123 protein-coding genes, 1 tRNA gene and 1 other annotated feature (2 of these 125 cut by a window edge) are annotated in these 115,343 nt (G+C 44.7%); of the genes, 113 read left to right on the forward strand and 11 right to left on the reverse strand.

Translation table 11 applies throughout. The features are described from left to right. From ACQCN2_RS03810 to ACQCN2_RS03820, 3 genes are all read left to right on the forward strand, one after another. Positions 1-886 carry the 3' portion of an acyl-CoA carboxylase subunit beta gene (locus ACQCN2_RS03810; RefSeq protein WP_426927573.1) on the forward strand. The gene continues 671 nt to the left of window position 1, outside the view, so 886 of the gene's 1,557 nt are visible here — the last part of the coding sequence; its start codon lies off the left edge, out of view; its stop codon occupies positions 884-886. 88 nt (positions 887-974) lie between these two features. Further along, positions 975-2,096, forward strand: a complete 1,122-nt coding sequence (locus ACQCN2_RS03815; RefSeq protein ID WP_426927574.1) for a M20/M25/M40 family metallo-hydrolase — start codon at positions 975-977, stop codon at positions 2,094-2,096. A 97-nt stretch (positions 2,097-2,193) separates the two neighbouring features. Further along, complete coding sequence (locus tag ACQCN2_RS03820) at positions 2,194-3,372, forward strand: DUF3866 family protein (RefSeq protein WP_426927575.1); 1,179 nt, start codon at positions 2,194-2,196, stop codon at positions 3,370-3,372. Here the strand turns inward: ACQCN2_RS03820 and mciZ are convergent. Further along, positions 3,308-3,457 (reverse strand): Z-ring formation inhibitor MciZ, encoded by a 150-nt coding sequence (gene mciZ, locus ACQCN2_RS03825; RefSeq protein WP_426927576.1) that lies wholly within the window; start codon positions 3,455-3,457, stop codon positions 3,308-3,310. The genes ACQCN2_RS03820 and mciZ overlap by 65 nt on opposite strands. A 100-nt stretch (positions 3,458-3,557) precedes the next feature. On the opposite strand from mciZ, the gene ACQCN2_RS03830 reads away from it, so the two are divergent. From ACQCN2_RS03830 to ACQCN2_RS04035, 42 genes are all read left to right on the forward strand, one after another. Next, entirely contained in the window at positions 3,558-4,115 is a 558-nt protein-coding gene (locus ACQCN2_RS03830; protein ID WP_426927577.1) for an NUDIX hydrolase, read from the forward strand. Continuing rightward, positions 4,112-5,293 carry an endonuclease Q family protein gene (locus ACQCN2_RS03835; protein WP_426927578.1) on the forward strand — a complete coding sequence of 394 codons (1,182 nt, stop codon included), beginning with the start codon at positions 4,112-4,114 and terminating at the stop codon, positions 5,291-5,293. Before ACQCN2_RS03830 ends, ACQCN2_RS03835 begins: the two co-directional genes overlap by 4 nt. A 60-nt stretch (positions 5,294-5,353) precedes the next feature. After that, positions 5,354-5,980 carry a stage II sporulation protein M gene (spoIIM, locus tag ACQCN2_RS03840; protein WP_426927579.1) on the forward strand — a complete coding sequence of 209 codons (627 nt, stop codon included), beginning with the start codon at positions 5,354-5,356 and terminating at the stop codon, positions 5,978-5,980. A 105-nt stretch (positions 5,981-6,085) separates the two neighbouring features. Continuing rightward, positions 6,086-6,547 carry a ferric iron uptake transcriptional regulator gene (fur, locus tag ACQCN2_RS03845; protein ID WP_426927580.1) on the forward strand — a complete coding sequence of 154 codons (462 nt, stop codon included), beginning with the start codon at positions 6,086-6,088 and terminating at the stop codon, positions 6,545-6,547. A gap of 158 nt (positions 6,548-6,705) precedes the next feature. Further along, complete coding sequence (locus ACQCN2_RS03850) at positions 6,706-6,945, forward strand: DUF4227 family protein (RefSeq protein WP_426927581.1); 240 nt, start codon at positions 6,706-6,708, stop codon at positions 6,943-6,945. Positions 6,946-7,016: 71 nt separating this feature from the next. Next, on the forward strand, positions 7,017-7,904 hold the full coding sequence (gene xerD / locus ACQCN2_RS03855) for a site-specific tyrosine recombinase XerD (RefSeq protein ID WP_426928160.1): 888 nt from the start codon (positions 7,017-7,019) through the stop codon (positions 7,902-7,904). 58 nt (positions 7,905-7,962) lie between these two features. Next, positions 7,963-9,141, forward strand: coding sequence for a phosphopentomutase (deoB, locus tag ACQCN2_RS03860; RefSeq protein ID WP_426927582.1), 1,179 nt, complete (start codon positions 7,963-7,965; stop codon positions 9,139-9,141). An 82-nt stretch (positions 9,142-9,223) separates the two neighbouring features. Continuing rightward, the gene (locus ACQCN2_RS03865) at positions 9,224-10,033 is read left to right on the forward strand and encodes a purine-nucleoside phosphorylase (RefSeq protein WP_426927583.1); all 810 of its coding nucleotides are present in this window, start codon (positions 9,224-9,226) and stop codon (positions 10,031-10,033) included. 519 nt (positions 10,034-10,552) lie between these two features. Continuing rightward, complete coding sequence (locus ACQCN2_RS03870; RefSeq protein ID WP_426927584.1) at positions 10,553-11,020, forward strand: Lrp/AsnC family transcriptional regulator; 468 nt, start codon at positions 10,553-10,555, stop codon at positions 11,018-11,020. 121 nt (positions 11,021-11,141) lie between these two features. Next, the gene (locus ACQCN2_RS03875; protein WP_426927585.1) at positions 11,142-12,785 is read left to right on the forward strand and encodes a peptide ABC transporter substrate-binding protein; all 1,644 of its coding nucleotides are present in this window, start codon (positions 11,142-11,144) and stop codon (positions 12,783-12,785) included. 263 nt (positions 12,786-13,048) lie between these two features. Continuing rightward, positions 13,049-13,978 (forward strand): ABC transporter permease, encoded by a 930-nt coding sequence (locus ACQCN2_RS03880; protein ID WP_426927586.1) that lies wholly within the window; start codon positions 13,049-13,051, stop codon positions 13,976-13,978. Between the two features lie 3 nt (positions 13,979-13,981). Beyond that, positions 13,982-14,899, forward strand: a complete 918-nt coding sequence (locus tag ACQCN2_RS03885) for an ABC transporter permease (protein ID WP_426927587.1) — start codon at positions 13,982-13,984, stop codon at positions 14,897-14,899. A gap of 11 nt (positions 14,900-14,910) precedes the next feature. Then, positions 14,911-15,903, forward strand: a complete 993-nt coding sequence (locus tag ACQCN2_RS03890) for an ABC transporter ATP-binding protein (protein ID WP_426927588.1) — start codon at positions 14,911-14,913, stop codon at positions 15,901-15,903. A 21-nt stretch (positions 15,904-15,924) separates the two neighbouring features. Beyond that, complete coding sequence (locus tag ACQCN2_RS03895; protein ID WP_426927589.1) at positions 15,925-16,887, forward strand: ABC transporter ATP-binding protein; 963 nt, start codon at positions 15,925-15,927, stop codon at positions 16,885-16,887. A gap of 207 nt (positions 16,888-17,094) precedes the next feature. Continuing rightward, the gene (locus ACQCN2_RS03900) at positions 17,095-19,176 is read left to right on the forward strand and encodes a methyl-accepting chemotaxis protein (protein WP_426927590.1); all 2,082 of its coding nucleotides are present in this window, start codon (positions 17,095-17,097) and stop codon (positions 19,174-19,176) included. Positions 19,177-19,298: 122 nt separating this feature from the next. Continuing rightward, positions 19,299-20,474, forward strand: a complete 1,176-nt coding sequence (locus ACQCN2_RS03905) for a D-alanyl-D-alanine carboxypeptidase family protein (RefSeq protein WP_426927591.1) — start codon at positions 19,299-19,301, stop codon at positions 20,472-20,474. 152 nt (positions 20,475-20,626) lie between these two features. Beyond that, a complete protein-coding gene (gene spoIIAA, locus ACQCN2_RS03910) occupies positions 20,627-20,977 on the forward strand; it encodes an anti-sigma F factor antagonist (RefSeq protein ID WP_426927592.1) in 351 nt (116 codons plus the stop codon). 1 nt (position 20,978) lies between these two features. Beyond that, positions 20,979-21,428, forward strand: a complete 450-nt coding sequence (gene spoIIAB / locus ACQCN2_RS03915) for an anti-sigma F factor (protein WP_426927593.1) — start codon at positions 20,979-20,981, stop codon at positions 21,426-21,428. Between the two features lie 10 nt (positions 21,429-21,438). After that, positions 21,439-22,194: an RNA polymerase sporulation sigma factor SigF gene (sigF, locus tag ACQCN2_RS03920; protein WP_426927594.1), complete on the forward strand. Its 756-nt coding sequence runs from the start codon at positions 21,439-21,441 to the stop codon at positions 22,192-22,194. 121 nt (positions 22,195-22,315) lie between these two features. Continuing rightward, a complete protein-coding gene (locus ACQCN2_RS03925; protein ID WP_426928161.1) occupies positions 22,316-22,930 on the forward strand; it encodes a stage V sporulation protein AA in 615 nt (204 codons plus the stop codon). After that, positions 22,927-23,346: a stage V sporulation protein AB gene (locus ACQCN2_RS03930; protein ID WP_426927595.1), complete on the forward strand. Its 420-nt coding sequence runs from the start codon at positions 22,927-22,929 to the stop codon at positions 23,344-23,346. Before ACQCN2_RS03925 ends, ACQCN2_RS03930 begins: the two co-directional genes overlap by 4 nt. An 85-nt stretch (positions 23,347-23,431) precedes the next feature. Beyond that, the gene (spoVAC, locus tag ACQCN2_RS03935) at positions 23,432-23,905 is read left to right on the forward strand and encodes a stage V sporulation protein AC (RefSeq protein ID WP_426927596.1); all 474 of its coding nucleotides are present in this window, start codon (positions 23,432-23,434) and stop codon (positions 23,903-23,905) included. 26 nt (positions 23,906-23,931) lie between these two features. Continuing rightward, complete coding sequence (spoVAD, locus tag ACQCN2_RS03940) at positions 23,932-24,960, forward strand: stage V sporulation protein AD (protein WP_426927597.1); 1,029 nt, start codon at positions 23,932-23,934, stop codon at positions 24,958-24,960. A gap of 17 nt (positions 24,961-24,977) precedes the next feature. After that, positions 24,978-25,328 carry a stage V sporulation protein AE gene (gene spoVAE / locus ACQCN2_RS03945; RefSeq protein WP_426927598.1) on the forward strand — a complete coding sequence of 117 codons (351 nt, stop codon included), beginning with the start codon at positions 24,978-24,980 and terminating at the stop codon, positions 25,326-25,328. Between the two features lie 23 nt (positions 25,329-25,351). Continuing rightward, positions 25,352-25,966, forward strand: a complete 615-nt coding sequence (gene spoVAEA, locus ACQCN2_RS03950; protein WP_426927599.1) for a stage V sporulation protein SpoVABEA — start codon at positions 25,352-25,354, stop codon at positions 25,964-25,966. Then, entirely contained in the window at positions 25,920-27,389 is a 1,470-nt protein-coding gene (locus ACQCN2_RS03955; RefSeq protein ID WP_426927600.1) for a spore germination protein, read from the forward strand. The genes spoVAEA and ACQCN2_RS03955 overlap by 47 nt, the downstream gene beginning before the upstream one ends. Before the next feature lie 157 nt (positions 27,390-27,546). Continuing rightward, entirely contained in the window at positions 27,547-28,872 is a 1,326-nt protein-coding gene (lysA, locus tag ACQCN2_RS03960; protein WP_426927601.1) for a diaminopimelate decarboxylase, read from the forward strand. Positions 28,873-29,248: 376 nt separating this feature from the next. Next, positions 29,249-31,537, forward strand: a complete 2,289-nt coding sequence (locus ACQCN2_RS03965) for a GGDEF domain-containing protein (protein WP_426927602.1) — start codon at positions 29,249-29,251, stop codon at positions 31,535-31,537. A 57-nt stretch (positions 31,538-31,594) separates the two neighbouring features. Next, entirely contained in the window at positions 31,595-32,023 is a 429-nt protein-coding gene (locus ACQCN2_RS03970; RefSeq protein WP_426927603.1) for a peptidylprolyl isomerase, read from the forward strand. A 208-nt stretch (positions 32,024-32,231) separates the two neighbouring features. After that, positions 32,232-32,891 carry a site-2 protease family protein gene (locus tag ACQCN2_RS03975; protein ID WP_426927604.1) on the forward strand — a complete coding sequence of 220 codons (660 nt, stop codon included), beginning with the start codon at positions 32,232-32,234 and terminating at the stop codon, positions 32,889-32,891. A 52-nt stretch (positions 32,892-32,943) separates the two neighbouring features. Then, positions 32,944-33,735 (forward strand): segregation/condensation protein A, encoded by a 792-nt coding sequence (locus tag ACQCN2_RS03980; protein ID WP_426928162.1) that lies wholly within the window; start codon positions 32,944-32,946, stop codon positions 33,733-33,735. Next, positions 33,725-34,327, forward strand: coding sequence for an SMC-Scp complex subunit ScpB (scpB, locus tag ACQCN2_RS03985; RefSeq protein WP_426927605.1), 603 nt, complete (start codon positions 33,725-33,727; stop codon positions 34,325-34,327). Before ACQCN2_RS03980 ends, scpB begins: the two co-directional genes overlap by 11 nt. A gap of 76 nt (positions 34,328-34,403) precedes the next feature. Further along, positions 34,404-35,597, forward strand: coding sequence for a D-alanyl-D-alanine carboxypeptidase family protein (locus ACQCN2_RS03990; protein ID WP_426927606.1), 1,194 nt, complete (start codon positions 34,404-34,406; stop codon positions 35,595-35,597). Further along, on the forward strand, positions 35,590-36,180 hold the full coding sequence (locus tag ACQCN2_RS03995) for a nucleoside recognition domain-containing protein (RefSeq protein ID WP_426927607.1): 591 nt from the start codon (positions 35,590-35,592) through the stop codon (positions 36,178-36,180). Before ACQCN2_RS03990 ends, ACQCN2_RS03995 begins: the two co-directional genes overlap by 8 nt. Before the next feature lie 11 nt (positions 36,181-36,191). Next, entirely contained in the window at positions 36,192-36,725 is a 534-nt protein-coding gene (locus ACQCN2_RS04000) for a spore maturation protein (protein ID WP_426927608.1), read from the forward strand. A 98-nt stretch (positions 36,726-36,823) separates the two neighbouring features. Beyond that, positions 36,824-37,576, forward strand: a complete 753-nt coding sequence (locus ACQCN2_RS04005) for a pseudouridine synthase (protein WP_426927609.1) — start codon at positions 36,824-36,826, stop codon at positions 37,574-37,576. 93 nt (positions 37,577-37,669) lie between these two features. Further along, positions 37,670-38,194 carry a thiol-disulfide oxidoreductase ResA gene (gene resA, locus ACQCN2_RS04010; protein ID WP_426927610.1) on the forward strand — a complete coding sequence of 175 codons (525 nt, stop codon included), beginning with the start codon at positions 37,670-37,672 and terminating at the stop codon, positions 38,192-38,194. A 13-nt stretch (positions 38,195-38,207) separates the two neighbouring features. After that, positions 38,208-39,866, forward strand: coding sequence for a cytochrome c biogenesis protein ResB (gene resB, locus ACQCN2_RS04015; RefSeq protein WP_426927611.1), 1,659 nt, complete (start codon positions 38,208-38,210; stop codon positions 39,864-39,866). A gap of 45 nt (positions 39,867-39,911) precedes the next feature. Next, positions 39,912-41,135 carry a c-type cytochrome biogenesis protein CcsB gene (gene ccsB, locus ACQCN2_RS04020; protein WP_426927612.1) on the forward strand — a complete coding sequence of 408 codons (1,224 nt, stop codon included), beginning with the start codon at positions 39,912-39,914 and terminating at the stop codon, positions 41,133-41,135. A 50-nt stretch (positions 41,136-41,185) separates the two neighbouring features. Further along, the gene (locus ACQCN2_RS04025) at positions 41,186-41,902 is read left to right on the forward strand and encodes a response regulator transcription factor (protein WP_426927613.1); all 717 of its coding nucleotides are present in this window, start codon (positions 41,186-41,188) and stop codon (positions 41,900-41,902) included. Between the two features lies 1 nt (position 41,903). Beyond that, positions 41,904-43,673, forward strand: a complete 1,770-nt coding sequence (locus tag ACQCN2_RS04030; protein WP_426927614.1) for an ATP-binding protein — start codon at positions 41,904-41,906, stop codon at positions 43,671-43,673. Positions 43,674-43,698: 25 nt separating this feature from the next. Next, a complete protein-coding gene (locus ACQCN2_RS04035) occupies positions 43,699-44,832 on the forward strand; it encodes an HAD family hydrolase (protein ID WP_426927615.1) in 1,134 nt (377 codons plus the stop codon). 78 nt (positions 44,833-44,910) lie between these two features. On the opposite strand, the gene ACQCN2_RS04040 is transcribed toward ACQCN2_RS04035, so the two are convergent. The 4 genes from ACQCN2_RS04040 to ACQCN2_RS04055 form a co-directional block, all read right to left on the reverse strand. After that, positions 44,911-45,186: a hypothetical protein gene (locus ACQCN2_RS04040; protein ID WP_426927616.1), complete on the reverse strand. Its 276-nt coding sequence runs from the start codon at positions 45,184-45,186 to the stop codon at positions 44,911-44,913. 15 nt (positions 45,187-45,201) lie between these two features. Then, positions 45,202-46,485: an ArsB/NhaD family transporter gene (locus ACQCN2_RS04045; protein ID WP_426927617.1), complete on the reverse strand. Its 1,284-nt coding sequence runs from the start codon at positions 46,483-46,485 to the stop codon at positions 45,202-45,204. A 133-nt stretch (positions 46,486-46,618) separates the two neighbouring features. Beyond that, the gene (gene serA, locus ACQCN2_RS04050) at positions 46,619-48,202 is read right to left on the reverse strand and encodes a phosphoglycerate dehydrogenase (protein ID WP_426927618.1); all 1,584 of its coding nucleotides are present in this window, start codon (positions 48,200-48,202) and stop codon (positions 46,619-46,621) included. Next, a complete protein-coding gene (locus tag ACQCN2_RS04055; protein WP_426927619.1) occupies positions 48,195-49,349 on the reverse strand; it encodes a pyridoxal-phosphate-dependent aminotransferase family protein in 1,155 nt (384 codons plus the stop codon). Before ACQCN2_RS04055 ends, serA begins: the two co-directional genes overlap by 8 nt. A gap of 67 nt (positions 49,350-49,416) precedes the next feature. Further along, positions 49,417-49,653, reverse strand: a binding site (T-box leader). A gap of 314 nt (positions 49,654-49,967) precedes the next feature. Here ACQCN2_RS04055 and ACQCN2_RS04060 point away from each other — a divergent pair. Continuing rightward, on the forward strand, positions 49,968-52,439 hold the full coding sequence (locus tag ACQCN2_RS04060) for a putative bifunctional diguanylate cyclase/phosphodiesterase (RefSeq protein ID WP_426927620.1): 2,472 nt from the start codon (positions 49,968-49,970) through the stop codon (positions 52,437-52,439). Between the two features lie 96 nt (positions 52,440-52,535). Here ACQCN2_RS04060 and ACQCN2_RS04065 read toward each other — a convergent pair whose 3' ends face one another. Next, positions 52,536-52,745 (reverse strand): ferredoxin, encoded by a 210-nt coding sequence (locus ACQCN2_RS04065; RefSeq protein WP_426927621.1) that lies wholly within the window; start codon positions 52,743-52,745, stop codon positions 52,536-52,538. 101 nt (positions 52,746-52,846) lie between these two features. Further along, positions 52,847-53,767, reverse strand: a complete 921-nt coding sequence (locus ACQCN2_RS04070) for a hypothetical protein (RefSeq protein WP_426927622.1) — start codon at positions 53,765-53,767, stop codon at positions 52,847-52,849. A 119-nt stretch (positions 53,768-53,886) separates the two neighbouring features. Between ACQCN2_RS04070 and ACQCN2_RS04075 the strand changes: the two genes are divergently transcribed. The 5 genes from ACQCN2_RS04075 to ACQCN2_RS04095 all read left to right on the forward strand — a co-directional run bounded on the left by ACQCN2_RS04075 (position 53,887) and on the right by ACQCN2_RS04095 (position 58,349). After that, complete coding sequence (locus tag ACQCN2_RS04075) at positions 53,887-54,993, forward strand: YpbB family protein (protein ID WP_426927623.1); 1,107 nt, start codon at positions 53,887-53,889, stop codon at positions 54,991-54,993. After that, positions 54,990-56,594, forward strand: a complete 1,605-nt coding sequence (locus ACQCN2_RS04080; RefSeq protein ID WP_426927624.1) for a RecQ family ATP-dependent DNA helicase — start codon at positions 54,990-54,992, stop codon at positions 56,592-56,594. The genes ACQCN2_RS04075 and ACQCN2_RS04080 overlap by 4 nt, the downstream gene beginning before the upstream one ends. Continuing rightward, positions 56,587-57,144, forward strand: coding sequence for a CPBP family intramembrane glutamic endopeptidase (locus ACQCN2_RS04085; RefSeq protein WP_426927625.1), 558 nt, complete (start codon positions 56,587-56,589; stop codon positions 57,142-57,144). The genes ACQCN2_RS04080 and ACQCN2_RS04085 overlap by 8 nt, the downstream gene beginning before the upstream one ends. 2 nt (positions 57,145-57,146) lie before the next feature. Continuing rightward, on the forward strand, positions 57,147-57,794 hold the full coding sequence (locus ACQCN2_RS04090; protein WP_426927626.1) for a LysM peptidoglycan-binding domain-containing protein: 648 nt from the start codon (positions 57,147-57,149) through the stop codon (positions 57,792-57,794). 147 nt (positions 57,795-57,941) lie between these two features. After that, positions 57,942-58,349 (forward strand): hypothetical protein, encoded by a 408-nt coding sequence (locus tag ACQCN2_RS04095; protein ID WP_426927627.1) that lies wholly within the window; start codon positions 57,942-57,944, stop codon positions 58,347-58,349. Between the two features lie 15 nt (positions 58,350-58,364). On the opposite strand, the gene ACQCN2_RS04100 is transcribed toward ACQCN2_RS04095, so the two are convergent. Then, positions 58,365-59,165: a polysaccharide deacetylase family protein gene (locus ACQCN2_RS04100; protein WP_426927628.1), complete on the reverse strand. Its 801-nt coding sequence runs from the start codon at positions 59,163-59,165 to the stop codon at positions 58,365-58,367. Positions 59,166-59,521: 356 nt separating this feature from the next. On the opposite strand from ACQCN2_RS04100, the gene ACQCN2_RS04105 reads away from it, so the two are divergent. Continuing rightward, complete coding sequence (locus ACQCN2_RS04105; protein WP_426927629.1) at positions 59,522-60,118, forward strand: genetic competence negative regulator; 597 nt, start codon at positions 59,522-59,524, stop codon at positions 60,116-60,118. A gap of 103 nt (positions 60,119-60,221) precedes the next feature. Here the strand turns inward: ACQCN2_RS04105 and ACQCN2_RS04110 are convergent, their stop codons facing one another. After that, the gene (locus tag ACQCN2_RS04110) at positions 60,222-60,962 is read right to left on the reverse strand and encodes a PIG-L deacetylase family protein (protein ID WP_426927630.1); all 741 of its coding nucleotides are present in this window, start codon (positions 60,960-60,962) and stop codon (positions 60,222-60,224) included. Positions 60,963-61,086: 124 nt separating this feature from the next. On the opposite strand from ACQCN2_RS04110, the gene ACQCN2_RS04115 reads away from it, so the two are divergent. Further along, positions 61,087-62,616, forward strand: a complete 1,530-nt coding sequence (locus ACQCN2_RS04115; protein ID WP_426927631.1) for a DnaB-like helicase C-terminal domain-containing protein — start codon at positions 61,087-61,089, stop codon at positions 62,614-62,616. Positions 62,617-62,674: 58 nt separating this feature from the next. Continuing rightward, complete coding sequence (locus ACQCN2_RS04120) at positions 62,675-63,967, forward strand: Glu/Leu/Phe/Val family dehydrogenase (protein ID WP_426927632.1); 1,293 nt, start codon at positions 62,675-62,677, stop codon at positions 63,965-63,967. A 302-nt stretch (positions 63,968-64,269) separates the two neighbouring features. On the opposite strand, the gene ACQCN2_RS04125 is transcribed toward ACQCN2_RS04120, so the two are convergent. Beyond that, entirely contained in the window at positions 64,270-65,241 is a 972-nt protein-coding gene (locus ACQCN2_RS04125) for an asparaginase (RefSeq protein WP_426927633.1), read from the reverse strand. 86 nt (positions 65,242-65,327) lie between these two features. Between ACQCN2_RS04125 and prsW the strand changes: the two genes are divergently transcribed. From prsW to ACQCN2_RS04200, 15 genes are all read left to right on the forward strand, one after another. Next, complete coding sequence (gene prsW, locus ACQCN2_RS04130; protein ID WP_426927634.1) at positions 65,328-65,987, forward strand: glutamic-type intramembrane protease PrsW; 660 nt, start codon at positions 65,328-65,330, stop codon at positions 65,985-65,987. Between the two features lie 309 nt (positions 65,988-66,296). Beyond that, positions 66,297-66,842, forward strand: a complete 546-nt coding sequence (locus ACQCN2_RS04135; protein ID WP_426927635.1) for a cell wall hydrolase — start codon at positions 66,297-66,299, stop codon at positions 66,840-66,842. Between the two features lie 23 nt (positions 66,843-66,865). Further along, entirely contained in the window at positions 66,866-68,230 is a 1,365-nt protein-coding gene (gene ypeB / locus ACQCN2_RS04140; RefSeq protein WP_426927636.1) for a germination protein YpeB, read from the forward strand. Positions 68,231-68,391: 161 nt separating this feature from the next. Then, positions 68,392-69,075: a flagellar brake protein gene (locus tag ACQCN2_RS04145; protein ID WP_426928163.1), complete on the forward strand. Its 684-nt coding sequence runs from the start codon at positions 68,392-68,394 to the stop codon at positions 69,073-69,075. A 323-nt stretch (positions 69,076-69,398) separates the two neighbouring features. Next, on the forward strand, positions 69,399-70,061 hold the full coding sequence (gene cmk, locus ACQCN2_RS04150) for a (d)CMP kinase (RefSeq protein ID WP_426927637.1): 663 nt from the start codon (positions 69,399-69,401) through the stop codon (positions 70,059-70,061). A gap of 6 nt (positions 70,062-70,067) precedes the next feature. Further along, positions 70,068-70,664: a lysophospholipid acyltransferase family protein gene (locus tag ACQCN2_RS04155; RefSeq protein ID WP_426927638.1), complete on the forward strand. Its 597-nt coding sequence runs from the start codon at positions 70,068-70,070 to the stop codon at positions 70,662-70,664. Between the two features lie 148 nt (positions 70,665-70,812). After that, positions 70,813-71,985, forward strand: coding sequence for a 30S ribosomal protein S1 (rpsA, locus tag ACQCN2_RS04160; protein WP_426927639.1), 1,173 nt, complete (start codon positions 70,813-70,815; stop codon positions 71,983-71,985). Positions 71,986-72,050: 65 nt separating this feature from the next. Then, positions 72,051-73,076, forward strand: coding sequence for a type 2 isopentenyl-diphosphate Delta-isomerase (gene fni / locus ACQCN2_RS04165; protein WP_426927640.1), 1,026 nt, complete (start codon positions 72,051-72,053; stop codon positions 73,074-73,076). Between the two features lie 97 nt (positions 73,077-73,173). After that, entirely contained in the window at positions 73,174-73,839 is a 666-nt protein-coding gene (locus ACQCN2_RS04170) for a YphA family membrane protein (RefSeq protein WP_426927641.1), read from the forward strand. 10 nt (positions 73,840-73,849) lie between these two features. Continuing rightward, entirely contained in the window at positions 73,850-74,764 is a 915-nt protein-coding gene (locus ACQCN2_RS04175) for a YIEGIA family protein (protein ID WP_426928164.1), read from the forward strand. Beyond that, entirely contained in the window at positions 74,764-74,949 is a 186-nt protein-coding gene (locus tag ACQCN2_RS04180) for a capping complex subunit for YIEGIA (RefSeq protein ID WP_426927642.1), read from the forward strand. Before ACQCN2_RS04175 ends, ACQCN2_RS04180 begins: the two co-directional genes overlap by 1 nt. Before the next feature lie 53 nt (positions 74,950-75,002). Then, entirely contained in the window at positions 75,003-76,316 is a 1,314-nt protein-coding gene (der, locus tag ACQCN2_RS04185) for a ribosome biogenesis GTPase Der (protein ID WP_426927643.1), read from the forward strand. A gap of 15 nt (positions 76,317-76,331) precedes the next feature. Beyond that, positions 76,332-76,940: a glycerol-3-phosphate 1-O-acyltransferase PlsY gene (gene plsY / locus ACQCN2_RS04190; RefSeq protein WP_426927644.1), complete on the forward strand. Its 609-nt coding sequence runs from the start codon at positions 76,332-76,334 to the stop codon at positions 76,938-76,940. A 16-nt stretch (positions 76,941-76,956) separates the two neighbouring features. Then, the gene (locus ACQCN2_RS04195; protein WP_426927645.1) at positions 76,957-77,985 is read left to right on the forward strand and encodes an NAD(P)H-dependent glycerol-3-phosphate dehydrogenase; all 1,029 of its coding nucleotides are present in this window, start codon (positions 76,957-76,959) and stop codon (positions 77,983-77,985) included. Positions 77,986-78,065: 80 nt separating this feature from the next. Then, positions 78,066-78,335, forward strand: coding sequence for a stage VI sporulation protein F (locus ACQCN2_RS04200; protein ID WP_426927646.1), 270 nt, complete (start codon positions 78,066-78,068; stop codon positions 78,333-78,335). A gap of 181 nt (positions 78,336-78,516) precedes the next feature. On the opposite strand, the gene ACQCN2_RS04205 is transcribed toward ACQCN2_RS04200, so the two are convergent. Continuing rightward, the gene (locus ACQCN2_RS04205; protein ID WP_426927647.1) at positions 78,517-79,047 is read right to left on the reverse strand and encodes a hypothetical protein; all 531 of its coding nucleotides are present in this window, start codon (positions 79,045-79,047) and stop codon (positions 78,517-78,519) included. A gap of 156 nt (positions 79,048-79,203) precedes the next feature. Here ACQCN2_RS04205 and ACQCN2_RS04210 point away from each other — a divergent pair, with 156 nt between their 5' ends. From ACQCN2_RS04210 to ACQCN2_RS04425, 44 genes are all read left to right on the forward strand, one after another. Next, positions 79,204-79,365: a DUF2768 family protein gene (locus ACQCN2_RS04210; protein WP_426928165.1), complete on the forward strand. Its 162-nt coding sequence runs from the start codon at positions 79,204-79,206 to the stop codon at positions 79,363-79,365. Positions 79,366-79,376: 11 nt separating this feature from the next. Further along, positions 79,377-79,673 carry a 2Fe-2S iron-sulfur cluster-binding protein gene (locus ACQCN2_RS04215; protein WP_426927648.1) on the forward strand — a complete coding sequence of 99 codons (297 nt, stop codon included), beginning with the start codon at positions 79,377-79,379 and terminating at the stop codon, positions 79,671-79,673. A 27-nt stretch (positions 79,674-79,700) separates the two neighbouring features. Next, on the forward strand, positions 79,701-80,045 hold the full coding sequence (locus ACQCN2_RS04220; RefSeq protein WP_426927649.1) for a 2Fe-2S iron-sulfur cluster-binding protein: 345 nt from the start codon (positions 79,701-79,703) through the stop codon (positions 80,043-80,045). A gap of 4 nt (positions 80,046-80,049) precedes the next feature. After that, positions 80,050-80,769, forward strand: a complete 720-nt coding sequence (locus ACQCN2_RS04225) for a hypothetical protein (RefSeq protein ID WP_426927650.1) — start codon at positions 80,050-80,052, stop codon at positions 80,767-80,769. Between the two features lie 339 nt (positions 80,770-81,108). Beyond that, entirely contained in the window at positions 81,109-82,587 is a 1,479-nt protein-coding gene (gene spoIVA / locus ACQCN2_RS04230) for a stage IV sporulation protein A (RefSeq protein ID WP_426927651.1), read from the forward strand. Positions 82,588-82,834: 247 nt separating this feature from the next. Beyond that, entirely contained in the window at positions 82,835-83,107 is a 273-nt protein-coding gene (locus tag ACQCN2_RS04235) for an HU family DNA-binding protein (RefSeq protein WP_425649652.1), read from the forward strand. A 153-nt stretch (positions 83,108-83,260) separates the two neighbouring features. Further along, positions 83,261-83,824 carry a GTP cyclohydrolase I FolE gene (gene folE, locus ACQCN2_RS04240; protein ID WP_426927652.1) on the forward strand — a complete coding sequence of 188 codons (564 nt, stop codon included), beginning with the start codon at positions 83,261-83,263 and terminating at the stop codon, positions 83,822-83,824. Between the two features lie 112 nt (positions 83,825-83,936). After that, positions 83,937-84,590: a CBS domain-containing protein gene (locus tag ACQCN2_RS04245; RefSeq protein WP_426927653.1), complete on the forward strand. Its 654-nt coding sequence runs from the start codon at positions 83,937-83,939 to the stop codon at positions 84,588-84,590. Between the two features lie 559 nt (positions 84,591-85,149). Continuing rightward, complete coding sequence (locus tag ACQCN2_RS04250; protein WP_426927654.1) at positions 85,150-85,608, forward strand: DUF3237 domain-containing protein; 459 nt, start codon at positions 85,150-85,152, stop codon at positions 85,606-85,608. 275 nt (positions 85,609-85,883) lie between these two features. Beyond that, positions 85,884-85,960, forward strand: a tRNA-Pro gene (locus ACQCN2_RS04255). Positions 85,961-86,128: 168 nt separating this feature from the next. Beyond that, entirely contained in the window at positions 86,129-86,803 is a 675-nt protein-coding gene (locus tag ACQCN2_RS04260; RefSeq protein ID WP_426927655.1) for a lytic transglycosylase domain-containing protein, read from the forward strand. A gap of 263 nt (positions 86,804-87,066) precedes the next feature. Beyond that, positions 87,067-87,312 (forward strand): trp RNA-binding attenuation protein MtrB, encoded by a 246-nt coding sequence (gene mtrB, locus ACQCN2_RS04265; protein ID WP_426927656.1) that lies wholly within the window; start codon positions 87,067-87,069, stop codon positions 87,310-87,312. A gap of 66 nt (positions 87,313-87,378) precedes the next feature. After that, a complete protein-coding gene (locus ACQCN2_RS04270; RefSeq protein WP_426927657.1) occupies positions 87,379-87,897 on the forward strand; it encodes a hypothetical protein in 519 nt (172 codons plus the stop codon). A gap of 90 nt (positions 87,898-87,987) precedes the next feature. After that, complete coding sequence (locus ACQCN2_RS04275) at positions 87,988-88,821, forward strand: heptaprenyl diphosphate synthase component 1 (protein WP_426927658.1); 834 nt, start codon at positions 87,988-87,990, stop codon at positions 88,819-88,821. Between the two features lie 6 nt (positions 88,822-88,827). Beyond that, positions 88,828-89,547, forward strand: coding sequence for a demethylmenaquinone methyltransferase (locus tag ACQCN2_RS04280; protein WP_426927659.1), 720 nt, complete (start codon positions 88,828-88,830; stop codon positions 89,545-89,547). 41 nt (positions 89,548-89,588) lie between these two features. Then, positions 89,589-90,458, forward strand: a complete 870-nt coding sequence (locus ACQCN2_RS04285; RefSeq protein WP_426927660.1) for a UbiA-like polyprenyltransferase — start codon at positions 89,589-89,591, stop codon at positions 90,456-90,458. Next, complete coding sequence (locus ACQCN2_RS04290) at positions 90,455-91,051, forward strand: UbiX family flavin prenyltransferase (RefSeq protein WP_426927661.1); 597 nt, start codon at positions 90,455-90,457, stop codon at positions 91,049-91,051. The genes ACQCN2_RS04285 and ACQCN2_RS04290 overlap by 4 nt, the downstream gene beginning before the upstream one ends. A 6-nt stretch (positions 91,052-91,057) precedes the next feature. Then, positions 91,058-91,909 (forward strand): menaquinone biosynthetic enzyme MqnA/MqnD family protein, encoded by an 852-nt coding sequence (locus tag ACQCN2_RS04295; protein WP_426927662.1) that lies wholly within the window; start codon positions 91,058-91,060, stop codon positions 91,907-91,909. Between the two features lie 18 nt (positions 91,910-91,927). After that, entirely contained in the window at positions 91,928-92,893 is a 966-nt protein-coding gene (hepT, locus tag ACQCN2_RS04300; RefSeq protein WP_426927663.1) for a heptaprenyl diphosphate synthase component II, read from the forward strand. Positions 92,894-92,989: 96 nt separating this feature from the next. Then, entirely contained in the window at positions 92,990-93,433 is a 444-nt protein-coding gene (gene ndk / locus ACQCN2_RS04305; RefSeq protein WP_426927664.1) for a nucleoside-diphosphate kinase, read from the forward strand. 126 nt (positions 93,434-93,559) lie between these two features. Further along, positions 93,560-94,339, forward strand: coding sequence for a CheR family methyltransferase (locus ACQCN2_RS04310; protein ID WP_426927665.1), 780 nt, complete (start codon positions 93,560-93,562; stop codon positions 94,337-94,339). A 74-nt stretch (positions 94,340-94,413) separates the two neighbouring features. Beyond that, positions 94,414-94,581 (forward strand): hypothetical protein, encoded by a 168-nt coding sequence (locus ACQCN2_RS04315; RefSeq protein ID WP_426927666.1) that lies wholly within the window; start codon positions 94,414-94,416, stop codon positions 94,579-94,581. A gap of 123 nt (positions 94,582-94,704) precedes the next feature. Further along, positions 94,705-95,865: a chorismate synthase gene (gene aroC / locus ACQCN2_RS04320; RefSeq protein ID WP_426927667.1), complete on the forward strand. Its 1,161-nt coding sequence runs from the start codon at positions 94,705-94,707 to the stop codon at positions 95,863-95,865. Then, positions 95,865-96,971 carry a 3-dehydroquinate synthase gene (gene aroB / locus ACQCN2_RS04325; protein WP_426927668.1) on the forward strand — a complete coding sequence of 369 codons (1,107 nt, stop codon included), beginning with the start codon at positions 95,865-95,867 and terminating at the stop codon, positions 96,969-96,971. Before aroC ends, aroB begins: the two co-directional genes overlap by 1 nt. Then, entirely contained in the window at positions 96,971-97,339 is a 369-nt protein-coding gene (gene aroH, locus ACQCN2_RS04330) for a chorismate mutase (RefSeq protein WP_426927669.1), read from the forward strand. The genes aroB and aroH overlap by 1 nt, the downstream gene beginning before the upstream one ends. A gap of 296 nt (positions 97,340-97,635) precedes the next feature. Beyond that, positions 97,636-99,165 carry an anthranilate synthase component I gene (gene trpE / locus ACQCN2_RS04335; protein WP_426927670.1) on the forward strand — a complete coding sequence of 510 codons (1,530 nt, stop codon included), beginning with the start codon at positions 97,636-97,638 and terminating at the stop codon, positions 99,163-99,165. Beyond that, positions 99,153-100,178: an anthranilate phosphoribosyltransferase gene (trpD, locus tag ACQCN2_RS04340; RefSeq protein ID WP_426927671.1), complete on the forward strand. Its 1,026-nt coding sequence runs from the start codon at positions 99,153-99,155 to the stop codon at positions 100,176-100,178. Before trpE ends, trpD begins: the two co-directional genes overlap by 13 nt. Next, on the forward strand, positions 100,168-100,962 hold the full coding sequence (gene trpC / locus ACQCN2_RS04345; RefSeq protein WP_426927672.1) for an indole-3-glycerol phosphate synthase TrpC: 795 nt from the start codon (positions 100,168-100,170) through the stop codon (positions 100,960-100,962). Before trpD ends, trpC begins: the two co-directional genes overlap by 11 nt. Next, the gene (locus ACQCN2_RS04350; protein WP_426927673.1) at positions 100,959-101,609 is read left to right on the forward strand and encodes a phosphoribosylanthranilate isomerase; all 651 of its coding nucleotides are present in this window, start codon (positions 100,959-100,961) and stop codon (positions 101,607-101,609) included. The genes trpC and ACQCN2_RS04350 overlap by 4 nt, the downstream gene beginning before the upstream one ends. After that, positions 101,590-102,816: a tryptophan synthase subunit beta gene (gene trpB, locus ACQCN2_RS04355; RefSeq protein WP_426928166.1), complete on the forward strand. Its 1,227-nt coding sequence runs from the start codon at positions 101,590-101,592 to the stop codon at positions 102,814-102,816. The genes ACQCN2_RS04350 and trpB overlap by 20 nt, the downstream gene beginning before the upstream one ends. After that, positions 102,813-103,631: a tryptophan synthase subunit alpha gene (gene trpA / locus ACQCN2_RS04360; protein WP_426927674.1), complete on the forward strand. Its 819-nt coding sequence runs from the start codon at positions 102,813-102,815 to the stop codon at positions 103,629-103,631. Before trpB ends, trpA begins: the two co-directional genes overlap by 4 nt. A 31-nt stretch (positions 103,632-103,662) precedes the next feature. Next, positions 103,663-104,760, forward strand: a complete 1,098-nt coding sequence (gene hisC / locus ACQCN2_RS04365) for a histidinol-phosphate transaminase (RefSeq protein WP_426927675.1) — start codon at positions 103,663-103,665, stop codon at positions 104,758-104,760. 162 nt (positions 104,761-104,922) lie between these two features. After that, positions 104,923-106,023, forward strand: coding sequence for a prephenate dehydrogenase (locus tag ACQCN2_RS04370; RefSeq protein ID WP_426927676.1), 1,101 nt, complete (start codon positions 104,923-104,925; stop codon positions 106,021-106,023). Between the two features lie 23 nt (positions 106,024-106,046). After that, positions 106,047-107,339 (forward strand): 3-phosphoshikimate 1-carboxyvinyltransferase, encoded by a 1,293-nt coding sequence (gene aroA, locus ACQCN2_RS04375; protein WP_426927677.1) that lies wholly within the window; start codon positions 106,047-106,049, stop codon positions 107,337-107,339. A gap of 344 nt (positions 107,340-107,683) precedes the next feature. Next, positions 107,684-108,808 (forward strand): amidohydrolase family protein, encoded by a 1,125-nt coding sequence (locus tag ACQCN2_RS04380; protein ID WP_426927678.1) that lies wholly within the window; start codon positions 107,684-107,686, stop codon positions 108,806-108,808. Positions 108,809-108,961: 153 nt separating this feature from the next. Further along, a complete protein-coding gene (locus tag ACQCN2_RS04385; protein WP_426927679.1) occupies positions 108,962-109,555 on the forward strand; it encodes an RNA polymerase sigma factor in 594 nt (197 codons plus the stop codon). Beyond that, positions 109,552-110,178: an anti-sigma factor family protein gene (locus ACQCN2_RS04390; protein WP_426927680.1), complete on the forward strand. Its 627-nt coding sequence runs from the start codon at positions 109,552-109,554 to the stop codon at positions 110,176-110,178. The genes ACQCN2_RS04385 and ACQCN2_RS04390 overlap by 4 nt, the downstream gene beginning before the upstream one ends. Positions 110,179-110,346: 168 nt before the next feature. Next, positions 110,347-111,303: a tetratricopeptide repeat protein gene (locus ACQCN2_RS04395; protein ID WP_426927681.1), complete on the forward strand. Its 957-nt coding sequence runs from the start codon at positions 110,347-110,349 to the stop codon at positions 111,301-111,303. Positions 111,304-111,619: 316 nt separating this feature from the next. Beyond that, positions 111,620-112,747: a hypothetical protein gene (locus ACQCN2_RS04400; protein ID WP_426927682.1), complete on the forward strand. Its 1,128-nt coding sequence runs from the start codon at positions 111,620-111,622 to the stop codon at positions 112,745-112,747. 9 nt (positions 112,748-112,756) lie between these two features. Next, entirely contained in the window at positions 112,757-112,954 is a 198-nt protein-coding gene (locus tag ACQCN2_RS04405) for an IDEAL domain-containing protein (protein WP_426927683.1), read from the forward strand. Positions 112,955-113,052: 98 nt separating this feature from the next. Next, entirely contained in the window at positions 113,053-113,487 is a 435-nt protein-coding gene (locus ACQCN2_RS04410; RefSeq protein WP_426928167.1) for a DUF2487 family protein, read from the forward strand. A 227-nt stretch (positions 113,488-113,714) separates the two neighbouring features. After that, positions 113,715-114,233: a QcrA and Rieske domain-containing protein gene (locus ACQCN2_RS04415; protein ID WP_426927684.1), complete on the forward strand. Its 519-nt coding sequence runs from the start codon at positions 113,715-113,717 to the stop codon at positions 114,231-114,233. Beyond that, the gene (gene qcrB / locus ACQCN2_RS04420) at positions 114,234-114,905 is read left to right on the forward strand and encodes a menaquinol-cytochrome c reductase cytochrome b subunit (RefSeq protein ID WP_426927685.1); all 672 of its coding nucleotides are present in this window, start codon (positions 114,234-114,236) and stop codon (positions 114,903-114,905) included. A 29-nt stretch (positions 114,906-114,934) separates the two neighbouring features. Next, positions 114,935-115,343 carry the 5' portion of a c-type cytochrome gene (locus ACQCN2_RS04425; protein WP_426927686.1) on the forward strand. It continues 383 nt past the right edge of the window, so 409 of the gene's 792 nt are visible here — the first part of the coding sequence; the start codon lies at positions 114,935-114,937; the stop codon falls past the right edge of the window.

A 115,343-nucleotide genomic window follows, 5' to 3' on the forward strand; every position in this document is an offset into this window, starting at 1 on the left:
TAGCGGGAACGCGCATTTTACCGCACCCACTGAAGAAGAAATATTGGAACAAGTACGTCATCTTCTAAGCTTCCTGCCACAGAATTATAAAGAAGAAGCACCTCGCATAGAATATACGGGACCGGCTGGTGATTGGCTGGAGGAGATTATCGATCTGGTTCCGGTAGCGGGCACAAAAGTTTACGATGTCAAAAAGGTATTGGAACTCATCGTCGATAACGGAGATTTCATGGAGGTTCAGCCTGACTTTGCGCGAAACATTGTCGTCGGGTATGGAAGAATTGACGGACAGAGTGTAGGCTTGATCGCCAATCAACCAAAAGTAATGGCTGGTGGACTCGATATTGATTCTTCGGACAAGCTGGCGCGTTTTATCCGCACTTGTGATTCCTTCAACATTCCATTGATTACGTTTGTTGACGTAACGGGCTTCTTCCCGGGAATTAATCAGGAGCATGGCGGGATCATCCGTCACGGTGCCAAAATCCTCTATGCCTATTCGGAAGCGACTGTGCCCAAAATCTCTGTGATCACCCGCAAAGCGTACGGTGGCGCATACGTTGCCCTGAACTCCAAGGCAATTGGAGCGGATGTTGTCTATGCGTGGCCCAATGCCGAAATTGCCGTGATGGGTCCAGAGGGTGCGGCCAATATCATCTTTGCCAAAGAAATCGAGCAAAGTGATAATCCACAGGCAACCAGACAGGCAAAGATTAGCGAATATCGAGAAATGTTCGCAAACCCATACGTGGCGGCCGAGCACGGAATGGTGGATGATGTCATCGATCCACGGGAGACACGCAAGCATTTGAAGATGTCTCTTGAAATGTTGCGGAATAAGGAAGAAACACGTCCGAAGAAGAAACATGGAAACATCCCGTTATAAAAAAAGTTTGATTGTCGTGGTGGGCATCTATTCTTTTTTGCGGTATACTGGGATTCATTGATACATATGAGTTCCAGTCGAGGAGGGTATGACGATGATTAATCAAGAACGCTTACTGAATGAGTTCCTTGAACTTGTCCAAATTGATAGTGAAACGAAGCACGAGCAACAAATTAACAAAGTATTGAAGGAAAGACTAATCTCGCTTGGGTTCACAGTAGAGGAAGACGACGCAGCGCAAAAAACAGGTTTTGGTGGAAACAATCTGGTCGGAACCTTGCAAGGAACGGCTCCAGGTCCAGTCATCCTGTTCAGCTGCCATATGGATACCGTTGTACCTGGAAAAGGCATTAAACCATCTGTTCGTGATGGGTATGTACACTCAGATGGCACAACGATTCTTGGCGCGGATGATAAAGCCGGGATTTCTGCTATTTTCGAAGGGATCCGTACGATTAAAGAGCAAAACCTTCCGCATCCTACCATTCAGGTTGCCTTTACAATCGGGGAAGAATCTGGTTTAGTTGGCTCTCGCGCGATGGATAGCAGCCTCCTGAAAGCGGATATGGGCTTCATTCTTGATTCTACCGGTAAAGTTGGTGAGATCATCACAGCAGGTGCTGGTCAATACCGCATCGTTACCAAAATTCACGGTAAAGCGGCGCATGCCGGCGTAAATCCAGAGGCTGGAGTGAGCGCCATTACTGTTGCTAGCAAGGCTATTTCACGTATGCCACTGGGTCGCATTGACGCTGATACAACAGCGAATATCGGTCGCTTCGAAGGTGGCAAAGCGTACAACATCGTAGCGGATTACGTAGAAGTTTGGTCTGAAGCGCGCAGTCTTGTAATGGATAAATTGGAAGAGCAAGTGAAAAAAATGACGGCCGCTTTTGAATCCGCGGCTTCCGAACTTGGCGCGCGTTGTGAGAATGAAGTGATTTTCATGTACCACGGCTTCAAGTTTGGCGAATCAGAGCCCGTTGTTAAAAAGGCGATGGCAGCTATTCGTCGTGTAGACCGTGAACCGGTATTGGAGAAGAGCGGTGGCGGAAGCGACGGTAACGTGTTTAACGGTTTCGGGATTCCAACCGTGAACTTCGGAATTGGATACGAAGAAATTCATACAACAAACGAACGCATGCCGATTGAAGAGTTGAACAAAGCGGCTGAATTAGTGGTTGCGATTGTATCCGAGTGCTTGGAATAATCACATGAGAAAAGCAAAAGCCCAGGGATTCCCTGGGCTTTTCTTGCATTCATTTGCATAGGATGAATTGAATCTTGGCTGTAGAAGGAGTGGTGAAATGCTGCAGCTGGCTAACGCTGAAGTAGTTGAGATCTTGGACACACAACCACAAATTCAATTCCTTCGAATCAGAATGCAAGAGACAGGGCGAGTCGAACAAGCCTTTTATTTGACGGGGCGTGAACTGCGTTGTCAATTAGGAGATCGGGTGTTGGTGAATACCACAGCGGTTGCCCTTGACCTGGGAACGGGGGGGTACCATATTGTTGTTAGTAAATGCAACCAGGCTTTCGCTATTGACTATTTTCCAAGTCAATGGGGACATATTATGAAGCAAAGATACTCTCCTATGCAAATGGCGGTAGACGCCGTTGAAGAGGAAAATAGCCCGTATCATTCCTATTTTGTCGGTGAGAGCGCGAATCTTAACCATACGCCAGTCATCATAGGGGAGCTTCATAGTATGCTGCCGATGGTGGCGCTTAGTCTTTACCAAAGAGATTCTGGCTGCAAGCTCGTGTATGTGATGCCAGATGGCGCTTCCCTGCCAATTGCGATAAGCCGGCACGTTCATTATCTGAAACAAAAGGGAATACTATCCTCCACGGTTACTGTTGGGCACGCGTGGGGAGGAGACCTCGAAGCTGTAAATATCTATACGGGTTTACTCGCCGCAAAGGAAATCGCACAAGCCGATATTATTCTCTGCATGCTTGGCCCTGGTGTTGTGGGAACCAGCACACCTTATGGGTTCAGCGGAGTTCAATTGGCGGATATCATTCATGCGGTCACCATTTTGCAAGGAATACCAATCTGCGTTCCTCGTATTCAATTTGCTGATTCACGCCCCGCTCATGTTGGACTGAGTCATCATACACATACGGTATTATTCAAATTGGCGTTATGTTCTGTTTTAGTTCCACTCCCTATTTTTGGCGATTTCCGAGATGATATTCTTCTTGCTCAATTGAATCAGCCTTCACCAAGAAGTAAGCATCACATGATTTCTTTACCCGCTCCATCGGTGGAGGAACTTGAACGGATTCAACAAAAATATCCCGAACCCATTCGGACGATGGGGCGGGATTTATACCAGGACGCTTCCTTATTTCAAACAAGCTATGTTGTTGCGCATGTGGCTAATCGCATCTGGAGCACTTTACAACAACGTACTAGCGCTTACTTCCTCGATCAAGACGTACTAGAAACTCTTGCAAAGTTATGGGATGCTGAGTAAGGGTTCGAAGAGCTGCACGAATTTCCCAAGCCTTGCCAACAAGGCGCAAATGTTGAGGACTCGTATACGTTTTCATAAGTTCCATAACCTCCCGTATAGTAGCTTGGACAAGTTGTTGCTTTCTGAAACAACATATGGGAGGTTACATTGATTTAGAACCGAGTTGGAAAAAGGAGATGACACGCATGAGTGAGCAAGTAAACGATCGATTATACGAAAAAACAATCTCGAGCACACCCATTTATGAAGGAAAAGTCATCAAGGTTAAAGTGGATGAAGTGCTTCTGCCAAATGGAAATACATCCAAGCGGGAAATCGTTGAGCATCAGGGAGCGGTTGCGGTTATCCCGTTGACGTTAGATGGCAAATTGGTGGCAGTCCGCCAGTTTCGTAAACCTTTGGAGCTCTCCATTGTGGAGATTCCGGCGGGTAAACTGGAAAAAGGCGAAAAGCCCCTCGATTGCGCAATACGTGAATTAGAAGAAGAAACAGGTTATAAAGCAGGCAAATTTGAACATATTAGCTCATTTTATACCTCTCCGGGGTTTGCCAATGAACTGTTGCACCTGTATTTGGCGACAGACTTGACTGTAGGAGAATTTCATCCGGATGAGGATGAATTCGTCGAGCTGATGCATTTGACGTTGGATGAAGCCAAACAACTCCATGCAGAAGGCCAAATCTGCGATGCCAAGACAGTAATGGCGCTGTTCGCATGGGAGAACCGGGTGCTGCGAGGATGACCGAATCTCTTGCTAGCTATTTTGCGGATCTTCACATCCATATTGGCGCGACACAATCAGGTAAACCAGTCAAAATCACAGCGTCGAGAAATATGACACTCACCCGTATTCTGGAGGAAGCCTCAGAACGCAAAGGAATTGAGATCATCGGGATCATTGATTCTCATGTTCCTGAAGTGCAAAGAGAACTCGAAGATTTGCTGGAAACAGGACAAGCAACACAGCTTTCTCAAGGCGGGATTCGATATAAGAACACGACGCTTATTCTGGGAAGCGAAGTAGAGGTGAAGGAAGCGAATCGCGGTGAGGCCCATTTTCTCTGCTACCTGCCGGATCTAGCCCATATGAAGGAGTTCACCGCATGGCTTGAGAAAAGATGCACAAACATCACCGTAAGCTCACAACGAATCCAAACCAATTTGCGTGAGCTTCAACAGGTCGTGAGGGAATGGGGAGGCACCATTATACCTGCCCATGTGTTTACCCCGCATAAAGGAATGTACGGGAACTGTACTGATCATATGGGCGAAATTATGGATCCGACACTGGTTTTGGCTGTTGAATTGGGACTAAGTGCCAATACGAATATGGCGGACAGGCTACAAGAGCTGCATGACAAGACGTTCTTAACCAATTCAGATGCTCACTCACTGCCCAAAATCGGACGAGAGTATCAGAAATTGACCTTGTTAGAGCCCAGTTTTCATGAGTGGATGAAAGCGCTTCGCCGTGAGGATGGACGAGGTGTTCTTGTTAATTATGGATTACTTCCGCAACTCGGGAAATACCATCAGACGACCTGTCAATCTTGTAAGCAACCCTTGCCGCAAACTCTCGATGGCAGGTGTCCGCATTGCGGGTATAAGTCCGTAATCCGCGGGGTGGATGAACGAATTATAGAGCTCGCTGAGTTGCCTTTGGGACAGCACCCGTCTCATCGGCCCCCTTACATTGAACAGATTCCACTGGAGTTCATTCCAGGATTGGGAGCAAAGTCCCGCGAAAAACTCTACCTTGCCTTTGGAACCGAAATGAACATCCTGCATCGCGTGGAATATGAAGAATTAGCGCAGGTTGTAGGGGAGAAACTGGCTATAAGCATACAGCGAGCTCGAACAGGAAATTTGTCCGTTACAGCAGGCGGAGCAGGCACTTATGGACGTGTTTTCTCGGGTTAGGAATACTTGTACCACTCCTCACATACAGTTAATTAACTAGTTTGTGGGGAGGCGGCTTAAGTGCGTAAACGCATGGGACAAACTATCCAGAGCTCATTGAAAGAAAATCAGTCACTATATGTGTTTACCATTGTCTTGTTTGCGATGGGGGTTATTTTTGGAGCCATCATCGTTAATTCCTTGACACTCTCCCAGAAGCAGGATTTATTTGGTTTTCTCCAATACTTTTTTAAGAACATGAGTCAGAACGGTATTCCTGATCCCAATGAACATTTTGGTCAAGCGATGGGATATTATCTCAAGACCGTAGGAATTATGTGGTTATTTGGCTTATCGATAATCGGTGTCCCCATTATCTTGCTCATGCTTTTTTTGAAAGGGATTGTAATCGGCTTTACGGTAGGATTTTTGGTGAATCAATTTCAGTGGCAGGGAATGACCTTCTCGCTCGCTGGAGTTCTCCCGCAAAATATGTTGATTGTACCTGCGTTCATCCTTATTGGTGTGGCGGGAATCTCCTTCTCGTTGCGTTTAATCAGGACGCGGCTGCTTTCCCACAGAGATGAGATTTGGCCGCATTTTATCAGATACAGCTTATTGATTGTCAGTATGGTGGCCGTTCTTACGGTTGCGGCGCTGTTCGAAAGCTATGTTTCTCCGACGATCATGAAGTATGTTATTCATTAAGCATTAATTAAGAATAATTCTCATATAATAACGGATGTATTTGACTTAACTGATTCCCCTCTACTATAATAGGAACAGGTTTCATGCGAGCGGGGAGGGGCAGTAATGGAAGAAAAAATAGAAAAAATCAAGCAGCAGTTACATTCCCATAACTACAAATTGACGCCACAGCGAGAAGCCACAGTTCGTGTCCTTCTGGAAAACGAACAGGATCACTTGAGTGCAGAAGACGTGTATCTCTTAGTGAAAGAGAAAGCCCCAGAGATCGGACTCGCCACGGTATATCGGACATTGGAATTATTAAGTGAACTTAAACTGATACACAAAATGAATTTTGGCGATGGAGTTGCACGGTACGATCTTCGTGATGACAATTCCGAATATCATCACCATCATTTGATCTGTTTGCAATGTGGAACTGTCGATGAGATATTCGAGGACCTTCTGACTAGCGCGGAGGAACGCGTGAGAACTGCTTATAACTTTACGATATTGGATCATCGCTTAACGTTTTATGGTGTTTGTAACCGATGCATCGACCATGTAAATATTGAAGACTTCAAGTAATCAGAACTTCTCTCGTTAAGAGAGGAGTTTTTTGTTTGAGATCAACTTATCTGTGGCATGATAATGGAGGATGATTCCTAGCTTTTATGAGCGTTTAAGCATGTACTTTATTGCTTGTGAATAAGCTATAGGAAAAAGTTTGTGAGGATGACACTTGTATGGGCCTATACATACGCCGTATGATGGAATTGATTCGGTTTTTCTTGCTTTTTGTCACCTGTGCATTGCTTAGTTATGGAGTGATTACGTTTTTATCTGATCACTTCTTGCCAGCAAATCCGTACCGGGAACCAGTTGGGAATGCGGTAAAAGTGGTGAAGCTTCTTCATGAGAATAAATCAGAAGATGAAGTTTTTGATTTTGAACGGCTGCAATTATTTTACCTTGAAGGCGAGTAAGGAAAGAGGATTTTCCTTTGCAGATGTGGAATTCATTACGTGATGAATCCACGTTGAAAGGGATACAACTTATGGATATGCTCATTGATCATTTTACCCACTTTCTCGCCGTCGAAAAAGGATTGTCCGCCAATACACTTGAATCGTACCAACGAGATCTGGTGATGTTTACGGCATATTTGCAAGAAGTTGGCGTCAAAGACATTCAGGATTCTTCACGGACGCATATTATCGGGTATCTCTTGCAATTGCAGGAGAAAGGTCGGGCAACTGCCACGATCTCACGCAATATGGCATCAATCCGCGCCTTTTATCAGTTTCTGATCAAGGACAAATGGATTCAAAACGATCCTTCGATTCATTTGGAGACACCGAAGATTGAGAAGCGATTACCCAAAGTTCTCTCTGTACAAGACGTGGAGTTGCTGTTAGAAGGACCCGATATGTCTTCCCCAGCAGGATTGCGTGATAAAGCCATGCTGGAAATGCTCTATGCGACTGGAATTCGTGTATCCGAACTGGTCAACCTGGAGATCAGCGACGTTAATCTGGAAATGGGTTTCCTCAAGTGTATGGGGAAGGGTTCTAAGGAACGAATCATTCCACTTGGTCGAATTGCGATTGATGTGGTTGAACAATACATACAAGCAGGCCGACCTAGGTTACTGAAAGCAAAAACAGAATCGGCTCTTTTCCTGAATCATTTAGGAAAGAAGATTACCCGACAAGGGTTTTGGAAACTGATCAAGAAATATGCGATGAAGGCCGGGATTACAGTGGAGATTACGCCCCATACATTAAGGCATTCCTTCGCCACGCATCTCTTGGAGAATGGAGCGGATTTACGATCCGTTCAAGAAATGTTGGGACATGCTGATATATCCACAACCCAAATCTACACGCATATTACTCGGTCAAGAATTAAAGATGTCTATGCCAAAACTCACCCGAGAGCATAGGCTCTCTTTTTTCAAACTAGTCGTCAGACGTCTAACGACATTATAGGAGGTTCTACTTATGAGTAAACAGTTTAATCGAGTCTTTCTTATTGTCATGGATAGTGTAGGGATTGGTGAATTGCCGGATGCGGCTCGATTTAATGATGTAGGGTCGCATACACTCGGACATATAGCTGAAACCGTAAAAGGCTTTGCTCTTCCTAACCTTCAGAAGTTTGGATTAGGCAATATCGCTCCATTAAAGAATGTAGAAGCGGTTGCGCATCCAACTGCCCACTATGGCAAAATGAATGAAATCTCAGTAGGAAAAGATACGTCAACTGGTCATTGGGAAATCATGGGCCTTCATGTGTCTACACCTTTTAATACATTTCCAAATGGCTTCCCGCAAGAATTAATCCAGGAGTTTGAGAAACGAATCGGTCGGAAGGTAATTGGCAACAAAGTAGCTTCCGGGACCGAGATTCTGGACGAATTAGGCGCACAACATATGGAAACAGGAGACGTAATTGTGTATACGTCCGCAGATAGCGTGTTCCAGGTGGCTGCCCATGAAGAGATTGTTCCGCTTCAAGAACTGTATCGAATCTGCGAGGTTGCGCGCGAACTTACGTTGAAAGATGAGTATTCCGTCACCCGCGTAATCGCCCGTCCGTTCATTGGGAAACCTGGTGCCTTTACACGTACCCCTAATCGTCATGACTACTCTGTTAAGCCTTTTGGTCCGACTGTAATGAACCGTCTGGTAGACGGTGGGTATGACTCCATTGCGATCGGTAAAATCTCGGATATCTACGCGGATGAAGGAATCAGCAAGTCTATTCGGACGAAAGACAATATGGATGGCGTAGATCAACTCTTAGCTACGATGAAGCAGGACTTTACTGGCTTAAGCTTTGTGAATTTGGTGGATTTTGACGCCAAGTACGGTCATCGCCGTGATCCTGAAGGATATGGTCAAGCGCTAATGGATTTTGACGCGCGTATTCCTGAGCTTCTTTCTGCGTTGCAAGAGAAGGATCTCCTCATTATTACCGCTGACCATGGAAATGATCCTACCTATCCTGGAACCGATCACACTCGTGAATATGTTCCATTGATTGTATTCCATAAAGGAATCTCTGAAGGCGTCAATTTGGGAATCCGTGAAACATTCGCCGATTTAGGGGCGACCATCGCCGATATTTTTGAGGTGAAGCTGCCTGAAGTGGGCTCCAGCTTCCTTGATCGCTTATAATTAGAAAACCGTGAAATTCAAATTCAGGGTACCAATCAACTGCTTGGTTGGTACCTGTTATCTATAAAAGGGAGTGTTTTTGATGAACGTCATTCAAGAAGCCAAGTCCGTTATTGAGTCCAAAATTACAAGTAAGCCTCAAATCGGTTTGATTCTCGGTTCAGGATTAGGAATTCTTGCCGATCAAATTGAGAATCCTGTAACAATTCCGTATTCAGACATTCCGCATTTTACCAAATCCACTGTGGTTGGTCACAAGGGACAGTTAGTCATCGGTACCTTGGAAGGCAAACAAGTAGTTGCCATGCAAGGAAGATTCCATTACTACGAAGGACATGGACTTGACGCGGTTGTGTTTCCTGTTCGTGTCATGAAAGCGCTTGGTGTAGAAACTATATTGGTAACCAATGCGGCTGGTGGCGTAAATACCGAATATCAGCCAGGAGATCTGATGCTCATTTCGGATCATATTAACTTTACATTCCGCAACCCACTGATCGGGCCAAACGACGAGACCCAGGGTGTCCGTTTCCCGGATATGTCTGAAGCGTATTCAAAGCGTCTGCGTCAATTGGCCAAAGAAGTAGCCAGTGCACAAGGTATTAACATTCGAGAAGGGGTATACTGCGGTTTTACAGGCCCATCCTATGAGACGCCAGCCGAAATCCGTATGCTGCGAATTCTCGGAGGAGACGCTGTAGGGATGTCTACAGTTCCAGAAGTAATCGCAGCTCGACATATCGGTCTGGAGGTGCTCGGGATCTCTTGCATCAGTAACATGGCGGCGGGAATTCTTGAACAGCCATTGAACCATGAAGAGGTTATCGAGACGACAGAAAGAGTGAAAGCTCAATTCTTACAACTCGTACATGGCATTATTGCTAAGATGTAAAATCAGGGCGGAGTAGGGATAAGACCACATGATTGGTCTTTCCCTTGACTCCCGCGATTTATGCAAGATGTATGTTCATTCAACAAAAAAAGACGAAAACCCCAACTCTTAGTTTATAAATGTTTATAATTTTCTTGTTCAAATGAAAGGAATGCTAGAAAAAACGGTAGAATGAAATAGTTTCTTTTAAAGCGCTTTCATCGGATTCTAGTTATTTCAACAATCGGAAAAACGTGATTTGACGCACTTTTCTATTTATACCAATACATACCTAAACTTAATTATTTTTTATTTAAGTATTTAAAATTTTATTTATTGAACGGAATCTATTTATAATTTTTTATTTTTCTACTTGTCAAAATTCGTTGACACAAGTGTGTTTTCAGTTTATTTTTAAATTAACAGGCAGATTGTTAAGATTTTTTGCGATTTTCGTAAAAAAAAGAGTTGGTTCCTTGCATAAACGGAAAGTTGGTTGTCCATCTACCTGTAGATGAAGCTAGTATAGGAGTGGTAGGTGTGAAGAAAATTGACCAAATTGATAAACAGATTTTACAGATTCTTCAGTTAGACGGTCGAACTCCTTACACCGAGATTGCCAATCTGCTGGGTGTGAGCGAGGGGACCATTCGAGCAAGGATCGCCAAGCTGTTGCAAGATGAAGTATTCGAATTTGTGATACAGGTGAATCCGGAGAAACTCGGTTTGCAGGTACAGGCAATAATAAGTTTGACGACAAAGCTTGGCATGCAAAAGAGTGTTGCCGAAGAACTGAACAATTTTTGTGAAGTCCGATTCGTCGGTGCGTACAGTGGAAAACACGACTTAATGATTCGAGCCTGCTTTCACGACAATGATGAGTTAATCCACTTCGTCAATGAACGTCTCTCACAAATTGAAGGAATAGTTGCTGCTGATGTTTCACTGGAACTGAAGCAATACAAAGACTCCTTCAGTTACGTTCTCGATGACGAAGTTGCTATATAGAGAAAGGAGTTGGTATATTTAAAAAAGTCAGAAAACAAACGCAAAATAGAGTAAACAAATTGTTTTGCTTATTGTTCTCTTTTTCTGAAAAAACAAAAAAGAAATAATGGGGGTATTTACGTTGAAGAAAAGCGTATTCGCATTAGTTAGTTCCGTTTTGGTTCTTGGTACTGCATTAGCAGGTTGCGGTGGAACAGACAAAGCTCAGCCTACTCAAGGCAACACTCAAACTCCAGCTGCTGCACCATCTAACTCTGGTGAAGCAAAAGTTTTGAAAATGAACTTGCACTCTGAGCCGCCAACAGCTGACCCAGGATTGGCTGAAGACTCTACCTCTCACGCTGTAGTAACAGCTTTATTCGACGGATTAACTCGTACGGATGCTGATGGAAAAGCACAACCTTCTGCAGCAGAGAAAATCGATGTTTCTCCAGACTTGCTCACTTACACATTCCACCTTCGCGATGCGAAATGGAGCAATGGTGATCCTGTAACTGCGAAAGACTTCGAATTTGCTTGGAAGCGTGCTCTCGATCCAAAAACTGCATCCAACTACGCTTACCAATTGTATTACATCAAAAATGGTGAAAAAGCGAACAAAGGCCAAGCAAAGCTTGATGATGTTGGCGTCAAAGCACTTGACGACAAAACATTGGAAGTTAAACTCGAAAACCCAACTCCTTTCTTCTTGGAGTTAACAGCATTCCCTACTTACTATCCAGTGGATAAAGCAGTAGTTGAGAAAGATCCTAAGTGGGCTGCCGAAGCGAAAACAATCGTTGGAAACGGTCCTTTCAAAATGGATGATTGGCAACATAAGAGCAAATTGGTTATTTCCAAAAACGACAACTACTGGGATAAAGATACTGTAAAACTTGATAAGATCGAATTCTCTATGGTTGAGGATGAAAATACAGAACTCTCCATGTTCGATAACGGTGAACTTGATTGGGCTGGTGCACCACTTAGCTCTTTGCCAACTGATGCAATCCCTGCATTGAAACAATCTGGCAAAATGACTACTCAGCCAATCGCAGGTACTTATTGGTATAAATTTAATACAGAAAAACCACCGTTCAACAACGTGAAAGTTCGTAAAGCATTCGCTTACGCAATCAATCGTCAAGCAGTAATCGACAATATCTTACAAGCTGGACAACTTCCTGCAATGGGCGCTGTTCCACTCTCCATGGGTATGCCGAACAAAGATGGCTACTTCAAAGATAACGATACAGCTACTGCGAAACAACTTCTGGATGAAGGTCTGAAAGAACTTGGAATGACCAAATTGCCTCCAATCACTCTTTCCTTCAACACTTCCGAAGGACATAAGAAAATTGCTGAAGCAATCCAAGACCAATGGAAGAAAGCTCTTGGAGTAGATGTTAAACTTGAAAACAAAGAGTGGAAAGTTTACATCGAAGACTTGCATCAAGGTAACTTCCAAATCGGTCGTATGGGTTGGTTGGGAGACTTCAACGATCCAATCAACTTCTTGGAGCTCTTCAAGGATAAGAAAGGTGGAAACAACGATACTCGTTGGGAAAATCCACAATTCAAAGATCTCTTGAATAAATCTGCTCTTGAGAAGGATCCAGCAAAACGTAAAGACATCTTGGCTCAAGCTGAGAAAATCTTTATGGATGAAATGCCAGTTGCCCCAATCTACTTCTACACCAACTCTTGGGTGAAGAACGATAAGGTTAAAGGCGTGGTTGTCGACGGACTTGGACACGTAGACTTCAAATGGGCTACGAAAGAATAATCAGAAGTTTGAACTGATAGGATTGTTGCGGGGCTGAGGTATATGGTCTTCCATATACCTCAGCTTATGCACCAACACATGGCTTGTCCCAATGGGATGCCTGCCATAAGGCTTTATATAGATAAATAGAGAAAGCTCATCGCAAGAGATAAAAAATAGGGCATGTTACACAATCGATTTTTGCACTGTTTTAAACAAAAGAGAAATCTACAGTGTAAAGATGGGAAGTGAAAGCACTCATAATCTTATAAGGAGGTAAGTAGATGATTCGTTACATTGGCAAGCGTCTTGTTTTCATGGTCATCACTCTATTCTTGATCGTCACTGCTACTTTTTTCCTAATGCAAGCAGTGCCTGGTGGTCCTTTTACTGCTGAGAAGAATGTTCCACCTGAAATTTTGCAAGCTCTTAAGCAACATTACGGTATTGATAAACCGGTTAGCGAACAATACGTTGAGTACTTGGGAAGGGTAGTTACTTGGGATTTAGGTCCTTCATTTTCTGAAAAGTCTTCCAACGTGAATGATATTATTAATCGCGGCTTCCCTGTTTCCTTACACTTAGGTTTACAAGCACTTGCTATCGCAGTATTTGGGGGGATTGCCCTCGGAGTAATTGCAGCTCTTCGCCATAACAAATGGCAAGACTACACCGCAATGATTATTGCCGTACTGGGATTATCAGTACCAAGCTTTATCCTTGCAGCGCTTTATCAGTATTTCTTTGCAATTGAATTGCATTGGTTCCCGATTGCGAAGTGGGAGTCTTTTAAACACACAGTGTTGCCTTCTTTTGCATTAGCAGCATTGCCGTTGGCGTTCATCGCCCGTTTAACTCGTTCCAACATGATTGAAGTACTTGGACAAGATTACATTAAAACAGCTAAAGCGAAAGGCTTAAGTGTTTTTGTTACAACAGTAAAACATGCGATCCGTAATGCTTTACTTCCAGTAATCACATTCCTCGGTCCATTGACTGCTGGTATCTTGACTGGTTCATTCGTTATCGAACGTATCTTTGGGATTCCAGGTTTAGGACGTGAATTCGTACTTTCAATTAGTAACCGTGACTATACCGTTATCATGGGTACAACTGTCTTCTATGCTATATTGCTCGTTGTTCTAGTGCTCGTGGTCGATATCCTTTATACATTGATTGACCCACGTATCAAACTTACTGGCGGAAAGGAGTAATCAATGATGCAATTAACAAAAGAACATTTCCAACCGATTTCGATGGACCTCCGCCAGGCGGAAGAAATCAAGCGTCCAAGTCTTTCTTTCTGGGCAGATGCTTGGCGCCGTCTTAGAATGAATAAAGTAGCGATGGCTTCGCTTATTTTCTTAATCATCTTGATTCTCTGCGCAACTTTTGTTCCGATCTTTTCACACAACAACTATTTTTCTAATGACTTGGTCGGCAAGAATAAGGCTCCTTCAGCTGAACATTGGTTCGGCACTGACGATCTGGGCCGTGATGTTTTTGTTCGTGTCTGGTACGGTGCTCGTATTTCTCTTGAAGTTGGTTTCGCCGCTGCTCTATCAGACTTGCTTTTAGGTGTTCTGTGGGGTGGTATCGCAGGCTTCTTCGGTGGTAAAGTCGATGAAATCATGATGCGTATTGCCGATATCTTATTTGCGATTCCATACTTGCTTGTTGTTATTTTGTTGATGGTTGTAATGGATCCAGGGGTACTGACAATCATCATTGCGATGTCGATAACAGGCTGGATAGGGATGGCCCGGATAGTCCGTGGTCAGATGATGCAACTGAAAGCGCAAGAGTTCGTGCTAGCTGCTCGTTCCTTAGGTGCTGATAGTAAACGTATCATCTTCAAACACTTGATTCCTAACGCACTTGGTCCAATCATTGTTACACTTTCCTTAACTGTTCCGTCCGCTATCTTTACAGAGTCATTCCTCTCTTTCCTTGGATTAGGGGTTGCGGCTCCGATCGCATCTTGGGGTACAATGGCATCAGAAGGCTTGCCTGCGATGAAATACTATCCATGGCGCCTGATGTTCCCAGCGGTATTTATCAGTATTACAATGCTAGCCTTTAACTTGTTTGGTGATGGTATACGCGACGCAGTAGACCCACGCCTGCGTAAATAGGAGGAACAGACATGGATGATAAAATCTTAGAAGTAAAAGATCTGCACGTATCCTTCCATACCTATGCCGGCGAAGTAAAAGCAGTTCGAGGCGTAAACTTCCATGTAAATCGTGGCGAAGCCGTTGCGATTGTAGGGGAGTCCGGTTGTGGTAAATCCGTTACGGCACAATCTTTGATGAAACTAATTCCGATGCCTCCGGGCGATATTAAAAAGGGTCAGATTATTTTCAATGGTCAAGACCTTGTAAAGAAAAGCAATAAAGAGATGGAGTCCATTCGCGGTAAAGATATCGGGATGATTTTCCAAGATCCAATGACATCTCTTAACCCAACCATGACAATTGGTAATCAGATCATGGAAGGTTTGATTAAGCACCAAAAAATGTCCAAATCCGCAGCTCGTCAGCGCTCGATTGAATTGTTGGAAATCGTAGGGATTCCTCAACCAGAAAAACGCATCACTCAATATCCACATGAGTTTTCTGGTGGTATGAGACAACGCGCCATGATCGCGATTTCTCTCGCATGTTCTCCGAAGTTGTTGATTGCCGATGAACCAACAACCGCACTTGACGTAACGATTCAAGCGCAAATTCTTGAATTGATGAAAGACCTGCAAAAGAAAATGGGTACTTCCATCATCATGATCACCCACGATTTGGGCGTTGTTGCCGAAATGTGTGAGCGCGTAATTGTTATGTATGCAGGAAAAGTAATCGAAACAGGTACAGTAGATGAGGTATTCTATAATCCTCAACATCCGTATACCAAAGGTTTGCTCCGTTCAGTGCCTCGTCTTGACTTGAACAAAGATGAGCCATTAACACCGATTTTTGGTACGCCTCCTGATTTGCTGCGTCCGCCAGTAGGTTGTGGCTTCACAGCTCGTTGTGAGTCCGCAATGCGTATTTGCCAAGAAGCTGATCCGGAATTAAATGAAATCAGCAAGACACAACATTGCGCGTGCTGGTTACAACATCCTCTAGCGCAAGGTCGCGTTTGATCATAGAAAGGAGGGGCAGTCTTGGATAATAAAGATTACCTACTTGAAGTCAAAAACCTGAAAAAATACTTCAAAATCGGCGATAAAGAACTAAAAGCTGTTAACGATATTTCATTTGGAATTAAGCGTGGGGAAACCCTTGGTATTGTAGGGGAGTCTGGTTGTGGTAAATCTACCGCGGGCCGCACGATCCTTCGCTTATATGAGCCAACCGAGGGTCAAGTTCTCTTTGAAGGTAAAGACGTAACCAAGTTGAACCAACATGAGATGAAAGAAATGCGTCGTAGCATGCAGATGATTTTCCAAGATCCGTATGCATCACTTAACCCTCGTATGACGGTTGGGGACATCATCGGGGAAGCCTTGGATATCCATGGTTTGGCAACAGGTCAAAAGCGCAAAGAGCGTATTCAGGAATTACTCTCTTTGGTTAGTTTGAACCCAGAGCATATTAACCGCTTCCCGCATGAGTTCTCTGGTGGACAACGTCAGCGGATCGGGATTGCTCGAGCCCTTGCTGTTGAACCAAAATTCATTGTGTGTGACGAGCCGATTTCCGCATTGGACGTATCCGTTCAAGCGCAAGTTGTAAACCTTCTTGAACAACTGCAAGAAAAAATGGGCTTGACTTACATGTTCATCGCGCATGACCTGTCCATGGTGAAATATATTTCTGACCGTGTAGGGGTTATGTACTTGGGCAAAATGGTCGAACTTGCTGATGCGGATAAACTGTACGAAAAACCGTTGCATCCATACACCCAAGCATTGTTATCAGCGATTCCAATTCCAGATCCGGAAATTGAGCGCAAAAGAGAACGCATCGTGTTAGAAGGGGATGTACCTAGTCCGATGAATCCTCCGAGTGGTTGCCATTTCCGTACACGTTGTCCAAAAGCAATGCCGGAATGTGCGGCTGCTGAACCGGTTTGGCGTGAGATTGAGCCTGGTCATTTCACAGCTTGCCATTTGTATAACAACTAGAAATGTGAAAAGGATACCTCGTTCTGAGGTATCCTTTTAAAACTTTCTTAATTTTTTTCATATCATAAGTAGGAATTTGTGGAAAAATAGAGAATGTACATATAAATTTAAATTTACAGACCTTTTTTTAATTTAATTGAAGAAAAATTCTGAGTTACAGTCGTTAGTATCAATTGTTTTCAATCAACTAAGGGGGGGGCGAGCAGCTTGGGGAAGATCGTGAACTCTTTTAAAAGTATGAAACAACGATCACAGCGAGCCATCGGAAAAAGTAATGGAAAGTTGAAGCTTCCTTTTACTTTAACCAATTTAGTTAGTAATTCGATTGCCAAAAAAATGATTGTGTTTGGGGTTCTGCTAGTTTTAGTCATCATCGTTTCTTTGCAAGTGATTGCATTGTCTTATTCCAAAGGGACCCTAATCGACATTACATCCAAACAAGCCAAGATGTTGGCTGAACAACACAGTTCCACTATTGATTCCTGGTTGGAAGGAATTTCAGAAAGCACAAAATCAGCCGCTTCCAAAAGGGTAATGACTACGGACTTGGATCAGTTGATAAAAGAACAGTTCCATCTGTTAACTCAATCCCATCGAGAAATTACGAGAGTGTACTTAGTAGATGGAAATACTGGGAAAGCGCTCTATTCCTTAACCGGTAAATCGGATATCGACTTTACAACCAAGGGTTATTTCAAACAAGCCCATGATAACAAAACCACTGTGTTTTCTGACGAAGAGATCGTTCGAAACGCTGAAAAAAGTTTCATTTACATCGCTTCTCCAATAGGAGATAACAACGACAATAACGCTCGTATTCTCATTGTTGGCTTCAACCTGAATAGCCTTCTAAAAGATGTTAAAGAAATGCCGTTCATGCAAGATGGATATGCGTTTATCGTAAATAAATCGGGTCTTGTCGTTGCTCACCGAAATCAAGACAATAACAATCAACTTGAACTATCCAAGGATGATCATTACAAAGAAATGCTTCAATTCATGCAAAAGGAACAAAGCAACAGCGTGATCTACAATGACAACGGGGTGTCATCCTTTGCGGCTTTTGCTCCAATTAAGTCGCTCCACTGGAATATTGTGTTAACCACTCCAGTGTCCGAAGTATACGGAGAAGTAAACGCGATGGGTGGGGTATTCTGGATCTTCAGTATTCCTGTAATTCTAATCGCTTCCTTCTTAATTTGGTGGTTTGCCAAACGAATTCGTACGCAATTATTCGGAATTTCGCAGGACATGCAACGAATTGGGCGAGGTGACCTTGGCGTCCAGGTACAAGTAAAAGGAAGCGATGAATTTGCCCAGTTGGGTACCTCGATGAACGAGATGGTAACAGAGTTGCGGCAAATCATTTCGTTAGTACAAGGACAAGCTAGTCAGCTCAATACCGCAGCCGATGACCTGAATGTATTTGCCCAAGGAAATAAGCAGGCGATTGACATCATCTCCACGAATATTTCCTCCATCTCTGAACGGGTACAGGTCCAAACCACAGAGGTACAGGGAGCCGCATCAACGGTCAGCGAAATTTCACAGGGTGTTGAACAGGTGGCAGTAGCAGCCGAACAAACCTCACTTGCCACATCGCGTACATATGAACGTGCTCAGGGAGGTCAAGCGTTGGTTGATCAGGTTATTACCAATGTACGTTCGGCGAGCAATGAAGTAGAAGTGACAGCTGAACGCATGCACAATATGCGGGATCGTGCCAAAGAAATTACCAGTATTGTTGAAATGATACGTTCCATCGCTTCGCAAACCAATTTGCTTGCACTGAATGCAGCCATCGAAGCAGCCAGAGCTGGTGAAGCTGGCAAAGGCTTCTCCGTCGTAGCAACAGAAGTTCGCAAATTGGCGGAAGAGAGCAGTACATTCTCAGAGAAGATTGCTGAAATCGCTCGCTCTATCAATGATGAATCGATGGAGATGAGCAGTAATATGGATCATATCGTAACGATGGTTACACAAGGGCTTCATTCCGTTGAATCTGTGGGACAATCCTTCCAAGCTATTCTTGCCGATATTCAAGCAGCAGCTGAGCAGGGAGAATCTATGACGGCTACCGCGGAAGAGATGGCTGCCGGCAATCAGATTGTCACAAGCTCCATGGTTCGATTGGCATCGATGTCAGACGATATCAATGAATCGATATCCGGGGTTGTAGAGACGGTGGATGATCAGTTTAATTCGATTGCGCGAATCAATGAGAGTGTGGAAGACTTGAAAAACCTGGCAGATGATTTGACAGAGAGTGTAAGAAGATTTCAGGTTTAATTGATGGGAGAAGACCCTTTCGTGGGAATACGAAGGGGTCTTCTTCTCTTTCTTCTTTTATGTGAATATTTTCCTTTTGAATCGGAGAGAATAGGATCATGAAATGGAGGGAAGAGAGCGTTATGAAGAGATTGTTGCGTCTTTTGATTACTTGTATTACGTGTTTCGTCTTCTTTTCCTCGTCAGCCTACGCTGCACAAGAACAAGAGCAAACGCTCAAACTTTCACCTAGTGCCAAATCAGCAGTGCTTCTGGAGATGGATTCGGGAACGGTGTTATACGATAAGAATTCCAATGAAAAACTTCCGCCAGCCAGCATCACCAAGGTGATGACGCTTCTGTTAATCATGGAGGCGATTGAACGCAGTGAATTAAAAATGACGGATAAGGTTCGGACGAGTGAGCGCGCCGCTTCGATGGGTGGTTCTCAGATCTTCCTTCAGCCGGGTGAAGAAATGACGGTTGAAGATATGATTAAGGGAATATCCATAGCTTCAGGTAACGATGCGTCAGTTGCTATGGCAGAACATATTGGCGGTACTGAAGAAGCGTTTGTCGCCAAGATGAATGAGCGGGCGAAACAATTGAAAATGAATAATACCCATTTTGTTAATTCTAATGGTCTACCAGCTCCGAATCACTATTCAACTGCGATGGATATTGCGATTATGTCTCGGGAGCTTCTTAAACACGAACACATCACGAAGTTTACGGGAACCTATCAGGATTACCTGAGAAAAAATACCTCTAATCCGTTCTGGTTAGTGAATACGAATCGTCTTGTTCGCTTTTATGATGGAGTAGATGGTATCAAAACGGGATATACCTCGGAAGCCAAGTATTGCTTAACCGCAACGGCCAAGAAAAATAACATGCGTGTAATCGCTGTCGTTCTTGGAGAGCCAGATACCAAGACGCGTAATGGTGAGGTCACAGCGATGTTTAACTATGCGTTCAATCATTATCAAGTGTTCCCTGTTTATAAAAAAGGGGAAGTGATTCAACCTCTGCGGATCGATAAGGGAAAGGTTACAAAGGTCAACATAGTGACAACACAATCTGTTAGTTTACTCACCAAGAAAGGGGAGAAAGCAGATCAGTACACCAAGGAAATCGTTTTAGAGAATTCCAGGAAAGCTCCTCTGAAAAAAACGGATGTAGTAGGTCATATTTTCATTAAGAAGGATGGCAAAACCGTCACGAAAATCGATTTGTATCCGGAAATGACAGTAGAAAAAGCAGGCATGTGGGATATCTTTAAGCGTACAACTAAGAAGATCTTTTTTCTTCCCGAGTAAACAGCACGTAAAAATCGCGAAAAGAATCGAGATGCCTCGAAATATCAGAGAAGGCGTCTCGGTTTTTTTGTTCTTTTGTCGACTGGGAGGAATTGGATAAAGGGTTGGAGAAAAAGAGAGTATCAACGGGCAGAAGGAGAGTGCTTTCAGATATGAGTCTAGGGATCAGTATGGAAACAAAGAACGACGTACTCATTGTGCGTCTTCAAGGGGATTTGGATCATCATACAGCTTTGGAACTGCGCAATCAGGTAGATGAGGTTTTGAGGAATACAGAGATCCGTCATATTGTCTTAAGCCTGGCTGATTTGGAATTCATGGACAGCTCAGGAATTGGTGTTATTTTAGGACGTCTGAAGCAGATCTCCTCACGTTCTGGAGAAATGTTCGTATGTTCCATTAACCCGACGATTCAGCGGATTTTTGAAATGTCCGGCTTGTTTAAGGTCATCAAGTTTAAAGAGAACGAAGTAGAAGCTTTATCCGTATTGGGGGTGGCGTAAGATGAGTATCCGCAATTTTATGCAGCTGCAATTTGCCGCTCTCAGCCAGAATGAAGCATTTGCCCGAATCTCGGTAGCTTCTTTTATCTCGCAATTGGATATCACCATGGAAGAACTGGAAGAAATCAAAACAGTTGTATCTGAAGGAGTGACGAATGCGATTATCCACGGTTATGAGGAAAATCCAGAGGGTATTGTCCATATTCAGGTAAGTTTGCAAGATGGTGAAGTAGAACTTTGCATCGAGGATCACGGAAAAGGAATTGAAGATGTAAATTTGGCCATGCAACCGCTGTATACCTCCAAGCCAGAACTCGAGCGCTCAGGGATGGGATTTACGATTATGGAGAATTTTATGGATTCAATCGAGGTCATTACAGGTGTGGATAAAGGTACGAAAATTCGTATGGTGAAACAACTCACCTTAACTAAAGCTGTTCAGAATAATTAGGGGTAATGCCATGGGAGCCGATATCAAAAATGCCAGTCACCCATTTCTGACGAATGACCAAGTCAAGGAGTTAATCGCAAAAAGTCAAGCCGGAGATAACGATTCTAGAGAACTGCTCGTCAATAGCAATATTCGTCTAGTTTGGTCAGTTGTCCAGCGTTTTATCAATCGTGGATATGAAGCGGATGACTTGTTTCAAATTGGCTGCATCGGATTGTTAAAAGCCGTTGATAAGTTTGATCTCGCGTATGATGTGAAGTTTTCGACTTACGCTGTACCCATGATCATTGGAGAAATCCAACGATTCCTTCGGGATGACGGTACCGTTAAGGTGAGCCGTTCCCTTAAGGAGACCGCTAATAAAGTGCGCCGTGTAAAAGATGAATTATACAAGCATTTTGGCCGTTCTCCAACGATTGCGGAAGTAGCGGAAGCTTTATCCATTACACCTGAAGAAGTCGTTTTTGCCCAGGAAGCTAGTCGAGCTCCTTCATCCATCCACGAAACCGTATTTGAAAATGATGGAGATCCAATTACCTTAATCGATCAAATTGCAGATGAAAGTATAGGCAAATGGTTTGATAAGATTGCCTTGAAGGATGCCATCAGCAAGTTGACCGAGCGAGAACAGTTAATTGTCTACTTGCGCTATTACAAGGATTTCACTCAATCCGAAGTAGCGGAGCGGTTAGGGATATCGCAGGTGCAGGTGTCCCGGCTGGAAAAACGAATTTTACAAACCATTAAAGACCAGATTGAGCATTAGCTCTTTCTGGTTTTTTATTTTGATAGGATGGTTACATGTATTTTACAGTAGATCCCATGGGATAAACAGGGCTACAAGGCGCATACTAGCAAGTACCTTGGGAGAAAAGGGGGAGTTGATGTTGGATCAACCTTTATTCCTGAAACTACGAAAAAAACTATCGGTGAAACCACAATCCGTCATCTGCTTGGGGGATATCTGTCAGCTTTTTTGTGATGGGGTTACCGAAGAGACACTAGGACGTATACCCATCTACCAAGTAAAACCTGAAGACGGAGACTTAATCATTATAGACATCATGCAAGTGATCGAGAAGCTGAAACAGCTTGATCCGAAACTGATCTTGGAGGTTCAAGGTTCCCCACAGATTATTGTGGAAGTGAACAATCCGCGCAAAGTGGCGAATGTGTGGTTAGTGGCCGTTGTTTGGTTCATTTTGTTTATTGGCTCTGGACTAGCCATCATGAACTTTCATACGGACGTGAGTATGCTGCAGGTGCATCAAAGGATTTACTATCTGCTGACCGGACAGACAAACAATCAGCCTTTGATTTTGCAAATTCCGTATTCAATTGGTGTTGGATTAGGGATGGTTCTATTTTTTAATCATATTTTTCGCAAGCGAATTAATGAAGAACCAAGTCCACTGGAAGTGGAACTGTTCTTGTATCAGCAGAATCTCGATCAATTCTATATCCAGCACGAAAATAAGGAAAATGAGCGAACCAAGCTATGATGATCATCCGTTCCATTATCCTCGTGTTTATTGGTTTGTCTGGAGGATTCGCAGTGGGAAGCGGTCTGGTTGCCTTTATCACTGTACTTGACATCATTCCCAGACTTACGCAATTAACCAATTCCATACGCTATATCAGGTGGTATGAGTGGGCTTTGGTGCTTGGTGCTATTTTCTTTACTGTCCTTGATTTTTTTGCTCTCGTCTTCAGACTCCCGGGAATCAGCATGGTTATATACGGGGTGTTTGCAGGTGTGTTTGTAGGGACACTGGCGGCTGGTTTGACAGAAGTATTAAATGTGTTTCCGATCTTAGCCAAGCGGTTGAGTATGGACCAATATATCCTTGCATTTTTAATGGCGATGGTCTTGGGAAAAGTGATCGGTTCTATCCTCCAGTGGTTATTTCAACTATGATTTGGCAAAAGGAAAGGCTTATAGAATGATTGGGAAGCGAAAAACTAAACCTAAGATAAAACATAGGAGAAAGAGAGGTACCGTTATGGCAACTAAAACGAAAAACTCCAAAATGGAGATGACTCAAGCTCTCTATCAACAGCAGGCTGCGAAGTTTCGACCGAAACGGGATATTTGGCTGAACACATTTCGAGCTTTTTGGGTGGGTGGAACGATTTGCCTTCTGGGTCAAGCGATCCAAAATTTCTATATACATTTCTTCAATTTCACCGAGAAGACGGCCGGAAATCCAACGGTTGCGACTTTGATTTTTATCGCTACTCTTCTCACTGGATTCGGGATTTACGATAATATTGGCCAATATGCGGGGGCAGGCTCAGCTGTTCCGGTTACGGGGTTTGCCAACTCGATCGCTTCAGCCGCTATTGAGCATCGGAGTGAGGGATATGTGCTGGGAGTAGGCGGGAATATGTTTAAATTAGCTGGTTCTGTGATTGTGTTCGGTGTCGTCGCTGCTTTTATCGGAGCTCTCATCAAGAGCTTGTTTGGCATGATTTAAGCAAAGGTAAGAAAGGTGGAATGAACATGAGTTCGACACCGGTTAAGAATCAGGGACGCCTCGGACGTCAGACTTGGAGATTTAATGAGGACGTACGGGTACAAGCGAGTGCAACGACCGTGGGTCCCAAGGAAGGGGAAGGACCGCTCGCTTCCTTCTTTGATAAAATTTACCCGGATTTGTACTGCGGTCAGGATTCTTGGGAGATGGCTGAAAAACAGTTAATGGAGGATGCGGTTCGATTGTCCATGCAGAAGGCGAACCTAACAGAAAACGAGATCGATCTGATTCTGGCGGGTGATTTATTAAATCAAATCATTACAGCCAACTTCACTGCGGAAAAAGTACATATTCCTTTGATGGGCATGTTCGGGGCGTGCTCCACTTCCATGTTAACCTTGGCTAACGCAGCCGCTCTTGTATGCGCAGGTTTCTCCAATTACGTGATCGCCGCCTGCAGCAGCCACAATGCGACGGCCGAAAGACAATTTCGCTATCCAACCGAATATGGTGGGCAAAAACCGCCGTACGCCCAATGGACGGTCACTGGTGCAGGAGCCGCTGTGGTAGGAATTGGCGGCAAGGGGCCGAGAATCACCCATGCTACTATCGGACAGGTTGTCGATATGGGGATAAAGGATCCATTTGATATGGGAGCGGCCATGGCTCCTGCGGCAGTCTCAACTATGATCAAACATTTTGAAGATACGAATCGTAAACCAAACGATTATGACTTAATTGTCACAGGTGATTTAGCCCAAGTAGGGTTTTCGATCACCAAAGAAGTGATGTTGAATCAAGGCTATGATCTGGATCATGTATATAACGACTGTGGATTAATGATCTATTCACCGGATCAAGAGGTATTTGCCGGAGCAAGTGGATGTGCCAGCAGTGCAACCGTCACATACGGCTTTATCATGGATCAGATGGCAAAAGGCGTATATAAGAAGGTCCTCGTCGTGGCGACAGGGGCATTGCTTAGCCCGGTTAGTTATCAACAAGGAAACTCAATTCCGTGCGTCGCCCATGCGGTTGCTTTTGAAGCTCAGTAAAGAAAGGCGGATACAGGGTGGAGTATATCATTGCTTTTGTTGTAGGTGGATTGATTTGTGTCGCGGGTCAATTGTTGATGGATGTGGCCAAGCTAACCCCTGCTCATGTGATGAGCACGTTAGTGGTTACAGGTGTGGTACTAGATTTTATTGGAGTTTACGACAAATTTATTGACTTTGCCGGAGCGGGTGCCACAGTGCCGATCACCAGTTTTGGTCATGCTTTGTATCACGGGGCGATTGAAGAAGCCCAGCGCGATGGGGTGATGGGAGTTATTACGGGTATTTTTGAAGTGACTAGCGCGGGAATATCGGCTGCTATCGTATTCGGTTTTCTGGCTTCCCTTGTATTCAAACCTAGAGGTTAAGGAAGAGAGGAGGCGGATGCACCGTGATTCGTAACCGTCGCAAAATCATTCTTGTTACGGATGGAGATTACGTTGCTCAAAAAGTAGTTGAGCAAGTGGCAAGACAAGTCGGCGGGCGGTGTATTTCTCTTTCGGCAGGAAACCCGACTCCTTTATCCGGGCCGCAAATCGTGGAATTGGTCAAACAGGCAGCATGTGATCCGGTTTTTGTCATGGTAGACGATAATGGCCATTACGGAATGGGAGCGGGAGAGCAAGCAGTGGAGCATCTAGTGTCGTCACCTGATGTGGAAATCATTGGAGCTATTGCGGTCGCCTCACATACGAAGCTGGTTGACGGAACGAAGGTAGAGTATTCCATCACGAATGAAGGCAAATTAGTTGATGATGGGGTCGACAAAGACGGCTATGCCGATAAATCACTCGAGAATTATATCTATGGAGATACAGTCGATATCCTTGGCAAGTACAGCATACCGAACGTCATCGGAATCGGGGATATCGGGAAGATGCAAGGAAAGGATCATATCCGATACGGAGCTCCTGTGACGCAAAAAGCTGTTGAATGGATTCTCGAAAGGAGTGAGTTTCATGTCAGCTCAAACAACAGAGAAACAACCAATCTGCGACAACATTGAAACGAATAAAGCCTATTTAAATAAGACAATGGGTGTTGGAGACAGCTTCGATATTGGTTTGCACGAGTTAGAGTATGATCATAAACGGATTCTTTTGTATTACATTAACGGGTTTGCTGACAGCCATCTGGTGACCATGATCTTACGGGATTTAAACGATTTGAAGGAAGGCGAGCTTGAGGGAGATACCCTAAATCGTTTGTATACCAAATACATTCCCTACTTTCAAATTACCAAAGTGGAGACTAGCGGTGAATTTATCGACATGGTATTGGTAGGCCAGGTTGGGTTAATTATTGAAGGAGAGACCAAAGGACTCATCCTCGATACCAAGATTTTACCTGGACGCCAGCCAGAAGAACCAGATTTGGAAAGGGTAGTAAGAGGTGCCCACGACGGGTTCACCGAGACGCTGGTAACGAATACGGCCTTGACGCGCAGACGTTTACGCGATGAGCGACTGCGGTTCGAAATTATGAAAATCGGCGACCGTTCCAAGACGGATGTAGCGATTGCCTACCTGCATGACGTAGCGAATCCCAAACTGCTAAGTCGTCTCAAGGAAAAAATGCAGGAAATCAAGATTGATGGAATACCGATGGCGGAGAAAACGGTAGAAGAATTTATTCTCGGCAAATCGTGGAATCCATTCCCGCTTGTCCGTTACACAGAGCGACCGGATGTGGCGGCCGTTCACCTACTCGAAGGTCATATTTTAATTTTTGTAGACACATCGCCTAGTGTCATGATTACACCCACCACCTTCTTCCATCATGTTCAGCATGCGGAGGAATTCAGGCAACGGCCTGTTGTCGGAGCATATCTGCGATGGGTTCGGTTCATTGGGATTTTTATGTCTATGTTCATGGTGCCACTATGGCTGCTAATGGTGATGCATCCGATCCTGATTCCGGAGGGTCTCGATTTTCTCGGTATCAAAAAAGACGGGGCCATTCCACTACTTGTTCAGTTTATGGTTGCGGAAATAGGACTGGATCTGATGCGAATGGCAGCCATTCACACGCCAACTCCTTTAGCGACAGCGCTAGGATTGATTGCAGCGATCCTGGTCGGTCAGGTGGCCATTCAAGTGGGACTGTTCTCACCTGAGGTCATATTGTATATTGCGATTGCGGCAATTGGAACCTTTGCCACACCAAGCTATGAATTGGGATTATCGATTCGCTTGGTAAGGATTTTCCTCACGTTGATGGTTGGCTTTTTCTCGGTTACGGGATTCATGATTGGTCTAGCCGGTATTTTATTGACGCTGGCGCTAACCCGTTCGTTCGATACACCATACCTATATCCATTTGTACCGTTTGATTATGAAGCGTTTAAAACCATCTTTATCCGAATGGCAGTGCCGTTAACCAATAGACGTCCAAGTATAGTAAGGCCTCAAGATCGTTCACGACAGTGAATATTTATACACCAAGTATGAAAGTACCCATTGTCAATGCATTCGTGCGCATGGTATATTAATGGATATGAAGCAACTGGCGGAAGACGTCAGTTGCTTTGCTATATCTGTCATAAGCCATCATTGAAGCGAGCAGTTGCTTAAGGAGGAAATGTAGATGTATTTGCATGGCACAAGTTGTATTAACGATAAAGGACATCTAGAAATTGGCGGATATGATACTACTCGTTTGGCTCAAGAATTTTGTACCCCGCTTTATGTTTATGATGAAGAACTCATTCGTCAAAAGTGTCGTGCTTATATGCAAGCTTTCCAAGAGAGTGGCTTTTCCTTCCAAGTTGCCTATGCGAGCAAAGCATTTTGTACACTGGCGATGTGCAAACTTGTGGAGGAAGAAGGTTTATCTCTGGATGTCGTCTCAGGTGGCGAATTATATACAGCCTTGCAAGCCGGTTTCCCTAGCGAGCGGATTCACTTCCATGGAAACAATAAGTCTTTAGAAGAGATTAACATGGGCCTCGACGCCGGAATTGGATGCTTTGTGGCTGATAATTTTTATGAATTGTTAGTATTGCGAGAACAGGCTGAACTCCGGAACCAGCAAGTAGTCGTCCTTTTGCGAATTACCCCTGGAGTAGAGGCTCATACGCATGAATATATTTCAACAGGACAGCAAGACTCCAAATTCGGATTCGACGTCATGAGTGGGCAAGCACTTGAAGCGATTCGCTTCTGTCAAGAAAGTCCTCACCTGCAATTATTAGGCGTACATTCGCATATTGGTTCTCAAATTTTTGAAACGGACGGATTTGTTATCGCCATTGAAACGATTGCCGAAATGCTCAATGAAGCAAGAACGCGCCATAACTTCGTCTCTACGGTACTAAATGTAGGGGGCGGGTTTGGAATTCGCTACTTGGAAGGCGATACGCCACTGCAACCAAAGGATTACGTGAACGCAATTACAACTACGGTACGGCGCACATTTGATCAGTACAGCTTGCCGATTCCTGAGTTATGGATTGAACCAGGCAGAAGTATCATCGGGGAGGCAGGTACGACGCTTTATCAATTGGGATCGACCAAAGAAATCCCTGGTGTGCGCAAGTATGTTTCCGTGAACGGCGGGATGACCGATAATCTGCGTCCAGCTCTTTATCAGGCGCAGTATGAAGCGGCAGTTGCCAATCGAATGAATGATAAAGCGACCGAAACGGTATCAGTGGCCGGAAAATGCTGTGAAACCGGGGATATGCTGATTTGGGACATTCAACTGCCTGAAGTAAAAGCAGGAGATATTCTGGCGGTATCCTGCACGGGAGCTTATGGTTATTCCATGTCCAACAACTACAATCGAATTACTCGTCCCGCAGTAGTATTCGTGCGAGACGGCCAGGCGCGAGTAGTTGTCGAACGAGAGACCTATGAGGATATAGTCAAGAACGACCGTCTATATGTAAATAGCGAGTTACAGAAGAGGTAATGAATGAGGAGATCACCTGGGGTCAGGTGATCTTTTTTTATTACATCGGAATGTTAAATTGCATTACAGAGGTAATGTAATTTAACATTCCTCCTTCGCGTAAGCCCACTGAAGACAAGACATCGTCACTCTTAGCTCCTTTTAAGCGAAACTAAGCGTAGAGAACGTAGGAAGGAAAAGAGTCGGCATTCTTTACGCCATTGAGAAACCAAGTGATTTTCTTGTCGACTCCCTTCTGAAGTGAACGGAGCGGACAGGGACGAAGTCTTGTCTTAGCCACTATTTGTCAATTTTTATCGAATATTAACCAACTGTTTACAATCACTTTACAGAAGCTTGCCATAATTGAACGAGGGAGTGAAGGAGGAATATCCCCATGTTTTCGAGGTTGTGGCATAAACTGCATCAGCATCCGATTGTATGGACGGAAAAGAAATTTCGTTTGAAGTCACTGATTAGTCAGGAAGTTGCTTCAGGATCTTCTGTTCTTTTATTTTATGTGGATATTGTAAAAATGACGGAGATCGAGCTTCGTTATGGTGATCTATTCGCCAAAAGGGTACTGAATCGATTTGAGAAAGTGGTTCAAACCGCTGCAGAACGTCTGTTTCGGATCAAAGGCAATCTGCTGGGAATCCAGAAGCTGTTCGGGGATGATTTTGCGATTTATGCTTCTTTCCCCAAAGAAATGGATGATGAAGAGTTTCGTCTCTTGTCCATCAGTTTTCAAGACTTGGTGGAGATGCTGTTAAATCAACAAATTTCTTTTGTCAATCGAGAAGATTTGAAAATACATATCGGTTATTCGGAGCTCCCAGGTGAAGATGTCGTGAAAGAGATGTACACCTGTGTAAAACATGCTGTTCACATGGCGAAGTATGGCTTGACATCGGAAAAATACAGTCACATCACACAGTTTCACAAGCTCCTTCAGGAAGAATCCATTCATATGCTGTATATGCCAATTGTCTCCCTTCAAGATGGTGAACCTCTTGGTTGGGAGGCATTGGCGCGAGGACCAGAGAATTCCCCTTTTTATTCACCCGCCACACTGTTTGCTTATGCAGACGAGACGGAAACCGTTTTTCGCCTGGAAAGCATCTGCAGAAGGCGCGCCTTGGAGAAGCTGCGTTATTTGAACCACAACCAAAAGCTTTTTATTAATCTGGACCCGAGAGCAATTGACGATCCCTATTTGTTGAGAGGGACTTTGTACAAGGACCTGGAAGCGCTCGGGCTTCACCCGAATAACATTGTCTTGGAGATAACGGAACGTCATGCGATTACGAATTATCGGGTATTTCGTAAAATTATCGAAGAATACAGGCGCAAGGGCTTTCTCATTGCGGTGGATGACGCTGGCGCCGGTTACTCCAGTTTGGAATCCATCGCGGAGATTTATCCGGACTTTATTAAGTTGGACATGTCACTGATCCGTAATATCGATATTGATTCGATTAAGCAAGCATTGCTCGAGACGATTGTACAATTCGCAGAAAAGGTAAAATGCAAAATCATTGCAGAGGGGATTGAAACGGAGGGAGAACTGCAAACCTTGATCGAGCTTGGGGTGAATTATGGGCAGGGGTATTATTTGGGGAAGCCAGCCAAGGGGTTAACACAATTGTCCGGCGAGGCGATGAACTTCATTCGGACGATTCAGGATCAACGTCGTACCAATGCTCTTTTTCGGGTTGATCCATTCGACATTGGAGATATTATCACCAAAACGATTTGTGTAGATCGGTATACCAAGGTACGACAGATTCACCAGTTGTTTGAACAGAATCAACGGGTGGACAGTATTATCATTTTGGATCAAGAGATCCCAATCGGTCTTGTCATGAGATTTCAGCTATATCAAGTATTAGGGGGACAATACGGTATCGCCCTCTACTATGAGCGTTCTGTTTCACAAATGATGAATGCGTCACCTTTGATTGTTTACAAGAATGAAAATATGGAGGAAGTGGCTAAGAGGGCAATGGCCCGGGATGCCTTTCATCTTTACGATGTGATTATCGCGGTCGACTCCAATCATCGTTATGTGGGAATCGTATCTGTCCAAAGCCTGCTCGACAAAATGACGAACATCAAATTGGAGATGGCGACGTTCGCAAATCCATTAACAGGTCTTCCAGGCAATGTGCGAATCGAACGCGAACTAAATAACAGACTCCAACAGAATCAAGAATTTGCGGTAATTTATTGCGATCTGGACCGATTCAAATGGTTCAATGATCAGTTTGGGTTTGATATGGGTGATCATATCATTCAGCATACGGCCAAGCTGTTGCGTGAAAGTCTGACGTATAAAGGGGATGTGAACGACTTTATCGGTCATATCGGCGGAGATGACTTTATCATCGTAGCCTCCATTTACACGGCAGAAGAGATTGCTTCTTACATCAAACAACAATTTTCCGTTTCTGTTGAAGAATTCTATCAGAAGCTGAAGAAAAACCCAGAGACTCCCGATCTAACCATTTCACTCGCTGGGCTTTATTGTTCGTCAATACGCTTCCAATCAGTGGTCGAAATTTCGGAACAAGCTGCTTACTTGAAAAAAATCGCAAAGCAACAACATGGCAATGTGTACGTCTCCGATTTGGAACAATTCAATTTACATTATGCTCTTCAACCTCCAAGCGGCAGTTACGCTTGATTAGGCAAGAGAGAACAGCTAAGATAGAGAAGATATTGATGTTAGGAGGTTTACACTATGAAAAAAGCAAAAATTACGCTTGAAAATGGAAATGAAGTCCTATTGGATCTTTTTGACGAGGCTGCTCCTGGTACTGTCGCTAACTTCGAAAAATTGGTGAATGAAGGCTTCTATAACGGGTTGAATTTCCATCGTGTGATTCCTGGATTCGTAGCTCAAGGCGGATGCCCATATGGAACAGGAACAGGCGGTCCTGGCTACACTATTAAATGTGAAACGGCTGGAAACCCTCACAAGCACGTAAAAGGAGCTCTATCCATGGCACATGCCGGTAAAGACACAGGTGGAAGCCAATTCTTCATCTGCTACGATGCATTCCCACATCTCGATGGTGTACATACCGTGTTTGGTCAAGTAGCAGAAGGCCAAGAGCACGTAGATAAGATCAAACAAGGCGACAAAATGGCAAAAGTAGAAGTATTCTAATTGGAATCCTTCAAGTAAAAGGGCCCACCCGGCGAAGCGAACGCTTACGTCAGGTGGGTTTTCTCATTCGTGTCTTGTTTCAAGTCCAGTCTGCTGTTATTCTAGATGGTAGCGTATTTGCGCCTAGAACGGCGATTTCTTACTTTTTTATTGACTGGTATATTACATAAACAGGTCCGGCAAACGCCGATTCTTCTAAGGAGGTACTATGGACTTATCCAACTTGTTTCACTTGGAGTGGGAAACCGTTCCCTTTCGCATGATTGCTTTTGTCATTGCCTTTTCGCTGCATGAATGGGCCCATGCTTTCGTCGCGTGGAGACTAGGTGACGATACAGCCAAGAGGGAAGGAAGGTTGACGATTAACCCGATTCCGCATATCGATCCATTTGGATTGATCTTGATTTTGTTCGGCCCGTTCGGATGGGCGAAGCCGGTTCCCGTGAACCCTCTTCGTTTTCGGGGGAATAAGCGGTTAGGTATGGTATATGTATCTGCAGCAGGGCCATTGGTGAACCTGTTGTTGGCTGTCCTTTTTGTTTTGTTGTTTGATAAAGTGCTACATGCTGAATTTTTTTCAACCCTTTCCGAGAAGATGCAGTATGCGATTTTTTACACGCTTAAGTTTTCAATTGTAATCAATGCTGCGTTGCTGGTGTTTAATCTGCTTCCAGTTCCTCCGCTTGACGGAAATAAGATTCTCCGCTATTTGGCTCCACGAAGTATGGATCGATTTTTTTACAACTTGGATACCTATGGCCCGTGGATTCTATTGTTGATTATATTTTTACCAGGCGCTGGAAACCTATTAACCATCCCTATTCAGTGGGTTATTTCGACGATTTTTGAGGTTACGGGCGTTAGCTAGAATGCTACAGGTGATTCTGGCGGCGATGAACAAATAAGGCAGGCGAATGAGTGTGTCATACAGCATTAAACTAGATTCATTTGAGGGGCCGCTCGATTTGCTTCTGCATCTTATTGATAAAGCGGAAGTAGATATTTATGATATCCCGATTGCAGATATTACCGAGCAGTATTTGCAAACCATTCATACGATGCAGGAGCTCCACCTGGAAGTGGCGAGTGAATTTGTTGTTATGGCGGCTACGCTATTGTCCATCAAGAGCAAGATGCTTTTGCCCAAAAAAGAAGAAACGGTCTTTCAACCGTTATTTGATATGGACATGGAAGAAATTGACCCACGCGATGAGCTGGTGCAACGACTTTTGGAATATAAGCGGTTCAAAATGGCAGCCGAAAACCTACGAGAGATGGAAATCGGGCGAAGCAAGGTGTTTACACGTCCAGCTGAGGATTTAACACCTTATATTCGGGCAGAGGAGCCTACAATTTCTAACGTAACGATCTATGATCTGGTGTCGGCGCTAGAGAAGCTATTTATTCGCAGACAGAACAAAGAGCCCATGACCAGAGTGTCTCGTGATGAGATTTCCATCAAGGATCGGATGAAGGAGATTCGCCAGCTGATTAAGGTTGGCGGAGGGATGGTACGATTCACGCAATTGTTTATGGAGGAAGCTTCCCGAACCGAGATTGTGACGACTTTTTTGGCCTTGCTGGAATTAATGAAAGCCAAGCGTATTACCTGTGTCCAGAACCAATTATTTACCGATATCTTGATTTGTGACAGCGATACGTCCGACAAGACAGAAGGAAGAACAGAAGAGAGGGTACACGATGGACTTTGATCACATAAAAGGTGTCATCGAAGGGCTCTTATTCATTTCCGGTGATGAAGGAATTGAGGCCAAAGAGTTAGCGCAGATTTTAGAGCTCGAGGAAGACACAGTTATTGATATTTTGGAGGATATGAAGGCGGATTTTCGCCGGAGTAATCGGGGAATACAGATTGTAGAGGTAGCCAAGGCGTTTCAGTTCACGACTCTCCCTGAGCATGCGGTATACTTCGAGAAACTGGCCTCTTCGCCCAGCCACTCCTCCCTCTCACAGGCAGCGCTAGAGACGTTGGCTATTATCGCGTACAAGCAGCCTATTACGCGCTCCGATATTGAAGAAATCCGCGGCGTGAAATGCGAGAAAGCGTTGAATACCCTGCATACTAAGCAGCTGATCAGGGAAGTGGGCCGCGCGGAAGGGATCGGTCGGCCAATCCTGTATGGGACGACAAAAGATTTCCTGGAACATTTCGGCTTGCGTGAAATCACGGACTTACCGGAACCGCCAAACAATCTGTCACTCGAGGAAGTAGAACGAGAAGCAACGGCCTTGTTTAACCAATCATCACCAGTTCAAGCGAACGACGAGAATTCAACGGAATAGATTCAGGTACTACAAGACGTCTCGTCCCCATATACTTGGTACAAACCAAGCTTATCCAAGTAGTGGGGAGGACGTTATGAAATTCCTGAATCGCATTTCCGGCGTACTCGTCGTTTTATTTTTATGTCAATGGCTGATTACTCCATTAGGCAGCGCGGAGGTCTCTAAAAAATCAGCCTCTAACAAAGCGCCATCTATTTCAGCTGAGAGTGCGGCACTAATCGATGTGCAATCCGGACGTATATTATATGCCAAGGCGGGCGACAAAAAAATGCGAATTGCCAGCCTGACTAAGACCATGACCGCCATTGTAGCGATTGAGTCGGGAAAGCTGAACGATGTCATCACAATCCCGGGTGAAGCGGTGGGAGTAGAGGGCTCGTCGATTTATCTCAAAAAAGGAGAACGCCTGACGCTAGAAGAACTCCTGTATGGCTTGATGCTTCGCTCAGGCAATGATTCTGCGGTGGCGATCGCCAACCACATTGGCGGTTCAGTGCCGGGATTTGTTTATCTGATGAACGAGAAAGCTGCCATGATTGGAATGACCCATACCAATTTCAATAACCCGCACGGATTGGATGACAGCAACATGCATTATTCCACAGCATCAGATATGGCGAAGCTAAGTGCCTATGCGTTACGCAATCCCACCTTCAAAAAAATCGTCTCAACCAAAGTTAAAAATATCTCCTGGGAAGGAAACGAGTGGGATCGTAAGCTGCAAAACAAAAATAAACTACTCTACCTCTATAAAGGGGCAGACGGTGTGAAGACGGGTTATACCAAGCTGGCGAAACGTTGCCTCGCTTCCTCAGCAACACGGGACGGCAGGCAATTAGCCGTGATTACACTGAATGCGCCAAATGATTGGAACGACTCGATGGAGCTGATGGATTGGGGATTTCAACAGTTTCATACCGTTACGATCGTCAGTAAGGGAGAAGCAATTGAATGGAATAAAGAGACTCAGCAACCTGAGAATCTGGATAATAAACTAAGCTTTGTCTCGCAAAGCGAGTTCCAATACCCGCTGCGTGAGGATGAAGTCCGTCAAGTTACATCGAAAGTTCAACTTCTTTCGTCTAAAGTAGATAAAAGCATGATTGGCCAGCATGTGGGATATGTACAATTTTTTCTGGATAAGCAGCTGATTGGGAAGGTTCCGCTTACAGTACAGGAGACCAAGCAAACGCAGGCAGGGCATCACCCACGATCTTTCTGGGAACTGGTCTACCAGCTGATGCTGGGAGGATTGATTGATGCTTAATATCATTTGGTTGGGACTCATTCTGATTAGTGTTGTGGTTGCCGCGATAAATGGCCGTATGGAAGTGATCAGTCAAGCTTCTTTCGAAGGCGCGAAGAGCGGACTTACCGTCTGTATCGGCTTACTAAGTGTCCTCATGTTCTGGATGGGCTTGATGAGAATCGCGGAGAAATCAGGTTTGTTGCACTTTGTTTCGCGCTTTTTATCGCCTGTGGTTCGTGTCCTTTTCCCAGATGTTCCTAAGGACCATCCAGCTTTGGGATACATCATCTCCAACATGAGCGCCAATCTCTTAGGGTTAGGGAATGCCGCTACACCGATGGGGCTCAAAGCGATGGAAGAATTGCAAAAGCTTAATCCCAACAAAGAAGTGGCATCACCATCAATGTGCACCCTGCTCGCCATTAACACAGCGAGCATCACCTTAATTCCGACTACCATCATTGCCATTCGGATGCAATATGGTTCGGCCAATCCGTTTGAGATTGTTGGAACTACATTGATTGCTTCGTTTATCGCAACATTTGTCGCATTGATCCTAGATCGTTTTTACCGCAGGGTGTCCATGCGAAGGTACAGATAGGAGGGTGTCACGTGTACCAATGGATCTCACTCATTTCTTTGTGGACGATCCCCATGATGATTTCCCTTATTCTGATTCACGGATTCTCCAAACGGATTCCTGTGTACGAGACCTTTGTTGAAGGGGCCAAAGGCGGATTTGTCACAACGATCAAAATCATGCCACACTTGGTAGCCATGATGGTAGCCATTACGCTTTTTAGAGAGTCGGGAGCGCTTGACTTGCTACTCTCGCTGATTCAGCCGCTGCTCAACTTCTTCCATATTCCGGCCGAGATTGTTCCATTAGGGCTGTTGAGACCGCTCTCGGGAGTGGGGTCGCTTGCAATCGCTACCGATATCATTGCGCAGTATGGTCCGGATTCACTGCTTGGCAAACTTGCGTCTACTATGCAAGGGAGTACAGATACCACGTTGTATGTGTTGACCGTGTATTTCGGCGCGGTAGGAATCCGAAATGGCGCCTATGCGCTGAAAGTAGGACTTTGGTCGGATTTCGTTAGTGTAATCGCCTCTCTTGTGGTTGTCTATTATGTTTTTTACTAGTAACTTCCTCGTAATGTGGGGAAGTTTTTCTGTTTTCCTTGTCCACTATGTAATAAATGGGTATGATGAGAGTGATGAGTTGAAGAGGTGAAACATACATGGAACGTCTACAGAAAGTATTGGCTCAAGCCGGAGTGGCCTCTCGTCGAAACTGTGAAGAGATCATTAAAGAAGGAAGAGTCCGAGTCAACGGTGCAATCGTTACCGAATTAGGTACTAAGGTTGATCCGAGTATAGATGAGATAGAAGTTGACGGGAAGGTGATCCGTCGAGAGAAGCATCTCTATATTCTCCTATATAAACCAACCGGAGTAATCACCAGCCTGCATGATCCGCAAGGTCGTAAAGTCGTAACCGATTTATTACAGGGTGTACAGGAACGCGTCTATCCTGTTGGACGTCTCGATTATGATACTTCTGGTTTATTGCTATTAACCAATGATGGGGAATTGGCGAATAAAATTGCGCACCCTTCCTATGAAATGGACAAAGTCTATCGGGCTTGGGTGAAAGGAATTCCGACATCGGATCAAGTGAAGCGACTAGCTACAGGGATACAACTGGAGGATGGCATGACCTCTCCTGGAGAAGCCAGAATTCTGGAAGTGGACCCGGTCAAAAAACGTGCCCACCTTGAATTAACCATTCATGAAGGGCGGAATCGACAAGTAAGACGTATGTGTGAGGCAATCGGTCATCCGGTTATTTCACTGGAACGTATCCAACTAGGCTTTCTTACACTGGAAGGGTTGAAGAAGGGAGACTATCGTTTTTTGACCAATCAAGAGGTCGAACACATTCAACGTGTATTAATCAAGGGCAATTTGTCGAAAACTCACAATAAACGGTGATCGTTCAAAAAACGTTCAAATATAATGTGCTGGAAATATTTTTAGGGAAGATATAATTAATGGAGAAAAATTATTCAGACAGGGGAAAAGAGCATGGATAAAAAAAATCGCACTTCGATTCGCGTGGTCATCCTCGTCATCCTATTAGCCGCGCTAATCTTTGCGGTTTACTCCAGTTTCAAGAAAGATCAGGCAACCATCTCTGTCGGGGACGTTGCGCCCAACTTCAGTTTGCAGCAGCTAGATGGTAGCCAGGTGAAGCTGTCCGATTTACGAGGAAAAGCAGTGGTACTGAATTTTTGGGGAAGTTGGTGTGATCCTTGCAAAGCGGAAATGCCCGAAATAGAAAAGCAATGGGAGAAGAACAAAGATAAGGGCATTGTGTTTACAGGAGTGAATATTGGCGAATCACCAATCACGGTCAAACAGTTTGTGGATCAGTTTGGCGTTACGTTTCCGATCTGGCTTGATCAGCAACGTGAGATTACACGGCTGTACAATATCGGCCCCATTCCAACGACCTTCTTCATCGATAAAAACGGAGTGGTGCAAGCCATCGTGACTGGACAAATGAACGAGTCAATCATTCGAGAGAAAGTAGCCAAAATTCTGCCGTAAGTGAGGAAACCATATGGATGAACGTAAATGTGAGTGTGGTCATACCAACCCAGTCGGCACTATGCTGTGCGAGGCGTGCGGCAAGCCAATTGATCAGGCAGACGAACAAGTTAATGGTTCGTTCCCTGATATGCGCTATGAGGGTATGGCTAGAAGATCTCAAACCTACAAATCAGGTGTCATTGACCAGATTTGGAATTTTTTCTCCTCTGTAAAAATAGCGGTTACATTCATCATCATTACCTTAATTGCCTCAGCGGTGGGAACGATTTTCCCACAAGAACGATACATACCTGTTCCAGTGCCTACCGAAGAATCGATCGCCCTTTTTTATCAGCAAACCTACGGGGTTTTGGGCAAAATCTACTACAACCTGGGATTTCACAACTTATACTCTTCTTGGTGGTATGTCAGTCTTCTCGTCCTAATTGGCACATCCCTTGTCATCTGCAGTTTGGATCGGGTCATACCGCTTTACAAAGCGTTAAACAAACCCCGCGTCAATCCTCATTTGTCCTTTTTACGAGGTCAAAAAGTATTTGGGGAGACGGCAATAAAGACTGAAGCCTTAAACGAACAGACGTTGACAGCCGCGAAAGAAGCGTTGCGTAAGCGAGGATACCGCATCTATCAGGAGGGGAACTCCATCCTTGGAGAAAAAGCCCGATTTAGCCGATGGGGTCCTTATATCAATCATATTGGGCTGATCCTTTTTTTACTTGGTGTTCTTTTGCGTAATGTACCAAGTTTCTACCTGGACGAATTTGTCTGGGTGAGGGAGGGCCAGACGGTATCCATCCCGAATACGTCTTACTATATAAAAAATGTCGCGTATAAAACCGAGTATTATTCAGATGCCGATTTCCCTGAGAAACTGGACCTTGGAGGAAAAGTTGTACCGAAAAACTTCCAGACAGACGCCATCGTTTATGTGAACGACAATCAATCGCTTCCAGGTTCACCTCCAAGTTTGAAAGAGGTCCAAAGAGGGCCGATCGTCGTGAACCATCCAATGAATATTGGAGGCATTCAGCTCTATCAATCGGGTAAACAGGAATCTCAGTTAAGTGCCCTTAATTTCGGCTTGATCGATACCAAGGCAGGAGATCAACCAGTCGGTACAGTGAAGATTGATTTGTTTTCGCCAGCAAAGGAACAGAAGGTTGGAAATGACTTCACTGTGAAGGTTTTAGACTATTATCCTGATTTTTACATGGACGAGAATAAAATCCCAGCGACCAAAACGAATTCTCCTAATAATCCGATGCTTGCACTGGAGATTCGCTCCGACAAAGATGGAACAGATGAGAAGCTCGTGTACCTATCTGGAGGATTTATTACGCAAAAAAAAGATCCAAGATTCGATTTAGCCATTCAGAAGCCTGATCTCAAAAATATAACAGGCTTAATGGTCAGAAAAGACACAATGCTTCCGTTAATCTATTTCGGTTGCTTTGTTACCATGATTGGACTCGTAATGGGATTCTATTGGCAGCATCGCCGTATCTGGGTACATTTGGAGAACGGGATGCTGTACGTGGCAGGTCATACGAATAAGAACTGGTTTGGTTTAAAACGTGAATTGAATGATCTTCGTCAAAAAGTGAATCTGGATATTTCCTTTCGAGAAACTTCAAGTACCCGCAATGAACAAGCCACCCCATCCGTCTAACAAGTCACTGTACGATTCCAGAACGATAAAGGAGGGACGAGACTCTTGTTAATCCAAATTAGTGAGAATCTGCTGTTAACCGCATTTATTTTATATGTACTGTCCACTATTATTTACGCTATAGCGGTAACAGGCAAAAAGTGGGCGAATAGTGATCCGAAGACCCATGAACAACGGTTTAGCCGGTTGGGTTATGTCATCGGATTAGTAGGATTTCTCGCACAAGCGGGTTATGTCATCACACGCTGGATAGCCGGTGGTCACAGCCCAACCAGTAATATGTTTGAGTTTATGGCATTTCTCGCATTCTGTATCATCTTGGCTTATCTGATTATCGCCCGGATTTATCCAGTTACGGTCCTTGGACTGTTTGCAATGCCACTTGGTGTTATCATCTTGGCGTACGCAAGCGTGTTCCCGCGGGAAGTTACCCCGTTGATTCCAGCCTTGCAAAGTTACTGGCTACAAATTCACGTCACGACCGCAGCGCTTGGCGAAGGGATTCTCGCCGTAGGTTTTGCTGCTGGACTGATGTATTTGATCCGTACGGTGAATCAAAATGTGAAGAGTAAGAGCACCTTATGGTTAGAGATCGTGATCAGCGTCGTTTTAATGCTGATTGGATTCATTTTAGTCATTACTATTTTCGGTAGCTTGAATCACAAAACAACCTTCGAGTTCCCAAAATATAAGGCAGATGGAACCGTTGAACAGACGCTAAAAGTAGATTATATCCTTCCTGCGATCGCTGGACCAACAGACGCAAAGATTGTTTCGCCTGGACTGATGAATCCGTTGTTTGAAGCGCCTTCCTGGATGGAAGGGAAGGATGCGGCGCGTAAGTTTAACACGATGATCTGGTCAGTTGTCTCAGGCTTAATCCTCTACGGAGTATTAAGATTGATTGCTCGTAAACGCTTGGCGGCGGTTCTTCAACCCACATTAGAGGATATAGATCCCGAATTAATTGATGAGATCAGTTACCGGGCCATCGCAATCGGATATCCTGTATTTACTTTAGGAGCATTAATCTTTGCGATGATCTGGGCTGAAGAGGCCTGGGGGAAATTCTGGGGTTGGGACCCGAAAGAGGTTTGGGCGCTTATCGTTTGGCTCTTTTATAGCGCTTACCTCCATCTACGGCTTTCGCGAGGATGGATTGGCACGAAATCCGCTTGGATGTCAGTTGCTGGATTCGTCATCGTCCTTATTACCTTGGTAGTTGTTAACCTAGTGATTGCCGGCTTGCATTCCTATGCCGGAGTCTAATAAACCAGTTTTTTCGATCTTGTATCTAGTTTACTGAAGAGGTGGAGCACATGGAGAAGATTGCAAGAGTTCTAGTTGTGGATGATGAAGAAAGAATTCGTCGATTGCTCAAAATGTACTTGGAGCGCGAGAATTTTTATATTGATGAAGCGGAGCACGGAGAGCAGGCAGTAGAGCTTGCGTTGACCGAAGACTACGATATTATCCTGCTTGACTTAATGCTGCCGGGCATTGACGGAATAGAGGTATGTCAACGAATCCGGGAGCAAAAAGCCACTCCAATCGTCATGCTGACAGCCAAAGGGGAAGAAACAAATCGCGTGCATGGCTTCGAAGCAGGAGCAGATGATTATGTGGTAAAACCATTCAGCCCACGTGAAGTGGTTTATCGCGTGAAAGCAATTTTGCGCCGAGCTTCCGCAACCGCTTACTTGAAGACCGAAACTACAAGCAGCCATTCCATCCTGGTCTTCCCAGAGTTGACCATCGATCATGATGCGCACAAAGTGCTGGCAAGCGGTCAGGAAGTGAATTTGACTCCAAAAGAGTACGAACTGCTTCACTATCTGGCACTGTCTCCTGATAAAGTATTTACACGCGAGGAATTACTGAAGGATGTTTGGCACTATGACTTCTTCGGAGATCTTCGGACAGTGGATACACATATCAAGCGTTTACGTGAGAAATTGAACAAGGTATCACCAGATGCGGCTCAAATGATTGCTACTGTTTGGGGAGTTGGCTACAAGTTAGAGGTGCCAAAGTAAAGTGGATGTGATGTTTCGGAGTGTCGTAGGAAAACTATGGATGACGATCATTGCGCTATTTGCAGTGGTCCTCACCATTTTTAGTCTATTGTTAGTTCAGTCATTTGATAGCTATTACCTGCATAAGCAGACAGAAGACCTGAAGGGTTTGTCCCAGCGTTTGGCGGGCACGATTGAAAAAATGCCAAACAACAGTGAGTTGATAGGATTCACTTCTAATTTGTGGGCAACCTATCGGACAGGTTTGATCGTGGTGGATGGTCAATTGAAACCGTTAAATACCAATTTGAACAGTCGCTTTTTACCGAATCTCACCATCAACGATTTTCTTCGTCGACCTGAATTGCAATTGGGAGAAGTGCTGCAAGGTACGAACCTTAAACCAGTACGGATTATCTTCCCGAGTGTAACAGAAGATCTCTCCGATCGTAAGGAAATTCTGGCAATCGCTGCCCCAGTGAAGATTGGTGGGAGCGAGAACGGTGCCATCATCTTGTTTCAGCCGATCGAGGATTTTAACGGGACGGTCTCGGAAGTACGCAAATTGATCTTTGTCGTAGGGATCATTGGATTCGTCCTGACGACAGTATTTGCTTTCTTCTTGTCCTCAAGGATCACTTCACCCTTGCGTGAAATGAAGCGGACAGCTCAAAGAATCGCAGAAGGAGATTTTCACGCAGAAGTGGCCATTCGTTCCAGTGATGAAATTGGAGACCTTGCTTCCACCTTCAACACGATGGCTGGACGTCTGAATGAAGTGATTAACGCGTTATCCAATGAAACAGAACAGCTTTCCAGTGTACTGAAGAACATGGTCAATGGCGTTATTATGATTAACGCTGAGGGAAAAATGGTCGTGACCAATCCGCCAGCCGAGCATTTTTTACGGGATTGGCGATATGAATCTAATTCATTGCCTGCGCCTATATTTGAAATGTATCAGCGAGTGGTACAGACTGAAAAGGAGATTCACGAAGAGATTCCTATTCAAGGAAGGGTCTGGGCGGTGGTCATGGTTCCACTGCACGACCGCGGTCAAGTGCGTGGTGCGCTGGCCCTTTTACGTGATATGACGAAGGAGTTTAAACTGGACAAGCTTCGAAAAGACTTCGTAGCCAACGTCTCTCATGAGCTTCGTACCCCATTGTCGATGCTGCAAGGCTACAGCGAAGCGATCATTGACGATATTGCCGCCAGTCCGGAAGAACATAAGGAACTAGCCCAAATCATCTATGATGAGTCGGTTCGAATGACGAAACTCGTCAATGAATTGCTTGATTTGGCAAGGATGGAAGCGGGACATATCGAATTGTACAAAGATACCATCGTACTTCGCCCTTATTTGGAACGGATTCATCGCAAATTCGCTAGCTTGGCGAAAGAGCGAGGAGTCAATCTCGAACTATCTTATCAAACACAACGGAATGATTTTGATATAGATTCTGATCGAATTGAGCAAGTTCTCACCAATCTGATTGATAATGCCATGCGTCATACGCCGGCTGGTGGGACTGTGACGATTCGCGTAAAAGGGGATGACCCGCTCTATTTGGAGATCAGCGATACCGGGAGTGGGATTCCGCAAGAGGATCTTCCATTTGTGTTTGAACGATTTTATAAAGCGGATAAAGCGCGCACACGAGGGAGAGCAGGCACGGGGCTTGGGCTTGCTATTGCAAAAAATATCGTAGACGCACACGAAGGAACCATTACTGTTCATAGTAAGCAGGGAGAGGGAACTACCTTCACCATTTCCTTGCCCGCTATATAAAAAAAGAGAGATAGGAGAGGACAGCGTGATTAAGACCATCTTGTTTGACGTCGATGGCGTCTTCTTGAGTGAAGAACGTTATTTTGATGCTTCTGCTTTAACCGTTTGGGAGCTAATGCACAGCCCGCAGTTTTTGCATTTGCCCGAGGAGAAGTTTACTCCTGCTCCTGCAGAAGAGACCATTCGTTCTGTACGCCAAACTGTTTTTGCCAAAGATGAAGTGCTTACCTTCATCAAGTCACGCGGGATCAACTCCAACTGGGACATGGTATTTTTAGCGTTTGGGTATCAGTTGATTCGTCTTTGCCAGCATGTACAACAACACTCTCACACCGATGTTGTGCAGCTACTCAAGAGCCAAGTGAATAGAGCCGTGATTCAACAGTTGGCTGAGAAAGCTTCAGATCTTCCTGCCTTTGATGTCGACTATGCGGGGTTTACGGCTGATTTCGCCAAAGGGCCAGCTCAGAAGGCTGAGATGTTAACGTATTTGAATGTCCTTGCTCGTGAACGTTGTGGAGTGGAGACCGATATTTTCTCTCGTAACAGCGAGTTGTGGAACCTGTGTCAGGAAACCTTCCAGGAATGGTATCTTGGGGATTCGTTGGTCGAGCAATCCATTGGTCGTCCAACAGCGCAACCTGGCAAAAAAGGCTTCTTAAGTGATGAAATCGCGATTGTCGAGCCTGCTCGCGTAAGAGAAATTCTTGAGGAGCTTAGTTCCAAGGGTATCACGATTGGGATTGGTACAGGCCGTCCTACGATCGAGACACATGTGCCATTTCAGGAATTGAATCTGCTTCATCTCTTTGATGCCAATCGGATTGTGACGGCAAGTCATGTATTGGAGGCTGAGCAAGAGTATCCCGACGCAGCGCCGCTTGCGAAACCGCACCCGCATTGCTATGTCCGCGGGTTGATTGGACTCGATAAGCCGATCGCTGAAGTAATGGAGTACAGCTTGCCAATTGCTAACCCAGATGAGGTGTTAATTGTAGGAGACTCTTTTGCTGACTTCTTGGCGGCACGTGCTATAGGCTGTCGTTTTGCCGCTACACTTACGGGATTATCTGGACAAGAAGCGAGAGCCAAGTTTGAGCAAGAGAAAGCGGATTACATTTTAGATGATGTAAGCCAAATCCTTGAGCTTTTCAAGTAAATGGTTAACGTAAAATAACAAAGCCGACATCCTTGGATATTTCCTAGGTTGTCGGCTTTTTTTAGCTTTAGCTGTTTCTCATTGCCACGCGAGTGATTCCAAGCAGCGATATTTGAAAGCAATGAGCAAAAAGGTGATGAACATATCGTCACGAACAATGACTTCGTATCGACCATCTTGGAGCGAATAAAACATAGCATCTGTTAAATCCTTATTTTCTTCAAAATAGGATCGAACTTGTTTCAGGCGCTTTCTCATCTCTTCTGATTTCACCTGAATGTTGAAGGTATAATCCTTCTGATTCTTCACTTCGGTAACTTCGATTAATTGCTCATCAACTGTATAATTTACCAAGCTATGCTAGCCTCCTTAGAATGCAAAATAGCGGAGATAGATATAACCTTGACTCATGATGATGGAAAGGATCATGAGAGGGAAAGCAACCTTTAGAAATCCGATAAAGGAAATGGGATGGCCTTCCTTGGCTGCAAGCCCTGCTACGATGACATTGGCACTTGCTCCAATCAACGTTCCATTCCCGCCCAAGCATGCTCCCAAAGCAAGACTCCACCAAAGCGGTTCTAAATTATGGATTCCGAGAGTCCCCATCTCTTTAATCATCGGGATCATGGTAGCGACGAATGGAATATTGTCGACGAATGCGGAGGCAATAGCACTTAGCCAGAGAATAAGACTAGACGTCTTTAGAGCATCTCCGCCTGTCCACCCAATCGCAGCTTGCGCCATTTTAGCGATAACTCCAGTCTCAACTAATCCTGATACCAGCACGAATAGACCAACGAAGAAGAAGATGGTATTCCATTCCACTTTGCTAAGCGCATCCTCCAGAAAATGTTCACCTGTCAACAGCAAAAGAACAAATGCGCCTGTTAAAGCCACCGTGGCTGACTCGAGATGCAACATCCCATGCAAAGTGAATCCTAGAATAGTTAAGACAAGCACAGAGAGTGATTTTTTCAGGAGCGGTACGTCAGTGATCTCGTCTCTTTCTTGCAAGTTCATCAATTTTTCCTGTAATTCAGGTGATGTTTGTAATTCACGGCGATAAATGAAATACAGTAAGACGAGTGTGACAAGGAGTACGATTAAGGCAATCGGAGCAAGATTGACTACAAATGCCATAAAGTCCAGCTCGGGGATAGAGCTCCCAATCATGATGTTTGGCGGATCGCCAATCAAGGTGGCTGTGCCTCCCACGTTGGAAGCGATGATTTCACTAATCAGATAGGGTAATGGGTTTACTTGCAATTGTCTTGCGATACTAAAGGATATGGGAACCATAAGTAAGACAGTTGTTACATTATCGAGTAAAGCGGAAGCAACTGCGGTAATCAGACAGAGATAAATCAGAATCTGTATAGGATTTCCCTTCGCTAGTTTGGCTGCTCGAATGGCCATATATTTAAATACACCTGTTTGAGATGTGATGATTACAAGAATCATCATGCCGACAAGCAATCCAATCGTATTAAAATCGATGTGATGCAGCGCCTGCTCCTGGGAAACAATTCCTAAGAGTACCATAAGTATTCCGCCGATCATGGCGACAATGGTTCGATTGATTTTTTCACTGATAATAAAAGCATAAGTAACTAAAAAGATGCCGATGGCAAGCATGGCTTGGTTCGTCATAGCGTTCTCCTCTTCAATTAAATTCTTGTTGTATTATTTCCTACTTATACGAAAAAGAAGCCCAGAAGTTTCATCTGGGCTCTTTCATTATTGGGCAAGAAGAGATCAATCGCTCTTGAATTGTGTTATCCAATTAGAGTTCTATCTGTGTAACACTCTTTATTTCCTGCAATTCTCCCAAGGTATCCAGAAGCTCTGGAGAGAGTGGTTTATCAACTGTAAGCAACATGATCGCGTCTCCGCCAATATCGCGTCGACCCACTTGCATCGTGGCAATGTTAACTTCGTTCGACCCGAGGATCGTACCGACACGTCCGATTGCGCCTGGACGGTCATTGTGGTGAATAAACAACACTTGACCTTCAGTAGCGGCATCAATGGAGTAGCCATCAATTTTGACAATTCGCGCCCCATATCCGTTCAGACGAGTACCAGAGATTGTCCGGGTTTGTTGATTGGTTTTTAGCTCAAGTGTAATTAAGTTGGTAAATCCGCGATTATGCGATGATTTATGCTCATTGACGGTAATATCACGAATTTTAGCCAGATGCGGCGCGTTCACGTAATTGACTTCCTCGCCAAGTCGGAAAGAAAGCACTCCTTTCAAAATCGTGCGGGTCAAAGGAGAAATATCGACATCCGTCAATTCACCGCTGTAGGTAATCGTTACTTCTTGCAAGGCTCCTACAGTTACTTGAGCAAGGAAGCTGCCCAATTTTTCACCCAAGCTGAAGTACGGTTGCACTTTTTCCATCACGTGAGCTGGAAGAGAAGGGAGATTCACCGCGTTTTTGAACGATTCACCGCGAAGGATTTTCAACAATTCTTCCGATACGTCAATCGCAACATTTTCTTGCGCTTCCACAGTGGAGGCGCCAAGGTGTGGGGTAACCACCACTTGCGGAAGCCCGATCAACGGATTATCGACAGGCGGTTCCTGTTCGAACACGTCCAGGGCGACTCCAGCTACTTTTCCAGTAAGGATCGCTTCATATAAAGCCCTCTCATCAATGATTCCACCACGGGCACAGTTAATGAGACGCACGCCATCTTTCATTTTGGCAAATTGGTCGGTGCTCAAGATATGACGGGTTTCTTTAATTAACGGGGTATGAACGGTAATGAAATCAGCCTCTCGCACAATATCTTCAACGGAGCCGCTGGTAATACCCAGCTTTTGCGCACGATCATCAGTCAAGAAAGGATCGTAACCGATGACTTTCATATTAAAAGCTTTTGCGCGCTTCGCGACTTCAGTACCAATTCGACCCATTCCGATGATGCCTAGTGTCTTATCGTTTAACTCGACGCCTTGGAAGTTTTTGCGATCCCATGTGCCATCCGTCAGCTTTTTATGGGCTTGCGGGATATTGCGTGACATCGACATAAGCATCGCGAAGGAATGCTCAGCGGTAGAAATCGTATTACCGTCGGGAGCATTGATGACAACTACTCCACACTGAGTAGCAGCTTGAATATCAATATTATCGACCCCAACGCCAGCGCGGCCGACTGCTTTTAGATTTTTGGCTTGAGCAAGGACTTCAGCCGTGACTTGTGTTTGACTGCGGACCAAGAGTGCATCGTATTCATGAATTTCAGCAAGCAGATCAGAAGGGGAGAGACCCGGTTTTTGAAAGACTTCTACGTCTGGCGCATCGAGTAATTTTTGAATGCCAAATTCGCTTAATGGATCGCTGATGAGTACTTTATACATGCTGGATCAATACCTCCTGTGCGGCTTTCACGCCTTTTCCTAATTCCACTTCAAAACCGATTTGTTTCAATGCCATCTCTATCGCGGCAACAATCTGAATCACATCAAGCGGTTCACAATAGCCCATATGACCAATGCGGAAAATCTTGCCCTTTAAATGCTGTTGTCCACCTGCGATCACTAGATTGTGTTTGGTTCGAAGCACTTTACGAAGCTCTTCAGCGTCAAACAATCCTTGTGGATCAAGTGAAGTAACGGTAGTAGAACCATATTCCTCCTTGGTCATTAACGGTATGCCGAGCGCACTCATCGCAGCACGGGTCATATCGCGCATTAATTCATGGCGTTTGATGATGTTCGCAAGTCCTTCCTCTTCCATCATGGCGATGACCTCTTCCAAACCAAAAACGAGAGAGACAGCTGGGGTGTACGGAGTTGATTTTTCCGCAAAGCTCTTGCGATAAGCTTTCAAATCAAGATAAAAGGCTTGTGCCTTGGTTTGATCAATCACATTCCAGGCTCGTTCACTAACGGCGATGAACGCAAGGCCAGTTGGGAGCATAAACGCTTTTTGCGAGCCGGTTACCACAATGTCCAAGCCCCATTCATCCATCTCACATGGGACAGCACCCAAGCAGCTTACAGCATCGACAATAAAAAGAGCGTCCGTTTTTTCATGTACGACTTTCGCCAATTCTTCAATCGGATTAAGGACTCCAGTTGAAGTTTCACAGTAGGTAGCAAATACTGCTTTCACTTGCGGTTTGTCCGCCAAGAATGGGGCGAGGGCTTCAGGTGTAATGGCTTCTCCCCAAGCGACATCCAGTCGATGGGCAATGATTCCAAAACGCTCGCAAATTTTGGCGAAACGTTCTCCGAATGCGCCACTAACCAGGACAGCGACTTCTTCCCCAGGTTGTACGGTATTGACGACAGCCATTTCAAGCGCACTTGTACCGCTGCCTGTCACGACCAGCACATCTTGAGTGGTTCCGAAGAAAGGCTTTAATTTGGCAGCAGTATCCGCAAACAGTTTGGAGAATTGTCCGCTGCGATGTCCAATCATCGGGCGACTCATAGCCTGTTGTACACGAGGGGGAATCGGGGATGGTCCAGGAATTCGTAAAATCATTTTGTCTTCAAACATGGTTTCTCTACCTCCAAAAATCTTTTTTAGAATAATAAAAAACCTCCCATCTCCCACTACGAACGTAGTGAGGGACGAGAGGTAATCATCGCGGTACCACCCTCATTTGTTCTCCTCTTCACAGAAGAGAACCTTAACAGGTCTAAGACCCTTGAGATAACGGATTCATCCGAATCAAACCTACTGAATTCATTCGGTTTGCTAACTCCGAAGTGCTCATCTATAAGCGGAACCGCCGATTCGCAGCAACCATCGGCTCTCTGAGGGTTTCCAACGTATAGTATCTCTTCATCATCGTTGTTTGACTATTTAGTTTTGTTAAACAAGTCAGAAAGTACAACTTATGGTGTAACTTTATCACGGAGATGAGACACCGTCAATAGGGTTTGAAGCAAAAAATAAGAACGATACCAATAAAAATATATTTATTGTTCGGAAATAAGTTTATTTTGAGGCTTCTGTGGTGTATTATATTCGTTGTTTGCTGCTTGTGTTGAGATTTGTCACAATTTGCGAAATACTAATATACCTTCTATTCATATTGATGTATATTTTAATTATTCTAGAAATGTTTTCCTGTTTACTTATTTGATAATTCGCCCTTGGGAGTAGAATAGAATGCAAATGGATTTTTTGATTTTTAATATAAGTGTGCTTGCGATATTCATCCTCATGGGTGCCTGGATGTATTATCGGATCCATAAAGAGAAACTCGGGATTGGGCTTGGTTTTCGCAGGCACTCTGTTATGGGAAAGGTTCCAATTTATGTGGCTTTATCGTTAATTCTCACTCTCTTTATTGGAGGCTTCTTAATTAGTGAAGCAGAAGAGCAGCGGTATAACGAGTTTGCGCGCAATGCGGGTGGCTTGACACCTACTTTTGCGTACGACTTGCAGCTGGCTGGGCATTCCATGATAAACATCGGGACAAACCCTAACGATCCGATTTATCGACAAGTACGAGAGAATATGAATCGGTGGTTATTGTACAATCCGTATTTTACTGATTTATATACCTTAAGAAAAACAGATAATGGAACCATCTACTTTGTTGTCGATTCTAAAAGTTACAGAAGTGATGATGGTATTGTAAATACATCTGGCGAGCAAAGAAATGCTCATGTCGGGATCTATTATAATCACATTCCTGAGGTTGACTTAGCTTTTGAAGGGGTGGTTTCTATCGAGAAACACCCTACCTATGACCAACGGGGTTATACCATTTCCGCTTTCGCACCGATCTATAATGATAAGGGAGCAGTTGAGGCGATAGTGGGTCTTGATTACGATGGGAAACAGTGGGAACGTGAGGTGCAATTGGAACGTCTGAAGGTGATGGGATTTCTATTGGTTCCAGTTGGATTAATCTTCTTAATGTATTGGCTGATTTTCCGTTATCGAATTGACAAAATTGTCCTTCACTATCATCAAGACCAATTGGAGAAAAGTGAAGAGCGCTTCCGTAAGCTGTCCAACGCTACCTTTGAAGCCATATTGATTCATCGAAACGGGATCACAATTGAAGTCAATGAATCTTTTACCTACTTGTTTGGTTACACCCGAGAAGAAGCCATTGGAATGGATGTACTCACTTTCGCTGTGCTTGAAGATCGAGATTTGGTTTATCGCAAGTTATTATCAGGTATCGAATCACCATACGAAGTCAAAGGACTTCGGAAGGATCAATCCGAATTTTATGTAGAAATCGTTGGGAAAGTGATTGATTACAATGGGAGCCAAGCTAGAGTTACGGCTATTCGGGATGTTACTGCTCGCAAAGAAGCGGAGCACCAGATCCATCATATGGCTTACCATGATGACTTGACCAATCTCTCTAATCGTAAGCGGTTTTTGGAGACACTGGGTATAGCAGTTAGTGAAGCAGAGGAGAATGGAACCGAGCTTGCCGTAATGTTTCTTGATCTCGATCGTTTCAAGGTGATTAATGACTCTTTTGGACATTATGCCGGAGACCAACTTTTGAAAATCATCGCAAATCGACTGAGATGTGCCGTAACCGATGAGGCGACAATTGCTCGGCTTGGAGGAGATGAATTTACGATCTTACTTCCTAGAATTGACGGTGAGGAGCAAGTTGAACGTATTGCCCACTCTATTTTGGATGGGATCAGTCAGCCAGTCGAAGTTGCCGGCCGGGAGCTTACGATTAGTGTAAGTATCGGGATTTGCAGATATCCTCTGGGTGGACGAGATGGCGAAGAGCTAATGAAAAACGCTGATACGGCCATGTATCGCGCCAAGGAAAAGGGACGAAATAACTATCAATTCTATACGAAAGAAATGAATGAACAGGCTTATGAACGGTTGGCATTAGAACAAGACTTGCGAAAAGCAATTGATCGAAATGAGCTTTTATTGCATTACCAACCGCAAGTGGATATGGGAACGGGCCAGATCGTAGGCGTTGAAGCTCTTCTGAGATGGAAACATCCGATCTATGGAATGGTATCTCCGGCACGTTTCATTCCATTAGCGGAGGAGACGCAATTAATTATATCGATTGGAGAGTGGGTACTACAGACGGCTTGCAGACAAAACAAGCGTTGGCAGAAAGCTGGGTACCAATTAAAAGTGGCCGTGAATCTGTCGGCGAGCCAATTTCAACATGGGAATCTGATTTCGATGGTGTCTGAAGTTCTTCGGGAATCGCAGTTGGAACCACAATACCTGGAGCTAGAGATTACGGAGAGCATCGCCATGAAAGATGTAGATCGAGTCATTGAGACCTTAAATCAGTTGACGCAATTGGGGATTGTAATTTCTATAGACGATTTTGGGACAGGCTATTCCTCTATGAACTATTTGAAGCATTTCCCGATCAACCGTTTAAAAATCGATCAATCGTTTGTCCACGATATTACAACGGACCTGCAAGATGCTGCTATTGCTGATTCTATTATTGCTATGGCGCACAGCTTGGGGCTCAAAGTTATTGCGGAAGGAGTAGAAACCGCTGATCAGCTTGAGCACTTGCGACGAAAGAAGTGCGATGAGATTCAAGGCTTCTATTTAAGCCGACCACTTTCGGCAGATGACTTGGAGGAACTGTTATCTCATCAGGCGAACTAATCGAAACGCTTCCGAAAACAGGTCTCGGAAGCGTTTTGCATGTATATCAAAAATAAGAACCCCTTAACGTGAAACGCTAAGAGGTTCTTAAGAGAACTATTCTTCAACTTTGATGGAGTCAGTAGGGCAACCATCTGCAGCATCACGAACATCATCAAAAAGGATGTCTGGGATTTCAGCAGTGTTGGAGTTGTCGTCAATTTTGTTGAACGCCAAGCCCTCATCATCGTAATCGAAAACGTCAGGAGCAGTAGCGCCACAAGCGCCACAAGCGATACAGGTTTCTTTATCTACCCAAGTTGTCATTGTTGTTTCACCTCCCATACAGATTGATACGTCCATTGCCCATAAACCATTTTATTCTTTGTTTGATTAGATTTCAAGAATGAATCCTAGTGAAAACTCACTTATTCGTTGAAAAATTGTAATTCGGGAGATTTAAAGCCAGGATATAGTTTGTTTTTCAAAGATTTAAAGTCTCCAGGGCGTACAGCATCCGTTGTGAAAAGCACTCGGAACGCGAAAGGGATATCTTTCCACCCTAATGAACTTGCTTGATTGGTTAAGACCACGCCATCAATTCGGGCGGTAATATCTTCCGGTTGAAAAGGAACCATCACGTTGTTTCGGTAGAGGTTCTCCGCAGCAAGATAATCACGCAGGTTAAACGGATAGGATTTCCACTGCTCAATAGAAATATTAGATTGAGATACCTGTTGAACGAGTGGCTTATTCGTCACATACATTTCTTCCCAAATGGCAATTGCTTTATAAAAGTCAGCCTGTGCGCGCAACCAATTGCGCTTAAACGACTCAAGGTGTTGTGACATCTCCTGTGGAGTCAGTTTGGTAGTATCACCATCGTTCATTTGGTTCATACCATCCATGTAGACCTGTAAACTCTTCATGTATTCTTGTTTTGCCTGGATCAGTAATGGGGAGCTGTTCGACACATTCGCTTGCTCGATTTTCTTTAGTGTTTCATTTGCCTGATCTTGTGCGGCAGACAAAATGGATTTGTAATCTCCGGCAGATGAGTTTGCAACCTTGTTTTGGAATGTGAGATGTGATTGTTTAAACTTTTCTAATGGTGCAAAAACGTTGTAGTAAAACGAGACAAAATCTTCTTCTTTGTATAACTTCTTTGTCTTTTCCATCTGGTCTTGGTTCAGTTTAATCGTATAATCTTTTGTGATTGCCTCAATCTCTGCTTGAGCTTTGGACTTCATGACACATATCCCTAAAAAAAATCCGCCGACCAAGCAAGCAAGTGATATGATAATCATGTAAACAATAAAGTAATCAGAACGATTTAATCTTTTTCCCATTGGTCTCCTCCAGCAATGAGTGAATCCTCGTATTTTTCTATGTATTCTTATTTTCAAAGGATACAAGCTAGTATAACGTATAAAATTTATAGAAGTGAATAATAAAAGGAGAAAAAGTTATGATCCTCCCGGCAGAAGATGAGTTTTTTCTGCATGCTTTTGTAATAAAAGGATTGATTCCGCTTGAAAATGAGCGAACCGTAATGTCCCTCTATTATGTTTTGAAGGGCAGGAAGTCGAATCAGACGGAACAAGATACGCATATGTATGGCCTATGTTCCTATTATCGGTTTTTTTCCGCTCTTTCGAAAGAGAAATGGGAAGAAATTCTTCAGCAATTAGTAAACAATCAAATGATTCAAATAGTTGAACACTCAAGTAATCAAGAAAAAGAAACCTTTCGGGTTACTTCCAAAGGAAAAGCGCTGGTGGAAGAAGCTGAGGCCAAATATTCCTTTTCTCAATGGTTTCCTTCAATCACCGCAACCGCCCCAGTAAAAGAGAGTGAACTTTTTTGGAAGAGGCTGCATCTGATGACCCAAACGATTTCGCAATTGCTTCAGCGTAATACGGCCTTTTTCCCGGTCGTAACGGACAAACTTGTACAAAACTGGGTAAAACAAAAGTTACGAGACCATTCGGCCAGAGAGCGGTGGCTGTCAACATTTGCCCTTGAACTATACCAATTGTTGATCCCGTATCCAACACATCTTCAACGTTTGCTGATGGACCAGCTTTCGGGAATCGGACAAGTGGGGCATACGCTGGAACAACTAGCACAATCCGAACAATTACCGGTATTTCTTGTTCGTTTAAAGTTTCGCTATTTACTAATCAACCTGATGACTACGCTTCTGGAAAGTGAAGAAACAAAATACCCATTAATGAAGCAATTACTGAACACAACTTTGGCTCAGCCATTTGGTTTAAGCACCAGTGCGGCTGCGACATATCATTACCTTCTACAAACGCAAGACATTGACCAAATTGCCAAGAGACGTGGCCTTAGAAAAGGGACAATCGAGGATCATCTGGTAGAAATCGTTTTGCATTGCCCCGCATGGGATCATTCTCAGTTTTTGACACAATCCGCTAAAATAGAAATCATTACCGCCAGCCAAGAATTGGGAACAAAGCGTCTGAAGCTGTTACGCGAACATCTGGCCAATCGGTATACATACCTGCAAATTCGGCTTGCGTTAGCGCAGGTGAAGGAGAACGCATGAGTAAGCAATCAATGAACTTGGAAGAAAAACTGCGTCAATATACGGGATTTGAGAGCTTTCGAACCGGTCAGCGTGAGATTGTGGATCGTTTGATGGCGGGGAAGAACGTGCTAGGGTTATTGGCAACGGGTGGGGGGAAATCGTTGACGTATCAGTTTCCTTCTTTGTTGTTTCCTAACCTTACGCTGGTTGTGACACCGTTGATCTCATTAATGATCGATCAGGTGCAACAGCTTAAGGCAAAAGGCAGACACGATGTCACCTATCTGAATAGTTCTCTTTCGGTACCGGAGATGAGACAGATTCTTCAAGAGGTTGAGTACGGAAAATACAAGCTTGTCTATATCTCGCCTGAAAAGCTTCAGCAGTCTCATGTGATGTCCATCTTGAAGAAGCGGGGAGTATCGTTGGTTGCTGTTGATGAAGCACACTGCATCTCCCAGTGGGGCCATGACTTCCGTACGGATTACATGAAGCTGCCGCAGATTATGAATGAGCTGGGCAATCCTACCGTATTAGCGGTAACGGCTACAGCGACGACTGAGGTACAGCAGGAGCTAGCCTCATTATTTCATATTCAACCGGAAGATCGTGTGATTCTATCCCTGAACAGAGAAAATATCGCTTACGAGATACAAGCGGTTGACTCAGATAAAGAGAAAATCAGGCAGTTGATCGAAACCATTCGAACCGTGAAAGGTCCTGGGATTGTTTATTGCAGCACACGACAGTCCGTGGAACAGCTTGTACAGGCATTTCACATGGAAGGCATCACGAGTGTGCATGGGTATCACGGTGGAATGAGCGCAATGGATCGAATTCTTATCCAGGAACAGTTTTTAAGGGACGAGCTGTCTGTAATTATCGCCACTAACGCTTTTGGGATGGGAATTGACAAACCCAACATACGATTCGTTCTGCATTATCATTATCCACCTAGTATGGAGGCGTACGTTCAGGAGGTTGGGAGAATTGGACGAGATGGGAAGCCAGGTTATGCCTGTCTTTTCTATCATCCGGATGATTATTACATTCATAACCGTCTGATGCAAAACGAGATTCCTACACAGGTTGAAATCCAGCAATTTATTCAGTATCTTGCAACCAAAGGACACGCTTTGGGTCAAACGGAAGTCACACATGCCGAACTGTTCGCGTGGGTTGGCTTGTCTGAGCAGTCCTGGCGTATGCTGTTTTTTTACTGCGAGCAAGCTGGGATGATCCAACAATCTGCGCAAAGCAAAAATGGGTTCACCTATCAATTAAACGGGAATCGAGATCTAAGGAAAGTTGCCGCGCAAATCATCCGTAAAATAGAAGAGGTAAAACTAACCAAGACAGCGAAATTACGTAGTATGCAAGTTTGGCTGGGACAAAGTACCTGCCTTAGGGAGGGATTGCAAACCTATTTTGGAGAGCGTATCCCATCTAAACAAGCGCAATGTTGCTCGTTATGCGGGCTAGATTACGAAATGTATCGATTGAAAGAGGATGAGCGGTTCTCTTATGATAATCAAGCTGGCTGGGATTTGAGATCTTCTATACTGAAGTTGTTTCCTGGCGTTACATTGGAGACAAGGGAGGTGGAGAGGTTTGAATAGTCCATTGGACCAGATGGATGGTCGTTTTTTACGAGTGAATTTGCTCATCACGCAAGGAATTCTTCTGCTGATTGCGATGGTGGCAAGCTTTTTCATCCATACGAAAGAAACCTTCATTCATTTATTTCAGTTAAGCGATCGGACTTCTATTATTTATGGCGTTTTATTCGCTATTATTGTTGTCATCATCAGTGAGGGTCTTGAACGCGTTGTCCCTGCCAATTGGGTAGCCGATGGAGAAATCAATCGAAGAATCTTTCGAAATCTGTCTATCCCCAAAACTTTATGTTTATGTGTATTGGTTGGGTTCTGTGAAGAGTGGCTGTTTAGAGGAGTCATCCAGTGGTGGCTCGGGAACGGTTGGACAAGTTTGCTCTTTACGCTTATACATATTCGATATTTGACGAAGCCTTTGCTGTTAATCATGGTATTTGCCACGAGCTATTGTCTTGGCGAACTGTTTGATTTACAAGGGAGTTTATGGGTACCCATACTTGCACACAGTCTGCTTGATTTTCTGTCTGCGCTTATTATTCAGAGAAGGAGGTAACGATGAGACGTTCCCGACGCAACAAGAACGTTGTTGAATCCATGGTAGACGATACCGTTAAAACGACTACCGGGTTACCCCCGAGAAAAACACGATTTGCCAAGAAACAAAATGAAAGAAAAAAGATGTTCTTTATCGTAGGGCTTATCTTATTTGGATCGATTGCAATCGGAATGATCAGTTATGAACTTTATCAGGCTAGCCGTAATATGCCAACGGTCCAATATCAAGCGGAAAAAGAAACGACAATCGAGAAAATAAATCAGGAATCTGTGATTCAGGCTGCGAGTGCGAACAAACCACAGCCAACTGACTTACCTGCGCAACCAAAGATGTCGCCTTCAGCCGCTCCAGCCCATGCGAATATGGTGGTTCAACCTGCTGCGGTTCAAAAAACGGATAATGCTGCCACGAAGGCCGCAACCAGTCCTGGAACCAACACTCCCCAGTTGAAATCACAGCAAACCACTCAAAGTGAGGAAAAGCCGAAACTAGCTCGGCACCGTGTCGAGGCGGGGGACACTTTGTTTAAGCTATCGCGCAAGTATTATGGGAATGTGAGTGGAGTTGATCGAATTGCGCGATACAACCACTTGAATCCTGACGAACCTTTACCCACTGGACGTGTGGTTTATGTCCCTTTGCGATAACAATAACTTAATGAAAATAAAGAAACGCTTTCGCCGCCATTTTTTTCAGGCAGCGAAAGCGTTTTTTATAGTGGCTGTCTTTATTCGGCATGTGAAAAGCGCTTCGTCATAAACTTTAGGGAAAGGGACTGAAAAGGGGATGGCAGGATGTTTCTTTTTTTTCAGGACTTATTAGTTGGACTGATCGCTTGGGGTTTTTCCGTGTATGCAGTGAAGAAACTGGCAACCATTATGTTTCTACATCCACACAACTACTCGGACTGGATGATGTTGATCATGTATAAACCCATATCGATACTTATTGCGGGGAGCTTGATGATTTTAAGCACCTATATCCTTTATCAACTGTGTAAAAGACATGTATCCTTGCTACTTGTACGTCGCGCGACTATCGGAATGGAAAGAGGGATTCACGTAGTCATTTTGTTATATGGGATCTTATTGCTTCTCATTCAGGGGAGCAAGTTTCCCTGGGTTTCTGGGACGGTTCTCGTGATATTGTTGGTATATGATTTGGCTCAGTTGTTCGTATGGCAATACACCAGAGATTCTTGAAGCTTGATGTGAGAATTAGTAGGAAGGTAAGACAAAGCGATAATGCTTCTTCTCTAAAGCAGTCAGGACTTCATCCATTTGATTCGCTGTCCATGTACGATCGTGAAACAAGATATTGGCTCCGTTGTGAATGGTACTCATAACCTGTTCGCAAATTCCCCCAGGGTGCTTATAAACGGAGCGCTTCCAGTCAAGTGAGCCTACGGACCAATTGATTGTACGCATCCCTAGTTCAGTTGCAATACGCTTGGAGTCGTCAGTCTTGGCGCCATATGGCGGGCGAAAATAGGAAGGAAAACTTCCGGTAATGTCTTGAATAACCATACTGGTACTTCTGATTTCCTCTTGTTGGCGAGTCGGGGACACCTTGCGCAGATTCGGATGCTCCCACGTATGATTGCCAATGATATGGCCTCGCTTGGCTATCTCACGGAGCAGTCGGGCTTTTTCCGGTTTGATCCGAAATGTGCCGTCTTTTCGCTTATCTGCCACTTGTCTTCCATTGACAAACCAGATGGCCTTGGCGTGATGCTTGTCAAGTACATTCAACAGTTTTTGAGTCGATTTTCCGCTGGGGCCGTCATCGATTGTAAGCAAGACGATATTTTCGTGATTACCATGAGGGCCTACGATGCGGTACGTCCCCTCTTGCACATAATAGCCGCCGTGATCCGTAGAACGGGTTGATTTAAAAGCGTCTAATAGCCTAGCTGGAGGCTGAATCGAGTCGGGTTTGACAGTGAGAGATGGATAAAGGAAAGATAACGTAAGGAACATGGGGAATGTTAACGAATACAGAATACATCTTCTACGCATGCTTTTCACCTCTTTAACATTGTTTCCCGGGTAAGCGCAGATCATGACATTCTTCAGCATGTTTCTGGCATTCTCGCCGTCAATTTCTGAACGACACCTTGAGCGTTCCTTCCTACTTTGTCTTGTCCAAAATATGTGATATGATAAGAGAACCCTGCAAGAATGGATGATGCATGGGCAAGTTCAAAACATCACATCATGGCAGGTCAAAAAGACATACACCTGTCCATGGAATGTGCGGTACATACTCAACCTTTTCAGGATGCGGATTTAAAGAATTCGAGTATGGTGCTGAGAACTATTACAGGCTTCCTAACATAACCTGTAATACGACTGGATGGCGAGGAGGGACAGTCATGCGTGTAGAACGCCTTGGTCATGACAAGATACGGATCTTTCTTACGTTTGACGATCTTACAGAACGGGGCATCGAAAAAGAGGATATGTGGCGTGACATTCCTAAAGTACATGAACTGTTCAACGACATGATGGAACAGGCCTATGAAGAACTGGGATTTGAAGTGTCTGGACCTGTGGCCGTTGAAATCTTTGCCTTGCCAGCTCAGGGAATGGTCGTTATCGTTACTCGCGGTAAAACGGGCTCAACCGTTGAGAAGGAAGAGGACGATGACGAGACTGTCTACGAGATGGAGGTAACGCTGGAGGAAAGCGACCTTATTCTCTATTCTTTCCGAGACTTCGAACATCTAGTAGAGGCTTCGCATCGGATTAATTCACTGTTAACCAATGGTGGAAGCATCTATTTTTATCAGAATAAATACTATCTTGTGCTCGAGGAAGTTGATATGGATCAAGAGCGCTATCAAAAATTGATTGCGATCCTCTCTGAGTATGGCGAAGCAACACCGACAACGATTCATATGATTGAGGAATATGGAAAAGTTGTCATGGAAGACGATGCCGTTAAGGAATTATGTAAGAGGTTTCGATAAATGCGCACGCCAAGGTAACAACGAAGGACACCCTTCCAAGATGGAGGGTGTCCTTTTTGATATCGAAACAAGTAAGCCCAATAAGGGTATGTAGATGACATGATTACAAGATGCCAGAGAATAGGTCTGTCTCTTTATCGGACAACACGTAGTCTGGAATGTTATGCCAGGCAAGTATGTAATAGTTAACAGATCGTACATGGGTGTAATCTCCCTGACGTATACCTGGGAAGACTCGGTCCACCGAAAGATGCTGTGTACGATGGGCCAATAAAGCATGGGCAACGGTTTCTACACATTCCTCACACTCGATTTTCGTCGTAATAACATCGAGCGGGTCTGTGTGAATGTTCTTGACCCCGATAAAAGGTTCTGTTGACGGAAGCGTGACATGATACAGCTTTCTTACAGAGGAATCCCCGATTGTTTGAACGGCCACAGTAGTAGCTTCAGAAATTCTACGGTGATCTGGATGTCCAGAGATCCCATGCGGAGCAAAGGTGATCACGACGTCAGGCTGATCACGATGAATTGCTGCTGTAATCTGACCGACCAATTCCTCTATCGGCACAGTGTCTACTTGCTTATCTTGATAATCAAGGATTTCAACAGAATCAATTCCAAGGATTCGGGAAGCCTCTAACAGTTCTTGTTCTCGTACCTGAGGAAGCTCCTCTACTGTACAGATTGGAGGATTTCCAGGTTTTCCAGCTTCACCTCGTGTGGCACATAAGAGAAAAAGTTGGGTATTAGGAAGTGCCGCGTACTTCGCAATGGTTATACCAGTCGCGAAGCTTTCATCATCCGGGTGGGCAAATACAAGTAAAATTCTACGGTCAGACATGAAGAACCTCCTGTTGGGTGAAGATGTGGAAATTAGAGATGCTATTTCCAGTATACTATTGATTCCCAAAGAAGGGTGAACGAATTACACTAGAGGTATACTCACAAAAGAGGGGGAATTCAGGATGTCCGAACAGTTGCACGAAATCAAGACAGTGACCAAACGATTCTCCTGGGAAGATTTAGACGAATTGCTGGTGAATTACGCCAAGCTATTAAATTCTGATGCTTATGAATATTTAGGTTCAAGAGGAATCACTGAAGAAACAGTCAGAAACTTCCGACTCGGATTTGAACCATCCATTATCGGATTTCATACCGCTAAAGCGGGTATGTTAACTGGATACTTCAGTAATTGCATTGTCTTTTCCATTGTCGACCTGCATGGTAAAGTTATTGATCTGGTCGGCCGTTCGATCGACGATAAGGAACCCAAATACCGCAGTTTATTGGGCCGGAACGAGTTGTTTTTTAATCATTCGGTGCTAGATGTGGCTGAGGATATTATTCTCGTTCGGAATCTATTTGATGTTCTGTCACTTGAACAAGAACAATTGCCGGCTGTGTGCATTCCAGACATGTCGCTGTTTCGAGAACATCATGCAGCCGCGCTTAAGAACAAGCGTGTCTTCATTTGCTACCCGAACGACGAACCAGGACGACGTGAGAGCATAAAAATAGCTACGATGTTAGAAGGTATCGCCACCGAAGTGTTTATTGTGCATTTGTCGGAGGGATTGCGAGATGTGAATGACTTGTTTTGTCGCCAACCAAATGCCAATGAAATCTTTATGGAGCTATTAAATGTTGCGGTTTCGGAAAACCTAAAATTGCCGGTATTTCCCGACGTGCGAAGTTTAACGGTTTTTACCGAAGAGTATACCAAACGGCAAAAAGGTCTCGTGGGCGGAGTTCCTACTGGTTTCACGGATCTTGATGAGAAGCTGATTGGCGGACTACGAACAGGGTTGTATCTCATCGTTGGCAATGTGTCCACGGGAAAATCCATGTTTCTTCGCCAAATCGCCGATCAAATAGCCGAAAATCAAACTCCCATCGCTTATGTATCTTGGGAAACGACGGCATATGAGCTCTGGTGCCGCAGTATTGCAAGAGTTCTCAAAGTACCTTCACAAGAGATTTTAGCCAATAAAATTGAGGCCTCAACTATTCTAAAAGCCTCTCATTCTTATGCGCGAACCGCCAAGAATATGTGGACTTTGGAAGGGAATTTGGAAACAACCTTGCAGGAGATGGAAGATTTGATCACCCGGATTATCCAATCCATTGGCAAAGCGCCGATCATTATGATTGATAACTTATTTAGAATTACGTATCGTGATCGGCATGGCAATGTCGTTCATAACGATCAAGCCATGACCGTATATCGTTTGCATCAATGGTCACGGCAATGGAATACGTCAGTCATCATCTCAGCGCCCCTTAATCAAAGCAACAATTTGGAGGTTCACCCATTAGTGGAAGCTTCTGTTGACACATTAATTCATTATGAAACAACTCCTTGTGAGGACTCCTGTCTATCTGATGTGGACTGTGTGAAATTAAACGTGCTAAAAAACCGAAATGGCACACTTGGAACCGTACAATTACGCTTTGATAAGCAAAAAACCGAATTTTCTTCTTCTCAAGTCTGAAACAAGCGTGTATACTTAACGATGGATTTACCGACATACTTTTCTGAGGTGGTAAAGAATGGGTAATCACGAAGTGGTAACCGGAAACGCCCAAGGGTCTGAAAAAAATCAAGAAAGCTTGAACTTGTTGACATCTACCCAAACGGTGATTAAAGAAGCTCTTGATAAGCTAGGTTACCAAGAGTCAATGTACGAACTGTTGAAAGAACCTATGCGTGTCCTCACAGTACGGATTCCGGTTCGTATGGACAATGGTGAAGTGAAAGTATTTACGGGCTATAGAGCTCAGCACAATGATGCAGTTGGACCAACTAAGGGGGGTATTCGCTTTCATCCGGAGGTAAGTGAGGATGAAGTGAAAGCGCTTTCGATCTGGATGAGTTTGAAAGCGGGTATCGTTGACCTTCCATATGGTGGAGGTAAGGGTGGAATTATTTGTGACCCACGCGAAATGTCCTTCCGAGAATTGGAACGTTTAAGCCGTGGATATGTTCGTGCAATTAGCCAGTTGGTTGGACCGACTAAAGATATTCCTGCTCCAGACGTATTCACCAACTCTCAAATTATGGCGTGGATGATGGACGAGTACAGCCGTATCCGCGAATTCGATTCTCCAGGATTCATTACAGGTAAACCAATTGCACTTGGCGGTTCTCATGGTCGTGAAACGGCTACAGCAAAAGGTGTAACCATTTGTATCCGAGAAGCACTAAAACGTCGTGGAATCGATTTGAAAGGCGCGCGCGTGGTTGTTCAAGGCTTTGGTAACGCAGGTAGCTACCTTTCCAAATTCATGCATGACATGGGAGCCAAAGTTGTTGGGATTTCTGACGCTTACGGTGCCCTGCATGACCCGAACGGCTTAGATATCGATTATCTTTTGGATCGTCGCGATTCCTTTGGTACAGTAACCAAGCTGTTTACCAATACCATTACCAATAAAGAATTGTTGGAACTGGATTGCGACATTCTCGTACCAGCAGCAATTGAGAACCAAATCACTGCTGCAAACGCTCACAACATCAAAGCATCCATCGTTGTGGAAGCGGCTAACGGACCTACTACACTGGAAGCAACTAAAATCTTGACCGAGCGTGGTATCCTGCTCGTTCCAGACGTACTTGCAAGTGCTGGTGGCGTAACGGTATCCTACTTCGAGTGGGTACAAAACAACCAAGGTTATTACTGGACAGAGGAAGAAGTAGAAGAAAAACTGGAGCAAGTGATGGTAAGATCATTTGAGAGCGTTTACTCTACTTCACAAACTCGCAAGGTAGACATGCGTTTAGCTGCCTACATGGTTGGGGCTAGAAAAATGGCGGAAGCATCCCGTTTCCGTGGTTGGGTATAAAACATCGTAACGTAAAAAGCTGTTGTCTGTTCTGCAGACAATGGCTTCTTTTTTATGTGGAGTGAGAAAACATGGTATTATGGAAGGATCTGGTGGATGAGCGGAAAATTAAGACAAAGGAGAGTGTGTATCTGTCGAGATTGTGGATGATATGCTGTTTACCGCGGGAATCATCATTTTTGGGTCTCTAGTGGTAAGAGGATATCTCTTGGGGTGCAATCCGAAAGTCCAACCTTTTCTGAACGAAGAAGAGCCCTCTTGTTGAATCCAGAGGGCTCTTTGTTTTCATTTATAAATCACTATTAATCTTCAAAATACTTCTGCAGCTCATCGAAATCGTGTGTTTGTTGGAGGGCCACAATTAATTTGAGGCGCGCTTTTTGTCCATTAAGACCATTGGAGAAGATCATCCCCATATCTTTGAGACGTTTACCGCCGCCTTCATAGTCGTAAATGTCTTGGACCGTACCGTTATAACAGCGAGAGACGATGACTACCGGGATTTTTTTGGACAACAGCTCTTGGAAAGTTGGAACAATCGCAGGAGGAATATTCCCTGCTCCAAACGCTTCAATAACCACACCATCAATTGGTTGGGTCGTGAGGAAGGAAATCCAGGCTGGGTCCATACCGGCCACTACTTTAATCAATGGAACATTACCGTTCGCGTGTGTTACGGTATAGTATTCACGTTGCAACGGCGCATGGTGGTAATGAACCGTTTTCTTGCTAATCGTTCCAATCGGGCCGTACTGTGGTGACTGGAAGGTGGCAACGTTGCTTGTATGCGTTTTGGTCACGTGACGAGCGGCGTGAATTTCGTCATTAAATACAACCAACACACCTTTATTGCGGCTGGTTGGCTCAATTGCGGTTCGAACGGATGAGATCAGGTTAACTGGGCCATCTGCTCCCAATTCATTGCTGGAGCGCATCGCACCGGTCACGACGATCGGAATGGAGATTGGAAGGGTTACATCCAAAAAATAGGCTGTTTCCTCCAATGTATCTGTTCCGTGAGTAATGACCACCCCGTCGTATTGATGGGTTTGAACTTGTTCTTCAATCAGTACCCGAAGATCGTTCATGAGGGCGGGAGTGATATGTGGACTTGGCAGGTTTAACCAATTCATCATCGTTACATCCGCATATCGTTCTATATGAGGTAAAATATTGATCAAGGCTTTATCATCTAATGGCTTTACATGTTCTTCAGCATCATCAACTGACATGGCAATCGTTCCGCCAGTGTTAATTACCAGTACTTTGCTCATTTTCGTCCCTCACTTGTTGCGGGTTTTCAATCACTATTAATCATGGTACGATGAATGCTAGTCTATGTAAAGGAGCAATACACAAAATGATTGCCTTAATCGGTGCCGCGATTGCACCCGGTATTGCTTTACTCTGTTATTTTTATTTGCGGGATAGTTTGGAACCCGAACCGATCTCTATGGTTGTTCGCTCATTTATCTTTGGGATTCTTCTGGTTTTTCCGATTATGATGTTACAATATGTTATTCACAACGAATGGGAGCTTAATCATCCGTGGTTTCAGGCCATTATTTCTTCCGCTTTAATTGAGGAATTCTTTAAATGGTTAGTGGTCTATCATACGGCATACAAACATGTCGAATTTGATGAACCTTACGATGGAATTGTTTACGGGGTGGCCGTATCCCTTGGATTTGCTACTCTTGAGAATATTTTTTATCTTTACTTAAACGGAGTGGATGTCGCGATTTGGCGCGCTTTTTTGCCTGTATCTAGCCATGCGCTATTTGGTGTCTGGATGGGATTCTACATGGGAATTGGCAAATTCACGAAACATTCCGGTAAGAAAATTTTCATGCTGGTCATTTCGCTTCTTCTCCCGATCCTGTTGCACGGGTTCTACAACTTGATTTTGCTTTCTTCTCAATATTGGTTGTGGTTTATTATTCCATTCATGCTCATACTGTGGTGGATTGGTTTAAGAAAAGTGCAATTCGCTCATGAGCTTGGTTCTAAAACACGATAGAATCGTCCAAAATAAATGAACAAGGAGGAGGGTCTATCGTGCTAAAAACCGATCGAACAAAAGTGACCATTCACTGCAACATATGTGGAGAACGTTATATTCTCAGAGGCCGCCGAGGACATGAAGGAAAAGTAGAGACGGGTTTTAAACAGTGCTTATGTAATAATGAGCGACATTTTGATGTTGTCGAAACAGATAGTTGAAGAGAAAAAGAAAGAACTGGAAACCGCCAGTTCTTTCTTTTTTTGTATATTTGCGCTATCAGCCACTCACACTAAGCCAAGAAAGAGCAATACAAGGAGGAGTTTCATGGTGAGTAATCGACAAGTTCTCATCTGGTCTATCGCTCTTGTTTTAGGAATAGGAAGTTGGGTTGGCTTTACATATGCGCCGTTGAACAAGTTATGGTCGGAAGACGAACCTAGCGTTCAAGCCAAAGAAACTCAATGGAGTGCCCCAGCTAACAACTCTGCAAAAAAGACGTTCCATCCTTCTGCCTTGTCTGATAATGATCTCAAGATTTTGGCCAACGCCGTCTATGGAGAAGCGAGAGGTGAACCTTATACGGGGCAGGTAGCGATTGCAGCCGTCATTATAAATCGTACCAAGAGCCCTTCTTTTCCTGATACAGTCTCCGGAGTTATTTTTGAACCGGGAGCGTTTACAGCGGTCTCAGACGGCCAAATCTGGCTGACACCAAACGATAAGGCCAAAAAAGCTGTTCAAGACGCGTTAAAGGGATGGGATCCGTCAGGAGGATGCACCTACTATTTCAACCCTGATACCGCTACTTCCGCATGGATCTGGAGCAGACCACAGGTGAAGCGGATCGGTAAACACATTTTTTGTAAATAATCTATGAAAGGAGCGGTTTTAGCATGGTCTATGGAGGGGTATCCAAGGTTTTGTTTCCGGTTGCTGCAATAGCTCTAGTAGGGGCTGGAATGTGGGGTTACCAGGAGCACAACGAGAAGAATTCAATCTTGATTAAGGCTGAAAACCAATACCAAAGAGCGTTTCACGATTTGAACTATCGCGTGGATAAATTGCACGACGAATTGGGCAAATCCCTTGCGATTAATTCACGCAAACAAGCAACGCCATGTTTAACGAATGTCTGGCGACTAGCCTATGCGGCACAATCAGATGTTGGGCAACTGCCATTGACTTTGATGCCGTTTAATAATACGGAGGAGTTTTTGGGAAAGGTAGCCAGCTTTTCTTATAATGTGGCTGTTCGTGACCTTAATCAAAATCCGCTGAGTGAAAAAGAGTACCAAACCCTAACGACACTTTACAAGCATTCTCAGGAAATTCAAAGCGAGTTAGCCCATGTCCAATCCAAAGTAATTGATAACAAGCTCAGATGGATGGATGTGGAATCAGCCCTTGCTTCAGACGAGAAAAAATCGGACAACACCATTATTGACGGTTTCCGCAAAGTGGATAATAAAGTAAAGGAATATGAGGATTTGGATTGGGGCACATCCGTACAAAGTCTAGAAAAGAAAAAGAAGCAACGCATTCAAGGGTTAACCGGAAAGCAAATTACCAAGGATGAGGCTGTACGAATTGCCGAGAAGTTTACTGGGATCAAAACGAATCAGGCTAAATATGAAGTGGATGAGAACGGCTCTGGTGAATCCTATTCTGCCTATAGTGTGCGGATTACCCAGAACCCGAACCAACAACACTCTATGCATCTGGATGTTAGCAAACGAGGTGGACATGTTGTTTGGTTGTTAAACGAACGGGGAATCGATGGAGAGAAGCTTTCCATGGATCAAGCGAAGAAACGAGCGCAGGAGTTTCTCAATACTCATGGATTCCCGAATATGGTCCAAACAGAGAGTGACAGTTATTCCGGACTCGCCGTTTTTACCTTTGTTCATGAACAGAATGGAGTCCGCATCTACCCGGATTCTGTCTTGATCAAGGTTGCGCTTGATAACGGAGACGTACAAGGCTTTAAGGCGGAGGAATATCACTTTAACCACAAGTCAAGAACAATTCCGAAACCTAAACTCACCATGCAAAAAGCAAGAACAATGGTGAACCCGAGAATGAAGGTGACCGAGCAACGTTTAGCTCTCATTGATGGAAAGGACGGAAGTGAGAAGCTATGCTATGAATTTACGGGAAGCTTAGGTCAAGACTTGTATACGATCTATATTAACGCGCAAAATGGCGATGAAGAAGAGATTGTGAAGATGGATACTTTACCAGGGCAAGACAGAACCTAATCATTCCCAAAATACCTGAGACTCGGTGCCAGCCGGGTCTTTTTCTTCTTTTAACACCAATCATAGCAATTTCCAAAGTTATAAAGGATGTGCCTTTTTCTTCTAAGAAAAGACGTGTATAATAATGGGTATTGGGAGTGAAGGGGGAACAGTACTTGATTGTGCTACCACAAATTGGACAAGTAATCTGGCTCAGTCCATATACAACATCAATTGAAAGAAGTAAACTTGTCTATAAATCGCGTGTTGCGGATATCCAAAATGACATGATCATTATTGAACTTCCTATCAATGAAACTCATCCGAGCGGAATAAGCTCTTATGTAGTTGGTTCAAGATGGCAATGCTGGTATATAGGCGGGGATGGCTCTCGTTTTGATTTTCAAACCGAGATTATCGGCAAACGTCGCGAGAACATTCCGATGCTGGAATTGAAGCCTCCTGTGAAAACTGAGGTAACCAGGACGCAGAGACGCCATTTTGTTCGGGTGTCGACTCATGTGGAAATTGCTGTGAAGATAGATGATCGTGTTCGCAACTATCACTTCCTTGCCCGAACCATAGATTTGAGTGGAGGCGGGCTGGCTTTTTCTTGTCCTGACAAATATACTTTGCAAGAAAAAGACCAATTAAAAATTTGGCTGGCTCTACCGAGTAAATCAAATAAAGTTGGGCATGCTTATGCCGTTGGGGAAATCATTCGAGTGAAGCGGCCAGAGGAAAAAGGCGGTAATCAGTGGGTCTCCGTCAATTTTATGGAGATTAAGGAAGGAGACAGAGCCAAAGTAATCCGGGCGTGCTTTGAGCGTCAACTGGAGCTGAGAAACAAAGGGATAGGGGAATAACTGATATTTCAAGAGGCGAGAAACAATGCGCAGACGAGATGACTATCCAATTCGCTATGGAAGGTTTTCCTCCCGAATAGAACGATACATACTCACCTTGATAATTGCTTCGACAATAACGTTAATCCTTGGTCAAAGTTTGTTTTCCTTCGATTCCGTTCGACATTTTCTGGTTGAAACAGAGCGGTGGGAAGGAAAAACACAGACACCTTGAAGTTTGCGCCACCCTATTTTTTGTGGTAGGATAAACCATAACAGCGGTAGAACTCTAGCAGGCTTGTCCTGCTTTTCTTATTTTCAACTTAGTAGGTGAAACTTGAATTATGAATATAGCTATTGATGGACCAGCAGGGGCAGGAAAAAGCACGGTTGCCCAACAAATCGCCTCTTCACTGGGGTATGTGTATATCGATACGGGTGCCATGTATCGTGCGTTAGCATGGGCTGCTCTTAAAGAGAATAACCCAACGACAGATGAGGCAGCAGTTGCTGATCTTTTACGTTTTTCCCAGATTGAGTTGAAGCGAATGGACGGCTTGCAGCATGTCATTTGGAATGGACTTGATATTACGCAAGAAATTCGTTCACCAGAAGTGAGCAACAACGCTTCTATCGTCGCCAGCCATGGACAGGTCAGAGAACTGATGTTGACTTTGCAACGCAATATGGCCAAGCAAGGAAATATTGTGATGGATGGTCGTGATATTGGTACGCACGTCCTTCCTGATGCTGAACTGAAGATCTTTTTAACGGCATCGATAGAAGAACGCGCTCAGCGTAGATACGCCGAATTAATTGCTAAAGGCTTCGATGCTGATCTCGAGCAATTAAAGCAAGAAATCGCAGAACGTGATAAGCGAGACTGTGAACGCGAAGTAGCTCCCTTGCGTCAGGCCGAAGATGCCATATTGGTGGATACCACTGGACAGACGATCGAGCAAGTGGTTCAACATATTCTTGATATCTGCAAAAGAATAGGAGAATAGGTTCTCGTGAGCTATTATATTGTTTTTCGCGGCATTTTTCGGGCTATTTTTTCTGTATTTTATCGCTGGCAAGTAAAAGGGGCTCATAATGTCCCGGCTGAAGGTCCTGTCATCCTATGTGCCAACCATATAAATAACTTTGATCCGCCGCTTCTTGGCAGTGGAATAGAACGTCAAGTTCATTTTATGGCCAAAGAAGAATTGTTTAAGATACCAGTGGTCTCGTTTCTTATTACCAAATTTGGCGCTTTTCCAGTGAAACGGGGAGCAGGCGATCGTGCCGCTATTCGGTCCACTCTCAAAATCTTGGAAGAAGGCAAGGTTTTGGGAATTTTTCCTGAGGGCACGCGCAGTAAAACAGGCGAGGTAGGCCAAGGATTGCCTGGATCTGCTATGTTTGCACTTAAATCGGATGCGCGAGTGATTCCGGTGGCAATCGTCGGACCTTACCGATTATTCCGACCAGTTACAATTATCTATGGGAAACCGCTTGACTTGTCTCTATATAAAGAAGGTAAGGTAACAGGAGAAACGATGAAGGAAGTAACCGACCTGATTATGCAGAACATCAAGGATCTCATTTCACAGCATCGAAGTGAATAGGATGGATATTGGTATTGAATGCAAGAATTAGTTAAATACTATGTCTGCGTATCTGGGCTTTAACGTTCAACCAACCGCCAAAAAAAGTGGATGGTTAATGAATATATAAGCGTCATGAGAAATGGATGGTGCTCAAGGAGGTTTAGTCATGGTGGAAGAAATGAACAACAGTCTAACAGAGGTCAAAACAATTTCTGTAGGAGACGTGATCAAAGCCAAGGTGACCAAGGTGGAAGACAAACAAGCTTTGGTTGATGTCGGGTACAAATACGACGGACTGATTCCGATTAGCGAGTTATCCAGCCTTCATGTTGAGAAGGTATCAGATGTGGTGGCAGTTGGTGACGAATTTGAAGTGAAAGTCACCAAATTGAATGATGAAAAAGAAGAACTCGTGGTCTCCAAGAAAGCCGTTTCCAGTGAAAAAGCTTGGGATGAATTGGCGAAGAAGATGGAGACAGGAGAAATTATTGAAGCGGAAGTAAAAGAAATCGTCAAAGGTGGATTAGTAGTAGATATCGGGCTGCGCGGCTTCATTCCAGCTTCGATGGTAGAACGCCACTTTGTAGAAGATTTCAGCGACTATAAAGGTCGTTCACTTTCATTAAAAGTTGTCGAGATGGATCGTGAGAAAAACAAAGTGATCCTGTCTCATAAAGCAGTACTTGAAGGTGAAGCCTCCACTCAGAAGAAAGCGGTGTTAGGAAATCTTCAAGCAGGTCAAGTGCTGGATGGTACTGTTCAACGCTTAACTGATTTTGGTGTCTTTGTTGATATCGGTGGCGTCGACGGGTTGGTTCACGTCTCTGAATTAGCTTGGCACCGCGTGGAGAAACCAGCGGATGTGGTTGCTGAAGGCGATAAAGTGAAAGTGAAGATCCTTAAAGTCGATAAAGAGAACGAGCGCATCAGCCTCAGTATCAAAGAAGCGCAACCAGGACCTTGGGATCAAGCGATCGGTCAATTCAAAGCGGGAAGCGTAGCGACAGGAACTGTAAAACGTCTGGCAAGCTTCGGCGCATTTGTTGAACTTGCGCCTGGTATTGAAGGACTTGTCCACATTTCTCAAATCGCCAACCGTCATATCGCTACACCAGGTGAAGTACTGAAGGAAGGTCAAGAAGTTCAAGTCAAAATCCTTGATGTGAATCCTTCCGAGCAACGCATTAGTTTAAGCATTCGCGCATTGGATGAAGAGAAGGTTGAAAAGCAAGAGCGTGAAAACAAACGGGAGACCCAAGCCTTCCAGCAAGAGAATAACCAAGGATTAGGTGTTACACTAGGTGATCTGTTCGGTGATTTGAAAGACAAGTTCAAATAAAAGAAGAGATGAGGGGATACGCTGGGGTTACTGGCGTATCCTTTTTTGGTAAGGAGATGATGAAGGTGGATCGCTCCACTAGAAAAATTGAACATATTCAGCATACTTTAAGTACTGGTGAACGATCTTGGGGCAGTTTGGATGAGCTTCATTTTATCCCGAACAGTTTACCTAACATATCTTATGTAAACACAGATATCAAAACAACAATCGCAGATATTCCACTTTTGTCTCCTATTTTGATTAATGCCATGACGGGAGGAGCGGAAGCCGTCACCAGCATCAATCAACAACTGGCGATTTTAGCTCGGGAAAAGAATTTGGCGATGGCAGTAGGCTCTCAAATGGCAGCCATTAAGGATCCCATACTCATTCCCTCCTATCGAATTGTTCGTAAGGAGAATCCGTCAGGCGTTTTATTTGCTAATCTAGGCGCAGAAGCATCGGTGGAACAGGCAGTAGCGGCAATTGAGATGATCGAAGCAAACGGTCTTCAAATTCATTTGAACGTGATTCAGGAATTGTTGATGCCAGAGGGAGATCGAGATTTCACAGGGTACTTGAGGAATATTGAAAGAATTGTCTCAACAGTTCCAGTTCCTGTGATTGTCAAGGAAGTAGGGTTTGGCATGTCACGTGAAACAATTCGACAGCTGCAGGAAATAGGCGTTCGCGCAATTGATGTTGGAGGGTCAGGTGGAACGAATTTTGCCCGAGTTGAGAATTTGCGCAGTTCCAGGCCTTATCCGATGTTTGACGACTGGGGACTTACCACTCTGCAAAGCATGCTGGAATCCCGAATAGTAAGGTTGGAGAATACTTCGATTATTGCATCCGGTGGCATTCGCCATGGCCTTGATATTGCGAAAGCGCTTGCCTTAGGAGCTAATGCTGTGGGGATTGCCCAACTGTTTCTGCGGTTGGTTAGACAAGAAAGTGTTGAAGCGGGGCTAGAAGTTATCGATGAGCTTCATCACCAGCTGCGTATTGCCATGACGGCTCTGGGCGCCGCTGCAATTACCGAATTGCGAGATGCTGCCTTTACATTATCTCCCCAAATAGAGAGCTGGGCAAAGCAACGAGAAATTTGATAAAAACTTTCTAGCTTATGAAAAGTGAATCTGCGAGGCATACTTAGCTGTAGACAGATTTGCTTTTTATTTTGATAAGGGAGTTTTGCTAGCTTTTATGAACGATGGCATTCTAGCGATGATTGTTCAGTGGACGCTTTTGGTTTGCATTTGGATGGGGTCTTTTGATCGGCAATTAAATCGGCTTGGGTTGGCAAGAGCTAGCGCCTTAGCCGTACTAACAGTAGTATTGGTTTGTTCCTATGCGAGTTGGCAGCTTTACTTTCTTCCTGTTTACGTTAACGTTAGTGGAGGCATTCTCCCATTCTTGTTATCAGGATGGATATGGATGAAACTGCCTGCCAAAGGAAAAGAATACACGTTGGCCTCAAGCGTGTTATTGGCGTGTGTCATCCTGTTCATCAGGAAATTGATTTTCTGGGATCCCGTTTTGCTCATCCTTGATGAAGAACTGTTAATCCCGATTGCCTGTTTGTTCCTAGTCTTTCTCTTGAGCAGAAGATTGGAACAGCAATGGTTTCTGTTGATTGTTTCCGTCCCGTTGGCGGATGTGTTTTATGTCTTTAGTAATTTACAGGCGTTGTCCCGCTACTCACAGGCAGTCATTGGCAGTCCCGAAGCACAAGATCGTTTGTGGATCAGTATCTCACTTTGGATCATTACAATGATCACTTTAGCGTTTTTCAACAGGTTTGCCGCTTTCTCGAGAAAATCACTTCAAGTGTTGTTCAAGTGGAAATCAAAAACAGAACCTAACAGGTGATGATGCTGTGATTCTAAAAATATTACATGCGAACGAATTCGTCATTCCATTGATTCTTGGAATAGGCTTTGGAGTGGCGTGTCGAATGTATTTACTTCGTACGGATTATCGCCAGTACCCAACCTACCCGCATGGAAAAGTAATCCACGTGGCTTTGGGAGTAATCGCTGCTGCCCTAGGTTCAGTAGCGATTCCTGCCTTTATCAAGGAGAACTATACTGCTATTACGTTTCTCACCATAGCTGCCCAACAATTTCGTGATGTACGTACAATGGAGCGGTCAACTTTAACGGAGATTGACAAACAGGAGCTAGTGCCGCGAGGAGGTTCTTATATCGAAGGAATTGCCAAGGTGTTCGAGGGGCGGAATTATCTCGTTATCCTAACTTCCTTCGTCACTACTTTAGCCACTGTGAGATTTAATTCTTGGCTGGCAGGTGTCATCGTAGGTATTCTTTCGCTTATCCTATCTCGGGTGCTCAAGACTGGACATAATCTGAAGCATATTGTCGATATCCAAGCGGGCGAAGTGAGATTGGAAGGCCACAACCTATATGTCAGTGATATTTATATCATGAATATCGGGTCAGAAGATGCGCAAAAGCAGATCCGTGAACATGGGCTTGGACTGATTCTCACGCCAAAGAATCTGAACGCAAACATCACCATTTCTCATCCGGGTCAGCGACAAGCGATGCTGCATGATGCGTCAACGGTTTTAGGGGTGTATACGGATGAGGGAGAGCCATCTTTAACTCCGCTTGCGAAGCGAGATATGAAAACAGGACGAATTGGGGTCTTTTTATTGCCGATTGTACATGATATGGAGAAAGCGATCGTTGTCGTGGGAAATACCCCGATCATTGAAAGTGCTATCCGAATGCCAGAGGAAGCGGCAGTCTATCATCAGGGAGCGAAACGATAATGGCTGATAAAGGGATACTCGCTGTCATCACAACTAAAAAAGAACAAATTGGTGGAGGGGCTCCAATCTTTGTGATGGAGAACCATGAAGAATTGCAAAAAACGGCGTTCACGTTAGAAAAAATTCTGGATGGGATGATTCACTATGTAACGGAGGAAACCCTAATCATTGTTCGTCATCGTTGAATTATGATATGATGAGCAAGTGAAAATAGAGATGAGAGAGAGTGTTGTGAAACATGGGATTACCAGTAGTTGCGATAGTGGGTCGACCGAATGTAGGGAAATCCACGATATTTAATCGTCTTGTTGGAGAGCGGATTGCGATTGTTGAAGACAAGCCAGGCGTTACTCGCGACCGACTCTACGGAAAAGGCGAATGGCTCAATCAATACTTTCACGTCATCGATACTGGTGGGATTGAAGTTGGTGATACCGATGAAATTCTCGTTCAAATAAGACATCAAGCCGAACTGGCGATTGACGAGGCGGATGTTATTATTTTTGTGGTTGATTTACGTTCTGGTGTAACGGATGCCGATATGGAAGTAGCACGGATGCTGAACCGGACGAAAAAGCCGATCGTTCTGTGTGTCAATAAAGTAGACAACCCAGAGATGCGTAACGAGATTTACGAGTTTTATCAGCTAGGTGTTGGTGATCCATTCCCGGTATCCGGAAGCCATGGACTTGGACTTGGTGACGCGTTAGACGAAGTGTTGAACCACTTCAAGAATCGTGAAGAAGATGAGCGTACAGAGGACCAGATTCGGATCTCCATAATTGGACGCCCAAACGTAGGAAAATCATCCTTGACAAATGCCATTCTTGGGGAAGAACGAGTGATTGTAAGTGATGTGGCCGGAACCACACGTGACGCCATCGATACACCGTTTGAACGTGAGGGACAGGAGTACGTATTGGTCGATACAGCTGGGATGCGTAAACGAGGGAAGGTATATGAGGGCACGGAGAAGTACAGTGTGATGCGTGCACTCAAGGCCATTGAAGATTCTGACGTCGTGCTGGTCGTCCTCAATGGGGAAGAAGGCATTATTGAGCAAGACAAGAAAATCGCGGGATACGCGCACGAGGCGGGAAAAGCGATTATCATCGTGGTGAACAAATGGGACGCGTTGGAAAAAGACGACAAGACCATGCAGCGTTTCACCGAGCAAGTTCGCGATGAGTTCAAGTATTTAAGCTATGCGCCAATTCTGTACGTATCGGCCAAGACCAAACAGCGAGTACATACGATATTGCCAAAAGTAAACGAAGTGGCAGAAGCACATTCGATGAGGGTTCCAACCGCTACGTTGAATGATTTGATTACAGACGCAACCATTATGACACCGCCGCCTTCTGACAAAGGAAAGCGTCTGAAAATCAATTACACGACGCAGGCGACTGTCAAACCTCCGACTTTCATTCTGTTTGTGAATGATCCTGAGTTAATGCATTTTTCCTATGAACGCTACATAGAGAATAAAATCCGGGAAGCGTTCGTGTTTGAAGGAACACCAATTCGTATTTTGACACGGAAAAAAACCTAGGGAGAGAGAAGTAAGATGAGCTGGATCTTGTCCTTCGTGATTAGTTATCTTCTTGGATCGATTAGTTTTAGTTATTTGATTGCCAAGAAAGTAGCAGGCATAGACATTCGTATGCACGGAAGCGGCAACGCCGGAGCTACCAATACCCTGCGTGTTCTCGGTAAAGGTCCGGCAGTTCTCGTTCTTCTATTGGATGCATGCAAAGGTCTTGCGGCAATGGGCATTACCCATCTGTTAACAGGTGGGGCCCCTGTTGCCTATGCATTTGCTGGAATTTTCGCCATAATTGGGCATAATTGGCCTGTTTTTTATGGTTTTCGTGGTGGTAAAGGGATTGCCACAACAGTAGGTGTAGCGCTCGGACTTTCACCGATTGCTTTTCTTATTAATGCTGTCATTACAGTCTCCGTGATTGCCATTACGCGTTTTGTATCACTCGGATCACTGGTTTTCGCGACACTTTTGCCTATTCTGTTGTTTATCTTCGCCAAGGATCCCGTTTTTGGTTGGGTAAGCATGTGTATCACGATTTTTGCTTACGTACGCCATTATTCCAATATTGTTAATTTACTTCAGGGCAAAGAACGCAAGCTTGGAGATTCATCGAATAAAAAATTACGTTAAACGGAGGGGAAATGTTTTGACCCAAGACGTAGTTGTGATTGGTGCTGGTAGCTGGGGAACAGCACTAGCATCTGTTTGTGCAACCAATCAGCATCAAGTTACCCTTTGGGTTCGCGACCCCCAAGTTGCAAATGAAATGAATACACGACATACCAACGAAAAATATTTGCCTTCCATTCAATTGCCTTCGAACATTTATGCCGAAACGGATATTCGTAAAGCGGTAGAAGGCAAGAAAAATGTTTTAATGGTGGTACCGTCTCATGCAATGAGAGAGGTTGCGCATCAGATCTCTCCTTTTTTGTCAGATGATACCTTGTTGATCCACGCGACCAAGGGATTTGAATTAGACACACTTAAAAGAATGTCGGAAGTTATTACAGAAGAAGTATCACCAGAGGTAGCCAAAGGACTTGTGGTCTTGACAGGACCAAGTCATGCTGAGGAAGTGGTACGCAAATCACCGACAACCATTGTCGTTGCGTCGGACTCGAACGAGCATGCCGCGCTAGCGCAGGATTTGCTCATGTCATCAACGTTTCGCGTATATGCGAATCCTGATATGATTGGCGCTGAGATTGCTGGCTCCTTGAAGAATATTATTGCGCTTGGTGCGGGAATGTCAGATGGACTTGGTTTCGGGGACAATGCCAAAGCTGCCTTGTTAACACGTGGATTGGCTGAAATCGGTCGCCTGGGTGTGAAGATGGGCGCAAATCCACTAACCTTTGCAGGGTTAGCCGGAGTAGGGGACCTTGTTGCGACGTGTACCAGCAAGCACAGCCGTAACTGGCGGGCGGGGTATATGTTGGGACAAGGCCAAGATCTGGATACGGTGCTGAAACAGATTGGAATGGTTGTAGAGGGTGTTCGTACGACCAAAGCTGCCCATGCCCTTGCGTTAAAAGAACAGGTCGAAATGCCGATTACTCACGTGTTGTATAGCGTGTTGTTTGAGGGCCTTAATCCGCGTCAGGGCGTAGAAGATCTGATGGGGCGCGGTCGTCGATTTGAAATGGAAGATATTATCAGTTATCAGATATAAGCAAGCTCTCGTCTCATCACCATTCCCAAAGCTCCTTCATACGATAAGGAGAAACGATAGGCGTTTAGGGAGGGGTATTGGTGAACAAGAATTTATCTCGTCGGCTGTTGGATAAATTAACAGGAAATGGGAAGAGCTCTGTAGATGAAGAACAACTTCGCTCGATTGCGCAAAATGTAAATAAAAACGACTTCGAGGATGAGACCAAACTGCGTCAATTATTGCGTACACTGGCAACTATGAGCGGCAAAACCTTAACGGAGGAGAAAGAGGCCAAGATCATCGAAATGTTCAAGAACAAGGAGATTGATCCAAACAATCTACAATCCATCTCCAAGTTTTTGAGGTAGGCCTCCGGTCTAGATCTCCACGGATTTGGGCGGTATCACAAGTTCCCATAAAGAGTGAATCACATACAGTAAAACTAAGAACCATCATGGCTCTACAGGGGCGTGGCTGGTCTACAGTTTGAACTCGCGCAGCATCGTAAGCAGGTTGCGCGAGCCTTTCCGCAAAAAAAAGAGGGATTTCTTATCCCTCTTTTTTTCGTTTTGATTTGTTTGTAGAAGCGGTATTGCTTGAAGGTTCGGTGTTGCTTAAGGGACCTGTATTGGATTGCTGCAAGAGATTTTGGACTAGCGGAGATTGAAGGATTGATAAGAGTTGCCCAATGTCAAGATTCCCAAGAGCACCCGATAGGCCTGATCCTTGCGATTGTTGTGGTTCATCAGCCTCTACCTCGGCATGTTGATGTGGGTGTTGATGAGGGTGTTGATTTGGTTTGGTCGTAGTCGTAGCCTGTGGTTTCGCTGATTTTCTTCCCAACGAATCGAGCATCTCCATAGCTCCATAGATCGTATCCATCGTCTCTTCCATTTGTCGGATCGTGCTGCTGATTCCTTTAATATTGTCCCGCATTTTAAGTACTGACAAGCGTATATCAGTGGCTGGCGGTTCCTTCTTGGGTGTAATCGCCAGCAAGGCGTTAGCTTGACCGAGTACACTCCGATCGACTTTTTTACTAATCGGCGTATATGGATTGCGCCATTTTCGCGTATTCATGTCATTCCCTCCATAGGCGAATATCTTCACGATAGTCTATGCGAATGCCCTGAGCTAGGTTCGTAACTGGGAATCTGTGCTATAATGACAAAGATATAGATTTTACCAAATTGATTGTAAAGGGCGAATACAACCGATATGGATCCAATGACCAAAATGTACATCTCCATCGTGGCAATCCTCTTGATGTTTGCGTGTAATTTTATGATCGTATATGCCCGTAAGCGGAGCGGATTTATTTCTCTTATTCTTAAAACTGTAGCGTTTTTGCTTTTACTCGCCGTATTTCTTATGATTATTACGGTGTTATTGTTCTAGGGGGAACCAGCATGAATCAATTGACACTTCATACACGTAAAGGGACGCTTCAAATCGGGTTACAGCTGGATCGAACGATTGTCAAGCTGGCAAAAGAGCACAAGATCAGCTGGGGGTATGCTTGTGAGCGAGGGAACTGCGCCCAATGCAGGACCAAAGTACTGAAGGGCTCCGAGCTTTTGAACGAAGTAACCCCTGAGGAAAAACGAAGATTAAGAAAAACGGAGCTAAGCGAAGGGTATCGCTTAGGCTGTCAAATCCAGATAAAGCATCTGGGTGAGATTGAATTAGCTCATACTCCGTATTAAGTTCTCATAAAAGGAATGAATCATAAGATGCCGAAACTAACCTTCTTACCTAGCGGAAAAAGCGTCAAGGCCAGAGTAGGCCAGAACGTTATTCATGCGGCGCGTGCAGCAAGAGTCGTAATTCCTCAAAGATGCGGCGGACATGCATCTTGTCAAATGTGCAAAATCATCGTGGAACAAGGTGAATTGTCTCCGCCATCCGTACTGGAGCTGCGGAAGCTGCCTGAAAAAGATTTGCAAGCAGGAATACGCCTCTCCTGCCAAGCCAACGTCACGGATCATGACTGCACGGTACGCATTCCCGAACCTAAGCTCAAATCAATCGTACAAGCGGCTCTAAAAGCCCAGCAAGCGCAAGAAGAGGAGTTCTAGACGAATGAAGACTAGTACTATCAAATTCCCTGTTTTGTTACTGATCATGGCGATCCTTTTATCAGGCTGTATGTATCCCCATGAGCGGCGATTGGAAAATCAGGCGCCTAGTTCGTTTTATTTGGATGAGACACAGAAGGCAGTGGAGCAGTTTCAAAAAGATCAAGGGGTCTTGCCGATTGCCACCAAGCCGGCGGATACCCCGATTTTTGAACGATACACCCTTGATTTTTCGCGGTTAGTTCCTCGATACATACCAGATGCGCCCGCAAACTCATTTGAAAAAGGCGGAGTCTATCAATATACACTAATCGATGTGGAGACCAAACCGACTGTCAAACTCATTCATTTGGGGGTCGTGAGCAAGGTTGCGGATATTCAACAGCTAGTAGACCGTTACAGAAATCAAACAGGAAAATTGCCATTCAAGGATCCTGTGGATCAAGGGTACTTTACTATTAATTACGATCTCTTGCGCACGCAAGAACCAGAGATTCGAAGCATGGTCACAAATCAATTGTTAAGTTTGCTTATCAGTAAGACGGGAGAGGTAGGTGTGAACTACGCTCCTGATCTTGCGGGGTTCATTCGTAATTCCAAATCCAAGGTTCAATCAAATCAGGATCCTCGTTACCTGATGGCGCAAGAGTCTATGTTTGTACCGGTAAAATCATTTCCGTACACAATGATCAAAGGAGAACCACACTTGCTAGAGATTCCTTAGAGTTAATAGACCAAGATGACATACAAGGATCGTCAAGGATTCTTAAATAAATAGCGTTCAAGTATTTAAAGTGGCTATATTGTATAGCTGCTTTTTTTATGAAAAACGTCCCCTCTCATCGGGGGATTGAAACATCTTGACCTTTTTATAAAAGTGGATGTGACCGCCTATCGGTCAAAACGGTCATGGCCGTTTTGTTCTATTTGCAAGATAAGCGCATATATTGATATTGTCCTAGACTTTTGTACGAGATTCTCTCAAAAAGCTAACATTCAAGAGGGATAAATCGGAAAATTCGTCATAGAGTAAAAATAGACAAACACAAGGAGGTCATCGAAGGTGGAACGAATCGATATTTTTAAGGACATTGCAGAGCGTACTGGCGGTGATATCTATATCGGGGTTGTGGGACCGGTACGTACGGGCAAATCAACGTTCATCAAGCGATTCATGGAACAGGTTATCATTCCGAACATTCCAGTTGAATCGGATCGCATTCGCGCAACAGACGAACTGCCTCAAAGCGCTTCTGGGCGTACGATCATGACGACCGAACCCAAATTTGTACCCAACCAAGCCGTTCAAATCAATGTAGTGGATGGACTAAGCATTAACGTTCGCCTCGTTGACTGCGTCGGTTATACGGTAGCGGGTGCTAAAGGGTTTGAGGATGAGAACGGTCCTCGTATGGTCAACACACCATGGTACGAAGAGCCTGTTCCGTTTGAAGAGGCAGCCGAAGTAGGGACAAGAAAAGTCATTCAGGAGCATTCCACAATCGGCATTCTTGTGACAACAGACGGAAGTGTCGCGGAGCTTCCCCGTCACGCCTACCTGGAAGCGGAGGAACGCGTGGTAAACGAGCTCAAAGAAGTGGGCAAACCCTTCGTCATCTTGGTAAACTCGACTCGCCCTCGCTCAGAAGAAGCTCAGAACCTGCGCAATGAACTGCAAGAGAAATACGATGTGCCGACTCTTGCGCTTTCTGTCGATCAAATGAATGAAACCGAAATCCTTACCTTATTGAGAGAAGTGCTCTTCGAATTTCCTGTACATGAAGTCAACGTCAATCTTCCAAGCTGGGTCATGGTGCTGGAATCCGGACACTGGCTGCGCCAGAACTATGAAGACGCTGTTCGTGAAACAGTCAAAGATATCCGCCGTTTACGCGATGTGGACCGTGTCGTAGGGTTCTTTAACGAATACGACTTCGTTGATCGCGCCTCACTTGCGGGAATGAATATGGGCCAAGGTGTAGCGGAGATTGATCTGTATGCACCGGACGAACTCTACGATCAAATTCTGATGGAGATTGTAGGGGTTGAGATTAAAGGAAAAGACCAGTTGCTTAAAATCATGCAAGAATTTGCCCACGCCAAACGTGAATACGATCAAGTGGCAGAAGCCCTCCACATGGTCCGTTCAACCGGTTATGGCATCGCTGCGCCATCCTTGCACGAAATGTCGTTAGACGAGCCAGAAATGATACGTCAGGGCCCACGCTTCGGGGTTCGCCTCAAAGCAACAGCACCATCTATCCACATGATCCGCGTCGACGTGGAATCAGAGTTTGCGCCGATTATCGGAACGGAGAAACAAAGCGAGGAGCTTGTTCGCTATCTGATGCAAGATTTTGATAAGGATCCGCTGGCCATCTGGAACTCCGATATTTTTGGCCGTTCACTCCATTCAATCGTTCGAGAAGGAATTCAGGCTAAGATTACGATGATGCCAGATAACGCTCGATACAAGCTTCAAGAGACGTTGGGCCGTATTATCAACGAAGGCTCTGGTGGATTAATTGCCATTATTTTGTAGAAAAATTTGTGAGTAAAGACCTATTTACAGTAGTGTAAAACGGGGGATCCAGTACATCTGGATTCCCTTTTTGAATTTTTCGATGGCTTTGTGCGCCAAAAAGGCTTGAATTTCATAAAACCCTGTATTACTATTAGCTTGTCAGTTAGGTAAAAACCGCCAGAATGCGTATAAAACGTGGCTTTTTAGGTTATGACAGGTAATAAATAAAAATAAAAAACTTCCTTTGAGGGGAGGTGAAAGAAAAATGAACAAAACAGAATTGATCGCAAAAGTGGCTGAGACCACTGAGCTTACCAAGAAGGATGCTACTAAAGCGGTTGACGCAGTTCTTGATGCAATTGCTGAAGCGTTGAAAGATGGCGACAAAGTACAATTGATTGGCTTTGGTAACTTCGAAGTGCGTGAGCGTGCTGCTCGTAAAGGCCGCAATCCACAAACAGGTGAAGAAATCGAGATTGCTTCTAGCAAAATCCCTGCTTTCAAACCTGGTAAACAACTGAAGGACTCCATTAAGTAATCGTTGTTTTCAAGTTAAAGCGTACATAAGAAATCCACATTGTAGAATGTGGATTTTTTTGTTTGATCTTAAAGCACATCAGCCTTTTGCAATCATTGTGAATAATATGTTACGATTGCTTTGTTTCGGTTCAGGGTTTGAGGAGGGAAAAAAATGAACGTTGACCATGATAAAATTAAGCAGGCAGTTCGGATGATCCTGGAAGCTGTTGGCGAGAATCCCGATCGCGAAGGTTTGCTTGATACGCCAAAGCGTGTGGCTAAAATGTACGCGGAAGCTTTTGAAGGATTGTCGATTAACGAAGAAGAATATTTTGAGACCATTTTCAGTGAAGATCACGAAGAATTGGTGCTAGTGAAAGACATTCCGTTTTATTCGATGTGTGAACACCATCTTGTACCGTTTTTCGGAAAGGCACATGTTGCCTACATCCCTAAAGGCGGACGAGTCGTCGGTCTAAGTAAGCTGGCGCGCGCTGTTGAAGCCGTTTCCCGCAGACCGCAGTTACAAGAACGCATCACCTCTACAGTAGCAAATGCCATTATGAAAAAGCTTGATCCACATGGAGTTGTGGTTGTGGTAGAAGCAGAGCATATGTGCATGACGATGCGTGGCGTGAAGAAACCAGGAGCCAAAACTGTAACATCGGCCGTTCGTGGAATCTTTGAAAAAGACAGTGCAGCTCGTGCAGAAGTATTTAGCCTTATTAAAAATTAATTGATTGACCCGTCGTGATGAATACGGCGGGTTTTTCCTTTTCTTTCAACCTCATCTATATTACAATTAATCTGAAAATTTAAATGTTGTTGAAGCATAGGGAGGAATCTTCATGTTCGTACGCCAATGGATGACAAGCAACCCCAAAACAGTTATGGCTGACACCTCATTATCAATGGTCATTAACAAAATGAAAGAGTTCAAGGTTAGGCGGTTCCCAGTAGTCAACGCGGATCAGATCGTAATCGGCTTCGTTACGGAAGGTGATTGTCTCAAAGCGAGTCCATCGAATGCTACTTCTCTATCAAAACATGAAATCGCGTATCTGCTTGAACAGGTAAAAGTAAAAGATATCATGTCGAAAAAGATCATCTCTGTCTCACCGGACATGCTGGTAGAAGAAGCGATCCTCATTATGCGAAACAACAACATAAGTGGAGTTCCAGTGGTAGACAACGGCAAATTGGTTGGTGTGATTACACAGGCAGATATTTTCGACGCTTTTACGGACATCCTTGGCGCTGGACAACCAGGGGTTCGCATGACACTTGAACTGGATGACCGCTCTGGTGTTCTTGCTGAAATTGCGAGAATCGTATCGGATATGGTCGGCAACATTACAAGTATCGCTGAATTCCACAATAATCAGAATGGCAAAGTCTATCTGCTTCTGCGTTTTGTCGGTAACCGGGAACAATCTGAACAGGTGGCGAACGAACTGCAAACCCGTGGGCATCAGGTTGTATCCTTTCACGTTGTTGACTAATTAGCAGGGTTAGATAACGTAAACACTTCTCACTCGAGAAACTTTCGAGGAGAGGTGTTTTTTTATTTTCCAATGCAAGCAGATCGATGGAGGAATAACTAGAGAGTTTTCAGAGGGAGACTGAACAAGCAATGCAAGGTTCACCAGTGTATACAACGGGACTTGAATCACAAACGGTTCAATAACGGATGTAAATTGAGAAATGAGGAGAAATGATACGAACCATAAACGCATCAGGCGAAACAATAAGAGTTCATAAGACATACAAATAATCACAATATTAAGTAAATAACTAGAGGATGTGACTATTTTTCGAAGAATTTAAAATGAGTAAATGGCACGAGAGTTGCAGAATAAATGGGCACCGCGCGGAATTCATCACTTTTAGAGAAGGGAGTTCAAGAATAAAATTTTTTCTATTAGGGCTACTGCCATTCATTGGAATGTTGGGTGGTATGGCGGTTTTCGCCGACAGTGGACCCATTAAGTGTGCTATCAAGAACTACAAGTGTTCCCCAAGAGCAGACACAAGCATCCTGACAAGTGAGGAGAATGAGAAATGGCAATTGGCTTGGAATTTGTGATGGAAGCAAGAGTGACAACAAATAGTGACGTGCAGGAGCTAGGCATGACACAAAAGGGAAAACGCAGGATAATCCACATTACCGGTGGTACGTTCGAAGGCCCGAATATAAGGGGAATGGTTCTGCCTGGCGGTGCCGATTGGCAACTGATTCGCTACGATGGCGTAAAGGAGATCGTGGCTCGGTATACGCTGCAGACGGATGATGGAAACATGATTTATGTGGTTAATCGGGGGGTTCTTATTGACCCAAAACAAGAAATCGAAAAGCTGAAAAAGGGAGAAAGTGTATCTCCAGAAGCGTACTACTTTCGAACAACGCCTACCTTCGAGGTGGAGGGGGACAAATATTCCTGGCTTACCCGCCCGCTTTTCCTCGGTATCGGTGAACCCAATCCGGAGGGTGTTAACATAAGGTTTTATCAGGTGACATAGAAGTTAGTATGAGTCCCAAAATGGGGTTGACCCATACCTACTAGGCTCCCCATACATTAGACGGGCTAACTTCTTAACCTGTTGCTTGAGAGGGGAGCCTTTCCTAATATACCGCTAAAATTGGAGGAAAAATGGAAAGTGATTGCTTTTTCACTTGCATGGGTAAGCGGCTCTATTGTATAATCAAAAGGCAGCAAGGGAGCAGCGTATCATTACGTAATGCTCAAGTCATACATATCACTAGGTTTTTACCTTCACGGATTTCGTGATGACGTCGGGATGTGGCGCAGCCCGGTAGCGCGCACCCTTGGGGTGGGTGAGGTCCAGGGTTCAAATCCCTGCATTCCGACCATTACATACAATGATTGGTCGATCATATCTGTATTGTCGAGCGCTTCTCTTTTTAAGAGAAGCGCTTTTTAGCTAGTGGGTCAATAACAGAAAAATCTGGGCTTGGCTTCCAGGTATCGGTTAACGTATAATGTCCATAGTACGCTTCATTACCGAAAGTTGGTGAATCATGCAAATTGATCCTCGAATCCTACAAATCATGCAGAGCCAGACGGCAACAAGTGGACTTACTACAACAGGCGATGCAGGCTCTGAAGCGTTTTTGCAAACGCTCGAACAAGAATTGAACAAATCAAGACGGGTCATTTCGGCAAAAGAAATCATCGCTGATCTTGATGGCTCCCCGAGCGGCGACTATTCAACAGAGTTGCAGGATGCTTCTCCATCATACATAACAAGCGGTTTGAAACCATCCAGTGTACCAGCTTCTCGCCAAGCCATACTCGGGAAGATCAACCAAATCGCTACAAGATACGGTGTTGATCCGAACCTAGTTGAAGAAGTGGTACGCGCGGAGTCCAATTTCAATCCGAACGCAACCTCGCGAGCGGGTGCCAAAGGTTTAATGCAGCTGATGGATGGCACTGCGAGAAGCCATCAGGTAACGAATTCATATGATCCTGAGCAGAATATCACAGGTGGAACCAAGTTGCTGAGTGAATTGCTGACTCGATACAATGGCAACGTGAAAGTAGCCCTAGCAGCGTATAATGCGGGTGCGGGAAGAGTGGACAGGCTTGACATTGATACGAATGAAGATTTTGATCAGAAAGCGCAGTACCTTCCAAAAGAAACTCAAAATTATGTCCGGAAAATTTACGGGCGCTTGAATACTATAAACTAGTTCCCCTGAACCTCGTCGTTCGGGGTTTTGTCTGTATTTAAGGACGATTATAGAGCATAAAAAAAAGAAGAACCGCAAACGCTACCTTTTGAGGTGAAGGTACATGCAAAAATCGAAAGTTCTCATTTTGTTGTGGTTGTTACCTCTGGCTATCTTAATCGGTTTCGTCTATTTTCTCTATCTCAACCATTTTTAAAATCATTGACGAGATGCCCTGTTATACCTGATAGTTAACAGTGAAGGAAATTGGAGGGGGAACCGTCTTGGATCAGCGCAATAACGAAGGGACTACAGTGAATCAGGATTTTTTTGTGATAAAAGCAAAAGAAAACGGAGTACACGTCATTGGATTAACGAGAGGAACAGACACTCGTTTTCATCACACGGAGAAGCTAGATAAGAACGAGGTTATGCTAGCTCAATTCACGGAGCATACTTCTGCGATCAAAGTGAGAGGGAAAGCTCTGATTTATACGAAATATGGAATTATTGACACGATGGAAGAGTAAAATTGCGTTCAAGAAAGCAGGAATAGCCTGCTTTTTTTGTTTGTACAATGTAACTGAGGAGGGATAATGATGCCCCGACAGTTACTTGCTGTTTTGTGTTTGGCGACGTGTTTGGCGTTCGCTTTGTCACTGATTCCGTCCATTGCGGTTCAATCGCCATACAAAGAATTACCGGTATTCCAAGAGATCCGTCAAGTGGACTTGACACAACAAAATATCGTCGATTTGTTTACATTAATGCCAACTCATTATAATATTAAGCGTATAAAGTGGGAGAATCGCTCAATTTTTGTCGATTTTGTTATCACACCCACTGAGACGATCGGTCTATCAACTTTTTACGGAGACGTTTACAATATTATGTATCGTACGTTTCGCATGACGACCAATATTGATCATTTATTCGTGCGACTTTTGGATGAAGGCGACCAATCTTCGAAACTGCTGATCGCTATTACGGGGAACCGGCCTGGCTCCATACGTGACTTACCTTCGCCAGACAATGTAGACAATCCGCAATACTTGGTGGAAAAAACGTTTCAAGTCAGAGTGGAACCAATAACAGAAGAGAGAATTAGTCCCTAGTATCGATAATGTGGTATACTGTAGGATGATTTTGGTTACTCCCAAGTTTTCTTAACATATCGGAAGGCTTTTCTTACTGGAGGCAACGTAATGAGCAATTATGCAGGTGTAATAAGCGATGATCTTGTCGCAATCAAACAAAAGATCATGAAGCTTATCTCGCAATCGTACGTTGAGCAATACGTCGATATCCCAGCGATGGCTGAGAATCGACTTGTTCTACTGTACGTATTTTTATGCGAAAATGGCTTGGACAGAGAGCAGGCTAAGGTTCTTTGTACAACCACCGGATTAGTGCAACTAGGTCTTGATACGCATGAATTAGTGAAGACGGGCTACGATTCTTCCATTGTTGCGGAGCGTAATCGTCAGTTAACGGTGTTGGCCGGAGATTTCTACAGCAGTCTGTACTACCATCTGCTTGCGGAACATGGCGAAATTGAAGCGGTTAAAATCCTAGCTCAATCGATTCAAGAAGTGAACGAGGCCAAGATGAATCTCTACTTGAAAGAGCAAGAAGTTGCGGCGTCATGGGACAAGTACTTCGCGCTGCGTAAAACGATCGATACCGCTCTCTATCTTGGGTTTGTCAAGCATTATGCCCAGACGAAGAAGGATTTGCAATTCTGGACCGCGCTTATTGAAGAGACGTCTGTTGTTGAACAAATGATTGATGAATGGGAACAATTAAAATGGCAAAAGCAAGATCCAATTGGTTTTTCGCGGTTTATGATGCAGAAGCCAGATTCCACTCAGGGAACGGTATTGGAATTTGTGGAAGCGAAAGTACAGGAACTGATGGGGATTTGTGAGCAATTGATTCGAGGGTTTTATCCTTCCGATAAGCTGTCGGCACTCACGTGGGTAACTTCTCGCTATTCGCATCGGGTGAACCGTTTAAAACGTGTAGTTGAGGAGATGTAAGCAGACGTGAACAAGGAACAGATGAAACAAAAGGCAAAGTTTGTTCATTCGGTTTTTGAAAACATCGCGGACGAATATGATCGAATGAATAATGTCATCAGCTTCGGCAGTCATGTGGCGTGGCGCAACTACACCATGCGTCAAATGCAGGTCAGACCTGGACAAGCGGCTCTGGACGTCGCCTGCGGGACATGTGATTGGACGCTGACGTTAGCCAAGGCTGTTGGATCAGAAGGTAAAGTGGTTGGGCTTGATTTTAGCCAGAACATGCTGGATGTAGGCGATTATAAGGTGAAAAAGGAAGGAATGGACGGCATCATTCAACTGGTGAATGGCGACGCGATGAAACTTCCTTACGAAGATAACACTTTTGATTATGCGACGATTGGTTTTGCCTTGCGAAACGTACCAGACGTGCAAACCGTTCTCAATGAGATGACCCGGGTGGTTAAGCCAGGGGGCAAAGTCGTCTCTTTAGAGGTTTCCAAACCGCCGTTTCTGCCATACAGACAGCTCTTTTATTTGTATTTCTATAAAATTTTACCGTTGATCGCTAAATTTGTCGTAAACAAATACAAGGAATATGCGTGGTTGCCACAATCCTTGACGAATTTTCCAGATAGTAAAGAACTCGCGGTTATGTTCAGTAAAGCGGGTCTCGACCCAGTACAAGTAAAGCTGTTCATGGGTGGAGTAGCCGCTTTGCATATTGGAATTAAGAAATAACCAACGAGAATAACCTGCATTATAGATCGGAAGTGCTTATCATGCTTTGGCAAAAATGTAAAATCATCTTGGAAATGATTAAATTTGAACACTCCATTTTCGCTTTGCCCTTCGCTTTTATGGGAGCGGTTTTGGGAAGTATCGTGGTGGAGCATACCTGGCCTAGCTGGAGTGAAATTTTTTGGGTAACCGTTGCCATGGTTGGGGCTAGAAGTGCGGCGATGTCCTTAAATCGTCTGATCGACAGAATAATCGATGCCCGTAATCCGAGAACCCAAACGAGAGCGATTCCTGCAGGGCTCATCTCAATCTCTGACGTTCTTATTTTTATCATTGTTTCGTTTGCCGTTCTGTTTTTTGCCGCGTTCCAACTGAACATGCTGGCAGTAAAATTGTTGCCACTAGCCGTTTTTGTCCTTGTACTCTATTCTTATACCAAACGTTTTACTTGGGCTTGTCACTTTGTCCTTGGTGTGGCCATTGGCTTCGGGCCATTAGGTGGATGGATCGCAACGACAGGACAAGTGGATCTGACCGCAATGCTGCTATTTGGTTCTGTAGTGCTTTGGACAGCAGGGTTTGATATAATTTATGCGTGTCAAGATGCTGATTTTGACGCGAAAGAAGGATTGTATTCGGTTCCAAGTCGTTTTGGTATCGCCAAGGCCTTGTATATCGCGAGATTCTGTCATGTGATCACGATTATCGGTCTCGTCACACTCTATATGACTGCACACCTTTCGATCTGGTTTTTGGTGGGCGTCATTATCTCCGCAGCCATCTTGATTTATGAGCATAGCCTGGTGAAACCGACAGACTTGTCGAAACTGGATGTGGCTTTTTTCACGATGAATGGGATTTTAAGCGTCATTATGTTCGTCTTTACCATGCTGGATTTGGTGATCGCATGATTCCAAAAAAATATGCAGTAGGCATCACAGGTGCAAGCGGCGCGATTTATGGTGTGCGGTTTGTTCAAGAACTGCTGAAGTTAGGTCATACGGTTCATCTGATGATTACGGAGGCGGGCTGGCAGGTATTTCGAGATGAACTGGATTGGCAAACTGAGGATCGAGATGCTTTGTTAAGAGACAAGCTTCAACAGGATTACGAGGGGAAGCTCCATTACTGGACGCTGCGGGATTTCTCATCTCCGGCGGCAAGCGGCTCTGCCCGATTAGATGGCATGGTCATTATTCCATGCAGTATGGGAACGTTGTCGGGCATAGCTCATGGAGCTTCTGGGAATCTGCTTGAACGCTCGGCGGACGTTACCTTGAAAGAAGGGCGCAAATTGGTCATTGTCCCGAGGGAGACACCACTTAACGCCATTCACCTGCAAAATATGTTGACGTTGACCCAAATCGGTGCCAGGATTCTTCCTGCGATGCCAGGGTTTTATCAGAAGCCGGAAACCTTGGATGATATCGTGAACTTTATGGTAGGAAAAACACTTGACGCCCTTGATATTCCGCATTCTTTGTTTAAACGCTGGGGAGAGTGAGAAAACATGCAACAACGGTTACGGATCGGACAGATCAAGTATACGAATACACTTCCAGTTTATTTCTTTTTTGATCAAAAACGATTTGAATCTCAAGTTGAATTTACCAAGCAGTATCCAGCTCAGTTGAACCAAGCAATGGCCAATGATGAAATTGACGTGGGACCAATCTCTTCATTCAGCTACGCAGAACATGAGGAGAAATACATGGCACTTCCCGACTTGTCTGTTAGCGCGAAAGGCCGTGTTGGTTCTATTTTTTTGTTTAGCAAAAAGCCGATCGAAGAACTTCAGAAAGCTCGTATTGCGCTTACCAATACGTCGGCAACCTCGGTGAATCTTTTGAAGATTATCCTGCAAAAGTTCCTAAATCTGCAAGTAACTTACACAACACACCAGCCTGTTCTGGAAGAAATGCTGCAAGACGCGGATGGGGCGCTTCTGATTGGAGACGAGGCGTTACTTGCCTATCGGACCAATAATCGGTATCATGTTTACGACCTAGGAGAGCAGTGGTATCGGTATACGGGTCATTCCATGACCTTTGCCCTTTGGACGGTCCGCAAGCAAGCCGTTGAGACGCATGCGGATTTACTGAGGGAAGTTCATCGTTCGTTTATTGAAAGTAAAGAACGCAGCCACAAGAATCTCGATCAGGTTGTTGAATACGTACTTGCCAACTTCGGTGGTGAAAGCGACGCTTGGTTCCAGTATTTCCGTGGACTATCTCATGATTTTGGTCCTGAACAGAAGAAGGGACTTGAATATTACTATGCTTGCGCAGCAGATTTAGGTTTATTGCCAAAACCTGTAAAAGTATCCCTCTGGGAGGATGTAGCGACACGCATCAATATCTGAATGAATTAGGTGGATCGAATGAACCTTGTAGATATTTATTTTCAGTTAAAAGGAGATGTCCAATATATTGAGCGCGAGCTGGAGAAGGCGATTGATGCCCAAACGCGCGAATTGTATTTGTCATCGACCCATTTGCTTAAAGCGGGCGGTAAGCGAATTCGTCCTGTATTCGTGCTGCTCGCTGGTAAGTGGGGAAATTATGATGTGACCAGGCTTAAACACGTTGCTGTGGCGCTGGAGTTGATCCATATGGCGACTCTCGTTCATGACGACGTGGTGGATGACGCTGACAAACGTAGAGGTAAAGATACGGTGAAGGCCAAATGGGATAACCGGGTAGCTATGTATACAGGCGACTACATTCTTGCTCGCGCGTTGTTGGTGGCGACGGAGCTATCCAATCCGCGAATTCATCAAATCCTTGCCAAGGCCATTGTGGAGATGTGCAAAGGTGAGATTGCCCAGGTGAAGGATCTGAATAACTGGGATCAGGGGTTAAAGAATTATTTGCGCCGGATTAAACGCAAAACGGCCTTGTTGATTGCGATCAGCTGCCAATTAGGAGCTTTGGCGAGTGAAGCGTCGAAAGAAAATGTTCAACGCATGTTTCAGTATGGCTATAACGTAGGTATGGCGTTCCAAATTACGGATGATATTCTTGACTTCGTCGGCACCGAAAAAGAACTTGGGAAGCCAGCCGGAAGCGATTTGCGCCAGGGCAATATCACCTTGCCAGCATTGTACAATGCCACTGTTGGAGAGCATAAAGAGTTGTTCCAGGAGTGGATCCGAACAGGAACGATTCATGATCATATGGATCAAGCGATCTCATTAATTCGACATAGTGAAGGAATCAGGTACGCGCGCGAGCTGGCTGACCGTTATTTGACACGCGGGCGTGAGGCGTTAAGTGGTTTAGAGAATAATTCTACGAAGAAATCCTTGTTAGAAATTGCGGATTTCATCGGAAAACGAAATTTTTAACTATTATTTTATCTACATAAGGTTGATTGCTCGGCTTACTTTTGATAAAATTTCGTTGATTAACTATTAAAATACATAGGATTTATGGAGGCAACAATGGAAAAAACCTTTATTATGATCAAGCCTGACGGCGTACAACGTAATCTTATCGGGGAAATCGTAGCTCGTTTCGAACGCAAAGGATTCACGCTTGTTGGCGGAAAATTGATGAATGTAAGCCGCGAGTTGGCTGAGCAACACTATGCTGAGCACAAAGAGCGTCCTTTCTTCGGGGAATTGGTTGACTTCATTACTTCCGGCCCTGTGTTCGCAATGGTATGGCAAGGCAACAACGTGATTACTACAGCTCGTAACATGATGGGTAAAACCAACCCAGTTGACGCTGCTCCTGGAACAATCCGTGGCGACTTCGCGGTATCCGTAGGTATGAACATCATCCACGGTTCTGACTCTCCTGAGAGCGCTGAACGCGAAATGAACCTCTGGTTTTCCAAAAATGACGTAGTTTCTTTCGACAAAACCATCCAACGCTGGATTTAATTTCTGAAAAAGCGGGTAAAGACTCCTGTAAGGGAGTCTTTTTTTTATTATTCATAGAAAAGCAGGATTTTCCTAGGGGAAAGGCGAATCGGATTCATCAGCACGTGAAGGGGGAACAAACTGTTCATGGAAGATCAAGATTTTCTACAATTTATCGCGAATATTAAACGAAAAACTGGGATTGATCTTGCGTTATATAAAGAGGCACAAATGAAGCGCCGACTTACGTCATTGCGCTTGAAGAGAGGACATTCCACTTTTTCGACTTACTTCGATGCGTTATCGAAAGATCAGGAATTGTTCTACGAGTTTTTAGATCGCATGACGATCAATGTGTCGGAATTTTATCGCAACCCGGGTCGCTGGGAAGTGTTGCAAAATAAAATCTTACCCCGACTGCAACAGGAATCGAAGAAATTAAAGCTGTGGAGCGCCGCTTGTTCAACAGGCGAAGAACCTTACACACTCTCTCTGGTTCTGATTGCCAAACAGTTACAACGGGATGCTTCTATACTGGCGACAGATATTGATGAAGGCGCGATTGCCAAAGCGAAGCAAGGAGTATACTCGGACCGCTCGCTTCAAGATTGTCCCAAAGATTTACTGGATAGATATTTTACGAAGGACTCTATTACCTATCAGGTTTCACCAGAGATAAAGCGAATGGTAACCTTTAAGAAACACAATTTGCTCGCAGATTCATTTGAGTCAGGATTTGATCTGATTATTTGCCGGAATGTCATGATCTACTTCACGGAAGAAGCGAAGCATGAACTCTATCATAAGTTCAGCCGCGCCTTGAGACCAGGTGGCGTGTTGTTTGTCGGAAGCACAGAACAAATTTTCCAGCCTCAACAATATCAATTCGAGTCGGAGGACACGTTCTTCTATCGAAAAATGAACTAAAAGATATTTCTTCTACGTATATCCTCCCGTGAATTTTCCAAAAATAAGCATATCACCATTCTGGGAGGATACACATGGATAAGCATAAAGTAATCGAAGCATATCGTCGCGGATTAATTACTTTGCAAGAGTGTGGCCAAATAATAGGCACAGAGAAGACTCAATTGGATGATCTCGTTTCTGTTGATCATAATCGTCGCCAAGTCCAATCTCACAAGCTGTTTTTTGCTGATCACATGTAGGAAACAAGATAATCTACGAATCGGATGCTTCTCTAAAAGAGAGAAGCATTTTATATTTCCTTCCATTGGCAGGTGTGATATTATAACGCTTAAAAGCGGTAAAGGGTAGGAGGAGAAAGAGAGATGAGATACTTAACAGCGGGTGAGTCCCATGGACCGCAATTGACAGCGATTATTGAAGGAATACCAAGTAACTTACCGATTTCACTGGAAGAAATCAACGTGCAACTGGAACGCAGACAAAAGGGTCACGGCCGTGGCAGAAGGATGCAAATCGAAAAAGATCAAGTCAACATCGTATCCGGCGTTCGTCACGGTTATACGACAGGTGCTCCAATCACATTGGTAGTCGAAAATAAAGATTGGACTCACTGGCGTGAAATCATGAGTGTGGAGCCAGTTGATGAGAATGCGGACCGTAGAAGGGTAGCGCGCCCACGTCCTGGACATGCCGATTTGAATGGTGCGATTAAATACCATCAGCGCGATATGCGCAACATTCTGGAACGATCCAGTGCGCGTGAGACAGCTGTGCGTGTCGCTGTAGGTGCCATAGCTCGTCAATTTCTCGCGCAGTTGGGAATACGGGTGGCAGGACAGGTTCTGCAGATTGGCGAGGTTAAAGCGCAACGAGTGGAGTTGCCAATCGAGGAATTAATTGACGTGACAGAGAATTCACCGGTACGTTGTGTGGATAAAGAAGCGGAACAGTTGATGATGAAGGCAATCGATCAAGCGAAGGAAGACGGAGACTCCCTGGGTGGCATTGTTGAAGTGATCGTAGAAGGAGCCCCTATTGGTCTTGGCAGCCATGTGCAGTGGGATCGCAAGCTGGATGGTCGATTGGCGCAGGCGATCATGAGCATCCAAGCATTCAAAGGGGTCGAAATTGGCATAGGTTTTGAAGCTGCGGGAACACCAGGATCACGTGTGCATGATGAAATCGTTTGGAATGAAGGTACTGGTTACGCTCGTAAAACGAATCGTGCGGGTGGTTTGGAAGGCGGTATGACGAACGGAATGCCAATCGTTGTACGCGGAGTGATGAAGCCGATTCCTACTCTTTACAAGCCGTTGATGAGTGTGGATATTGACTCACGAGAGGCTTTTGAAGCGAGCATTGAACGTTCCGACAGCTGTGCGGTACCAGCTGCCAGTGTTGTGGCGGAAGCGGTCGTAGCTTGGGAGATTGCGAATGCGATTAGCGAGAAGTTCCATGCAGATTCACTGGATGACCTGCTTGCTGATCTTCAACAATACCGTGTGTACACGGAGAGGTTTTAATGAAGATGAAGAGACTGCCGGTTGAATTAGCGGAACGTAGTTATCCTATTCTCATTGGTGAGGGATTACTGAATCAAGTGGGTTCTCTTTTACAGGAGAGAGGAGTAACTACAGCCAATCGATTATTTATCCTTACCGATAGCAATGTGGCCCCTCTTTATTTAGACCGGTTGACGCGACACTTGGAGTCACACGATTTCAAGGTGTTTCATTATATCGTGGACGCAGGTGAAAAGGCGAAGCAGTTAGCCATATACGAAAAGGTCATGACAGCCGCAATTGAAGCGGGGTTGGATCGCCACTCCATCATACTGGCACTCGGTGGGGGTGTTGTCGGTGATTTGGCTGGCTTTGTCGCAGCGACCTATATGCGAGGGATTCGATTTGTCCAGCTTCCAACTACGCTTCTGGCCCACGATAGCTCGGTTGGTGGAAAAGTAGCCATTAACCATCCACTTGGAAAAAACCTGATTGGAGCGTTTCACCAGCCAATCGCAGTGATCTATGACACGAATACCTTAACCACCCTTCCGAAACGTGAAGTGGCGGCAGGCTATGCGGAAGTCGTCAAACACGGTTTGCTTGCTGACGCTTCTTTCGTCAAGTGGCTGGAGCAAAATGCAGAGGCACTAAATAGCTTGTCCAACGATCCGGTAGCAGAAGCGATCTATCGTGGCTGTCAGATAAAAGCGGAGATCGTCTCTGCTGACGAGACGGAGCAAGGGAAGCGTGCGTTGTTAAATTTGGGGCATACGTTTGGTCACGCCTTTGAAGCGCTTAGTCACTATTCGGAATTAAATCACGGAGAAGCGATATCAATCGGCATGGGGCTGGCTGCCGAGGTTGCGGAACAATTAGGGATTGCTCCAAAAGGAACTGCCCAACATACGAGAGACTTGCTTCAAAAGTTCCAACTGCCCGTTCATTGGCCAAAACAATATCATCCACGCGAAGTTTTAGACGTAATGAAAAGAGATAAGAAAAATTACAGCGGAAAGCTTGTATTAGTATTGCCGGTAGAGATCGGGAAGGCTGAGATTTATCGCGATATAGAGGAGAAGTTGGTCCTTCAGGTTATGCAAAATGCACAGGAGGGAGCATATTAATGGGAGTTCGGGGGATTCGGGGAGCCATTACTGTTGAAACAAACCGAGATGAGGATATTGTCGTTGCTACAGAAATGTTGATACGAGAGATTATTGTACAAAACGAGCTTGAAGCTGAAGATGTAGCCAGTATTCTAATTACGACAACAGAAGATTTGGATGCGGTGTTTCCGGCGAAGGCGGTTCGCAACGTGAACGGGTGGGAATATGTGCCGCTTATGTGCGCAAGAGAGATACCCGTTCCCGGCAGTTTGCCGATGTGCATACGCGTGATGCTTCATGTAAACACAACGAAGTCCCAACGTGAGATCAACCATGTATTTCTACGCGAGGCCGTGAAGCTCCGTCCAGATTTAGTGAAACCGTAGTTGACAATTCAGGTGACCTGAATTAAAGTGAAAAACAAGTTGAGATGAGTGATTCAGACCGCAAGTAATGGTCAAGAGAGAGCAAGTGAGTTAGAGATTTTAGAGCTGAGGAATAGTACAAGAGCAAGATTAGCGTTACTTCAATTTTATTCATTTTTGAGCAGAGCTGAGAAGAGTTAGGTTGAGGAGAGAAGAGACGAGACTAGGATTATAGGTTAACTATAAATCCAGGACTCTTCCTGGATTTTTTTGTTTTCTTCTCCCACCTCTCTTAATCCCCAGAAGAGGTGATTCGAATGTTTACCCCATCGCTTTCAGAATTATTTGATTTGTCCCCTGATTATAATTTTATTCCCATTCGTTTGACGATCTTTGCCGATCAGGAAACACCAATCAGGCTTTATCAAAAGCTTCGTTACCCAAACTCGTTTCTCTTGGAGAGTGTGGAAGGTGGGGCTCGTTGGGCCAGATTCTCTTTTATTGGACTGCGACCTTTTCTCATCTTGGAGGCAAAAGGAAACGAGATTACCGTTACCAATCGCGGTGAACGAAAACAAAAGCTGCAAGGAAATCCGATACAAGTCTTGCGTGACCTGATGAGTCACTATCGAAGTCCGAATCTCCCGAACTTTCCGAGATTCTGTGGAGGCGCTGTCGGCTTCTTTGGTTATAATATCCTCCATTACTTTGAAGACTTGCCTGTGAACACTCAGGAAACACTTGATGTGCCTGATATACGTTTTTTATTCGTGGATGAATGTGTGGCGTTTGATCATCTGAAACAAGAAATCCAATTACTGATTCACTTGTCCGTCGACTCCAATGATTCTCGTGAAGTGATCGAGCAAAAATACAAGGAGGTTTGCCTGCGACTCAAGGCTTTGGCGGATGAAATCTCAAAAGAACAGCAAGCATCCCAACAAACCCTTCCCATCCCAATCGATGCGATGCCTAAGTGTCAGAGTAGAGTGAACGTCAATCTGACACAAGCTGATTTTGAGGGTATGGTACTTCGCGCCAAGGAGTATATTGCCGCGGGGGATATTTTTCAAGTGGTGCTGTCTCAACGTTTTTCAGTGGAAACCCAAATCGATCCGTTTCATGTATACCGTGTCTTAAGAAGAATGAACCCCTCTCCGTATATGTATTACCTCGAATATGAGGGAGAAACGATCGTCGGAACTTCTCCAGAGCTGTTGGTCCGTGTAGAGGATCGCAAAGTCGAGATGAGACCTATAGCTGGCACACGAAAAAGAGGCTGCTCCCTAGAAGAGGACGAAAAGCTGGCACAAGAATTATTGCAAGATCCAAAAGAACGCGCGGAACACTACATGCTGCTTGATCTTGGGCGCAACGACGTCGGGCGAGTTTCGGAGTATGGGTCCGTACAGGTAGAAGAACAAATGGTCATTGAACAATATTCTCATGTAATGCACATGGTCTCACACGTCACAGGAGTATTGCGACAAGAACTACATCCGTTTGATGCGCTGCTCTCCTCTTTTCCCGCGGGAACCGTCTCCGGTGCTCCTAAGCTTCGGGCGATGGAGATTATTGCTGAATTAGAGCAGGATGCTCGACACACGTATGCTGGGGCTATCGGCTATTTAAGCTTTACAGGAAATCTGGATACGTGCATAACGATTCGGACATTGCTTTTCAAAGACGGTCAGGCCCATGTGCAAGCGGGCGCGGGAATCGTCGCTGATTCCAACCCAACTTTAGAGTATCAGGAAACGATCAATAAAGCGACTGGGATGATATGCGCTTTGGAATTGGCTGAACAGCTTTTTGAGAGCAAGGAGGAGAAGCCATGCTATCAATAACCTTGGATAAAATCATGAGACGAGAAGATTTAGATCGCAATACTGCTCGACTAGCCATGGGTGAAATTATGGATGGGAAGGCTACTCCTGCTCAGATTGGCGCGTTTCTAGCCGGGTTAAGGGTAAAGGGAGAACAGGTAGAAGAGATTATCGGATTCGCACAAGCTATGCGAGAACGTTCCCTTCAGCTGCCTCTTGAAATCGATGGCCTGGTAGATACTTGCGGGACTGGCGGGGATGGAAGTGATACGTTTAACATTTCCACAGCCGCAGCCATGGTAGCCGCAAGCGGCGGGGTGAAAATCGCCAAGCACGGGAATCGGGCCGTTTCTTCTAAAAGCGGAAGTGCGGATGTCTTGGAGGCTTTAGGGGTTCCCATCCTGCTTACTCCAGAAAACGCGGCAGATTGTCTGAAAAATACGAATCTTTGCTTCTTATTTGCCCCGCTTTATCATCAGGCGATGAAACATGCGGCAGGACCCCGTAAGGAATTAGCGGTTCGTACCGTTTTTAACCTCTTAGGGCCACTAACCAATCCGGCCAAAGCCCACTATCAGCTTCTTGGTGTTTATGACGTATCCTTAATCAAGACTGTAGCAGAGGCATTACGGGAGCTTCATGTGAAGCGCGCGCTGGTTGTGGCAGGTGAAGATGGTTTAGATGAGCTTACCGTCACGGGCAAAAGCCGGGTGGCTGAACTGAAAGATGGTGTCATCACCACGTATGAGATTGAACCGGAACAATTTGGACTATCTCGCTATTCACTGGAAGAATTAAAGGGTGGAGACGCTCAAGATAACTCCAGAATCATTTACGAGGTTTACGAAGGAAAAAGTGGAGCCGCGCGAGATATTACCGTATTGAATGCGGGGGCTATTTTGTACTTGGCAGGTCGAGCGACAACGATAGCTGAAGGAGTTCGACAGGCGAAGGTATTGATTGATTCTGGTCAGGTGTTAATGAAGTTGAAAGAAATCCAGAGAGTAGCGGGAGGACTGTACAATGCTTCCTAAAATCGTAAAAACTAAAAAACAAGAGATCCAGCAATTAAAAGCAGGCGCAACCCGCCAACAGCTCCAACATCTCGTTGATCATGCTCCATCTCCCAAAGCTTTCCGTGCTGCTCTGATCGAGAGTACCCGTCCTGTCAGCGTAATTGCCGAAGTAAAAAAAGCGTCGCCATCCAAAGGCTTGATTCGCACTGACGTTGATCCTGTTCGCATCGCACAAGCCTACGAGCAAGTGCAAGTTGAAGCAATCTCCGTGTTAACAGATCGAACGTTTTTTCAAGGAGACATTGATTATTTACGGCAAATCCGCGAGGCCATCAATATCCCGTTGTTGCGCAAGGATTTCATTATAGACGAGGTTCAAATTCTGGAGTCAAGAGGAGCGGGCGCAGATTGTATCCTGCTCATCGCAGCTATTCTCTCGGGAAGCGAAATTGAGCATTTCTCCAGGACAGCCAAGGAATTGGGAATGGATGTATTGGTGGAAGTTCACAACCAAGCTGAGCTTGAACTTGTATGTAAACATACTACGCCGGATTTGTTAGGCATCAATAATCGGAATTTGCGCACCTTTGAGACGAATATCCAAACCACCGCAGAATTGATCAAACAGATACCCCTAGGTGTACCCGTTGTAAGCGAGAGTGGAATTTCTACACGTAAGGATATCGAGTTCGTTCATTCACATGGCGCGAGGGCGGTGTTGGTGGGTGAACATTTCATGCGACAGTCCTCAATCGAATCGGCTGTGGTCTCTTTGGTCGGAGAGCGAGTGATGCGTTCATGACGACGATCAAAATCTGTGGCATCAAAGATGCTCCTATCTTACGGCTGTTGGATCAGTTATCGGTTGATTACGCAGGATTTGTGTTCGCGCCGAGCAAACGCCAAGTGACACCGCAACAGGTACAAGAACTTCTAGCGAAAGTAGAGAGTCACCCTAAGTTAGTAGGGGTATTCGTGAATCCGTCTCACCAAGAATTAAAGGAGACCCTTTCTTTGGTTCCCTTAGACGCCGTTCAGCTTCATGGGGAGGAGACTGTTGATTTCATACATGAATTGAAAGCTTACTATACGGGGCAGATTTGGAAAGCTATCCGAGTTGTTGAGAAACAACAGGTGCTCCAATTGATCGAACGATATCGCCAACATGTTGATGCTTTTTTAATCGATGCCTATCATCCTGCGCATGCGGGAGGGACAGGAGAACGATTTAGCTGGTCAGAAATCCCCTTCATTCATGAGAGGATGGGTGAGACACCTTGCTTAATAGCTGGAGGCATCAACCTGTCGAATATAGACGAATTATTAACGAAATACGGGGCAACACAGATTGATCTATCCAGTGGGGTTGAAACGGACGGACGCAAAGATCCTATCAAAATTAGAGCTTTAGTGGAGAGGGTGCGTGAATATGAAACCTACGATGAATAAAACGGTTGTAGTGCCGGATCAGCGTGGTCGATTTGGTCGGTTTGGCGGCAAATATGTTCCAGAAACCATTATGAATGCCTTAACCGAACTGGAGCAGGCCTTCGAGGATGCGAAGAAGGATCCAGAATTCATCGAAGAGCTGAACCATCTGTTGACGGAGTATGCAGGCAGACCAACACCGCTCTATTTTGCGGATCGCTTAACTGAGCAGTTGGGCGGGGCGCAAATCTATCTCAAGCGCGAAGATTTGAATCATACGGGGGCCCATAAGCTGAACAATGCGCTTGGCCAAGGTTTGTTGGCCAAGCGAATGGGCAAGAAATACATGATCGCCGAGACAGGAGCGGGTCAACACGGGGTAGCGAGTGCGACGGTTGCCGCAAAGCTTGGACTGTCATGCAAAGTGTTCATGGGAGAGGAAGATATTAAGCGCCAAGAGCTTAACGTGTTTCGTATGAGGTTACTGGGAGCTGAAGTCATTCCAGTCAAAAGTGGAACACGTACGTTAAAAGACGCGACCAACGAGGCGATACGCTACTGGGTATCGCATGTAGAAGACACCTTTTACGTGATTGGCTCCGTTGTCGGGATGCATCCTTATCCGTATATGGTACGGGAATTTCAAAAAATCATTGGGGAAGAGACAAGAGCTCAAATTCTGTTGCAGGTGGGACGATTGCCTGATGAAGTTGTGGCTTGCGTTGGTGGAGGCAGTAATGCCATCGGAATGTTTTATCCATTTGTCCAAGATGAGCGGGTGCGCCTGAGAGGGGTAGAAGCGGCGGGAAAAGGTCTTGATACAGATAAACATGCGGCAACGTTATCGTTAGGTACGCCTGGTGTCATCCACGGGACTTTTACGTACCTACTACAGGATGAGGATGGACAAGTGCAAGAAGCGCATTCCATTTCGGCTGGCCTTGATTATCCAGGGGTAGGGCCTGAGCATGCCTACCTCAAAGAGTCAGGAAGAGTGAAGTATACCTCTGTGACGGATCAAGAAGCGCTTGATGCGGTTAAGCTGCTGTGCGAATCGGAAGGGATCATTCCAGCTTTGGAAAGCGCCCATGCCGTTGCCGAAGCTATCAAGCTGGCTCCATCCTTGCCCACCAATCAGATCATCGTCATTTGTTTATCAGGTCGTGGAGATAAAGACGTTGCGACGTTGATTCAACACCTTGATCAAGAAGGGAGAGAACAGAAATGATCACTCAAACAAATCGGATTGATCAGCTATTTTCGGATCGGTCAACCAAGAAATTCATCCCTTTTATCACAGTAGGCGATCCTACCATAGAACTCACCGAGCAAATCGTTTACAAGCTGGTTGAAGCGGGGGCAGACTGCGTCGAACTAGGTATCCCTTATTCGGATCCACTTGCTGATGGTCCAACGATTCAACGGGCGTCACAAAGAGCCTTAGCAGGTAGAGTCTCGATATCCGTCGCCCTTCAGCTTGTGGAACGGCTTCGGAATTCTGGCGTTACAATTCCTTTGGTATTGTTCACGTATTTTAATCCCGTACTTCAGTTTGGAATCGAACGATTTTTTACCAAGTTGTCACATGCTGGCGTAGATGGTGTGGTGATTCCAGACTTGCCGTTTGAAGAGAACGAAGAGGTAGTGACGGCTGCGAAAGCAACGGGACTTCATTTGATCTCCTTGGTTGCGCCGACCTCGGAATCCCGTGTGTCTATGATCGCTAGACAAGCTAGCGGGTTTGTCTATTGTGTTTCTTCATTGGGTGTAACTGGAGTGCGCTCTTCATTTCATGCCAATGTCCAGCCGTTTCTGACACAAGTTCGATCACATACTGATACACCGTTAGCTGTTGGATTTGGCATTTCTTCTCCTGAACAGGTCCGTGAATTCGCACCTTTTGCTGATGGGATCATCGTAGGCAGTGCGATTGTGCAAGAAATTGAACAGAATATTGATCTCTTACTTGCTCCCGAACGACGCGAGGAAGGTTTGAATCGTATAAAAACCTTTGTACAAAACTTAGCAGGTGCGTTAAAATAACAGGAAAAAATCAGTTTGGAGTGATTGAGGAATGCAGCCAAAGAAGCAGATCTTGCAGGTACCTGTCTATCAACCAGGTAAACCAATTGATGATGTGAAACGCGAATTGGGCTTATCCGAAGTGATTAAGCTCGCTTCCAATGAAAATCCTTATGGCTGTTCTCCTAAAGTGAAGGAGGCTATCACGAGCCAACTCGATTCACTCGCGATTTATCCGGATGGCGGCAGTCTGGCGCTTCGCTGGGAACTGGCTGAATACCTACAGGTGAAACCGGAAGAGCTCATTTTTGGGAACGGTTCTGATGAAGTTGTCCAATTGATCACGAGAGCGTATCTGGAGCCAGGCACCAACACCGTAATGGCGGCGCCAACCTTCCCTCAATATCGCTCCAACGCGCTGATTGATGGGGCTGAACTGATCGAGGTACCCCTTGTTGACGGCGTTCATGACCTGGACGCAATGGCTGCAGTGATCAATGCCCAAACCCGAGTTGTCTGGATCTGTAATCCCAACAACCCATCGGGGACAATCGTCACGAAGGATCAGCTACTTTCTTTCTTGGCCAAAGTACCTGCGGGAGTTATGGTCGTAATGGATGAAGCGTACTACGAGTACGTGGTCGATGCCGAATATCCGCAGACCATTCCGCTATTGGCGTCCCATCCAAATCTGATCATCTTGCGCACCTTCTCCAAGATTCACGGTTTGGCGGCGTTGCGCATCGGATATGGTGTAGCTTCTGTAGAGATTATTAACAACTTGAACCGGGTTCGCGAACCGTTTAACACGTCTAGCCTGGCGCAGGCTGCAGCCCGAGCATCGCTTCAAGATGAAGAGTTCGTAACGGGCTGTCGGGATCGTAACCGTGTTGGGATGAAACAACTGACGGATCGCTTTGAACAGCTTGGATTGGACTACTATCCTTCTCAAGCGAACTTTGTCCTCGTCAATCTCAGACAGGATTCTGATGTGGTTTTCCGAAAGCTGCTCGAGCAAGGCTTAATTGTTCGATCCGGTAATGCCCTAGGATTCCCAGGTTATCAACGGATCACCGTCGGAACTTTAGAACAAAACGAAAAAGTATTGCAAGCGATCGAAACCATCGTGACAGAAGCATTACAAAAATAACGAAGAAGAAGATGTCGGTAAATAAACCGACATCTTTGTGTATCTAACAAAATGGTCATGACCATTTTGCTTGACCGCAAAGCGGTCACATCCACCTTTATGAAAAACGTCCAGACGTTTTTCACAGAAAAACCCCGGATACATAGAAAGAGGGATGTGGAGATGAAAACAACCATTGCTGTTCTTGGCGTGGGGCTAATTGGCGGATCAATCGCCAAGGCTCTGCGTGCAAACTCCGATTATCGAATGATCGGCTATGATGTACGAGATGATTATGTCGATAAAGCGCTAACGAATGGTGTAATCAGTGCGGGAACGACGAACCTGAAACACGCAGTACAGGATGCCGACGTCATTATTGTAGCAACACCAGTTGAACAAATTAATGAGTTACTTAAGCGATTATCGGATATTACTCTAAAACAAGGAGCCATTGTCACGGATGTGGGCAGCACCAAGCTTCAAATCATGGAGTGTGCGAGCAAGCTGACTGACAAAGGGGTGTGTTTTATCGGGGGTCATCCGATGGCTGGATCGCATAAATCCGGCGTGGATGCCGTCAATGAACGATTATTCGAGAATGCCTATTATGTTCTCACACCCGGTCCCAATTCGACAGACGTGCAGGTAGAGAAGCTAAAAGAAATTCTATCCTATACCAACGCGAAGATCGTGATCATGGATGCTGATGAACATGATCGAGTGGTAGGTGCGGTTAGTCATTTTCCACATATTCTAGCGGCTGTTCTTGTAAATCAGGTAGCCGGCTACAATAAAGAGAGTGATTGGCATCAACGTTTAGCGGCGGGAGGCTTTCGAGATATCACACGGATTGCATCCAGCAATCCTCGGATGTGGCGAGATGTCCTGATGAGCAACCGCGATTTTTTGCTGCAAATCGCCGAAGATTGGCAACAAGGATTAAATGAAATCATGGCGCTGGTAGCAGATGGGAATCGAGATCAAATTGAGGAGTTTTTTGCTTCGGCAAGGGACTTCCGTGAGAGGTTACCGGAGCGACGCAAGGGCGCTTTACCTTCATTGAATGATTTGTACATCGACATTCCGGACCATCCAGGCGAGATTGGGCGGATTACCACCTTACTTGGCGCAAAAGATATCAGCATCAACAATATCAGTATTTTAGAGGCTCGTGAAGATATCTTTGGGGTGCTGAGAATTACGTTTCGGAGTGAGAGCGAATTGGAAAAAGGTGAAGAATTGCTCCGTTTCTTCGAATACAACGTCTATCGACTCGACTAGGTTGGCAAGGGAGGAAACTTACTGTGCTAAAGATTAGACAAGCTGCGAGAATTGATGGAAGAGTAAAGGTTCCAGGTGATAAATCAATTTCCCATCGAGCCGTTATGTTTGGATCGTTGGCGGAAGGGGTGACCCGGATTTCTGGGTTCTTGCCAGGTGCCGATTGTTTAAGTACGATTAGCTGCTTTCGTCGAATGGGAATTGAGATTGAGCAGGATGGTGACAAAGTTACCGTTCATGGCAAGGGCTGGTACGGACTAAAAGAAGCGGAGGACTTTCTGGATGTGGGGAATTCCGGTACGACGATTCGATTAATCTCAGGTGTACTGGCCACACAACCTTTTCATTCTGTATTAATTGGGGATGAATCAATTGCTAAGCGCCCGATGCGTCGTGTGGTGAATCCGCTTCGTCAGATGGGGGCCAAAATCGATGGACGCAAAAACGGCGAATTCACTCCACTCGCAATCAGAGGCACTGGACTTACAGGTATTCACTATCAATCACCAGTAGCCAGCGCGCAGGTGAAGTCAGCGATTCTTCTTGCCGGGCTCCAAGCAAAAGGAACGACATCCGTTGAGGAGCCGCTTTTGTCGCGGGATCATACTGAGCGCATGCTGAGAGCGTTCGGTGTTACAGTGAAACAAGAAGGCCTTCGTGTATCGATCGAGGGAGGACAAACTCTGAAGGGCCGTGATATTGAGGTGCCCGGAGACATATCTTCTGCAGCTTTTCTGATTGCGGCGGTTATGATGATACCCGAGAGCTTCCTGATAATTGAGAACGTTGGAATCAATCCATCTCGTACAGGAATTATTGATGTGGTTCGGGCGATGGGCGGAAGGATTGACATCATGAACGAACGAATCGTCAATGAAGAGCCGATTGCGGACCTGCATGTGTACCATTCCGCTTTACGTGGTACGACCATTGGAGGGGATGTCATTCCGCGTCTCATTGATGAGATTCCGGTCATTGCGGTGATGGCTACTCAAGCGGAGGGGCAAACGATCATTCGTGATGCTGAAGAATTGAAGGTAAAAGAAACCAACCGAATTGACACGGTAGCTACAGAGCTTGCGAAGTTCGGGGCGAAGGTAACACCTACGGATGATGGAATGATCATAGATGGTAAAACTCAACTGACCGGTACCCAAATTGACAGCATGGGAGATCATCGTATCGGGATGGCGATGGCCATTGCCGGTTTGGCCGCAGCAGGGGAAACGACAATCTCCAACGCTGAAGCGATTGAGGTTTCCTTTCCCAATTTCGATGAGATCCTCAAGCGTATTACGAGCACTGTTCATTCGTAATAGAATCAAACCAATACAAGAGTCACCTGGACAGTTTCTGTTGAGGTGACTTTTCTTCTTTATTCTTAAATATTTTAAAATTTTAATAAAATCTGAAAAATCAATTTGACAAGCGCTTACATTTGGGTATAATTAAAAATACAGTATGGTTTCTCTCCACTCCTATCCAATATAATTTTAGCACGAATCGTGCTACCGCCGTTTTGAATGCGCTTACATAGCGACGGCGGTTTTTTTTTGTCTATTTTTATTTTTGTGCGTTTTGTTGGAATTTTTTGTGCCTTCCTACATATTCTCGTACTAATGACCTTTTGTATGGGAGATGGACGAAAGGGGTACGGAAGATGGACGAGACCTTGATCTTAAAAGGTGGAACGATTCTCAACGGCTATCAATCGATACAAGCAGATATTTGGATTAAACAGGGGCAAATTCAAGGAATCATTCCTGATTGGAAACTGCTAAGCAAAAAGGCAGTTAGTCAGCCAAAGCCAGAGCAGATTATCGATGTGAGTGGGTTTTATATTTTGCCCGGATTTATCTCTATGAGACAGGAAGCCAATAGACTATTGCAAGGGACAACCCCGATCGAACAACAGCTACGTCCATTGATTGAACAGGGGATTACCAGCTTTATGGATGTCTTGCCAGTGGATTCATGGCTGGGATTGGAGAGAATTCTTTATCTGTTATCCGGATATCAGGAGAGCCAGCTTGATTATGCGATTCGAATCGGATTGCCTGCCGAACTTTTTACTTACGATCATGTAAGGGAGTTGGGTAAGGCATCTTTTCAATGGCTTCAGGTCAATCTCCATTCGATCAAAGAGTTGGATAGGATCGATTGGGACAGGTTGTATCCTTACCTTTCGTTTCATCATGTGGCACTCGCTTTATCCCTATCTAAAGAACAAGGACTTACACCTTCCATTCGGGAGAATATCGTAAATGAGTGGACAAACACGTGTCGATACGGAAATATTCGAACGCTTGTTCAGGATCAATCCAAGGCAAAAGTCAAGGAAAATGACTATTACCAGCTTCACCAGTTAAATAGCAAGGCCATTGTGGATCATTTGAATGTATACAAGCAAAACTGGTACGCGCAATATCCTGTTCTTGCATCTTTGGAGGATTGGAGGGAGCCGATCTCTACGAAGGATTGGACAGCTGAGCAGCTCTTACATTTACTTGTAAGATTAGGCTCTGCGAACGTCGCTAAGACAATTGGCATCTATCCACGAAAAGGGAGTATCACACCGGGAGCAGACGCTGATCTTTTATTAGTCGAGAAATCTGAATGGTTGACAAAATTTGAACGATACACTATGCTCGAAATTAGCGAAATATGTCTTCCAACATATGTCATGTCGAATGGCCGTTGGGAGTATCTGTTCGGCAAACATGTTCATAATCAAAGGCTTGGACAACATTTACAGGTTTTAAAACCCTATAATTATGCCATTTAACCCCAGGTTTGGGGGTTTTTTCGTAAAGGATTCTGTCAAATAAAGCCGAAAGAAAATGTATGGAAATTGAGCGCAACTTTTGACGCCTCCATCGGTCTAATGAAGTAAGAGAGCCGATGGGGGATCGGCATCACTTGGGGAGGTAACCTCTGAATGACCGATTCCCGATTAATTCGTGAAATCAAAGAAGGCAATGTCGAATGCTATGCTGAGTTAATTAGAAGATATGAGAAGAAAATTCTCACATTTGTCCTACATATGCTGCGTCAATCTCATGTGGAACATATGGCGGAGGATATCTGTCAAGAGACCTTCTATAAGGCCTACAAAAGCATTCATTCGTTTCGTGATGTAGAAGCTACTTTTTCAACGTGGCTGTACACGATTGCTCGTAATACGGTATTAAGTGAACTGCGCAAAAGTCGAAATTCTGACGTGTATCTCGAGGACACGCTTCAGGAGCCGATTGCCTCTCATGAGAGGCTCCCAGAACAGCAGTTACTTCGAACGGAACGAGAGGTATTGGTACGCCAGGCAATCAACAGCTTGCCAGAAAAGCAGCGCTCTGCTCTCATACTTCGTGAATATGAGCAGATGGATTATAACGAAATTGCGACTATTCTTGATTTAACTGTTAGTTCTGTGAAATCTCTGCTTTTTCGGGCTCGGCAGAGTATCAAAATACAGTTAGAGTCCTATATCGTGGACCCTTACCTTGAAGAAGCCGAAGGGATGAATAAACGATGAAGTGTGAAGAAGCCCAAGAAATTATGATTGAATACTCGGATCAACTGCTGCCAGAGGTGACCAAGCGTAGAGTCGACCAGCATCTTGCTTCCTGTGCATCTTGCAAGAAAGAGTACGACGATTGGATGGAGAGCAGCAAGTGGATTCGTATGGACAAAGAACAGTCTGCTCCAGTCGTCTCGACCAAATCAATTGTGGATGCTGTCATGGCACGCATTCTCTCTGAAGAGAAATGGGCGATTCCAATCGGTAAAAAAGTTTTCACCCTAACGGCAAGAATGCGTCGAATTGGAGCAAGCGCTGCCGTAATCCTACTGATGCTTTGCGGGTTTACCATCTTCGCGAATTCTGGACAGGATGCTAATATAGCCAATGCGGATTATTCTGGACAATCCAAAACGGAAGTTGTCTCTTCTGCTATTACGACATCAGACGGTATTGCCGAAGTGAGCTCTGAGCCCATGATTGATTCTGCGACCGCTTCTGCTGCTCAACCGATGCCTGCACCTGTGATCGATAATGCTGCAACTCCTGTATCTGGTGGTCCGAATTACAGTATTATCCTTAGTTTCTTTGGGATTTTAATTACAGTGATTGCCATGAGCTGGATGATGCGAGCTTAACTAAACAGACGTATCAAAAAGACTGTCCGTGACAGTCTTTTCTTCGTTTCATCGTCATACATCCTATTCCGCGTTTTCAATCTGTCAACGGTAGGTATTAAAGACAATCGCGAACCTTGACCAGATACGGTATACTAATAAGGTCAATCGAGTAAAAGAGGTGCAGACATGCCGAAAAAGTGGATTCAAGTTATTCATGAAGCTGTTAAAAAAATCGAAAACAATGAAGTGGAACTTGGTATACAAGTATTGCAAAAAGTGCAGGAGCATGGAAAGGAATTGCCTGAAGTCATGCTGTACCTAGCGGATATCTGGTATCAGTTGGGGCATTTTAATCAAGCGGCAGAAATTTTAAGAGACATACATACATCTACTCTCAATCTTCCGGCGGAGCTGCGTCAAGACGCAGGACTACTTTTGGCTGAAATTTATTTGGAAGAAGGGGACTTCGAACAAGCACAAACCCTCTTGTATCAAATGAAAGAAGAGGGATCTCAAGATGTACAACTCTATTTACTTCTAGCCGATCTTTATGCTGTGCAGGATTTAGAAGAAGTGGCTGTGAAGTACCTGCAAACGGCTTTTGACATGGCCCCCGAAAATGACGATATTCGGGCAGCGTTAGGCGAGATGTATTCGCGTCTAGGTGAAATGGACAGGACAGTCGAGTTATTAAATGATTCCGAAGAGCACGCGCTCTCTACCTTGTTGTTGCGTGGACGTATGATGGCTCAGCAGGGCGAATTTGAGCAAGCCTACGAGGCGTACAAGCATGCTTTCTCTATTGAACAATCCCCAGAGGTCATGTTTGGCTGCGGTTTGATGGCGTTCTACGTTGGGGATTTATCTGAGGCCAAGCGATTTATTGAGATGCTGCTCACGGTCGATGAGGAGTATGTGACAGCTTATCCTGTTCTCTCTGATATTTACCTTTCCAGCGGTGAAACAGAGCCAGCCATCGAGGCTCTAAAAAAATACGTCGAGCTTTCCGGTTTCGATCTTGATCAGATTAGACGATTGGTAGCTTTGTTGACGCAGTCAGGACGTTACGAAGAGGCAAAAGAGTATCAAACCCTATTACAGCAATGGGATACTGAAGAAGAGGAAGAAGATTCAAACCAATAGATGACAATTTCGAGTTTATCGGTTGGAGGAAGTTGCGTATGCAGCTTCCTTTTTTGTATTATCGGAATGTTTAATCACTTTATAGAGGTAAAGCGATTAAACATTCCTTCCATTTGCGCAAGCCCGCCAAGAAAAGATTCGTCCGCTCAAAGCTCATTTTAAGCGAAACAAAGCGCGAGAGAACGGAGCGGACAGCAATTGCTACAGACGAACTTAAACAGAGCGTAGAGGGACGAAGTCTTTTCTTATTGGTTTTATCTTTCCAGATCTTGGCTAGAATGGATAGCAAGAAATGAAAAGATAGAAGGTAGTCAAAATGAATTTGGCAGAGATCATGGTCTATACGGACATTAAAGTGCTCCACCAAATTGCTCAACATTATGGACTCACATGCGATGTTCACTCCAAGAATGAGCTTATTACCACACTATTAATGAATGTGAAACAACGAGATACGATTGTCCAAGAGGTAGAACAGCTTACCCCCAGCGAGAGCCATTTCTTGTTGTTACTCTTTTTTGACAAACGTAGTCAATATTCGTTGGAAGACTTGCTCGCCAAAGGGGGTATTGCGGTTGAGACGGTCGACGTGGAGCGTAAGGAAGGAGTGCGAAAACTTATTGCCAGCGCACTAAAGCGGGGATGGATTTTTCCCGCAAAAGGTGGCGCCACCGGTCAGTTTCAGGTCCCTAATGATCTGCGAGAACCGTATGTCCAGGCGCTGTTAGATAGTTGGAAGTTGAAGTCTCCACTTGGGTCCAGACAAGCAGAAACGGTTTTGGCTTATCGGGATGAAGGTGTGGCCGCTTGCGATGATCTTCTTCAAATCCTGCGTTTCATTGGGAATGAACCGATCCCACTTACCGCGGAAGGTGGAATGTACAGAAGGTTTCAGGTCCAGTTGCTTAAGTTTTTGACTATACAGGAAGAACCTCTCGCCCCGCAAAAATGGCGTTTTGGTTATGGATTGCATTTTGATTTATATCCGGAACGATTTAGTCTTCTGTACGATTACTGTTACTATCAACGCTGGATTCATGAGACTAGTTCCCAAGTGGAAATTACCGAGCATGGCTTTGAACAGTTGAAGAAGTCTTATAACCAACAAACGTATCATGATTTGATTAACTTTTGGATGAGGCTGTATAAAAGGGCAATCCCCAATATGCCGATGATCGTACAAGTCATCCCGTTTATGTCCAAAGGAAAGTGGATCGCTCAAGAAGAGATTGAACAGACACTCCTCAAGTGGGTGAAGCCTTTTTACTATGATGATCCAATCAGTATTTTGACGAATCGAGTGTTGAAAATGATGGTTCATCTTGGACTTTTGAAGGTGGGCGAATCCGCTACGGGAGATTGGCTCTACGCAAGTACAGATGCTTGTCAACAATGGCTCAGACAATATAACGGTTTTGTGGAATCTACGATATTGTTGAAATGAGGGATACGAATGGAGAGACCTAACTTCTTTACACAGAACATGGTGTCAGGATTGTTATCGGAAATGGTCATCGACGAGCAAGTCAGGACGTATCGAAAAAGAACATTGTATGAACAAATCGATGAAGCGTTGACCATGAAAAACAAAGAACGTTTCTACCAGTTAACCACCGAACTCCGAGAGATTCTGGCACTCGAAAAAACGTAAAACAGGTTCATTGAAAGCAATCTACAATCATGGTATTGTTTAGGAGATTGACATATCAATCTATTTTGAACGAATCCAGATTGAAGAGGGTATGAGTGATGCAATGGACGCTAAATGATTTACACAATTGGGAGGAGTTGCGTGAGCTAGTAGATACCGCACTTCTCCCTCTTTATTTGTATCGGCCTTCTATATCATTACCGATGCAAGCCAACCGCATGCAATATTTAATGGAGCTCGCTGTAGCGATTGAACAGAAGTTAAAAGGACGTTTGCTGCTTTTTCCTCTGGCTTATCGCAAATGGGAAGAGAGTGTAGAGAGTGAACTTCCAGAAGAGTTGCCTTTTACGTTTGTGTTGCGGTTCTCTGGGGACAACTGGCTGTTAAAGAGTGAGCTTGCCGATTCACCAATCCACTATTTAACGATATCAGATGAAGAATTGGATTCTCGCGTACGATTTGAAGTCACTGTAGACGTCTGTTACCAACAAATTATCAAAACCTGGCAGCAAAAAAGTCTGCAAATGAAATAAAATTGAGAATTCAACATAATTGTCGAATCATGTAAATAAGGATGGTTGTTTCCATTTATGACAAATTGATAACAATCGACAAAGAAGCTGATTTCCGTCTGCCAGAAGTTGGTTGGACATTCTTGACATCTAAAAAGGCGTTAGCTATGATTGTTTTGATCTACTGTTATTATTTGTATGTCGAATTCCTTGTTACGTATTTTACAGGATAAGGAGGGGAATATGAGATGAGTGGTAAACAGGAAATTTCCAGACGAACGTTTTTGAATTATGCTTTGATGGGAACTGGCGGTTTCCTAGCTGCGGGAATCATCACACCAATGTTACGTTTTGCTATTGACCCTGTTCTGAAAACATCAGCCGGTGGAGATAAAGTAGCGGTTGGAAACGTAGATGATTTTGGTCCAGATCCTAAGCGTGTGGATTTTAAGGTTCATACCAAAGACGGTTGGTACGAATCTGACTCCGCCATGTCAGCATGGGTAAGGAAAATGGAGGACGGTACAATATTGGCGCTTTCTCCAGTATGTAAGCACCTGGGTTGTACAGTAAGCTGGAATGATAATTCAGAGTATCCTAACCAGTACTTCTGTCCTTGTCACTTTGGCCGTTACACAATCAATGGTGAGAATATTTTGGGAACGCCTCCATTGAAGTCTCTTGACGAGTACGAATCAGAAGTAAAAGACGGCAAGCTTTACTTAGGAAGAACAAAAGAAAATCCACGACCGGGGGTGGCTGGCTAGATGATGCAGAAGATGTACGATTGGGTGGACGAGCGCTTGAACATCACCCCGATGTGGCGTGATTTAGCCGACCACGAAGTACCAGAGCACGTGAACCCGGCACACCACTTTTCCGCGTTCGTCTATTGCTTTGGAGGATTAACCTTCTTTATTACTGTCATTCAAATTTTGTCTGGAATGTTTTTGACGATGTACTATGTTCCAGATATTATCAATGCTTATGAATCCGTGAAATATTTACAGAACGAAGTGGCGTTTGGGTCAATTGTTCGCGGAATGCATCACTGGGGCGCAAGTCTCGTAATTGTTATGATGTTCTTACATACGCTTCGTGTTTTCTTCACTGGAGCTTACAAAAAACCTCGCGAGCTCAACTGGGTTGTGGGTATGCTGATTTTCTTTATCATGCTTGGTCTTGGCTTCACAGGTTATCTGTTGCCATGGGATAACAAAGCATATTTCGCAACAAAAGTAGGGCTTCAAATCGCAGATACCATTCCACTCATTGGGCCGTACGCTAAAACATTGTTGACTGGCGGTGAAATCGTTGGTGCCCAGACATTGTCTCGCTTCTTCGCAATCCACGTCTTCTTTATGCCAGCAGGTTTATTTACTCTCTTGGCTGCTCACTTTGTAATGATTCGTCAGCAAGGTATTTCCGGTCCGCTATAAGCTGTCTTCGACAATAAGGAGGAATTAGCATGGCTAAACATGATAAAGATGCTACCTTCGTCGGAGACTCACGGATTTCCGCGAAGCGCATCCCAAACATTTCACCTTCCTACTCCGACTTTCCAGGGAAGTCTGAGCCTTTCTGGCCGAACTTTCTCTTAAAAGAGTGGATGGTTGGTGCAGTGTGTTTGGTTGGATTTTTAGTATTGATTGTATCAGAGGTTCCTGAGTTAACTGGAAAAGCGAATCCGACCGATACAAGTTTCGTTCCATTGCCAGACTGGTATTTCTTGTTCTTGTATCAATTGCTCAAAGCTCCTTGGGCTGCAGGGAAATGGGTGCTCTTGGGAACTCTAGGTATTCCAGGGGTTGCTTTTGGGGCATTATTACTGGCTCCTTGGCTTGATGCGGGACCTGAACGCCGCGCCTTCCGTCGTC

The organism is Brevibacillus ginsengisoli, from assembly GCF_050113715.1.
In the GTDB taxonomy this organism is placed as follows: Bacteria; Bacillota; Bacilli; order Brevibacillales; family Brevibacillaceae; genus Brevibacillus_H; species Brevibacillus_H ginsengisoli.

Coding starts and splice junctions, on each gene's coding strand:
- qcrB (WP_426927685.1), top strand. CDS start 114,234: ATGATGCAGAAGATGTACGATTGGGTGGACGAGCGCTTGAACATCACC.
- lysA (WP_426927601.1), top strand. CDS start 27,547: ATGTATTTGCATGGCACAAGTTGTATTAACGATAAAGGACATCTAGAA.
- ACQCN2_RS04135 (WP_426927635.1), top strand. CDS start 66,297: ATGGTGAGTAATCGACAAGTTCTCATCTGGTCTATCGCTCTTGTTTTA.
- ACQCN2_RS03865 (WP_426927583.1), top strand. CDS start 9,224: ATGAACGTCATTCAAGAAGCCAAGTCCGTTATTGAGTCCAAAATTACA.
- ACQCN2_RS04385 (WP_426927679.1), top strand. CDS start 108,962: ATGACCGATTCCCGATTAATTCGTGAAATCAAAGAAGGCAATGTCGAA.
- ACQCN2_RS04205 (WP_426927647.1), bottom strand. CDS start 79,047: ATGAATACGCGAAAATGGCGCAATCCATATACGCCGATTAGTAAAAAA.
- trpD (WP_426927671.1), top strand. CDS start 99,153: ATGCTATCAATAACCTTGGATAAAATCATGAGACGAGAAGATTTAGAT.
- der (WP_426927643.1), top strand. CDS start 75,003: ATGGGATTACCAGTAGTTGCGATAGTGGGTCGACCGAATGTAGGGAAA.
- ACQCN2_RS03965 (WP_426927602.1), top strand. CDS start 29,249: ATGTTTTCGAGGTTGTGGCATAAACTGCATCAGCATCCGATTGTATGG.
- ACQCN2_RS03890 (WP_426927588.1), top strand. CDS start 14,911: ATGGATGATAAAATCTTAGAAGTAAAAGATCTGCACGTATCCTTCCAT.
- sigF (WP_426927594.1), top strand. CDS start 21,439: ATGGGAGCCGATATCAAAAATGCCAGTCACCCATTTCTGACGAATGAC.
- ACQCN2_RS04295 (WP_426927662.1), top strand. CDS start 91,058: ATGCAACAACGGTTACGGATCGGACAGATCAAGTATACGAATACACTT.
- ACQCN2_RS04065 (WP_426927621.1), bottom strand. CDS start 52,745: ATGACAACTTGGGTAGATAAAGAAACCTGTATCGCTTGTGGCGCTTGT.
- plsY (WP_426927644.1), top strand. CDS start 76,332: ATGAGCTGGATCTTGTCCTTCGTGATTAGTTATCTTCTTGGATCGATT.
- ACQCN2_RS03970 (WP_426927603.1), top strand. CDS start 31,595: ATGAAAAAAGCAAAAATTACGCTTGAAAATGGAAATGAAGTCCTATTG.
- ACQCN2_RS04370 (WP_426927676.1), top strand. CDS start 104,923: ATGAAAACAACCATTGCTGTTCTTGGCGTGGGGCTAATTGGCGGATCA.
- spoIIAB (WP_426927593.1), top strand. CDS start 20,979: ATGAGTATCCGCAATTTTATGCAGCTGCAATTTGCCGCTCTCAGCCAG.
- ACQCN2_RS04025 (WP_426927613.1), top strand. CDS start 41,186: ATGGAGAAGATTGCAAGAGTTCTAGTTGTGGATGATGAAGAAAGAATT.
- mciZ (WP_426927576.1), bottom strand. CDS start 3,457: ATGGAACTTATGAAAACGTATACGAGTCCTCAACATTTGCGCCTTGTT.
- folE (WP_426927652.1), top strand. CDS start 83,261: ATGAACGTTGACCATGATAAAATTAAGCAGGCAGTTCGGATGATCCTG.
- spoIIAA (WP_426927592.1), top strand. CDS start 20,627: ATGAGTCTAGGGATCAGTATGGAAACAAAGAACGACGTACTCATTGTG.
- ACQCN2_RS04215 (WP_426927648.1), top strand. CDS start 79,377: ATGAATCAATTGACACTTCATACACGTAAAGGGACGCTTCAAATCGGG.
- ACQCN2_RS04210 (WP_426928165.1), top strand. CDS start 79,204: ATGTACATCTCCATCGTGGCAATCCTCTTGATGTTTGCGTGTAATTTT.
- ACQCN2_RS03930 (WP_426927595.1), top strand. CDS start 22,927: ATGATGATCATCCGTTCCATTATCCTCGTGTTTATTGGTTTGTCTGGA.
- ACQCN2_RS04250 (WP_426927654.1), top strand. CDS start 85,150: ATGGCAATTGGCTTGGAATTTGTGATGGAAGCAAGAGTGACAACAAAT.
- scpB (WP_426927605.1), top strand. CDS start 33,725: ATGGACTTTGATCACATAAAAGGTGTCATCGAAGGGCTCTTATTCATT.
- ACQCN2_RS04100 (WP_426927628.1), bottom strand. CDS start 59,165: ATGCGTAGAAGATGTATTCTGTATTCGTTAACATTCCCCATGTTCCTT.
- ACQCN2_RS04275 (WP_426927658.1), top strand. CDS start 87,988: ATGAGCAATTATGCAGGTGTAATAAGCGATGATCTTGTCGCAATCAAA.
- fur (WP_426927580.1), top strand. CDS start 6,086: ATGGAAGAAAAAATAGAAAAAATCAAGCAGCAGTTACATTCCCATAAC.
- ACQCN2_RS04315 (WP_426927666.1), top strand. CDS start 94,414: ATGGATAAGCATAAAGTAATCGAAGCATATCGTCGCGGATTAATTACT.
- ACQCN2_RS04350 (WP_426927673.1), top strand. CDS start 100,959: ATGACGACGATCAAAATCTGTGGCATCAAAGATGCTCCTATCTTACGG.
- ACQCN2_RS04120 (WP_426927632.1), top strand. CDS start 62,675: ATGGGTAATCACGAAGTGGTAACCGGAAACGCCCAAGGGTCTGAAAAA.
- ACQCN2_RS03975 (WP_426927604.1), top strand. CDS start 32,232: ATGGACTTATCCAACTTGTTTCACTTGGAGTGGGAAACCGTTCCCTTT.
- trpC (WP_426927672.1), top strand. CDS start 100,168: ATGCTTCCTAAAATCGTAAAAACTAAAAAACAAGAGATCCAGCAATTA.
- ACQCN2_RS03820 (WP_426927575.1), top strand. CDS start 2,194: ATGCTGCAGCTGGCTAACGCTGAAGTAGTTGAGATCTTGGACACACAA.
- ACQCN2_RS04180 (WP_426927642.1), top strand. CDS start 74,764: ATGGCTGATAAAGGGATACTCGCTGTCATCACAACTAAAAAAGAACAA.
- trpB (WP_426928166.1), top strand. CDS start 101,590: ATGAAACCTACGATGAATAAAACGGTTGTAGTGCCGGATCAGCGTGGT.
- ACQCN2_RS03835 (WP_426927578.1), top strand. CDS start 4,112: ATGACCGAATCTCTTGCTAGCTATTTTGCGGATCTTCACATCCATATT.
- ACQCN2_RS03885 (WP_426927587.1), top strand. CDS start 13,982: ATGATGCAATTAACAAAAGAACATTTCCAACCGATTTCGATGGACCTC.
- ACQCN2_RS04380 (WP_426927678.1), top strand. CDS start 107,684: ATGGACGAGACCTTGATCTTAAAAGGTGGAACGATTCTCAACGGCTAT.
- hisC (WP_426927675.1), top strand. CDS start 103,663: ATGCAGCCAAAGAAGCAGATCTTGCAGGTACCTGTCTATCAACCAGGT.
- hepT (WP_426927663.1), top strand. CDS start 91,928: ATGAACCTTGTAGATATTTATTTTCAGTTAAAAGGAGATGTCCAATAT.
- ACQCN2_RS04390 (WP_426927680.1), top strand. CDS start 109,552: ATGAAGTGTGAAGAAGCCCAAGAAATTATGATTGAATACTCGGATCAA.
- cmk (WP_426927637.1), top strand. CDS start 69,399: ATGAATATAGCTATTGATGGACCAGCAGGGGCAGGAAAAAGCACGGTT.
- ACQCN2_RS04395 (WP_426927681.1), top strand. CDS start 110,347: ATGCCGAAAAAGTGGATTCAAGTTATTCATGAAGCTGTTAAAAAAATC.
- ACQCN2_RS04220 (WP_426927649.1), top strand. CDS start 79,701: ATGCCGAAACTAACCTTCTTACCTAGCGGAAAAAGCGTCAAGGCCAGA.
- ACQCN2_RS04115 (WP_426927631.1), top strand. CDS start 61,087: ATGTCCGAACAGTTGCACGAAATCAAGACAGTGACCAAACGATTCTCC.
- ACQCN2_RS04125 (WP_426927633.1), bottom strand. CDS start 65,241: ATGAGCAAAGTACTGGTAATTAACACTGGCGGAACGATTGCCATGTCA.
- ACQCN2_RS03850 (WP_426927581.1), top strand. CDS start 6,706: ATGGGCCTATACATACGCCGTATGATGGAATTGATTCGGTTTTTCTTG.
- ACQCN2_RS03830 (WP_426927577.1), top strand. CDS start 3,558: ATGAGTGAGCAAGTAAACGATCGATTATACGAAAAAACAATCTCGAGC.
- ACQCN2_RS03815 (WP_426927574.1), top strand. CDS start 975: ATGACGATGATTAATCAAGAACGCTTACTGAATGAGTTCCTTGAACTT.
- spoVAD (WP_426927597.1), top strand. CDS start 23,932: ATGAGTTCGACACCGGTTAAGAATCAGGGACGCCTCGGACGTCAGACT.
- ACQCN2_RS04225 (WP_426927650.1), top strand. CDS start 80,050: ATGAAGACTAGTACTATCAAATTCCCTGTTTTGTTACTGATCATGGCG.
- aroC (WP_426927667.1), top strand. CDS start 94,705: ATGAGATACTTAACAGCGGGTGAGTCCCATGGACCGCAATTGACAGCG.
- ACQCN2_RS04405 (WP_426927683.1), top strand. CDS start 112,757: ATGGAGAGACCTAACTTCTTTACACAGAACATGGTGTCAGGATTGTTA.
- ACQCN2_RS04105 (WP_426927629.1), top strand. CDS start 59,522: ATGCGTGTAGAACGCCTTGGTCATGACAAGATACGGATCTTTCTTACG.
- ACQCN2_RS03880 (WP_426927586.1), top strand. CDS start 13,049: ATGATTCGTTACATTGGCAAGCGTCTTGTTTTCATGGTCATCACTCTA.
- ypeB (WP_426927636.1), top strand. CDS start 66,866: ATGGTCTATGGAGGGGTATCCAAGGTTTTGTTTCCGGTTGCTGCAATA.
- ACQCN2_RS04245 (WP_426927653.1), top strand. CDS start 83,937: ATGTTCGTACGCCAATGGATGACAAGCAACCCCAAAACAGTTATGGCT.
- ACQCN2_RS04170 (WP_426927641.1), top strand. CDS start 73,174: ATGAACGATGGCATTCTAGCGATGATTGTTCAGTGGACGCTTTTGGTT.
- ACQCN2_RS04270 (WP_426927657.1), top strand. CDS start 87,379: ATGATGCCCCGACAGTTACTTGCTGTTTTGTGTTTGGCGACGTGTTTG.
- ACQCN2_RS04095 (WP_426927627.1), top strand. CDS start 57,942: ATGTTTCTTTTTTTTCAGGACTTATTAGTTGGACTGATCGCTTGGGGT.
- ACQCN2_RS04075 (WP_426927623.1), top strand. CDS start 53,887: ATGATCCTCCCGGCAGAAGATGAGTTTTTTCTGCATGCTTTTGTAATA.
- xerD (WP_426928160.1), top strand. CDS start 7,017: ATGGATATGCTCATTGATCATTTTACCCACTTTCTCGCCGTCGAAAAA.
- ACQCN2_RS03955 (WP_426927600.1), top strand. CDS start 25,920: ATGTCAGCTCAAACAACAGAGAAACAACCAATCTGCGACAACATTGAA.
- aroH (WP_426927669.1), top strand. CDS start 96,971: ATGGGAGTTCGGGGGATTCGGGGAGCCATTACTGTTGAAACAAACCGA.
- ACQCN2_RS03905 (WP_426927591.1), top strand. CDS start 19,299: ATGAAGAGATTGTTGCGTCTTTTGATTACTTGTATTACGTGTTTCGTC.
- resB (WP_426927611.1), top strand. CDS start 38,208: ATGGATGAACGTAAATGTGAGTGTGGTCATACCAACCCAGTCGGCACT.
- ACQCN2_RS04070 (WP_426927622.1), bottom strand. CDS start 53,767: ATGGGAAAAAGATTAAATCGTTCTGATTACTTTATTGTTTACATGATT.
- trpA (WP_426927674.1), top strand. CDS start 102,813: ATGATCACTCAAACAAATCGGATTGATCAGCTATTTTCGGATCGGTCA.
- spoVAC (WP_426927596.1), top strand. CDS start 23,432: ATGGCAACTAAAACGAAAAACTCCAAAATGGAGATGACTCAAGCTCTC.
- ACQCN2_RS04060 (WP_426927620.1), top strand. CDS start 49,968: ATGCAAATGGATTTTTTGATTTTTAATATAAGTGTGCTTGCGATATTC.
- resA (WP_426927610.1), top strand. CDS start 37,670: ATGGATAAAAAAAATCGCACTTCGATTCGCGTGGTCATCCTCGTCATC.
- trpE (WP_426927670.1), top strand. CDS start 97,636: ATGTTTACCCCATCGCTTTCAGAATTATTTGATTTGTCCCCTGATTAT.
- ACQCN2_RS03990 (WP_426927606.1), top strand. CDS start 34,404: ATGAAATTCCTGAATCGCATTTCCGGCGTACTCGTCGTTTTATTTTTA.
- deoB (WP_426927582.1), top strand. CDS start 7,963: ATGAGTAAACAGTTTAATCGAGTCTTTCTTATTGTCATGGATAGTGTA.
- prsW (WP_426927634.1), top strand. CDS start 65,328: ATGATTGCCTTAATCGGTGCCGCGATTGCACCCGGTATTGCTTTACTC.
- ndk (WP_426927664.1), top strand. CDS start 92,990: ATGGAAAAAACCTTTATTATGATCAAGCCTGACGGCGTACAACGTAAT.
- ACQCN2_RS04290 (WP_426927661.1), top strand. CDS start 90,455: ATGATTCCAAAAAAATATGCAGTAGGCATCACAGGTGCAAGCGGCGCG.
- ACQCN2_RS03995 (WP_426927607.1), top strand. CDS start 35,590: ATGCTTAATATCATTTGGTTGGGACTCATTCTGATTAGTGTTGTGGTT.
- aroB (WP_426927668.1), top strand. CDS start 95,865: ATGAAGATGAAGAGACTGCCGGTTGAATTAGCGGAACGTAGTTATCCT.
- ACQCN2_RS04045 (WP_426927617.1), bottom strand. CDS start 46,485: ATGACGAACCAAGCCATGCTTGCCATCGGCATCTTTTTAGTTACTTAT.
- rpsA (WP_426927639.1), top strand. CDS start 70,813: ATGGTGGAAGAAATGAACAACAGTCTAACAGAGGTCAAAACAATTTCT.
- ACQCN2_RS04285 (WP_426927660.1), top strand. CDS start 89,589: ATGCTTTGGCAAAAATGTAAAATCATCTTGGAAATGATTAAATTTGAA.
- ACQCN2_RS04110 (WP_426927630.1), bottom strand. CDS start 60,962: ATGTCTGACCGTAGAATTTTACTTGTATTTGCCCACCCGGATGATGAA.
- ACQCN2_RS04055 (WP_426927619.1), bottom strand. CDS start 49,349: ATGTTTGAAGACAAAATGATTTTACGAATTCCTGGACCATCCCCGATT.
- ACQCN2_RS04260 (WP_426927655.1), top strand. CDS start 86,129: ATGCAAATTGATCCTCGAATCCTACAAATCATGCAGAGCCAGACGGCA.
- ACQCN2_RS04310 (WP_426927665.1), top strand. CDS start 93,560: ATGGAAGATCAAGATTTTCTACAATTTATCGCGAATATTAAACGAAAA.
- ACQCN2_RS04080 (WP_426927624.1), top strand. CDS start 54,990: ATGAGTAAGCAATCAATGAACTTGGAAGAAAAACTGCGTCAATATACG.
- ACQCN2_RS04415 (WP_426927684.1), top strand. CDS start 113,715: ATGAGTGGTAAACAGGAAATTTCCAGACGAACGTTTTTGAATTATGCT.
- ACQCN2_RS04410 (WP_426928167.1), top strand. CDS start 113,053: ATGCAATGGACGCTAAATGATTTACACAATTGGGAGGAGTTGCGTGAG.
- ACQCN2_RS04235 (WP_425649652.1), top strand. CDS start 82,835: ATGAACAAAACAGAATTGATCGCAAAAGTGGCTGAGACCACTGAGCTT.
- ACQCN2_RS04090 (WP_426927626.1), top strand. CDS start 57,147: ATGAGACGTTCCCGACGCAACAAGAACGTTGTTGAATCCATGGTAGAC.
- ACQCN2_RS04005 (WP_426927609.1), top strand. CDS start 36,824: ATGGAACGTCTACAGAAAGTATTGGCTCAAGCCGGAGTGGCCTCTCGT.
- ACQCN2_RS04400 (WP_426927682.1), top strand. CDS start 111,620: ATGAATTTGGCAGAGATCATGGTCTATACGGACATTAAAGTGCTCCAC.
- serA (WP_426927618.1), bottom strand. CDS start 48,202: ATGTATAAAGTACTCATCAGCGATCCATTAAGCGAATTTGGCATTCAA.